This is a genomic window from Streptomyces sp. NPDC001668 (assembly GCF_042893155.1).
Lineage (GTDB): Bacteria > Actinomycetota > Actinomycetes > Streptomycetales > Streptomycetaceae > Streptomyces.
On record NZ_JBIAUQ010000006.1, the window covers coordinates 284,172 to 399,514 of the forward strand.

The window sequence follows — 115,343 nt, forward strand, 5'->3', positions numbered from 1 at the left end:
GGGGGGGGGGGGGGCGTCCGCGCGCCCGCCCCGGCCCCTCGGTATGTACCCCCCCCCCCCCCCCCCCCCCCCCCCCCCCCCCCCCCCCCCCCCCCCCCCCCCCCCCCCCCCGACCCACCCACCGAACAGAACGCGCTACACCAGCCCCCACCGAAGCCGCACAGGCCGCCGCAGGCATCTCAGGGGCGCGGGGAACTGCGCAACACGCCCGCCCCCACCCACCCGCACCCGCAGGTGTCACGACGAAGCCAACTCCACCTGCACCTCAACCTCCACCGGCGCATCCAGCGGCAGCACAGCCACACCCACCGCACTACGCGCGTGCACCCCCGCCTCGCCCAGCACCTCCCCCAACAGCTCGCTCGCGCCGTTGATCACCCCCGGCTGCCCCGTGAAGTCCGAGGCCGACGCCACGAACCCCACGACCTTCACCACACGCGCGATCCGGTCAAGGTCACCGGCCACCGACTTCACCGCCGCCAACGCGTTCAGCGCACACGTCCGGGCCAGCGCCTTCGCCTCCTCGGCCGTGACCTCCGCGCCCACCTTCCCGGTGACCGGAAGCTTGCCCTCCACCATGGGCAGCTGACCCGACGTGTACACGTACACGCCCGACTGCACGGCCGGCTGATACGCGGCCAGCGGCGGCACGACCTCCGGCAGCGTCAGCCCGAGCTCCGCGAGCCGCGCCTCGACCGCCCCGCTCACGCCGTCTTCTCCCGCTTCAGGTACGCCACCAGCTGCTCGGGGTTGTTCGGCCCGGGCACGACCTGCACGAGCTCCCACCCGTCCTCGCCCCAGGTGTCCAGAATCTGCTTCGTGGCGTGGACGAGCAGCGGCACGGTCGCGTATTCCCACTTCTTGGTCATGCGGCCGACTTTAGCCGCTGCTCACCCCCCTGCTTTCAGCCGCCGTTCCCCCCAGCCCGCACCCGCGTTATCCACAGCCTCCTGCTTAGGTTCGCCGCCGACTGGTTACGCTCGAATACGTGAGCAGGCTCCAGGTCGTCAGCGGCAAGGGCGGGACCGGAAAGACCACGGTCGCCGCAGCCCTCGCGCTGGCCCTCGCCACCGAGGGGAAGCGGACGCTTCTCGTCGAGGTGGAGGGTCGCCAGGGAATCGCGCAGCTCTTCGAAACGGAGGCGCTGCCTTATGAGGAGCGGAAGATCGCCGTCGCTCCCGGGGGCGGGGAGGTGTACGCACTGGCCATCGACCCCGAACTGGCCCTTCTGGACTACCTCCAGATGTTCTACAAACTCGGCGGAGCGGGCAGAGCCCTCAAGAAGCTCGGCGCGATCGACTTCGCGACCACCATCGCGCCCGGTCTCAGGGACGTCCTCCTGACGGGCAAGGCGTGCGAGGCGGTCCGCCGCAAGGACAGGTCCGGCCGCTTCGCCTACGACTACGTCGTGATGGACGCGCCCCCCACGGGCCGTATCACCCGCTTCCTGAACGTCAACGACGAGGTCGCGGGACTCGCGAAGATCGGCCCGATACACAATCAGGCGCAGGCCGTGATGCGGGTGCTGAAGTCCAAGGAGACGGCCGTCCACCTGGTGACGCTCCTGGAGGAGATGCCCGTCCAGGAGACGGCGGACGGCATCGCCGAGCTCAGGGCGGCCCGCCTGCCCGTGGGCCGGATCGTCGTGAACATGGTGCGCCCGGAGGTGTTGGACGGCACGGACCTGGAACTCGTACGGACCACGCAGCGTTCAGCCGTGGCGAAGTCGCTGTCCTCGGCAGGACTCGGCGGCGCCCGCCGCGGGGGCAACGCCGAGAAGCTGGTCGACCCGCTGATCCAGCAGGCCGAGGAGTACGCCGAGCGGTACGACCTGGAGCACGAACAGCGCTCGGTCCTCGGCGAGTTGGGGCTGCCGCTGCACGAACTGCCCTTGCTGACCGAGGGCATGGACCTGGCGGGTCTGTACGAACTGGCCACCGAGCTGCGGAAGCAGGAGATGTCATGAGCCCGGACGCCGACCGGCACGACCGCACGTCCCCGACTCCGCGCCCGGACCGCCAGGACCGACCGGATCACCAGGCCCGACAGGACCGACCGGACCGCCAGGACCGACCGGACCGGCCGGATCGCCAAGGCCGCCCCGACCGCCAGGACCGCCCCGACCGCCAGGACCGCCAGGACCGCCAGGACCGACCCCACCGCCTCTCCCCCACCCGCGCGCTCGACCTCGACCCCCTGATCGACGACCCGAAGACCCGCATCGTGGTCTGCTGCGGCTCGGGAGGCGTCGGGAAGACCACGACCGCGGCGGCCCTCGGCCTGCGCGCCGCCGAGCGGGGCCGCAAGGTCGTCGTTCTCACCATCGACCCGGCCCGCAGGCTCGCGCAGTCGATGGGCATCGACTCGCTGGACAACGTCCCACGCCGGGTGAAGGGCCTCGACGAGTCCGCGAGCGGCGAACTGCACGCGATGATGCTCGACATGAAGCGCACCTTCGACGAGATCGTCGAGGCGCACGCGGACGCCGAGCGGGCGGCCGCGATCCTGAACAACCCCTTCTACCAGTCGCTCTCGGCGGGCTTCGCGGGCACGCAGGAGTACATGGCGATGGAGAAGCTCGGGCAGCTGCGGGCCCGGGACGAGTGGGACCTGATCGTCGTCGACACACCCCCCTCCCGCTCCGCCCTCGACTTCCTGGACGCGCCGAAGCGGCTGGGATCCTTCCTCGACGGGAAGCTGATCCGGCTGCTCACCGCCCCGGCCAAGCTCGGCGGCCGGGCGGGGATGAAGTTCCTGAACGTCGGGATGTCGATGATGACCGGCACCCTCGGCAAACTGCTGGGCGGTCAACTCCTCAAGGACGTCCAGACGTTCGTGGCCGCGATGGACACGACCTTCGGCGGGTTCCGCACGCGCGCGGACGCCACGTACAAGCTGCTCCAGGCGCCCGGGACGGCGTTCCTGGTGGTCGCGGCCCCGGAGCGGGATGCGCTGCGCGAGGCCGCGTACTTCGTGGAGCGGCTGGCCGCGGAGCGCATGCCGCTCGCCGGCCTGGTGCTCAACCGGGTCCACGGCAGCGGCGCCGACCGGCTCTCGGCCGAACGGGCGCTGGCCGCCGCGGAAAATCTTGAAGAGCCCCGCATTGTCGATCAGGAGGGCGGGAAAGCTGGACTTCGTAACTCTCCCGACACGTACGGCAGTTCAGAATCTCCCGCTTCCGAGGCACCGACTCCCGACGAAGGCTCCCCCGCCGACTCGGAGAACCACAGCTCGGAGCGCACGGAGAAGGAGCGGTCCGCCCATCCCGCCGACCGCTCCGTCGACCAGCTCACCGCAGGCCTGCTACGACTGCACGCCGACCGTATGCAACTGCTCTCCCGTGAGCAGCGCACGCGTGACCGCTTCACCGCGCTCCACCCCGAGGTGGCGGTGGCCGAAGTGGCCGCGCTGCCCGGCGATGTGCACGACCTCGCGGGGCTGCGGGACATCGGAAACCGGCTCGCGGCCGGGCGGCCGGAGCTGCCCGACGCTGCCGTCGACTGATCAGAGCGCCGGCCCGCGCTGATTCCGAGCGCCGGCCCGCGCTGATCCGGCGTCGCCCCGGGCTGTCCGGGCGCCGCCCCGGGCTGCCCGACCCGGGGACCGACTCGGCGACCGCCCCGAGGGGTGTCCCCCTCAGCTCACGGCCGCGTAGTTCTCGTAGATCTCGTCGTCCTCGAGGGGCAGGATGCCGACCCCTCGCTCGTACTCGACGCGCGCCGTCTCCAGCAGCCTGCGCCACGACGTGACCGTCGGCCGCCGGCGCAGCAGGGCGCGGCGCTCGCGCTCTGTCATGCCTCCCCACACGCCGAACTCGACGCGGTTGTCCAGCGCGTCGGCGAGGCACTCCGTGCGCACCGGACATCCGGTGCACACTGCCTTCGCCCGGTTCTGCGCTGCTCCTTGAACGAACAGTTCATCCGGATCGGTAGTGCGGCAGGCCGCCTGCGCACTCCAGTCGACTACCCAGCCCATACCGGCGCCGTCCTCTCCCGAATCGAGGCTCCCCCACGGCGGCAGCGGCATATTCACCGCCGCCAGTTGAGGACGTTACGGAAGGCAGGCACAGCGCAACACCCCCTTCGGGCCCAATCTTGAATGGCCCGAACGGACTATGCGTAAGCGGCAGATCACCCGGGGGAGTGAGCCCGCGACATACATGACTATCCCGGCAAACCAGGACACTTGTCTTGCGTCACAACGGGCACCTGATGACACACGAGGCGGATTCGGACACGTCTCCACCAAAAAAGTTGGGGAACGACCGGAACGATTCGGGGTCGCCGGACGTATTGATACGTGGCCCTACTGCTGTGACAGTTGAGAGCAGCTTAGGCCAAGGCCTGTGCGCGTGTCCGGCGAATGAGAAGGTAGGGCGCTCCTGTCGCCATGCCCGTTCCGACGCTGTCGTGCCCGCTTCCGTCGCCATGCCGTGACATGGGCTCCCGCTGAACGCTCATGAGGACGGATTAGGCTGCCCCCTATGTCGAAGAAGCGCTCGGGCGGCGGTCTGTCGCCCACGCAGCAGGCCGCCAAGTTCCTCGGTGTCAGTGTCCTCGCGGGAGCGGTGATGGCCGGCATCGCGCTGCCCGCGGCCGGCGCGCTGGGGCTCGCGGCCAAGGGGTCGGTGGAGAGCTTCGACGAGCTCCCGACCAACCTGAAGACCCCGCCGCTGAGCCAGCGCACCACGATCCTCGACAGCGAGGGCGGCACCATCGCCACGGTGTACTCGCGCGACCGTACGGTGGTCGACCTCAAGGACATCTCGCCGTACATGCAGAAGGCGATCGTCGCGATCGAGGACTCGCGCTTCTACCAGCACGGCGCGGTCGACCTCAAGGGCGTCTTGCGCGCGCTCAACAAGAACGCCCAGAGCGGCGGGGTCGCCCAGGGCGCCTCGACGCTGACCCAGCAGCTGGTGAAGAACGTCGCGATCGAGGAGGCCGGTGACGACCCGACGAAGGTCGCCCAGGCCACCCAGCAGACCATCGGGCGCAAGATCCGCGAGCTGAAGTACGCGATCCAGCTCGAAGAGGAACTCGGCAAGAAGAAGATCCTCGAGAACTACCTGAACATCACCTTCTTCGGCCAGCAGGCGTACGGCGTCGAGGCCGCCTCCCAGCGCTACTTCTCGAAGCACGCCAAGGACCTCGACCTCGAGCAGTCGGCGCTGCTCGCGGGCATCGTCCAGTCCCCGAGCCGCTACGACCCCGTCAACGACGAGGCCGAGGCGACCAAGCGGCGCAACACCGTGCTCCAGCGCATGGCCGAGGTCGGCGACGTCTCCCAGGCGGAGGCCGACAAGGCCAAGGAGCAGCCGCTGGGCCTCAAGGTCAGCAAGCCGAAGAACGGCTGCATCACGGCGGTCAAGGGCGCCGGCTTCTTCTGCGACTACGTCCGTGAGGTCTTCCTGACCGACCCGGTCTTCGGCAAGACCCAGGAGGCCCGGGCCAAGGTCTGGAACCAGGGCGGTCTGACGATCCGGACCACCATGGACCCGCAGGCCCAGAAGTCGGCGCAGAGGTCCATCAAGGAGCACGTCTACCAGAGCGACCAGGTGGCCACCGCCGCGACCATCGTCCAGCCCGGCACCGGCAAGATCCTCGCGATGGGCCAGTCACGGCCGTACGGCATCAACAACAAGAAGAACGAGACGACGCTCAACCTCTCGGTCAACTCGGACATGGGCGGCGGCGCGGGCTACCAGCCCGGATCGACGTTCAAGCCGATCGTGGCCGCGGCCGCCATAGAGGGCGGCACGCCGGCGACCAAGATCTACCCCTCGCCGTACAAGATGGACTACCCGGCCCCGGTCCAGGAGTGCAACGGCGGCGTCTGGAACGAGAAGGGCGTCCCGGTCACCAACGAGAACACCTCCGAGGTCGGCCCGTACGACATGAAGACCGCGACCGCGAAGTCGGTCAACACCTACTACGTGTCGTTGATCAGCGACATCGGCATCTGCCCGGTGACGGAGATGGCCGCGAAGATGGGCGTCCAGCGCGCGGACGGCCGCAAGATCCAGCAGGCCCCGTCGATCGCCCTGGGCACCCAGGAGATGTCCCCGCTGACCATGGCGAACGCGTACGCCACCTTCGCCTCGCGCGGGATGTACTGCACCCCGGTCGCCATCGAGTCGATCACCCAGCGGGTCGGCGAGAAGTCGAAGTCCCTCCAGGTGCCGAAGTCGACCTGCTCGCGGGCGATGTCGGAGAACACCGCGGACACGATCAACACGCTCCTCAAGGGCGTGGTCGAGGACGGCACGGGTTCCGAGGCGGGCCTCGGCGCCGGCCGTCCCAGCGCCGGTAAGACGGGTACGACCGACGAGCGCTACGCGGCCTGGTTCGTGGGCTACACGCCGAACATGGCCGGCGCGGTCTGGGTCGGCGACCCCGCGCACAAGCGCAAGATGCAGAACATCACCATCGGCGGCGTCTGGAACGAGAAGGTGTTCGGTGGCAGGGTCCCCGGCCCGATCTGGCGCGACATGATGGAGGGCGCGCTGGAGGGCAGGGACGCCCCGAACTTCAACCTCGTCCACATCCCGGACATGCCGAAGCAGGAAGATCCCGGCAAGGGCGACGACGGTGACAACGGCGACAACCGCGGGAACGACAACGGCGGCAACGACAACGGCGGCAACGACAACGGGGGGACCGACGGCGGGGACGGCGGCAACACCACCTTCCCGACGCCGACCTTCTCCATCCCGGAGGGCTTCATCCAGGGCGGGAACAACGGGAACGGCAACGGGGGCGGCCGCGGCTGACGTACCTGACACATGAGAGCCCGGTCCCGCGCATTCGGCGGGACCGGGCTCTCGTACGACTGACGACTGACAGGTGTCGTTCTCAGCCGGCCAGGAGCTTCTTGACCGCGGCGGCGACCCGGCCGCCCTCGGCGAGACCCGCGACCTTCGGGTTCACGATCTTCATGACGGCGCCCATGGCGCGCGGCCCCTCGGCGCCGGCCGCCTTCGCCTCCTCGACGGCCTGGGCGACGATGTCGTTCAGCTCGTCGTCGCTGAGCTGCTTGGGAAGGTACTCGGCGAGGACCTCGCCCTCCGCCTTCTCCCGCTCGGCGGACTCGGCGCGGCCCCCCTGGGCGAAGGCGTCAGCGGCCTCGCGGCGCTTCTTCGCCTCCTTGGTGATCACCTTCAGGACCTCGGCGTCGGAGAGCTCGCGCTTCTCCTTGCCGGCGACCTCCTCGTTGGTGATCGCGGCGAGCGTCATCCGGAGCGTCGAGGAGCGCAGCTCGTCACGCCCCTTGATCGCGGCGTTGAGGTCTTCCTGCAGCTTCGACTTGAGCGTGGTCATGGGTCTGATTGTCGCAGGTGTGAGGGGACGGACGCCCGCGCTTTTACCCCGGGGGCGGCGGGCGGGTCAAGGACGCCGCCGCGATCTGACACGATGGACGTATGCGCGCGCGATACGGAGTCCCCTTGGGAATCGCGGCGGTTGGCGCCGCCGGTCTGGTCTACTCCGCGGGTTTCGAAGCCCGCTCCTTCCGTCTGCGGCGGGTGACGGTGCCCGTCCTCCCGGCCGGCATGCGCCCGTTGCGGGTGCTCCAGGTCTCCGACATCCACATGGTCGGCGGCCAGCGCAAGAAGCAGCGCTGGCTGCGCTCGCTGGCGGGCCTGCGCCCGGACTTCGTGATCAACACGGGCGACAACCTGTCGGACCCGGAGGCCGTCCCGGAGGTGCTGGACGCGCTGGGCCCGCTGATGGAGTTCCCGGGCGCCTATGTCTTCGGCTCCAACGACTACTACGGTCCCAAGTTCCGTAACCCCGCCCGCTACCTGTACGAGAAGGCCCAGGGCCGCCACGGCCTGAACGGCAACGCGCCCGCCGTAGGAGTCGTCCACAACCCGTGGGAGAACCTGCGGGACGGCTTCGACGCCGCGGGCTGGCAGAACCTCACGAACACCCGGGGCATGCTGAAGATCGAGGGCGTGTCGGTGGAGCTGACGGGCCTGGACGACCCGCACATCAAGCGGGACCGGTACGCCGAGGTGGCCGGCGGCCCGTCCGGCGTGGCGGACTTCTCGATGGGCGTCGTACACGCCCCGTATCTCCGCGCCCTGGACGCCTTCACGGCCGACGACTACCCGCTGATCCTCGCCGGCCACACCCACGGCGGCCAGCTCTGCCTCCCCTTCTACGGCGCCTTCGTCACCAACTGCGACCTGGACACGGACCGCGTGAAGGGCCTGTCCACGCATGAGGCGGAGGGCCGCAGGTCGTACCTCCACGTGTCGGCGGGCTGCGGCACGAACCGCTATACACCGGTGCGGTTCGCGTGCCCGCCGGAGGTGACGTTGCTGACGCTGGTGGGGCGGGAGTAGGGGCTTGCCGCACGTGTCGGCCATGTCGGCCGTATCGGCCGTATCGGCCGTATCGGGGGGAGGCTTGCTTCACGGGCCGTCCGAGCCGGGATTAACCCGCACGGACCGCCCGTATAGCCCCTTTTGCCGGGTTTGCCTAGCGTGAGGGCATGACCGCGCCCATACCGAGAGACATCCCGGACCTCCCCGCCGTCCCGGGCATGCCGACTTTCCTGCCCACGCTCGTCCCCGCCACGGCGGTGGTGGCTCCCGTACGCCACCCCGTGGCCGCCGCCTACCGCGTGCTGGTGGCGCTGGCGGCCGCGGGAGCGGTGACCGTCGAACTGCTCCTGAGCAGCCCGGTCCGCACCCTGAGCCTGTTCTCGGTCCAGAGCACGCTGCTGCTGACGCTGGTGCTCCTGCTGTCGGCCCGCAGGGCATGGACCGCCCGCCGCCCCCTGCCCTCCGCCCTGACGGGAGCGGCCCTCCTCTACGTCACGATCACGGCCCTCGTGCACCACCTGCTGCTGGCGAACGCGGCGAGCCCCTTCGTCCTGACCGGCGCGGCGGCCAACCCGACGGGCTGGCACGCGGTGACCGCCCACCTCCTGCACACGGTGATCCCGGCGGCGGCCCTGGCGGACTGGCTCCTGCTGACGCCCCCCGGCCGACTGCACCTGCGCCAGGCGGCGACCTGGCTGCTCTACCCCCTGGCCTACCTGCTGTTCTCCTTCACCCGAGGCGAACTGATCCCCCCGGGCACGGCCGGCCGCTACCTCTACCCCTTCCTGGACGTCGACCTCCACGGCTACAAGAGCGTCCTCGGCAACGCCCTCCTGCTCGGCCTCTCCTTCTACGCCCTCGCGATCCTCCTGGTAGCCCTCGACCACGCCCGCCCGAACCCCATCCCCCACCGCGCCAAAACCGGATTTCGTCTCCAGCCACCGGTGGGCTAAAGTAAACGACGTCGCCGCGACAAGCAGCGACGATCGGGGTGTAGCGCAGCTTGGCAGCGCGCTTCGTTCGGGACGAAGAGGTCGTGGGTTCAAATCCCGCCACCCCGACGCCGTAATACCAGGTCAGGGGCCTGATCCAGCGAATGGATCAGGCCCCTGACGGGTTTCTGGAGATCGTTTGGGAGAAGTCTGGGAGAAGATCTTGGTCAGCTTCTCCCAGACTGAAGCGACCGCCGCCGAGCGACATTGCGCGCGAGGGGCTCTCCCTGCTGCACGTTCGCGAATCCGGACCACTCAGAAGGGCAGGCGTCCCACGCCTGGACTGTGTTGTGCGCCGCCTTCAGCGCCCACCGTCTCCAGAGAAGTCCTTGCACTCAGAGTGATGTGACCAATACGCTGCGTCCGAGCGACTTGTTCGAGATCCCCGCATTGTGGGGGACAGCTTCTCCTCAGCCAGGCTTGCCGTTGGCGGAATCGAGCAGCAGTCTCCCTGGTCGTGCTCCCACAGCTCAGTGTTCTTCCTCGCTGCCGGGCCGGACGATGTGTGGTCCGGACTGCACCAGACGTCTCGGAGGGTTGCTCCGCAGACCGACACGGGTGGAGGTCAGCGGCACCATGTTCGCGCTCTCGCTCTGCCTGGCGCACCCGCGTCATGCAGCAAGAACGCCGACAGCCGGTGCCCGTAGGCATCGGCGTACCCGCCGGAGCGCCTCCCCGTGCCCATCGACGACACTCTCACCATTTCGATCGACCTTGACCAGGACGAAGTCACCTTGGTCGTAGGTGTTCTCCAGGGTGCAGCCGACGCGTGTCGTGCCGCCGCCCCATCTGACCTAACTACTGCCCAGCCCACCGGCATCACCCTGGGCCAGTTGACCGCGCGCTGGACGGACATCGCGGAGCGCGAGCTGCACTGCGCAGTGGTGAACTTGCACGGCGAGCGATTGTTCACAGTCCCGCTGACCGCCGAAGGCTGGTATCAGGTCCGGGCAGCGCTCAGTGCCTGCGTCGCCCAGCTTTCCGGTGAGCTGGACGACAGCGTCCCGGCCGGTGATCCGGACCGAGAGCGGATGTATCGCGCGCTGCACCTAGCACACAAGATCGCGGAGGCGACGAATGACCGATGAGGCCACCGCAGAACTCGGGGAAGGCGGGACCGGATGGCAGCCTGAACCCTACGTTTTGCCGCGCACCACCGCAGTCAACAACCTCGCTGACGTGCTGTTCGGGAGAGGTCTGAGCGAGGAAGCGGCCGAAGCGCTGGCCCGGGCGGCCGTACAGCCGGAAGACATGCGGCGAAAACTGACGGACGTCAACCACCTGCGCGTGCAGGGCGGCACACTGCACATCGTCGAAACCCGCCTATGGTCCGCCGCGGTGGTCCCACACCCGGCCAACCCCCGCGAATACGGCCGCCGGAGCTACGCCCTGGGGGGTGCATCGGCCACACTGCGGATCCTCCCGATGCCGGAGCCAGCCCCAGGAGGCGGTCCGGAGTTGCAGATCCGGGTGCCTCATCCCAACGACCTTGCGCATCGCCTGGATGACGCAAAGGAGCGGCTCGTCAAGGAGAACCCTCTCGACGACGACATCGCGGCCGAAGGGGTGCTCCAGCCCTTGATGGTTGTCCCCATGATGGTCTGTTACGACAAGGCCCCGAACAGGCCGCCCACGCTGCTGATCACGGCGGACGGTTCGAGCCGGATCAGCGCGGTCCACCAGTTGCTTGGTTACCGCCCTTCGCTGATCGCGTACGACTTGGCAAACGACGCCCGGAAATTCCGGCAGGAAATCAACCGATGGATCCGGCTGGTCCAGAAGCAGGGATGGGACTCGCTGAGCGCGGCAGATCAGGGCAAGTTGCGCGCCTTGACCGTGCCTGCCCGGGTCGTGGTGGGTTTCGAGCCCGATGCCCGGGCCGGTGTCCGCTTCCATACCGCCGTACGCAACTTCATCGGCCTTACCCACATTCGGCCGCCCAGGCCATACGCGTCTGCCGTCGAAAGCGAGGCGAAGGGGGACGCGGTCCTCGACTCGCTTGCCGAACCCACCCGCAGCCGACACGCGCGGATCACTCCACAGGAAAAGCGCTGGTTCGCTGGCGTGATCACCGAGCAGGAGGCAGCCGAGGAGGGCTTCAGCCCACACCAGGACGTACGCGCTGCGGAGATCGTCCGGACCGTACTTGGCGGCGGGACCGGCACCGCGCGGCGGGTCAATGAGGGAATCCGCTCGCTGACCGCCCAGCAACGGCCCAAACGCGAGGACCGGGTTGACATCGCCGTCGAGCTGATCCTCCGCCCTGTCCGTACGGCTAAGAACGATGTCCCTTCGTATGTCCGCCCACGGCGTGCCGTGCTGCAGCGTGCCTACCGCCTTCCGGAGATTGAGGAACTACCCGCCGACGCGCTGCTGGAGGGCGCGCCCGATGGTGGTCGATCGCTGGAAGAACTGCGAGACGCCGCACTAAAGGAGGCTGCGGTAGGGCTCGGCGCGGGCGGCAGGCTGGGATCGGCCCAGACGGAACTCGCAGTCAAGGCCGCGTACTACATGGTTACCGCCGGCACTATGGCGCTACAGACAGAAGGCTCCGGCGCGGCGCGCGCCGAGGACAGCCGCAGCGCGGTCGGGGTGCTGAGGGCGATGCTCTCTCGGCAGCGTGGTGTGATCCAGGCGTACGAAGTCGTCCGCGCGGGTCGGCTGGGCTGGCCGTTGCACGAGGTCGACGAGGATGGCGCACCGATCTACACAGACGACGGGCAATACCGTGAGCTGACGGATGCGTTGGTCCGCCACACGTACAACGGCGAGGCACTGACCGAGGCAGCCGTAGGACTTCCCGCAGCACGAGCGCGGTGGGCAACGGTGACGAAGAGCGTGGACAACCTGCGCCAGGCTGTGAGTGCCATGGAGTCCGTTCCTGCCTACGAGGGCGGCGACAGCCTGATCAAGCGGGAGGGATGGGATCCCCCGGAGATCGAAAGGGCCCGCCGCTACCTCGATAAGGTCAGCCGCACGCTGGCGGACTGGGCGGATTGGCATCGCGAACAGAGCGACGAGGAGGGCCAAGGCGCCGACGTCGATGCCATAGACGCCCTCGATCTGTAGAAGTAGAAGGGGATACGAGTCCCATCCGTCATTGTCCCTCCGGCCGCCGGTTCACACTGCCGAGCCAGAGCAAGTCACGCGCTCGCGTCATGGCCACAAAGAGTTGGCTCCGGGCCAGCTCGTTGCGCTCGCGTTCGGTTTCCGAGGCTTCCGCGTCGGGTGGTGTGCGGGAGCCGTTCGCCAAGGCCGCGTCGTGTTCCGGGAGGTAGACGCGCTTGAATTCCAATCCCTTGGCCCGGCGGTAGCTGCCGAGTTTGATGGCGTCGACGGGGCGGCCGTCGTAGTGCTCCAGCAGGCATACAGAAATGCCCGCCCGTTCGAGGATCCGCTGGTAGTGGCCTATGGCACGCATGGATGGGCACAGCACAGCGGTGTTCGGGCGGGCCCCGGGCGGCATGTCACGCAGGGCCTCCAGGAGGGCCTGGTCGTGCTCGGCCGCTGTTGGCTTCGCAACGCGGATCACCTGGCCATCGTGATACGTGAGGTCGACGTCTCGCCAGCCTGGCGTGCGCAGCCCGTCGATGTCCTCGAAGGAGTCTTCGGCAACGACCATGAGCGCCGTGTCGAGGATCTCCTTGCTGTTGCGGTAGTTGGTGCGCAGCACTTGCCCGCGGTCACCGCGGATGTCGATGCCGGCGTCGGACAGGCGGAAACCACCGGGGTAGACGGCCTGTTGGCCGTCGCCGACCAGCAGCAGTCCGTTGGGCGCATCGCCGACGAGAGCGTGCAGGAGCTGTACTCCGACCAAGGTCAGGTCTTGGACTTCGTCGACGATCACTGCCGCATAGCGGTGTTGTGTTGTGTTGCGCCGCGCTTCTGCGAGGGCGAGGGAAAGGACGTCGTTGAAGTCGTGCACGCCACGCTCGATGCGGAGCGCTTCGTACGCCTCGTACAGAGCCCAGACGGCCTGCCGATGCGGACGCCGCAGACTCGCACGACGGCGTCGGCGGGGCACTGAGGCGTACTCCTCGAAGGACGTGATGCCACGCCCCTTGATGACGTGGTCGATCTCCTCCTTCCAGTATCCCGGGGCCGGGTCGATCTCAGTCAGGGCGCTGTCCCTGCCGACGTTCTTCCAGGCGAGGCTGAAGGCGGTCTGGGCCTTGTCTCCGTGCAACCGGACGGGGACACCGTTGTCGTGCAGGAACTCCTGGGCCCAGGAGTGCAGACTTCGGAAGTCGACCCTGTCGGCCACGGCGGGAGACATGGCCTTGAGAAAGGTGGCCTGTACTCGCGGCAGGTTGTTAGCGAAGGTGACATACAGAAGCCGGCCGGTGGTGCGCTGGGCGAGGTGTGCCGCGCGGTGGAGGCCGACGACGGTCTTGCCAGTGCCTGCGGGGCCGCTGATCCGTGCGGGGCCGGCCCAGTTGCGGCGGACCAGAGCTACCTGATCGGGGTGTAGGAAGGTCATCCACTGTTCGATCGGGGCCTGCAGCGCTTCTTCCAGAGCCGCCTCGCGCAGTCCGTCAAGGTCGAACAACCCGTCGGACAGCTCTTCTTGGGGCTGTACCTGAGGCCGGGACGGTGCTGTCTCCGTTACCGACGATCCCTGGTAGTCGGGGAAGACCCGCTCCAGGTGGTCGGCGATGGCACGTACGGATTCGGCGCGAAGTCGACTGCGCTCCGACAGCAGGGCCGGCCCAACCTCACGCTCCCCCAGTAGCCGGATCCTGCCCAGCCCGGCATCTACTCGGTGTCCCGCGAAAACCATGAGGGGTTGGACCGCGACCGGAGACATTCCCAAGGAAGCCACCGCCGACTCGGCCGCCTTCGTCACGGCCAGGAGCTTGGCCGCGTGCTCATCACGGGGCTCGCCGCCGGCGCGGAGCTTTCCCTCCGAAATCTCTGGTGCGGAGCGCCAGTTCTTGACGTCGAGGACGAACACACCGCCGGGACCGACCAACAGCATGTCCACGTTGGCCGCTCTCGTTCCCGGCCACCTGCGGTCCACGAGTAACCGCCAGCCGCGTGCGGTCAGGACCAACAGTTGGGCGGCGACCCTGCGTTCGCCCTCGCTGGCGGCTTCCCAACGGCGTGCCTGCTGCCGAGCCGTCTGCCACTGCTCCCTGAGCAGCCGCTCCTGCCGCCGCGCCTCCTGCGCCCTCCGTGATGCCGATCCACCAGCCGCCATGCAACGCTCCCTCGTACGCAGAGTAGTGATCTTAAGACGATCAGCTATGGACAGGGCAGGGCGCACGACCGACCAAGTTCATCCCCACCGAACGACTTCAGCCATGCCCGCGGTCATCTGGCACATGGCGTCGAAGCCCGCGCACCGTCGATGGACCACTCGCCACCGAGAGGACTGCACCGCCGGGACCGATTAGGGATTCTGCGGCGGCTGAAGGGGCTGACCACTGGCCTCTAAGCGCACATAAGGGCGGACCGTGCGCTGGCCGACTCGCCGTCACGCAAAAGGTTTGTCATGTCCCTTACCTGGCGGCAGGGTGGGTATCCCCGTGGCGGTCAGGACGTCGCGGGGACGCCGGACCGTCACCGGGCGGGCCGGTCACAAGGAGGGGATTCCGTGCCGGTTCTTCACGGTCACCCGCGCACGCCCACGCAGGCCCCGGCGTACAGCCAGGCTCGCCGACATCTGACATCAGCCGTGCTCGCCCTGCTCCTGGGCCTGCTGGGTGCTCTCGTCGCACCCGCAACCGCAACCGCCGACCCCGGCGATCCGAACCCCCACATGATCGACTGGACCGTCGTCGACTCCTTCCGGGGCACAGCAGGCAACGACATCCCGTTGCGTGAAGGGCAGACCGACTGCAAGAGCCCTGAGTGCAACCCGCCTGTGGACGGCTTCGGTAGGCGTCACATCCTGGAACACGGTGTGGTGCCCGACCACGAGGACATCCAGGAGACTGTCGGCACCGAGGGCCTGTGCATCCCCGCCCCGGACAACCGGGTGATCTGCACCAACACGGACCTCAGCCTCGTTGTCGTGTATGTCACCCACAACGACCCACGCTCGGGCGACGGAAGGCCGTTCGGGATCATCACCGCCTACTACTTCCTGCCCTGTTTCCAGGCCGCTGACTGCACAGGTCCCGAGCAGCCCCACAAGGTGGACACGGCCCTCACCTACAGAGGCGCCCGCAGCGCGGTGAATGGTTCACCGGCCAGCCTTTCGGCGAAGCTCACCAACAACTTCGGGACGCCGATCGACGGTCGTGCCGTGCGGTTCGCCCTGGGTACGGGGGCCACACAGCAGACGTGCACCGGGACCACAACGGCATCGGGCACGGCGACCTGCACCATCAACTCCGTCGACCAGCCACAGGGATCGTCGAACGCGGTGCCTGTTGCCGTCACCTTCGGCGGTGATGACGACTACAACCCGTCCAGCACGTCCGCCGAACTGGACCTGACCTCACCGACGAAACTCGACTACACCGGCGCGACACACCTCGCCAACGGCACTCCGGTCCAACTGGCCGCCAAGCTCACGGACTTCCGCGGAGACGCAGTGGCTGGGCGCAGTGTGCGCTTCGCCCTCGGCACCGGGGACCACGAGCAGACGTGCGCGGGAACGACGAGCGACACGGGGACTGCTGCCTGCACCGTCGCCTCTGTGGACCAGCCGCTGACCGACTCTGCCACTGTCCCACTGCACGCGTCCTTCGCCGGTGACGCCGGCTATCTGGCCTCCGACACCTCCGCACAGTTGAAGCTCCAGTACGCGACGGGCCGCGCCTACGGCATGTCAGCGCACGTCGACCTCATCGGCGTACCGGTGCTGAAGATCGTTCCGCAACCCGACACCGGCACCGTCCGCACAGCGGACGCGACCGCGACCGACACCCCGTGTTCGGCCGAGTACACCTCACCCCTGCTGTCCGTGCAGAAGCTGTGCCCCAAGGTCACCACGACGCTCGCCCCCGGCAAGGTCACTGCGACCTCGACCGTGGCGCAGGCACGCATCGGACTGCCCGGTGTGCCTCTCATCGAGGTGTCCGGGCTCACCGCGACCTCCAGCAGCCAGTGCGGCAAGACCACGGGCAGCACCGCGCTCACCCTGAAGATCGCCGGAGTTCCGGTTACCGTGTCGGGTGATCCGAACACGGAGATCCCGCTCGTCGGAGGTGGCCGACTCATCGTGAACGAACAACTGCCCTCGACCGGCGCCGACGCCGGCCTCAAGGTCAACGGGCTCCACCTCGTCCTTCCCGCCGGTGGCGGTGAGGTCGTCCTGGCCTCGACGGACAGCGCAATGCACAACTGCGGTGGCTGACGGCCCCGCCGGCTGGGGCGGACCGCAGGAATACACGGACGTATTCCTGCGGTCCGCCCGCCGGGCTGTCGAGGATCTTTGCGAACGACGGGGCGGCGAACTGGAGTCACTCACCTCCGAAGTCGTCCCGGACACCAGGGACGACGTGGTCGTCGCCGCCACGACAGTGATGCTCTTCCGCGGTCGCCGTTGCGTCTTCCGTCGCGGGATCTGGCCGCCGAGCCACCCCGCAGCCACCCGAGCCGCCATCTATGCGTCCGTCCTGGAAGAGCGGCTGATGACACGCGTGGTCCCACAGCTCGGCGACAACGCGTCGCCAGTGGACCTCTGAGGCGCTCACTGATGAGCATCGGCTCAACGCGCAGCTCCTCCTCTCGGACTGGTCATCGTGGCACAGGCCGCAGCAGCCCATCGAGTACGGCGACCGGCGAGCGCGGGTGCATCCTCCGACGGACGTCGAGCGCTGCTTCCCACTGCTGGGTGAGGCCGACCTTGAGACGCTCACGCATGCCAGGGGTCACGTGGGCGTACCGCGCCGAGACCGAGCCGTCGATGTGGCCCATGCGCTCGTCCATCAGCACCTTCTCGGTGCCGAGGTCCTCCATGTGCGTGCGGTGGGAGTGCCGCAGGCCGTGCGGGGTGAGCCCCCTGGCGATGGGCAGCCAGCAGGCGTCGGCACGGCCTTGGGCGTTGCGGCCACGGACCGGGACACCGGGCCAGGGTTCGCCGAGTAGCGGGACCGGGCGGGCCTCCTGAGGTGCCTTCTTCGGGTACCAGCCGGAAGTGGCGGGCGCGAACAGCCAGGTGGCGAAGCCGTTACGGCGCCAGTGGGCAGCGTTCTCCGTCGGGATGCCGCCACGGATGAAATGCAGATCGGCGATGGCGAGTTCGACGCGGGCGCGGGTGTCCTCCCGTACGCGATCGGGGTGATTGAGGACGTTGGACACAGTGCCGGTGGAGACGTCCGCGCGTCGGGCGACGTCCACCAGCTTGGCACCGGTGTGTCCACCGGTGCGGGCGGTGCCCTGGCCGCGGAAGACGTAGCGCTTTCCGTGGCAGGGGCACGGCGTCGGTTTCGTACGGGCAACGTGGTCGGCGACCAAGGCCGACAGCCAGTCCATCGCGTCGATGGTGCGGTAGCTGTCGTCCTTGGGCGGGCAGCGGATCAGCTCACCCGAGTCCAGTTCGTACAGCTGGTGTTCCACACGTACGGCTCCAGGCCGGGCGAACTGAGTCTCCAGGCCGACGATTTCGCCCCATCGCATCCCCGTGTAGCCCTTGAGGATGACGGCGACGAACTCATCGTCGCGGCCAGACAGCAAGGCTGCGCGTTCGGCGATGAGGAGCAGTCCGAGCGGGTCGGTGATCACCTTCTCGGGACCACGGTCACGGGAGCGGCCGGCGCGTTTACCGCGCCCGCGTCGCTTCGTTGCGGGGTTGGACGCGATGAGACCCTCGTCCACGGCGTCTTCCAGGATGAGGTGAAGCGTCGAGCGCCACGTCTTGACGCTGGATGCCGCGTAGGCGGCCTTCTCCCGCTTCTCCCAGGTGTCCACATCCGTGCGGAGGATGCCGGCGAGGGCCTTGTCCTCGAATTCGGGGAGCAGGTGCTCCTCGATGTGGCGGCGGTAGTTCTGCATCGTGGACGCGGCCAGGTCCTGGGCGTCGTACCAGCGGCTGGCGTATTCGCCGAAGGTCTCCTGTCCGGCCGCCGGATCGCGCCAGATGCCGTGCCGGACCTTGGCCTCTTCCTCGTCCGCGGCCTGCTTGGCCTCCCGCTTGGTGGCGAACTTGAGCACCGCGCCCGTCGGGTCGACGACGGTGCCGTACTTGCCCTCGCTGACCTTGTATCTACCGCGCCAGTAACTGCCGCGCTTCTCGGCGAAGCCCATGCCTCGCATCCCTCCTTCTCTGATGTGCCAGGTACACCTAGGCGGCAGTGCCGTACTGGGACCTGCGGGGCGGTCGTGCCCTTAGACGTGGGGCGGGGGAAGTGGAGGGCCTCGTCTCCCCCGTCGGCCGCGACTTCGTCATGGTCGACTCGGACGGGCTGGCCGGTGATGGCGTCCTCTGGGCTCGCTGTGGCGCCGGCTCCTCGTGGATGCGGATGATCTCGGCGAGGTGGTCCGCGGTGAAGCGGTAGGCGCGGCCGACCCGTGTGTGCGGTATCAGGCGCCGGCGCGCGCGGTCCTTGACCCACCAAGCCGAGCAACCGAGGGTCTCGGCGATCTCCTCAGGCCGGTAGAGGCGGGGCAGGGCGGCTTCACCATCCGTTCGGTGCGGAAGGCGTGCAAGGGAAGGGGGCATCGAGGGGCGGGGCAAGAGGCGTGGGGTCCTTACTCGGTGGAGGACGTTCTATAAGCGGTGGTGGGTGGCCCGTCTCAGGTGGTGCTCGGTCCCTCCAGCAGCACGAGGGGTGAGACGAGGAGTGCTTCGGCTATCGCGACGAGGTCGTCGACGTCGCAACGCCGCTGGGCACGTTCGATCCGGGACAGCATCGTGTTGGTCATCGGACGGCCGAGGGCAGTGACACGGGTGGCGAGCTCGCGCTGGGCGAGGCCGCGTTCGGTGCGGAGGATTTCGATGGTGCGGGCGGTCCGTATTCCGGCCGGACCGATTTCCAGGGATCTTGCTGCCATAGCTCCATTTGTAGCTCCCAATCGCCGGTTTGGTTAACCGGCGATCGTCGGCTATGTTGCGCCCGGCGTAGCGGCCGGGACCTACCTGCGGGCCGGGTTTCGAGCATTCGGTTGACGGTGTCTTCGTCATCCCATAGACATACTCTGACGTGGGATGTTGTGTTGTAGCTTGCGCTCGCAACGGGAGTCAACGGGTTCTCGATGTGATGCTTCTGGCTGCATCTGACGGAGCATTATTTCGGCAACCGGCGATCGTGCCCTACAGTTTTTGGACCGCCCTCCACTGCCTTCTTTTCCAGCAGCCTTTCTGCCGTCAGAGATTGCGTGGGATTGGGCTGGACTTGCGCGGCACGGGTGTGGCTATGTTGACGACACCCCCGGAAAGCGCGAGCGGCCATCAGCGCGCCCCGCACCGCCGGCCGGCCAACTCCCCCACCCCTGACGTCCGTACCGCCCATCGGCGGTGAGCCGTGGGCTCTCCTGCCCGCCTGCAACCGAGTGAGGAACCGCCCCTCTTGGCCCGAATCCGCACCATCAAGCCCGAAGCCTTCCTGTCCGAGTCCCTGGCCGCTGTCTCCCTGACCGCGGAGCGCACCTTCCTCGGCCTTCTCACCCAGGCCGACGACCAGGGCCGCCACCGCGACCACGCCGCGATCATCGCCGGACAGTTGTGGGTCCTGCGCCCCGAACACGGCCCCTCGGACGTCGAGACGGACCTCGCCCAGCTCGCCGACGCCGGACTGATCTGCCGCTACACGGGGCCGGACGACAAGCGCTACCTGCACGTCGTCACCTGGCACCAGCATCAGAAGATCAACCGGCCCGGCAAGAGCCGCCTTCCCGTCTGTCCGCACCACGACGCCCGTGCCGACGCCGTGCCAGGCGTCGCCGCGCTGGCTGCGGGGGCCGGCATCACGGAGCCCTCACCGCAACCTCACGGAACCCTCCGTGAAAGCTCCGGAGAAGTGCGCGAATCTGTGGTGAATCCCGGCGCCGATGGCGAAGTTGCAGGTCAGAGCGATGTCACGGAGCCTTCCGTGAGGAAGCGCGGAGGGCTCCGTGAGGCAGCAGTGACGGCTCAGGGTACGGATCTAGGACCTAGGATCATGGATCTAGGAAGTACCCCTTCGGGGGGCGCGAGCGCCCCCGCACCCGACACCGTCTCGGCTCAGCATCTGATCGCCGAGTACACCGCTGCCTGCGCCCACCGCCCGCCCAAGGACGTCCTGGGCCATCTCGGCCGGGTCGTGCACAAGCTCCTCGGCGAGGGCATCGCCCCTGCCCACATCAGGGTCGGACTCGAACGTCACCGCGCCAAGGGCCTGCACCCCAGCACCCTGCCGAGCCTCGTCCACGAGGCCATGAACGCGACCCCCGCAATGCCGACCGCGCCGGTTGTGCACAGGGCATGGACAAACCCAACCGACGTAGAAGCCGCTTTCGGAGGTGACCTCTGACCGCCACCCTCACCCGCGAGCCCCACCGGGTCGGCCCGCTCGCCGACCGGCTCAACGGCATCCTGGCCGGACGCGGCATCGACCCCGCCACCGTCGCCGCCGAGGACCCTGTGCCGGAGCCCGTCACCGCGCTGGAGCTCGCCGACACCCGGATCCCCGCCCGCTATCGCCGCGCCCTGGCCGACCACCCGCAGGTCACCGCCTGGGCCGACGAGATCGCCCGCGCCGGACGCCCCGGCCCCGGCGGACCCGGCATTGCCGAAGGCCCGTCGCTGCTGATCGCCGGCCCCACCGGCACCGGCAAGACATACCAGGGATACGGCGCCATCCGCGGCCTGCTCAGCCGAGGCGTCCGCCTGCGCTGGGAAGCGACCACCAGCGCCGACCTCCACGCCCGCCTGCGCCCCCGCGCCGGACACGACGGCGAACGGGACCTGCAGATGCTGGCGCGCTGTCCGCTGCTGCTCCTGGACGACCTCGGCGCGGCCAAGACCAGCGAGTGGACCGAGGAGCTCACCTACCGGCTCATCAACCACCGGTACGAGCACATGCTCCCCACCCTCATCACCACCAACCTCCCCACCGCCGAGCTCCGCACCGCCCTCGGCGACCGCGTCGCCTCCCGCCTCGCCGAGATGACCGAACGCGTCATCCTCACCGGCCCCGACCGCCGCCGCCGCAGCTCGCCCGCAGCCTGACCGGGCTCTCTTAAGCACCTCCTCCCCTCCTGCCTCACTGCACCGCTCGCGCTCACACCTGTCCCGGCCCGCGCGGGCCCCTGCGCCGCGGGTCCCTCGGCACTCCGCCGTGTTCGCCTCCCCGTTGCCTCTGCACCTTGGAGATCCATCCTGCTTCCTCTCACCCTCGCGCTCCTGGCTGCCCGGAGCGGCGGCACCCCGCTTCTCCCGGACTGGGCCACCTCCGCCCCGATGACCGTGGCGCTCTCCGTCCTGCTCTTGCTCCTCACCCTGTTCGCCGGGTGGATGATCCTCCGCGAGCGCCGCCAGCCGTCCGCCACCAACCGCCGGCGCGGGATCATCGCCGTGCCCGTCGCCGCCATGGCCGCGATCGGCTGCACCGCTTACAGCGCGGACACCAGCTGGCGGTTCGCCGCCGACTACCTCAACATGGGCGGCACCACCGAGCGCGTCGCGATGTTCGCCGCCGCCGAGCTCGCCCTGTTCGCCACCGCGCTGATGGCACGCCAGAACCTCAACGGCCCGAAGCAGGCACCCGGCACGCCCGGAACCCTCACCTGGGTCATCACCGCCGTTCAGATCCTGCCCGCCTACGCCGAGTCCGGACTGCTCGGCGGCACCGTACGGGCCTTCGTCGGCCCGGTTCTGGCCGCAGTGCTTTGGCACCTGGCCATGGGCATCGAACTGCGCCACCGCACCCCCGACGCCGCGTCACACAGCCTGGCTGCCATCCTCATCCGCCAGGCACGCGAACGCCTGCTCGCTCGACTCGGCATCACCGACCAGCACGCCGATGCCGCCCGACTGATCCGCGAGCGCGCCCTGAGCCGGGCCGTCACGTTGATTCTCCGCATCGAGGCGCTGCCCGAAGCGAAGCGCAACAAGGGCCGTGGCCGGCGCGCGACTCGGCGCCTGCACAAGGCGCTGGATCGTGCTGGGGTCGACAGCGATCCCCGCCAGGACGAGCTGCTGCTGCGCAAGCTCGGTACCCGTCAGCAGGCCACGCTGCTGGCCTCGCTCCCTCTGCCCCAGCGGTGGGAGACGCCCGATGGCCGAGTCCCGCAGCCTCGTCCTGCTGTCGCGAAGCGGGCACAGACCGCGCGCCCAGCGACCGCGCCGGATCCGGGCGGTGAAGACGGACACCGGACGGACCGCCCGGAATCGACCGTCCGCCCGCAACTCCCACAGGGCGCCAGCCCAAAGCCGAATGCGGGCAAGCCCGCGGATGGCGATCCGGGCATGGAATCGGGTCCGAAGCGCCTGGGTCGCAAGCCCGACCTGCCGCGGGATGCCCTCATCGCGTACGCGCAGCGCATCTACCGCGAGACGGGCCGCCTCTCGCGGGACTCCCTCAAGGCAGCCGTCCGCGCCGACGGCCACCAGGTCGGCACCGACCTTGCCCAGAGCGTCGTCAACGCGGTCAAGGCCGAGCGCCAGGACTCCGCCCGAACAGGCCACCCCTACTGAACTCTCTCCCCCCGCACCTCTAACCACCCACCGCTGAAAGGCCCGCCTGCCATGCCCCGCTCGACCACGCCCGCCTGGGACTGCCACAACTGGTCCTGCCCCATCTGCACCGCGCCTGAGCGGGACGAGATGACCCTGCTGCGCTGCGCCATCCGCACTCTGCTGGAACACGGACGATGGATGGCCCAGGACGAGATCTCCCTTCCCGACATCCTCTCTGCCGGAGGCCACTACCTGAGCCGACTCAGGATCGGCCCCCTGGGCCAGATCGATGACGACACCCCGGTGCCCGCCACCGAGCACTGGGCCTGGCTCGAAGCCGAGCTGCGCCTGGTTGTCGCCCGCGCCGCCGGACTGGATGCCGTCAGCACCCTCGACCCGCGCATCGACGGAGTCCTGGCCTCCGCGGCTCGCCTCCCGGAGCGGCGCCTGGTGGATCTGCTCGACCTCGCGGCAGAGCAGTTCGCCGAGCTCAACACGCAACCGCGCGCCGCCTGAACCCACCACCCCCGCAACCCCGACACAAGGACATCTCGTCGTGCGCGACCACTACCCCGAACTCCCCATCCCCCAAGAGCAGATGATCAACACTCCCGTCACACGCGCAGCAAGCAATGGCGATGGACCGTCCACAGGCCGGTCCATCGCGGACTCCTCCGCCCCGGGGGTGGCGGAGGAGCTGCTCCGGCGCGAGGGCGCGCCGGAGCAGGAGCAGGCAGGTGCCGGTGAGCAGCCGGCCACTCCTGCTGTGGGGGTCAAGAAGCGCTCGCCGCACCGTCGCGCAAACCTCGACTCACAGCGAAAAAAGGGCGTCACTGTGCGCTTCTCCCCGGATGAGAAGCACCGTGTCCAGTCAGCAGCGAATGACGAGCACGTGACCATGGCACACTTCATCGCCGATGCCACCATGGCCCGCGTCCGCGGTGAAATCACCGTCGCCGCCCTGCGCACGCCCTACGACGATGCGATCGACGAGCTGGCCGCCCTGCGCACCCAGATCGCCCGGATGGGCAACAACGTCAACCAGATCGCCCACCGCCTCAACACCGACGGCGATCCCCACCGTGTGGACGCTGCGATCCTCCAGCGGGCGGAGCGCCTGCTCGCCACCGCCCACGACACGGTCCGTGCGATCGACGACGCCGCCTTCCGGGCAGCCGAGCAGAAGGCGGCGGCCTGACGTGATCGCGAACATCGTCAAGCCGGGCAGCAACACGTACGGCGTGCTGGCCTACCTCTTCGACAAGGGCCGCGCCAACGAGCACACCAACCAGCACATCGTCGCCTCCTGGGACGACTTCATCCCGGACCCCGGCCCCTACGACAGCCCCGGCCACGAGCAACGCCTCGGCCAACTCACCAAGGCCCTGGATCTGCGGATCAAGCAGGCCGGCGACAAGGCTCCGGACGGGCATGTGTGGCACTGCTCGGTGCGTGCCGCACCCCAGGACCGCGCCCTGACCGACGCCGAGTGGGCGACGATCGCCCGCCGCATGCTCCACGCGACCGGCATCGCGCCCGAGGGTGATCCGGACGGTTGCCGCTGGGTCGCCGTGCGCCATGCGGACGATCACATCCACATCGTCGCCACCAAGGTCCGCGGTGACCTGCGTCCGCCGCGAAACTGGAACGACTACCACCGCGCCATGATCGAACTCACTGCGATCGAAAAGGACTTCGGACTCACCCAGGTACCTCGTGGACCCGAAGCCGCTGTCGGCACCCCGGCCGCGAAGCGCCCCACCCGCGCCGAGCAGGAGAAGGCCAAGCGGCAAGGCAGTGGCATGACGACGCGCGAGCGGCTGCGGCACACCGTGCGTGCCGCGCTCTCCCACGCTCAGGACCTGGACGACTTCTTCAACCTGCTCGCCGACGCCGGCCTCCAGGTCGAAACCCGCGCCCTGCCCTCCGGTGACTTCCAGGGCTACAAGGTTGCCCTGCCCGGCGACACCAACAGTGAGGGCAAGCCCGTCTGGTACTCCGGCTCCAAACTCGCGACCGACCTCTCCCTCCCCCAGATCCGACAGCGCCTGGCCGCCACCGAAGCGCCCACCGCCACCGCAGACTCACCGGCCAGGAATCGCCGCCCCAACGCATGGCACCAGGCCACCGCCGCCGCGGAGCGCATCCCGCACCACCTCGACCACGCCGACGAGGACATCGCCCAGGCCCACCTGACGGTCTTCGGCGAAGTCCTCTACGCCCTGCCCGCCCACGCCCCCGCCCACCTGAAGGCCGAACTCCAACGGGCCGCACTCGCCTTCGAACACGCCGCTCACACCCGTGCCCAGGTCGACCACCAGCACGCTCGCGCCCTGCGCAGTGCTCTGAAGGGCATGCGCTACCAGCCCGCCGACCACACCGCCCTGGCCATGCTCCTGGACGCCGCCATCCTCGTCGTCCTCGCCACCCAGCGCCGCAGCACCCTGCGCCACCACGACCGGCAGGTGGCCGCCGCCCACCAGTCGCTCATCCATCTCCAGGCCGCCTACGACCAGATCGCCCCGATCAGCCTCGCCTCACTCGCCCGGCACCGCCCCACCGACGGAACCGTCCACCAGCACGTCCGCACCCTGCACGAGGTCATGCCCGCCTACGCCGAGCAGATCCTCACCGAGAACGCCTGGCCCGCCCTCACCACCGCCCTCGCCGCCGCCGAAGCCGTCGGCCACGACCCCGCCACCGTCCTCCAACAAGCCGCCCAGCAACGCCCTTTGGACGACGCCAAGTCGATCTCCGAAGTCCTCGTCTGGCGCATCCAGCGCCTCAGTGAGCGGCACACCCCCGGTCCGGGTGCACGAGCCGCGCAGGCCCGCAACGCTCGTGCTCAGGCCGCCTCACAGACCGGTGCCGGGATCCCGAAGGCGTACACGCCGCCGTCATCCCACACAGGCCGGTCCCGGTAGGAGGGCGACGGATCGTAGCCGTACACCCCCGGTTACCGAAACCGGGGATTCTCCGGACCCTTTGTATGGCCCACCCCCACCAACCGCTGACAAGGAGCACCCCGCATTCCCACCAAAGAACCCCTCCCCCAAGTCGTCATCCTGCTATGCGACCTGTACCAGGACTACGGCTCTGGTGACTGGTTCCACCTCGACGGAAGGCCCATCACCGAGGAGGAATACAACATCGCTCACGAGGCCACACTCGAAGAGATCCGTGAGGCTGACGCGCAGACATTTCGCTACTACAAGTACCGGCTCAGGTGGCTCGACGCCCCCGAGGTTCTAGACCGGTTCCTCGAACCGTTCCTGGACCGGCTCGACGAGAAGTCCTTCGGTCACGCCATCGACATCATGAACGCGGACGAGCGAGCAAAGTTCCAGCAACTGGTCGACGCCGTGCTTGAACCGCTGCGCGCATTCACCCCGTACACCTTCTGACAGACAGCGGCGTAGTCCGCACACCGATATGACGAAGGGGCGGTGGCAAGGATGCATCCCTGACACCGCCCCTTCGCACTGCCGAGGTCAGCGCCCGCGTTGCCCCTTGTCCACGGCCTTCGCCAGGTGGGCGTCGACCAAGCCAGGGCTTCCCGAGACGACCACCAGGACGTTGCCTGTGCGGACAGCCGTCTGCTTGACGACGCTGCGCTGCCCGCCAACGGAGTAGGCGAGCAGCTGGCTCCACTGCTCGTCGCCCAACTGGGCGACGAGCACCTTCTGAGCCGTGACCGTGACGGGTGTACCCCCAGCGAGGACCTGGTAGATGGGGCAGGAGGTCATCGCCTCGAAGATCCGGCCCACGCCCTTCGAGAGCTTGCCCTCGGCGTCGCTGTACAACTCCTCGGCCACCTCGGAACCGCTGCCGCCCGCATACGTGAAGGACGCCTTCGCCTCATGCGGGAAGTCGAAGCTGCCACCGACTGCGGCCTCGCTGCCGAGCTTCTCCAGCTCCGGACAGCCGATGACGGTCACGTCGTCATGCTGCGCGGGGCGCTGTGGCGTGCGGGTGTAGCCCTCTCCCAGGTCGCTCTCATCCAGGAGCCGCTTGGCCAGTGCGGCCGAGGACAGCGGCGCGGACGCCGGCGCAGTCTCGCCGTCCGGGCGTGCCGAGACGGTCGTCGAGGAGGTCGGGTCGATGGAGTCAGGGATGCCGGTCGAACAGCCCGCCAAGGCCAGGACGGTGAGGGCACTCAGGCTGAGGGCGGTCGTGGTGTGAAGGCGCATGTGAAACCCCTAAGTGGTTGCGGAGCTGACGGTCTGGCCAGGCCGGCCCTCCGGCGCCAGCGGTAGGTAGGGGTAGGGGCGAGGGGTTTCGAGATCAGTGGCCGAGGTGGCGCAGCCCGTCCTCAACGGTGGGGTGCCAGTGGTCGACCGGACCGGAATTGCGGTTGTACCAGGCAGCGTCCAAACGAGGCTCCTGCACCTGGTGACCGGCCCGGCAGCGCAACCACACCGAGTCGTCACGCAGGCAGAAGACGATCCAGTCCCGGTACACGCCGCACTCGGGGCAAGTACGGACCTCACCGTCGATGACAAGCGGCTGCTCCCAGCGCATCATCACCCCTTCCACCTCCTGGCGCGAGGGAACCCGCAGGTCCGGCGGAAGGAAATCAGGCACCGGCGCCTCTGATGCGGCCGTTGCCACCGCACCAGTGGTGTGGTCCGGCAGGGGCCACTCAGCATGCATCTGCTGCAGGAGCGCGTAACCCGCGCGCTGGGCTTCACGGAACGCACGGTCCGCGCGAGCGCGTCGAAACAACAAGATCCTCTTCCTCTCTGTCGACTGGCGGGCACAGGGCACGCCCCTCATACGTTTGACCTTCAAGTCACGGAAATCAGCGACCAGCAGCACCACGGACGGTGTCTGGAGACAGGTCGTCAGCGGCGTCGGACGGTGAGCCGGCCCTCGGCGCTCTTGGGCAGCGTGCGGCGGGCCACCGGGACCGGCGAGGCAAGCGAGGAGGCGAACGCGGCGACCAGGTCATGCGGGACGCTGGCGCTGAAGCTGGCGCACCACAGATACGGAGCGCCGACGACGGGCTGCGCCCACGCCTGCCAGCCCACCAGACCGGGGCGCGGGTCGGAGTCCTCGATGAGCGGCGGCACCATCTCCAGGGAGACGCAGGTGGAAAGCCCGGGATCCATGGCGGTGGTACCGGGACGGTCCACGTCGCGGATCCAGCCCCGACCGCTGAGCGCGTCGAGGACCGTCGCCGGCCCCGCGAAACCAACGTCGGGCGCCTCGCGAGCGTCGATCGCGATGAGGAGATCGGCAAGCGCCTCGTACGGGACGTCGGCGGTGAAGTACGCGTTCCACTCCGTCATCGCGGCAGTGGCATACGGGCGGGCGCTCAGCTGCCAGGCAACCGGTAGACCACCCAACTCGAACGGATGGGCCGCGAGAATCCACTCGGCGCCGCACAACCCGTCCGGGCTCACATACAGAAGCGTGTTGCGGGAGGTAGGCCACATACGCCAGCCGAGGCTGGCCAAGGTGCTAGCAACCCGCTCGGCAAGCACACCATCACCACCCGCCAGATGGAGCGGGGTGACCCAATACACGGGGTCTGGCGAGTCGGGTTGGAAGGGTTCGCTGGGATGGTGCGAGTGCAGGGGCGCCTCCTTGGGCTCAGGGGCAAGGTCTTCCGCCAGGGCCTTGTACGTTGACATGCCCCTGCCAGCAATGCACCAGTCATTGCGGGATCTTCGCTGTCTGCCCGCGGCGAACTGAAGTGCCTGCCTCTCGCCGCCCGCTTCATACGGGCTGCACTCTCCGGGCGTTCCTCGATGGACTCGCCCACTGCGCACGGCACGTGGAACTGGCCGGCGAGCCCCGCCGCGGCACCTCCCACCTTGTCTGGTGGTTCGCCTCCCTGCCCGTCTCACTCTGCGCGCACGGATCACGGGTGAGTTATCCTCCGCGCATGCGTGGACAGTTCACCGGCTGGCCGGAGCAGGCCATGGACGTGTTGTGGCAGCTCCAGGGCGAACCGACCCACGCGACCCGCGAGCGCTGCCGCGCGGAGCGCGAACGGCTGGTCCGGCAGCCGATGATCGCCCTGCTCAACGAGGTCGCGGACGCCGACCCCCGGTACGAGGACTTCTCCGTCTGGCACTACCGCACCAACTCCTGGTGGTGGCAGCACCAGGGCGCGGTGATCCGGCTCGGCCGCAAGATCGAGATCGGTCTTCGGTTCTCCCTGGACGGCCTGCGGATCCAGGGCGCCTGGTGGTACCCCGATCCCGGCCAGGTGGACATGTTCCGCAAAGCCGTGGCCTCGGAGGCGAGCGGCCGCGAACTGTCCGTCATCGTCAAGGACGTGCGAAAGAAGGGCTACGACATCTCCGGGGACGTGATGAATCGCCCCCCGCGCGGCTATCCGACGGACCACGCCCATGCCGACCTGCTGCGCCACCGTTCACTGATCGCCGCCCGTCCCCTCGGCTGCGAGGAGTGGCTGCACACCCCGGAGGCGGTCGACCGGGTCCTCTCAGCTGCCGCCGACCTGGACCCCCTGCTGATGTGGCTCGTCCGCCACGTGAAGCGCACCGCCTGACATCACGAGGGCGCCGCGCGGCCTGGGAGGAACCACACCCGCGCCGCCAGCCCCCGCGCTCAGAAGATGCGCACCTTCAAGGCCGACCGGTCGGCCATCGCCCGATAACCATCCGGCACCTCTGCAAAGGGGTCAGCACGGTCGAAGACCGGTGGCTGATCTGGGCAGAGATCCGGACCAGGCTCTTGAACCCGTCGGCAGCCGTGGGGTCTGCGTCCCGTGGGCACCTCAGGATCTTCGCCGGTGCGTTCGGTTCAGTGCCGTCACTGGCGGATCCCACCGGCTGACGAGCGGCCTGCACCTGACTCCCGGCGCAGGCCGCCCAAACTGGCATGTCAGGAACCGGGTTTGTCGGTTGAGGCGGGTTCCTTGCCCGGCTCGGTCGGCTGGTGGGTGAAGACCACGAGGTGCCACGTGCCCTTCTGCCGCATCACGGTGAAGGTGTCCTGCAACGGCTTACCCGCCTTGTCCTCGGCCACAAGGCGTGCCGAGCCGGTGTCCGGGCCCATGTCGTGCTCGATCTGCACGCCCTTGATTTTCCATCCGCGCCCGCCCCGGTCCGCGAGGATCTGCGCGGCCTCCTGCCTGGACCACTTCGCGTCCTTGACACCGCCGACAGCGATCAGGTCGGTGACACTGCGGGAGTTCAACGCATTCACGTAGGTTTCGACGGCCTTGCGAGCTCCGTCGGCGGACGCCGAACTCGAAGGGCTTGCGGACGCGACCTTGTCGTCAGAGGACGAGCAGCCGGATGCGACGGCCAGGACGGCCAGCACGGCCAAGAGGCGTCGACGTTTCACAGCGCACTCCTAGTTTCTCCTGTAAGGGGCAGCAGCCTGTCACGTGCGGTGCGCGTACCACCAGGTGCGCGGATGGTCAGAGAGCAGCTTGTTCAGGCTTTTGTTGTGGGTGTCGCCGGTGTGGTACGTCAGGTACGGCGTACCCCGGTACTTCTTCGTGACGATCATCGTGTGATCGACGTTGTTGTTCCGGTCCCAGTCAGCCTGCAGCACATCCGACGTGGCCAGCTTCCACACGTTGTCGAGGATCTTGGTCCTCTTCGAGTGCTTGGTCGCGAACCAGTACCAGTTCTCGGCGCCCGCCCACGTGTAGCTGGTCGTCCACGTCGTCGGCCCGTAGAACCATTAGTTGTTGCTGGTCCTCTGAATGATGGCGCCGCCCTTGGGACCCCATCCGCCCTCCAGCATCGCCTGCGAGATGAAGTTGGTGCAGTCGTTGCCGTACGTACGGAAGGCGCCGTTGTGGTGGTCCCAGTACTTGTCGGCGTAGGCCACCATCTTGTTGTAGTTGTAGCTGGCGGCGACCGTCGGCTTGACGACGTCGTCGACCGTGGCGGCGGGCAGCGGGGCCGTGTCGGAGGGGGCGTCCTTGCTCCCCTCGTCCTCGTCCGCCTTACCGCCTCCATCGGCCGTGCCGGCGTCGACGTCCGTGTCAGAAACCTGCGTCGTCGGCGTCGGGCCCCCCTCCATATCGGCCTTGTCGGACGACAACAGCCACGTACCGTCGGTGCCTTGGGTGTACGTCACCGTGTGCGGGAGCGAGAGCTCCTCGTACTCCGGCGCTCCCTGCTCGACCTCCTGCGCCGTGAACGGCAGGTAGAGGCGTGTGTGCTCGGTGAGTTGGAGCGTCGCTGTCTGACCGGAGACGGTGGTTTCGGTGACGTTCACGTCGACCTGCGCCTTCGTGTAGCCGCCGTCGACTTCCTTGTACCGCTTGCCCTTCTCCGCGAGTGCGGCGAGATCATCCTGCGTGCGAGCGGCCATGGCGCGCGTGGCCTTGACGTGGACGGAGGCGGCCCTCACCGTCGGACGGGACGTCGTCAGCATGTCGGCGCGCTGCTGCAGATAGCCCTCGGCGAGCTGAGCGAGTGCCGAGGTGTCGGCGTTCGCCGCGGTTGGAGCGGTCGGGTCGGCGGGTTGGGCGCTCGCAGGTGTGTCGATGAGCGCGAGCATCGCCGCAGTCGTGGTCACGGCTGCGGCGAAGACCCGTCTGTGCTGCGCAATGCGCATGAATCCCCCTTGATCACGGCTGACTGGTCGGGTCAGCCTGTCGATCAGGAGGGCCAATTCGAACATCGCGTTCCCGTATGGCGTGTTCCCGATCCCGGAATGTCCGATTCCCGATCATGAAACAATTGGCAGAGCAAGGTTCCGCTCAACAAGCGGAAGACTTCGAGAGCAAGCGGTAATGGCGTCCTTGGTCTACTTCAAGAAGCTGTCCGAACAACCGGACTCCATTCGCTGCTCTTTCGGTGAAGACCCGGAAGAAATGGAGCGTACGCTCACCGTCAACACGGCCAGCCGCACCTCGACTTCCGACGACGGCATCGCCGACTACACGTTCCTCAAGGCATCACGGAAGGTCCACTCCGTGTTCGAGGAGCGTAGACATTGGCCGGAACGGGGTATGAGCGTCAGCTGACAGTTCGCTGGTGCAGCCGTGAACTGTCAGCTGACGCCGACGAGCACTATGCCTCCGGTGTTCCGTCCGCCAAGATCCGGCGGAAGCCGAGGTACGGGACGAGGGATTCGGGCAGGAGGATGGAACCGTCCTGCTGCTGGCACTGCTCAAGGAGAGCGGCCAGGGTGCGGCCGATGGGCAGACCGGAGCCGTTGAGCGTGGCGAGGAGCTTGGGCTTGCCGTCCTGGCCACGGGTCCGGATGTTCGCCCGACGGGCCTGGAAGGTGCCGAAGTTGGAGACCGAGGAGATCTCGCGGTACGTGTTCTGGCTCGGGATCCAGACCTCGATGTCGTAGGTGAGCTGGGCCGAGAAGCCTGTGTCGCCAGCGGCCAGCTTGATGACGCGGTAGGCGAGGCCGAGTTCCTTCAGGCACGCCTCGGCGTGGCCGATCATCTTCTCCAGCTCGGCGTCGGCGTCCGCCGGGTCGACGAGCCGGACCATCTCCACCTTCGCGAACTGGTGCTGGCGGATCAGGCCGCGGGTGTCGCGGCCGTACGAACCGGCCTCGGAACGGAAGCAGGGGGTGTGCGCGGTGAGCGCCAGCGGCAGTTCTGCCCGGGGGATGATCTCGTCGGCGTAGAGGTTGGTCAGCGGTACCTCGGCCGTCGGGATGAGGAACAGCTCGCGGTCGGCGACGCCGGTCTTGAACAGGTCCTCCTCGAACTTCGGGAGCTGGCCGGTACCGGTCATGGTCTTGCGGCTGACCAGGTAGGGGACCGCGTACTCGACGTAGCCGTGCCGGCGGGTGTGGAGGTCGAGGAAGAGCGTCGCCAGGGCGCGCTCCAGGGCGGCACCCGCACCGCGCGAGACCGCGAAGCGCGGTCCGGACAGCTTCGTGGCCCTGCCAAAGTCGAGGATGCCGGTGGCCTCGCCGAGGTCAACGTGGTCCTTCGGCTCGAACGGGAACGCGGGGGGCGTGCCGACGCGCCGGATTTCGACGGCGAACTCCTCGGAGTCGCCGTCGGGGGCCGAGTCGTCCGGCAGGTTCGGGATGGTCAGGAGCAGGTCGCGGAGCTGGGCCTCGATCTGTTCCTGGTCGGCGTCGATCTCGCGGATCTGGTCCTTCAGCTCCCGTGCGCGCTCCTTGAGCTTGGTGATGTCGCCGCCCTGCTTGGCTGTCTGCTGGACCTCGCTCGCCACTCGCTTGGACTCTGCCCGCAGCTCGTCGGCCGAGCGGATGTTCTGGTTGCGCCGAGAGTGGAGGGACTCCAGCTCGGAGAGGTCCAGGGTGTAACCGCGACGAGCGAGCCGACGAACCGCTTCGGCACCCATGTCGATCAGGGCGCGGGCATCATGCATGCGAAAGATCCTTCTGATCCTGCGAGCGGGATGGGGATGCGGAATCGACGGTAGCAACCACCGAACCGTTCCGTTCCGGAATATCAGGCCGCCCTTCCGTGCGCCGACTGCGCGAAGGGGAACGCAGGTTTCAGGAGGTCAATGGCCGAGGTGCGCAGACCCTCGTCGAGATTGGAGTGGAACCGATCCAACGGACCGGAGTGACGGTTGAACCAGACCGCATCCAGAACTGCCAGAGCCCGGCGCGCAGATGGAGTTCGTGGAAATCTTCGAGCCAGCCGACGGGCAACTGCTTGGGACGATGGCCCTGTTCTGGCCCGCCGCCGGCGCTTCATGGCCGGGCCGGCCGCCACTCGGCCAGCGGATCGAATCCGAGCAACTCGACCTTCTGCGCTCTCGCCGACGCTGTGGGCTTGTACGCCAGGTGGGGCGGGTAATGCAAAGCCAGCTTCGCCGCTGGCGGGTTATTCATGTAGTCGGCCTTCGGACAGCCGTCGAGGTGGGGGCATTCCTCCACGGTCCGGTTGCACAACTTGCATAGGAGGCCGCGCACCATGCCGGTGGAGTAGTCGTGATCCACCATGGCCCCGGGAAGGGCACCGCACAGATGGCAGTCCGGCCCGAGGGCTTCGGTCAGGGCCGCTCGAAGGCGTCGGACGTGGGCCGTCCTTGCCGGGGGTGGCGGCCAGTAATGCATGAAGACGGTGTAGTCACCGCCGAGGCAGCGTTGCGCCAGCGGCAGGAAGGACAACAGCGCGCTCTCTGCCACAGTTTGGACAATCCAAGTGTGCTCGATGGACTCGTACGTCCCGTTGGCGCAATGGCCTTCGAAAGGCCCGCTGCTGGTATCCGTCCAACAGCAGTACTGCCGGTGCTCCCACCCCTGCTCGGTGCGTCCTCGGGCGCAGACCATTTCGCCGTCGCTCATAAGGTGGTGGCGGCCATCTCCGCCGAGCACGGCCATCCGCGGCGAGGAAGGCTTGGGCACGCCCGACAGGGGGCAGGATTCCCCGGTCGCTTCCCGAATCCGCTGGTTGATTCCGTACTCACCGAAGTGGGCAAACTCCCACAGCAATTTCGCTCGGCGGTACGGGGGAAAGTCATCGAGGGTTGGCATGGGCAGCATAGTGCCGGACAGCACTGACAATCCGGCCAGTGCAGGTGCCGGCCCGAACTCGGGGCTGCGGAGCAGGCTTTCTACAGACGGTGCAACAGCAGGCAGCGGCCTCGTCAGAGCACCCGTAGGGCCGGACCGGTTTTCCATGCGTGAGCGTCGCCCCAGGGTGGAGCGGCGGGGGCATGGCACCCGCCGCTCCGTACGATCGAAAAGATTGGCCAGGCGCACAGCGAGCTGGCCCGTCCCTGCGGCTCCGTGCTCACCGTGGGCCCCGGAGCCTTCCCAGCCGGTGAACCTCCTGAAGGGTGCCGACTGACGACCGTGCGGCGTGCGCTAACGTCCGCGTGATGCTCACGACTTAGGGGGACGGGACCGTGCCGCAACCGATCACGTGGACGCCCAGCTGGCTGGGAAAGCAGCCGCGGACTACTCGCATCGCCATAGCCGTTGGTATGTGTGTCGGGTTCCCTCTCATCGGGTTCGGAGTGTGGCTCGACAGTATCGGCTGGTGGCCCCGACACGGCTATCTCTTGAACCTGTTCTCGGGTCTGACCGGCGCATGCTTCGGTGTGCCCTTCGCGCTCGTGGGACTGGACTACCTGACCAGAAATCAGGCTGAGTTCCGAGAGACCGAACGAGCCCGCATCCGGGCAGCAGCCGAGGTTGCCAGCTTCGTGGCGAGTCTGCTTGATGTCTTCAACGGTCGTGGCCTCGACGACGTCGCCACCAGAGTTCAAGACCTCTCCAACCGGATCGCAAACCTCCGGTTCATGCGTCCCGACGACCCGGCGCGAGCAGACACCCTGCGCGACTTCTTCGTTGCCTTCGACGAACTGGTTCCAGCACGGCGTGGAACACCTCGCGAAGGATTCAGATCGCTCACTCGCAACAGTGACGAGATACAGGAGATGGGGTTGTGGCGGACCGGGGTCAAAACCCAGTGGGGGAGGCTCGACACCTGGGCGCGCGGCCAGGCGGCCAGCGATTGGATCGATAAGCCCACGGAGACCGCTGGCCACCAGGCCGCCGAGCAACTGCTGAAGGAAGGCCGGAACCCGTGGAGGTATGGCCCTGACGCCGATCGAGCCGGAATCCCGATAATGCGACACTTCCTAGCCGATTTGACGGCTCTGTGCGAGGCCGCGAAGGCCATGGAAGCCTGTACGCGGTGAACGACCGAGGATCGTGTCCTATGTGGTGGGATGGACACTGGCCCGGCTGGCGCGGGGCGGGGACCGTGAAGTCCGACAAGCGCCGCCGAGTGCACCCCCGCCTGGCACCAGCCAGTGCGGAAGGTCCGGTGGATTCGGGCTAAAACGCGGGGCGTTGAGCCGTAGACTTCGGCAGTCAACGCCGATTAGATCCGGCCGTTGCGCGCCCGCGGGGAGGAAGTCGCATGCAGGACCCTTCGGACTCGAAAGACATCGGCGACTCTGAGGAGAACGGCCGGAGCGATACCGCCGACTCACCCGTGATGGTCGATCCGACGTCCGACTCGGACATCGATTCGACGACTGCGTCAACGGTCCTGGTGGAGTTGCTCCCAGGGGTGGCTCTCGTCGCCGGTGAGGTCCCGCCGGAGCTGAAGCCCGATCTGATCGACTTCGGGATCGTGTCGGCTGCCGACCGCAAGCAGATCTCAGCGATCCTCGCCTCGATCGGGAACGCGGCGACCGTCGTCGGCAATCTCGGAAACGCGTTCGCCGGCGTGCAGGGGCTCTACAGGATCGGCGACACGGCACAGGCCCTGCTGAACAGCGGCGCGACACTCGCCGTCAAGGACGGCGGGAACCTCGGAGCGGTGATGGTTCGTGGCCGCATCCTGCATCAGGCCCGTTTCTACTCCGCGAATACGCTGAGCAAGGCGCAGACCGCGGGCTCGATCGGCCCGGCGCTGGCCATGGTCGGCCTTCAGATGATGCTGAGTGAGGTCTCGGGCCTCGTCAGAACCAACCTCGCGGTGACAAGTCAGGTCCTCACCAGCATCCGCAAGGAGCAGTGGGCCGAACTGGCGGGGCTCGTCGCCGCCATCGATCGCGCGGTCGACCAGGCGCGGGAGATCGAGTCGGTCCCCATGTCCTTGTGGGAGGACGTCACGGGCAGTGGAGCGCTCCTGCAGAAGCAGCTTGAGCTGTATCAGGGGAATGTCCGCGACCACGTCAGGCAGATCGATCGGGCCGACACACGCAGCCACCGCGAGTATCTGCAGACGAACGCCGAGGCGATCGCCTTCGACGCCTACGCCCTCCTGTCCTCCCTCAAGGCATGGACCGGGTATCACGCGCTCCGCGCCGCGAGGGCGAGAGCCGCTGGACGCGACGACGCCGCCGAAGCGCAATACGCCGAGGTCATCGCGCGCGACACCCGCGCGGAGTTCGACTCCGTTCTCGCCGAGACGACGAACCTCGTCGACGAGCTGACGCGGGAGCTGCGGATCACGGCCGAGCTCCCCGGACCCGACGCATGGCCGCTGCTGGGGAAGCGGAAGGACGTGAAGGCAGCCCGCGAAATCTCCGCCCGCCTTCTGGAGGCGGTCGTGCCTCTTGCCGATGCTCTCCATCCGCCAGCCCCTCCACTTGAGGCCCCGGGCGTCGTCTGCGCACCCGAATCGCTGGGTCTCGAGCCGTACCTTCGCATCCTGCGATGGCTCCTCGAGGACGGTGAGAACCTACGTGTCCTCGGCTTCCCTGACCAGCTCGATGCCGTCGATCCAATTTCTGCGATTCTCGGCGGAGCGAAGGAGATGTTGGCGGCAGCGATGGACAAGGCTGCGGTAAAGACACTGGTCGCCGTCACGGATCGCCGCATCATCATGGCTAAGACGAACTCATTCCTTGAGCAAGGCGAGGTCCTTCAAGACATCCCGGTCGACCAAGTGCGATACATCCGAGCAGCGACCTCACAGGACCGGAGCGCGCGCTTGGCGATCGACCTCATCACGCGCGACGAGAACATCCGGTGGCTCTTCCACGCTGACATTGACAACACTCAAGTGGACGCGCTCGCCGCCGTACTTGCCGAGTCGATGGCGATCCCGGACGCTGAACGCGAGGAGCTTCAACGGCGGCGCTATGCCTCCATCGAGGCCGGCGAGAAGAGCGAGGGTACTGGGACGACGTCTTCGAAATCGACGGGATCCGAGGCCACGTCCTGCGATGCCGAGTAGGCCCCAAGCCGATCGGCCAGTTCGTGGCTGGGACCGGCAGGGAAGCGGCGACCGCGTGATCTTCAGAGGCTGTGCGGACCTCTGAAGATTGGCGGTGGCCGTGGGCCAGCAGCGCCTTGCGGAAGCTGGTGCGCGCCGTGGCTCAGACGCGCCCTTGACCAAGGTCTACGAGGACTGTTCCGTTAGGGAAGTTGGGGTGTCGTATTCGGGGGTTGCCTTCGTGACCAGGTCGGTTGACAGTGCGTGGTGTCTCATCAGCGGCACCAGGCGGGAGCCGGCCGCTCCCCCGGCTGCTGGGGTCTCCGTATGAGATTCCGGCGCGGGATCGCGATCGCCGTCGTCGCCGGAGGCGGCGCTGTAGCCACGTTGCTGGTCGGGCTCGTCACGAACGCCGTGTCCAATCAGGCGCGGTGGCCCGGCTGGCTGGGGTGGTTACAGGAGCACGCCTGGTTCTCGTTCGTCGTGTTGGGTGTGACGATGGCGGTGATGACGGCTCTGCTCGCCGGGCTTTCCGAGTCGCGGCCTGCCGCGCCGTCGGTGAGGCCGGAGGACGGAGCGGGGCCGCCGGGGGCCGCTCAGGTGCTGCGTTCGTTGCCGCGTGACACCGCCGCGTTCACTGACCGTGCCGCGGAGCTGGAGCGGCTGGTGGGCTCGGTGCGGGCCTCACAGGACCAGGGCGAGGGACTGCCCGTTCACGTGATCGACGGGATGCCCGGTGTCGGGAAGACCACGTTCGCTGTGCACGCCGGCCACCTGCTCTCCGAGCGGTTCCCCGACGGACAGCTCTTCGTGAACCTCAACGGGTACACGCCGGGGCGCACCCCAGTGCAGGCCGGCGAGGCACTGGCCTCGCTTCTCGCGGCCGCCGGTGTGCCGACGCAGCAGATACCCGTCGGGGAAGACGTCGGAGCGGTCACGGAGGCCCGGGCCGCCATGTGGCGGAGCAGACTCGCGGACAAGAAGGCGCTGCTGATTCTCGACAACGCGGCCAGCTACCGGCAGCTGGAGCCGCTGCTGCCCGGTGGCCGCGGGTGCCTGGTGTTGGTGACCAGCCGCAAGCGACTGGTGGCGAACGAGGAGGTGGTCATGTCGGTGGACGCGCTGCCGCCGGATCACGCGGTCGACCTCTTCGTGCGACTCAGCGGGCGGCCGGCCGATGCGCTGGACCGGGATGTGGTGGACGAGTTGGTCCGGCTGTGCGGGTGCCTGCCGCTGGGGGTGTCTCTGCTCGCAGCACGGCTGCGACATCATCCGTCCTGGACCGCCGAGGACCTGCGCGGGCGACTGCTGGCGGCACGGGACCGGCTGGGAGAACTGCAGGCCGGGGAGCGGGCCGTCACCGCGACGTTCGATCTCTCCTACCGGGATCTCCCGACGGAGCGGCAGCGCTTCTTCAGGCAGCTCGGTTTCTCCCCTGGCACCGATCTCGACGTGCACGTCGGTGCGGCTCTGGGCGGGGTCCCGGTCGTAGTGGCCCGTCGGCACCTTGAGGCGCTCTACGACGACCACCTGATCGACGAGCAGCCGGGGAGTCGCTATCGGCTGCACGATCTCCTGCGCGACTACGCTCGCGGTCTCGCCGCCGAGGGGGACAGCATGGACCACGTACAGGCCGTACAGCGTGTGTGCACCTACTACCTGGCCGCTCTCGCCGTCGTGAACGGGCACATCGGGCGCAGTGGTGCCGCGGTGCCACCGGCACCGGACAGCGCCTCGCGGGTGGAGACTCCGGCCCTGGAGTCGCGGGCGGACGCCCTGAGCTGGCTGGAGACCGAGCGGGCCAACATCCTGGCCTGCGTCCGGCGGGCGAACGGCCTCGCCCTGTACGACCTGGTGGTCCGGCTCGCCTCGGCCATGGCGCCCTTCCTACGCCAGGCCGGTCCCTGGGACCAGGCCGTCGGGCTCCACCGGACCGCCACCGAGGCCGCCCGCCACACCGGCGACCAGCGCGCCCGGGGCGACGCTCTCGCCGAACTCGGTGTCGTACGCCGCTTCATGGCCGCCTATCCGCAGGCGATCGAGGCCCTCAGCGACGCCGTGACGGCGTACGAAGCGGTCGACGAACGGCGGGGTAAGGCGGACGCCCTGAACCAGCTCGGCATCGTCTGGTACCTGACCGCTGACAATGAAAACGCAGTCCGCGCCCAGGCCGAGTCCCTCGCCCTCTACCGCGAGTTGGGCCACCGACTCGGACAGGCGAACGCGCTTGCCGATCTCGGCATGACACACCGGCAGTTGAGCCGGTTCGACGCCGCGGTGGAGGCGCAGAGCGAGGCCATGACGATCTACCGAGAGCTCGGTGACCGGTACGGAGAAGCGAACTCTCTGCGGGACCTGGGCGTCGTGCACTGCCTCATGGGCGCATACGGCGAAGCCGAGCGGCATCACCAGGAAGCGTTCGACATCTACCTGGATCTGGACGACCGTACGCACCAGGCTTACGCGCTCAACGAGTTGGGCGTCGTCCGACGGCTGACCGGAGACATTGAGGGAGCGCGGACGGCACACAGCCAGGCTCTGACGCACTTCAACGAGCTCGGTGAACGGTTCGGCCGCGCGAACAGCATCCGCCACCTGGGCGTCGTGGACCGTGTCTCCGGGGATGCGACAGAGGCGGTCCGGTTGCTGGAGGAGGCCCTGGAGACCTACCGCGAACTCGGCAGCCGCGGGGGTGAGGCCGCAGCGCTGGGCGAGCTGGGCGTGGCGCGCGGCATCGTCGGCGAGCACGACGGCGCGATCGAGGCGTTCCAACGCAGTTTGGAGATCCTGCGGCGTCTGGGCGACCGGTGCGGCGAGGCAGAGGTACTGAACCACTGGGGGATGCTGCTGCTCACCTCCGATGAACCAACGGCCGCCCGTCGACACTTCGATCAGGCGCTCACGCTCGCGCGGGACATCCACTGCCCGCTGGAGGAGGCACGGGCACTGGAGGGCATCGGCCGCTGCGACTGGACGGTTGACGGGCCTGGTCATGGCGTGGGCTCACTGCGGGCCGCCCTGACGGTGTACCGGCGGTTGGGAGTGCGCGCGGCCGTGGACGACATCGAAAGGTTGCTGGTGTCGCGCTCCGGCTGACGCCGACCATGTGGCCGAATTCCCTGTGCCGGATGGGTAGTTGATGATGCTACGTTTCCGGCTGATCTGTCGCTTCAACCCCGTCGCACCGTGCCACCTCCGGCACGTACCTCACGAGGAGCGTTGGATGCCGTCACCCACGTCCGTCACCGAACCACGCACCATCACGCCCGTCGGCCCGGCGTCCGCGGAGCCGACGGTGGCCGGCACCGCCGTCCTGAACCGCGTGGCCGCCCGCGTCCGGCAGCGGCTGGAGGAAGAGGAGTGCGCGACGAGCCGGGTCGGCGACGGTGCCCACGCGGCCTCGCTCATCTGGCCCTGGCCTCTGTGAGCACGTCCGCTCGATGACAGAACCCGAAAGCTACGTTCCTTTCCGGACGTTCATCCTCAAGGTCGCCAACCGCTGCAACATCGACTGCGACTACTGCTTCGTCTTCAACTCCAGGGACCAGGCGGCGCTGCGCCTGCCCGCCCGAATGGACCTCGCTGTGGCCCGCGCTACGGCCCGACGGATAGGCGAGCACGCCTCCGCACACCGCCTTCGGACCATCCACGTCGTACTGCACGGCGGTGAGCCGCTTCTCGTCGGCGTCGGGCACATGGCCGGTCTGCTGGAGGCCGTCCGGGACGGCGCGCCGACGGGAACTCGGGTTCGCTTCGAGCTCCAGACCAACGGGACTCTTCTGTCCGCCGCATGGCTGGACCTCTTCGAGCAGTACGAGGTCGCGGTGGGCGTCAGCCTCGACGGGCCGCCACGTGCGAATGACCGCCACCGCCTGACCCACGCCGGGCGGTCGAGCGCCGCCTCCGCCGTGCAAGGCATCGAACTCCTGCGGTCGCGTCCACACCTGTTCGCGGGGCTGCTCGCCGTCGTGGACCTGGCCAACGACCCCGTGGAGGTCCACGACTACCTGGCGGCGTTCGAGCCGCCCGTGATCGACTTCGGCCTGCCGCACGCGACCCACGACGACCCGCCGCACCGCGCCGACCCCAGCGTGCCCGAGTACGGGCTGTGGATGAGCAGGGTCTACGACGCCTGGCTCTCCCGGCCCGAGTACGGGCACAGCGTCCGGATGCTGGAGGACATCGTGGCCCTCAGCTCTGGCGTCCGCGGCTCGGTGGAGACGCTCGGCCTGGCCCCGCCGACGAGCGTCGTGATCGAATCCGACGGCTCCATCGAAGCGGTGGACACCCTGCGGTCGGTCGAGGAGGGCGCCTCCTGGCTCGGGCTCGACGTCTTCCGCCACTCTTTCGACGACGCTGTCTCGCATCCGAAGCTGCGGCACCGGCAGCACGGCAAGGATGCGCTCGCCGAACAGTGCCGCGCCTGCCCACTCGTGGAGGTGTGCGGCGGTGGCTACCTCCCACACCGCTTCAGCGAAGCCCAGGGCTACCGGAACCCGTCCGTCTACTGCGCGGATCTGGAGTACCTCATCCGACACGTCCAAGGCTCGCTGCGGCAGCACGGCTGGGACCCGTATACACAGGCCGCCTCGTCACCGTAGACGCGTGTGCCGTACCGCCAGAAGGGGATCACGCGTTGGAACGAACGAGTACAGCAGCGACCGAAGCAATCAAGGAAGTACAGGAGGCTCCGATGACCGTGACGATCCGTCCCGCGGAGAAGCGGGACGTCCCGGCCATGGCCGAGCTGATCGAAGAGATCGAGCGGTTCTACGGGGCGACCGACACAGACATTCAGCCGATTGAGGAGCGCCGCCTCCAGGTGGAAGAAGCCCTCTTCGGCGCGCCACCACTGGCTTCCGCCCTGCTCGTCGAGGACGAGACCGGAGACATCGTGGGCCTCGCCGCCTACTCCTTCCTCTGGCCGGCCGCCGGCTCCTCGCACTCCCTGTTCCTGAAGGAGCTCTACGTCCGCGACACCCTGCGCCGGCAAGGCATCGGGGCCCGCCTCATGGACGAACTCCGCGCCCTGGCCGCCGCGCGCCCAGGGTGCAGCCGGGTGGAATGGATGGCTGACCGCGACAACCCGGGCGCACGGGCCTTCTACAAGTCGCGCGGGTTCACCGAGTCCAACGGGAAGATCGTCTACCGGATCGACGCCGGCACCGCGTGAAGGTCATGCGAGACCGTGAGCGTTTTCAACGTGGCCACTGAGATCAGTAGGCGATGACGAGCCGCACGGAGGGCCGGTCGATCAAGGCTCCGTCGGCGAGATCGGTGTCCGGTGTGTCCGCCGGGTAGGCCGTGACCACGGGGGCGGCAGTCCGGGCCGGGCTCCAGGCGCGGATCTGCGCGCAGATCCGCTGAGCGAGATCGGCGCCAGCCGGGCCGTAGCCGACGGCTCCCAGCCGGAACCGGGGCTCCTCCCCCGCGTCTTCGGCGGTCCGCTCCAGGGTGAGGTACGCGATGGAGCCTCCCTCAACAAGGGCGGGGCTCAGGGCGGGTGAAGCGGGACGGTGGAGACCAGCCTCCATCGCTTCGGGCTTGACGGTGATGCGGCAAGTCGCTCGCTCCGTGGCGCTCAACCGCAGCCAGACGCCGTCGAACGACTCGACGGGTCCGACCGTCGCATCGGTCCAAGCGACCGACTTCGGTTGGGTGAGCGCGTCGCGCAGGAGGTCCAGGGCGATGGTCTGGTCCTCGTCCCAGTAGAGCCTGACGAGCCGGTCGTCGTCGATGTAGCCGTTCCGCTCTCCGTCCTGGCCGATCACCGGGAGGAAGCCACACATCTGGACGGAGTCGGATCGCATCCGCCCCGCCTCGCGTTGGAAGGCCACGGCCCGGGAAAGTCCGCGCCATCGCAGCGGGACCACGAGGCGTCCGCCGACGGCGAGCTGGCCCCACCAGGCACCGGGGAGATCCCACATACCGACCGTGGCGATCATTCGGTCGTAGGGGCTGAACTCCGGAGCGCCGAGCGCGCCGTCCCTCGTGACCACGCGAACGTCTTCGTATCCGTTCGCGACGAGCATCCTGCGGGTGTAGGCGGTCACGTCGGGGGCGATGTCGCACGTGGTGACCTGTCCGGACTCCCCGGTGAGGTGCTTGAGCAGGGCGGCGTTGTAGCCGGTGCCGGCCCCGATCTCGAAGACGTTGTCGCCTTCGCGGACCGCGAGCTGGACCAGCATGAAGTGCACGACGTCGGGCTGGGAAGCGCAGCTCAGCGGGAGTGCGTCCTCGTCAGGGTTCTCCTTGATCGTCACGCTCTTGTTGGCGTACGCCTCCTCAAGAGGCGCGTCGGGGAGAAAGGCATGGCGGGGTACGGTCCGCATGGCGGCTTCGACGCGCGCATCACGGAGGCCGGAGATGTCCTCCTTCACGATGGCGTCGACCAGGCGGTTGCGCAGGTCCTCAGGGGAGGCGCCAGGGGTGGTGTTCATCGCGTCCTTCCAGAAGGTGCCCGGCCGTGCGTACGGCAGGGGCAGATCGTAGTTATTTGTTTGGCGCGGCGGTGCGGGTCGAGGCTTCATCCCGCCAGGAGCAGACACCGGTCCCAAGGGGCGGTGACCGCCGTGTTGACCCGGTCAGTGAGACAGACCAGGTGGATGCCTGCCGTGCCGTCCATCAGGCCGACGCCGTCCGGCAGTCCGTGGTGGTCCAAGTGCTTGTTGAGCCGGGCGTCCAAGCGGGGTAGGTGCGACGTGAGTTCGTCGTCGATGGCGTCGGCGGCGGCACGGGAGACGGTCTGTATGAGCCCCGCCCACCCGTGGCAGAGGGATGCGTCGGTGAGCTGGGCGAGTTGCTGGTCGTCGGCCAGGCATCCGGCCAGGGCCTGCTCGGCCTGGTGTTGCCGGTCCATGTCGCCGAGGGCGAGGCCGGCGAGTTGCTGGGCGCGGGCGATGCCGGGGGTGCCGTAGCACCAGGACGGGCGTCTCGGTACGGAGCGCTGGAGCTCGCCGCCTCGGTGTTCGGCTCGGGTGATCAGGTCCGGCCACCAGGCGTGCGAGCCGGTGCCGGTGCGCCACCGGTCGAGCCAGTCACAGACCCGGCTGATGGCTTGCATCTGTCCGGGCACCGTGTAGCCGTTGCGCAGGGCCGTGGCCAGCAGCGTCAGCGGTCCGGTGATGCCGTGGGCGAGGCCGAAGTTGCCGTGTCCGCCGGGCCATCGCGGCGACGGCCGCAGATCGGGGCTGTCGCTGGTCCACCAGCCGGGCAGATGTTGCTTTTCGATGATGACCGGTTCCGTCAGCCGCACCAGGTAGGCGAGGACGTCCTTAAGGTCCCTCTTGTGGCCGCGGTGCAGGTGGTACACGCCCAGCCCGGTCAGTCCGCTGATCAGGTCGTATTCGCCCAAGGTGGGCAATGCGCCGCGATCGATGCGGGCGTGTGCCCGCTTGAGTCGTTGGCGCGTGACGTCGGCGAGGTGTGTGTCCAAGGTCGCCAGGGCGCGTGTGGCAGTGTTCGTGCGCGTGAAGCTGAGCACGTACGCGACGGCCGGGGCGCCCTCGTACAGACCGCACGCTTCGGGAGCGGCCTGGATCGGGCCCTTGACCATGGCGGCGGCCCACGGCCGGAGCGCATCACCGTCGTCCTCGCCGATATGGGCCATGACGGCGTGCAGCAAGGCGACCCCCGCCGCGCCGGAGTACAGCGATTGCCCCCAGCCGGGCCAAGTGGGTGTGGGCGGCGCGTCGTGGCTCATCAGCGGCTCGTCCCCGGCCAGGCGGCCCGTGCGACGGCGGACTGACGGGCAAGGCGGCGGCAGATCCTCTCGTCCTCCCGGTCCAGGCCCCGCAGGCGGTTGTGGTGCATGTGCAGCAAGGATTCCAGGACGGAGTCGAGGTCCATGCTCTCGGTGAGGTGATCGCGATACAGCGCCAGGGCCACGGCGCGACGGTGCCACGCTTGGGCGAGGGCTTCACCCCAGCCGCGGGCCTGGGGTGTGGGCCGGCGAACGAGTTCGATGGCCTGGTCGCTGACGCCTCGCTCGACGTGACCCGGAGGCGCGGGGCGGTTCGCCAGCCACTGCATGCCCTCGTCGGGGCCGAGCAAGCCGCAGACGGTGTCCACCATGCTGGCCGCGGCTAGCGCGCGTCCATCGACGCCGTCAGCTCCCAGGCTCTGCAGAGCGGCGAGGACGTAGGCCGAGTCGGCCGTGAACACCGCCTCGGCACTGCGCAGGGCGGCGCCTGGGCCGTAGCGGCCGATCTCCGGGGTGTACGTGTCGAACACGAGCCTGCTGCTGAGCCCTTCGCGGCGCAGCCCGGCGGCCCATCCGGCGACGAGCTCGGTGCAGGCGGCATACTGTCCCGGGCTGCGCGTGCGGATGCGCAGGCGCAGGTGGTCGCGGTCGTGTGGGGTGCGGTATCGGACGAACCACCACTCGGGTGTGCCCGGGAGTTGGGCGAGGAGCCGCGTGAAGTGGGTGCCGATCAGCTCCTCGAACTGATCGGGATGGCTGTAGATCTTGGCGTTCAGCCAGGGCGCCTGCACCGCCCCCGGTACGTGTCCGAGGGTGCCGTTGGTGAGCACGGGGAGGAAGCCGGAGAGCGGGTCCGGTACGGGCGGGCAGGTGCTGGTCATCGGCAGGGCGATCTCATGGACATGGCCGCCGATCCAGCCGTAGCTCTCCTGGGCTGGCGCTTCCGTGAGAACGGCATGGGCTTCCCGGTCCAGGTGGACACGCAGGACGGTGGCGTGGGCGGGCACGTCGAGTTCGAGCCGCTGTGTCCGGTCGTCCTCTCGAAGCTCGACGGCACCGTGGCAGTGCCAGCGCTTCCGCCACCGGCCGAGGGCGTCGGTCCACTCCCGCATGTCCGCGCCGCGACTTGGAAGGTCATCAGCAGTCAGGTTCCAGCGGCTGGGAGAGAGGATCGCGCGCCCGTAGCGGACGCGCGGCAGGAACGGCAGCCGTGCGCCGTGCGGCCCCCAGTCGAATCCGGTCCAGGCAGGGCCGAAGGAGCGGGTCAGGTGCGCCAGGAACCGGGCCAGGGGCGGGGGTTGCTTGTCCAGCGCCATGGCGTGAAAGACCTGAGGGTCCACTAGCCGACGGCGGGAGATGCTGACCAGGTACAGACGGGTGTGCGTGGCCGTGACCGCGAGGTCGTCCACGTCGATGAGCGCCACTGAGGTGTCCTCGGGGCTGCGATGCTCGCCCAACGGGATCACGTGTGGGAGATAAGCGGGGACGCGGGCGACGTTCTCTGTGTGCGGGTATAGGGGCGGGAAGGAGAGCTGCGCGGTCAGCGCGTTCTCGACGCCCGTGGGGACTTGGCGGTAGATCTCGTCGAGTCCGGTGCCCGTGGCGACCGGAGTGAACCGGGAGGTGAGTGTTCCCGCAGCTCGGGCCGGTGTCACCGTGAGCGTGAAGTCCCCGTGCTCAAGGGCGGACAGGCTGGTGGCGTGTAGGCGAGCACCCATCTCCACGTGGGGTGGTGCCTCCTGCCCGGTCGGCGCGTCGCCGGCCAGGCGGTCGATCAGGTCGTCGGTGAGGACGATCTCTCTACTGCCGTCGGCCAGGGCCTGCCAGGTCAGGGCCAGCAGCCGCTCGTCACGCTCGGAGACTGTTGGGGGCGGAGCGGTCATACGGCTGCCGGGGTACTCGGCTGGGTAGCCGAGCCCGGCCGCCGGGTCAATGACCTCCTTCACCGGTACGAGCGTGCCGGTGCCGTACCGTTCCCAGAACGCGACCTGGTACTCGTTCCACACGCCCTGGCCCGCCGGTCGGCGCGTGAGCCGCAGTAGGGCATCGGCAGCGCTCTCCATCTCCTGCGCGACACTCTCGGGGATCCGTACCTCGGCATCCAGCTGCAGGTTGACGGCCACGGGACTTCGACCCGCGTCGGAGAGCCGACGCAGCCGACCCGTGAGTTCCTCCCGAGCCGGCGCTTGTGTGCCCGCAGGGCGCCGGTTGTGCTCGTGTACAGCGCGTTGAACCGCTTCCAGTTCGTGCAGGATCTGCGCGACCTCCGGCACCGTGCCCGCGTCCGCGCCGTGCAGCCGCTCGATCAGGTGGGACAGCGGATCGATGGTGGTCATCGGCGCACGCAAACTGGTAATCAAGAACTTCTCACGCACCAGCGCGCCGAGCAGTGTGCGGATGTTCTGCGGCTCGGTTGAGGGGAACAAGGTGGCCAACTGCTCGGCAAGGGCAGTGAAATGAACCGGTCGGCGTGCCAGATCCTCGATCCTGCGTACCGCGCTGGTGCGCCGGACGGTGGCGCCCATCGGGCCGCCGTGGGGGACGTGCAAGCGTCCGCCGCGGCCCGTCGTCAGGTTGTTCAGGACGACATCCAGGCGCTCCAGCAGGGCAGGGCACGCCTCCAGGCGGACGATGACGTCGTCCAGCCACTCAGTGTCCACCCGAGCCACGGCTCGGTGAGCGTCCCCCCACCTCACCTGCGGCGTCGAGCCCACGCTAGCCGCGGTGACTCCCGCGAAGAGGCCGAACGGAGTCGGCCGCCCGGCGGCGCGCAACAAGTAGCGGACGGTGGCCATGGCGGCACGCCGGACCTGCTTGGAGCGTGCCGGCTGCTCGCCGCAGATCGCGTCGACTCGCGTGGCGAGATCACAGCTCGCCTGTCGGACGGCGCCGGCGAACCGCGCATCAGCCCACACCTGCCTCAGCCACCTGCCGCACGCATCCGTGTCGGATGGATCAGGCCACCATCCCGGCAGACCCGTCAGCGGCATCGCGGCGGCCCGGAGCAGCGCCGCGCCCGTGTGCTGGTAGAGCATTCCGTCGCTTCCCATCCCCATGCCTCCGCGATCAGTGCTGTGAACGAGCGGGGTCGGGAGCGGCAGCGCTCCCGACCCCGTGCACGAGCCGTCGTCAGACGGCGCTCGCGCAGGACGAGGCGCAGGTCGGCGCGCACCCGTCTCCGGTGCCGCACGCCTTGGGGAGCAGGTCGGCGCCGATCTCCGTGACGATGGTCAGGTCGATGTCGAACGGGTCGGCGGGCACCTCGGGGACGGCCGTCGCGACGGACGCCTCAGTGGTGGTCGTAGCGATCGGGCTGAGCGTGGCTGCGGTCATCGCACTTCCTCTGCTGTCAGAAGGATCCGAAAGATTCGTCGTGCTGCCCGGCCGAAGTGCAGCTTCGTCCCGCGGCCGGGGTCCTGCGTTCGCACCCTGCGGTGCGCCCCTCTCCGGACTGACCCGATTCCGCAGGGGAGATGGATTCGAAGCGCCCGGAGAGGGGAGACAAGGACACGGGCGGAGCTACCGGATCTGGCCCGTGTAGAGCATGGCCAACGTGGTGCCGGTCACCAGGACGGGCAGGAGCAGCACCTGGAAGGCGCCGAAGCCGAACCGACCGGCATACTTCGCCGGGTGCCGCAGCACCCATCCGATCTGGCCCAGCAATTGCCGCAGAGGCCATTGCCGCATGATGGTGATCACGCCGCCGTCCTCTGTAAGGCTGTTGGGTCGGCGGCGTCGACAACTGCCCACGGCGTCGTGATCAACGCCCCAGTCCGGGCCTGCCAGGCCGCGAGGTTCGCCCTGTCCTCCTCCAGATGACCCAGCATCACGAGCAGGGGGGTGACGATCCCGGCCGCCCTCCCCTGCTCGACCGCGGCCAGAGCGTTGTGCCAGCCCTCGCACAGGGCGCGGCTCTCGAACGGTGCCGCCCGGTCGACGTACGTCTCCACCGCCTCCCAGCCGGCATCGGCGACGTACCGCCGTGTGCTGGCCACACTGTGGTCGGCGACCTCACCGAGCGACGTGGGCAAGCAGGCGTACAGCACCAGGCGCGTGCCCGCGGGCACCTCGTGTGGTGCGGTCTGCTTCGCACTGCCGCTCATTCCGCGTTACCTCCAGCCGGGTGGGTCGCGACGCCAAGGGCCGGCGCCTCGAAGAAGAGCCTCGCTGGGGGCGACCGGCGGCGGTACGCCGTCAGCACGCCGTTCGTCCGCCGTCCGGCGGCGCGCGAAGAGGCGGAGCTGCGACGTACCGCCGCGGCTCACGGATGGCGAGGCTGATCGGTCCAGTGCCCAACCGGAAACGAGAAGCGGCGATGGACGCGGTAGACGAAGAGCGCCTCTGCAGGCGGACACCAGTAAGGCGTCATTGGGTGAAGCTGGCCGATTGTGCCGAACCTTCGGGCCTCGCACGCCGGCACGTACACGAATCCCTCCGGCGATGTGCATCGCCGGAGCGCGTCGATGACGCCGTTCTGATCGCTTCGGAACTGGTGGGCAACGCGGTCAGGCACACGGCCGGCGGGCCGGACTGCATATGCGTGGAGGTCTACCGGGACGTGGCGATACTGCGGGTCCACGACGCGGGACGGGATGTTTCCAGGGTCCGAGCACGAACGGCGGAGGCATCGCTGGGTGAGCTGACGTGCGGTGGTCTCGGACTGCTGCTCGTCGGGGAGTTGGCCTCCGAATGGTCGGTCCGGCCGACCGCCATCGGCAAGGAAGTGGTCGTGGTCTTCCCCCTGGATGTCCGTGGGCTACCCGAGCGGGACGCTCTTCCGTAGATCCCAGCGGTACGTCCGCCCCTCGCGGCGGAGTTCCACCAACTGAACGGCGGACACGCAGAGTTCGACTGCGGAGAGAGTACGGAGACTTGAGACCGCCTGCACGACGGGGGCCGCGGGGCGCCGACGGTTGTTGTAGGCGAGGCTCAGGTGCGGTCGGAAGGCGGACGTCGGCTTGTTCGGGGCGAGACCGGCGCTGCTTCCGGCCTTGGCCAGCGCGTGGTGCAGCCGAAGCAGGGGTTCCCACGGACCGAGGGACAGGCGGACGGCACCGCGGGAGCCAGCGAGCGGCATGGCGCGTACGGAGAACGCGGAGGGCAACAGCGCCTCCGCGTCCTGCGCCAGGCTGTCCAGCTGATCGGGAGCAACAGCGCCCGGCCGACCCACGCGGACGAGGGTGATGTGCAGTCCGTCCGACGGCACCGGGTCGAGGCCGAGGGGGGCCAGCTGCTCCTGGCAGTGTCCGGCGAGGGCCGCAAGCTGCTGGTCGTTCGGGAAGGTCAGCAACCAGTAGTACGCCCGGCTGCCGTCCGACCAGCCGGGGCGTGCCCAGTGGTCGGTCATCTCGTCGAGTGCGCTGAACGCCGCCCAGTCGTGGGCCGCAGTAACCGCCGGATCATGCGTGTCGGCGGGAGGCTCGGCTGGGAACGCGGCGGGATCGGCGCTGAGCAAGGGCACCCGACGTACTCCTTCGGCTTCACACTGTCCCGGAGTAGGACGACACCGACGACGTCTACGACGCGGATGATGCCATGGCCAGGACGGCTGGCTGCGAGCTCCAGGCCCGGAACTCCTCGCCATAATCGCGTACCGCCGGGTGATCACGCCACGGCCCAGCCTGCTCGCGCAGGTCACGGGAGCGTTGGTAGACGGAGCTGATCGGGGTGTCTCCGCACAACCGGAGAGCCTCACCCCCGAGCGCCATCGCGTGGTCGATGTCGGGCGTGCGCTGCTGGAGCAACGCGGTGGCGACGTCGAGGCGTACGAGCGAACGGCTCCAGGAGGATGTGGAGTGCTCCACCAGATCGTCGATGTGTTCGGCGTCGCGCAGTACTTGGGCCGTATTGCGCAGGGCCACGTGTGACGTGACGGCGTTGGCCAGCGTCCGGGCCCGTCCGTACGGCTCGAAGGAGATGCAGGAGGTCAGCCCGACGGGTACCTCGTGAAGGTCGGAGAGGCGGAGTGCCTGTCCAATGGCCTGCTCGACGGCACGCCGGTCACCGACCTTGCCGAGCGCTCGGGCTCGGCCGTTGGCGAGCAGGCGGATGGACTGGGCATGGCGTGGCGCGCGCTCGACGGCCGCGGCGGCGCAATCGTCGGCCTCGTCGTAGCGGCCCGCGTAGTAGAGGCCGAAGGAGAGAGTCCCGCAGGCCCAGAGTTCTGTATCCAGGTCGCCGATCTCACGGCTGAGATCCCGGGCTTCGGTGCAGTACGCCTCCGAGAGCAGGAAGTCACCCGTGTTCACCGCCATGTAGCCGAGCAAGCCGGAGGCACGGGCGGCGAGGCGGAAGAGCTCCCGGCGTGTGCCTGGGGGCTGGTGGCCGTCGAGGAGGGTGTGGGCGAGCTGCCGCACCTGACGAGCCTGAGGGCGAAGGGCGTACGGCCCGTCCTCTTCGTACCGGCTGGTGATGCCCTCCAGGGAGGAATTCAGGAACGCGAGCGTCCCGCCGTCGGCGTTGCTGGCCGTGAGCTGCCGGGTCCGGGCGACGATGTCCAGTGGGTTCTCGTCGTCCTCCCGTGGCGGAAGGGGACCCGGCGCCTGCTGGCGTGTGCGCGTCTCCTCGAAGCGGCCGGGCTCGGAGTCGCCGTCGTGCACCGTGGAGAACAGCTCGGACACCGCTCTGCCCAGCATGTGCTCCAGCACCCGGCAGGCGTCAGGGCGGGGCAGAGTCAATAGCTCCCCGCCGTACCAGCGGTCGAACTGGCGTGGAGAGACTTGCAGGGACGCCAGGCGAGGGTCTCGGTCGAGCTCCGCCAGCCGGACGGCCGCCCGCTCGAACTGGGCGGCGAAAGCCTCGTGCGTCGTCAGGTGCCGTTGCTGGAGCAGCTGCCGGAGCAGCGTTGTCCGTGGCATGGCCCACCCTCCTGGTACGGCGTGTGGGACCGACGTGGAGGCGCATGCCGGTGACGAGGTCGTGGCGAGGCATCGCCGATCGGTCTGCTGCAGCGCGCACCCGTACGCACGCGCGTCGTGACTCCTGACAGCATGCCGACGCAACCACCAACTAGGCAATATGTCTTGAGAAGTTGACCCGTATGGCTTGTAGAGGCAACGGCAGTACGGAGAAACTTCCGGCATGGCCTTGAAGAGAAGCCTGGTCCCGCAGTCGGTCTACCGGCGACAGCTCGCGGCACGGCTGAAGGAACTCCGTGACGCGACCGGGCTCACGCTCACCGAGGTCGCCGACCAACTGGAGGTCAACCAGGGGTCATTGAGCCGGATCGAGAACGGCGAGCGCGGTACAACACCGGTCCTCGTACGGGCCCTGCTGGACCTGTACGGCATCGAGGACGAAGGCCGGCGCGCTGACGTGCTCGACCTCGTACGGGCGGACAAGGAGCAGCAGAAGCCCTGGTGGCGGAAGTACTCCACAGTGCTCACCCCGACTCGCTACGACGGCTACCTCGCGTTGGAGGCCGGCGCGACGCACCTCGCCAGCTACCAGCCGATGCTCGTGCCGGGGCTGCTCCAGACCGAGGACTACGCCCGTGCCGTGATCTCCCAGATGAGGAAGGACCTGTCCCCGCCTCAGGTCGAGTCCCTGGTCAAGGTCCGCATGGAGCGGCAGAACAGCCGCTTGGGCGGCGAGGCCCCCACCAGGCTCTGGGCGATCCTCGACGAAGCCGTGCTGCGCAGGACGGTCGGCTCTGTAGAAGTGATGCGCGACCAGCTGCGGAAACTGGTGGGGGCGAGCGATCAGTCGAACGTCACCGTGCAGCTGCTGCCGTTCTCCCTTGGCGCACATCCCGGGCTGTACGGCCCGTTCGTCATCCTGACCTTCCCGGAACCCACGCCGGACCTGGTCTGGCTGGAGAACCCCAAGAACTCCGTGTATCTCGAGTCCCCGGAGGACGTGGACAACTACACGGACATCTTCGATCAGTTGAGAGACAGCGCCCTCGACCCGTCGGAGACTCGCGCCCGCATCGCACGCATCAGCAAGGAGCTCGAAGAGTGAGCACGCCCAACATGGCCGCCCCGCACGACGTCACGGCAGCTCGGTACGACGTCGATCTCGCGCACGCGCGGTGGTGGAAGAGCTCGTACAGCGGGGGTGCGAACGACTGCTTGGAAGTTGCCGAACTGGGCGAGCACGCCGCAGTGCGCGACTCCAAGGACACCAGCCGTGGACCGTTGCTCTTCCCGAAGGCAGCGATGCGCGCTCTGGTTGCCGGAATCGCCAGCGGGGCGATCGGTGAGTGAGCCTGCTCAGTCGGAGGGGGCCGTCGCAATGCGGGGATGGATGGCACTCCAGGCCCTGCGTCCGGAAGCTCCCGACTGGTCCGACGCGCCGGCACCTGCGTGGCACCGGGCGCTGGCACCGTAGAGGTCGACCGTGCGGACGGACGAGTCGCCGGGCGGAACCCCTTCGGTCGGCACGGCGCTCGCGTACGGCCTCCGTTGTCGGCGTCGACCTCGCCTGCTGCCGACGCGCTCCGCGCCGCCACTGAAACAGGGAAAGACCCATCCGTGGCACATGAACTGATCGCTATCTGCGACTGCGTGGAGTCGAAGAACGACCAGTGAGGGAACTCACGACCATCGAACGGATCTTTGCCCCGGCTTTGCGTAACTCACAGTCGTGAACCACGAACCGGCAGCTAGGGTCGAATGCCCGTGCGGTCGACTGAGGGGGAATCGCGAAGTCATGGGCGGCAAGGACGAGATACTCGACATCAAGGTCGACGACATCAAGACGGCGGCGCCCGCCTTCCACCGCGAAAGCGTTGCCCTCGCACACGCGCTGACCAAGCTGAAGCACAGCCTGGCCGCGGCAGGCGCGCCATGGGGTGGCGACGAGCAGGGGCAACAGTTCCACACTGCGTACGGCCCGCACGTCAAGCAGATCGAGCACGCCGCGCAGATCCTCGTCGAGGGCCTGGCCAGCATCCACGCGGGCCTGGCCGACATGGCCGACAAGCACATCGACAACGAAGAGCTCGTCCGGGGCATGTTCGGGCACCACGGCACGGGTGACGGCAAATGAGCGTCGCGGACAAGGCCCGCAAGGTCGTCCAGGACATGACGGGCATGTGGTGGCCGGACGCTGACGAGGACGGGCTGCGGGAGGCGGCCAGGGCGTGGCGGGCCTTCGCCGAGGATGTCGAGGACATCCAGGCTGTCGCGAACAAGGCCGCCCGCCAGCTGATCGAGGACAACAAGGGCGAGTCGATCGATGCCTTCGACAAGTTCTGGCGCCGCTACTACGACCATGGCCGTGGCTGGCTGAAGGACGTCCCGGATGCGGCCCGGGACATGGCCAAGTCGCTGGACGCATACGCGGATGCGGTGCACGGCGCCAAGAAGCACCTCGAACACGAGCTGGAGATCGTCGGTGCGACGCTCGTCGCGGGTACCGCCCTGGCCGTCTTCACCGCCGGCCTCTCTGAAGGCGCCGCAGCCGCGGCCGCGGTCACTGTCACCGAGCTCGCGGCCTCCCTGGGGGTGACGGTGACGGAGGAGATCGCCGCCATCGCCGGCACCACCCTGGTCACCGCCGCGTTCGGTGGCGTGGAGTCCGTCACGGTGGACCTGGCTGTCGCGCAGCCCACGGCCATGGCCCTTGGCGAGCAGAAGGGCGGGATCAACCTCGACGAGGCCCACCAGGCAGGGCTGTATGGCGCGCTCCTGGGCGGCGCCTTCGGCGGGGCGGGATCAGCGTTTCGCGCCGCAGGCAACGCAGGCGGCTGGACTGAGCTGCTGGGGGGTGTGCGGGTGCCGGGGCTCGGGCCGGAGCTGGCCATGCCGGGCGGCGCAGCCACCAGCCTTGACGACCTCGGACTGCTCATCAAGGGCGACGGCGAGGCCAACGCCTGGCCGCGCAGCAAGCGCAAGGGCCGTGTGAACCCCCAGTACCGCGCGGACGTCCCCGGTGACGAGGACATAAACGGCTCCCACACCCTGCGCAAGCACGTAGACGTCACCACCCGGGACCTGCGCGCCCGACTGCGGGCGGAACCCGAGCGGGAAACTGTCTCACGCTACGTCGACGAGGCATCGGCCCAGAAGGCGACTGACGGCGTGGTGCTGCAGCACCAGAAGGAGATCGATGCCTGGCTCGCAAAGAAGAGCAGGAAGCTCGAGCTGGAAGCTCACTTCGACCAACCCACCGGTCTGAGCTTGTCGCGTGCGAATTTCGTCCACGGCCATCCCCCGGAGTGGGTCAAGGGTGCAAGAGTGATCCTCAAGCGCGATCCATCGGCCGAAATGGGCTACCGCGTCCTGACGTCCTATCCCGTCTCCTAGAGCCAGACAGGTCAGACAGCAACGATGACACCGGTGGACGACCGCTTCCACGAACTGCGCCGACTCCTTCACGCGTACGAGCAGCCCGGCTACGCCTTCGATGACACGGCGGAGGCACCCGGCGTCGCCCTGAGCGCTTACCTGCGGACGGCCGCCTTCACCCCGGAGCGCGCGGCGGCCGCCGCGCGGGAGATCCAGGACCTCCTCTCGGTGGGCCTGTTCAGCGACGAGGTCGCCGACGACGTCGAGCTGCTTCCCCACATCCATCCGTCCCAGAGCGCCAGCGTGGAGGAGTGCCTGCGCGTCGTCCTGCAGCACCTTGAGCGTTTCCTGGCCGACCCGCCACCGCCCCAGCCGTCGGCCCGGCCCGAGATCTCCTGGGAGTGGCGCGAGCGGTTCCCCGCACTGACCCATTTCCTCGGCGCGTACTTCTACCAGGACAGCCTCCAGCTCGAGTACGAGTCACACACCGATGCAGTGGACGACTATCTCTCCGGCGAATCGACCGACGACATCGAGAAAACCGCATCCGAGATCGGTGAGGTCCTGGCCCTGAACCCGTCTGCAGACGAGCTCGCCGAAGCAGCAGCGGTCCTTGGCCTCAGCGAGCCTCCGCCCGCGGACCTGTCCCTGCATCGGTGGCTCACCGACATCCAGGGCGTAATCACAGAACATCTGCGCACCGGCGCATAGTGACGAAGGGCTCGGGCTCGGTACGCCAGCACACCTTGACTGCTGCGAGGGGTTTCTCATCGAGGCTGAGACCCTATGTGCGTTGGCGCGAGTTGACCACCCGGAGCTATTGCCTCCCGTTCGTCGCCGCGCCAGGGGGCAGGGGGGAGGCACGTAAGACGCGCGCACGTAGTCGACCGAGCCCGGCTTCCCACACATGGTGTGCACAGTGACAGACCGGGGCGGCTCGTCACCGTCCGAGTGCTAGGTCGATGTCGGGGACCTCGCCATCCAACATGAGCAGGAGAAGGCGTCGGCTCTCTGCGTGAACAGCGCCCCAGAGTTGCAAGGCTGGTCAACCACGACTCGGTTGGGCGTAGACCGGCGGCGGCTCCGTGGTCTCAGTTTTGGTCTCATTCACCCCCGTCCGGCGCCGTTCATCAACCGTCCGACGCCCAGCTCCGCACCAGGTCAGGACGCCTCCGTGCGCCCCCGGACCCCCAGACGAACATTTGGAAAGCGTGTTGGGGGCAACCCCCTCACGAGTTCGAATCTCGTATCCCCGCCGCCCCAGAGGCCCGGACCATGATCATGGTCCGGGCCTCTGGCGTTCGTCGGTCTCAGTTGGGCTCTCGGGCCCTGACGGGCGGCTCCCAGAGCGCGTTCCCGACTTGCTGCGCCATCTTCCGCAGCAGCGCCCCGGTGACGCGCATGTAGCGGGCGCGCATCCGGGCCGTCTCCCGGGCTCCCAACCCATGATCGCATCGCCCACGACGTCCGGGACCCCGAGGATCAGGAGGACGGTCGCGGCGGTGTGGCGGACGTCATGGAGACAGCCGTCTCGCCTCCCGCATCCTTCAGGACTTTCTTCCAGATGTGGAAACGAGCGGCTGTGCCACGAGGTCTTCACCGGTCGACTACTGCCAGCCGATGTGGCCACCCGTCCTGGTGCGTGAGCCAGGACGGGCGGTAACCCCTGCGCCGCTCACTGTCCTAGCTGTTCTGTCCAGGGAGGTTGTGGACGGGTGAGCCAGGTCTCGGCTGAGGGATCTTGAACAGGTGAGGGCCTTCCGGTTCGGTGTGGATTGCGACGTCTACACCAACAGAAAGGCCCTCGTGCCCCACCGTAATGCACCCCTGACCGAGACCGGACGCCTGCGCCTGGCCCGCTGCGTCGTCGAGGACGGCTGGACCCTTCGCCGGGCCGCCGAACGCTTCCAGGTCTCGCCGACCACCGCCCAGCGCTGGGCCGGGCGCTACCGTCAGTTCGGCGAGACCGGCATGGCCGACCGCTCCAGCCGCCCCCACGCGAGCCCGCGCCGGACCCCGACCCGCACCGAACGCCGGATCATCAAGGTCCGCGTGCTGCGCCGGTGGGGACCGGCCCGCATCGCGCATCTGCTGCACCTGGCGCCCTCGACCGTGCACCGCGTGCTGACCCGCTACCGCCTGGCCCGCCTCGCTCACCTCGACCTGGCCACCGGCCGGGTCATACGCCGCTACGAACGCGACAAGCCCGGTGAACTGGTGCACGTCGACATCAAGAAGCTTGGCAACATCCCCGACGGTGGCGGCCACAAAGTCCTGGGCCGGCAAGCGGGCCGCAAATCCCGCGCCAACGCCGGCTACAGCTACCTGCACACCGCCATCGACGACCACTCCCGCCTGGCCTACAGCGAGATCCACACCGACGAGAAGAAAGAGACCGCCACCGACTTCTGGAAACGGGCACACGCCTTCTTCGTCCAGGCCGGGATCAGCGTCGAGCGTGTCCTGACCGACAACGGCGCCTGCTACCGCTCACGCGACTGGCGCGAGGCTCTCACGGCGGCCGGGATCGCTCACAAGCGAACCCGGCCCTACCGGCCCCAGACGAACGGCAAGGTCGAACGCCTCAACCGCACCCTGCTCGACGAGTGGGCCTACGCCCGCCCCTACCGCTCAGAGCAGGAACGACGCGACGCCTTCCCCGGCTGGCTGCACACCTACAATCACCACCGCGGACACACCGCGCTGAAAGGCCAACCACCCGCCAGCCGCGTCCCCAACCTCACAGGGCAATACACCGCCCTCATTCGTTGCGCTGACGGACACCAACGTTCGCGGCATACGCCCTATGTGACCAGCCACGCAGACCTTCGCGGACGTGCATGCAGTCATGGGGAAAGTGGATGCAGGTACCGCAAGAGTGCGACCACCCGAGTGCCCCCCGTTGTTCGCTTTGTCCGCTCGACATTCCGCGCGATGGTGCTAACGTCGCAGTCAGAGGCGTGTGCAAGTCTTGTGCAACTTCGGCCAGGTAGTGGAGGAGCAGAAGGTGCAGGCAGGCCAGACTCCCGATTCAGATCTCCCACTGGGTGGTCTCCCCCAGGGGGAGAGCGTGACCTTTGCGGCAGCGCCGGTTGAGGTAGCGATCGCGGAGGTTCGCTTTAGCAGCACCGTGAACGAGGTTTCGACAGAGCATGCGACCAAGCTGCAGGCGCTGGCCCTGGCACAGGGCCTCAAGCTCAACACGATGCAGCCTGCGCGACAGCAAGAGCTCATGGTGCAGATGGTTGGAGCTGGCGCGCCGGCCCCCCAAGTCACAGTGCGCGCATCGGGCTGGCAGTACATCTCCGATGATCAATCCATGATCGTGACGGTCATGCCAGACTCGGTCGTGGTGCAGGTGACCCGCTATGAGCGTTGGAGCAGCAGCCTCCGACCGTCACTCAATGTCATGCTCCGAGGAGTCGGAGAGCTTTTCGCTCCACAGTTGCGATTCCGCCTAGGGCTGAGGTACATCAACCGGTTGGTTGACTCGTCAGCTGTGACGCCTCAGGCATGGAAGGGACGCGTGAATGACGCCCTCCTGGGCCCTCTCTTGGACCCCGTGTTTGGAAAACTCGTCGCTTCCGCAAATCAGCAGCTCGAATTGTCCTTCGGGGGAGGACAGGGAGCAATTATTAGGCATGGCGCTTACAACGATGGGGCCTCTCGCTCAGTTAGCTATCTCATTGACCTAGACGTTTTCGACGGGTCGACGTGCACGTTCGATGTCGATGACTGCCTTTTGCAATTGCAGCGAATGAACAGGACGGCCCTGTCCATGTTTCAGCAAGCTATCTCTAGCGATTTCCGCGAAGGACTTAAGCCAACTTTCGACACAGCGAAGGAAGATTCCCTCGCTCACGCCACTTCGAAAGAAGATCAGGGAGAGAAGTGATGTCTGGATCGCTAGGCGTCCTCCCCTCGACAGAGCGCGGAACTGGGGATGAAGTAGTTCGCTTCGATTGGGACCGCACAGAATCAAACGCTACGCAGGTATATCTTCCGGGAATCCCTAGCGGACCGCTCCGAGACCTTTTGGGACGCCCCTTGCCCGGACTCCCAGAAAGCCTGCTTGGACGGGGCGTGGCGAATACTCCACTGCCCCACACGCTACTCTTGAGCGTCGGAGTTGACCTTCCAACGTGGCGGAGCCTTGCATGGATCAGTTCAAGTCAACCAATCACGCTAAATCAAGGTTCGCAGCCTAGCACGGACTCGGCCGATACATCACATGAAATGAGCGTCGAAGAGGCGCTAAGCCACGTCGAGCAGACCCTCGATATCCCGCAGCGGGATGTACTGGCAGCGGCCAAAATTGCACCTAGGACCTTTTACCACTGGCGACGGAAAAAGGACGTTGTCCCCCGTCTCTCCAGCTTGGGCCGCGCCATGGCCCTGATCCAGACTTGCGAAGACCTAGGGGAAATCCTCGGCGCAGAACTGCAGCGATGGTTCAAGACAGACCCTCAACGCCGGAAGCAACTGCGGGCCGGAGAATTTGATCAACTCATCGCTGACGCGCTGGCTGAAAGGTCGCGGCGTGAATCTCTCAGACGCCCTCCAATGTCGTTCTTTGAGAGTGAGCATGCCGTGGGGGTTGACAACCCTGGCCCGCGCGTAGCACAACCGAAGACATTGAAGGGGCGCGTTGTTGTGCGTCGGGCTGGCGGTCTCAGTGGGCGCATTGGCCCGGATCAACGATCGGAGGACTGAGCAGAGTGGTGGCGGAAGACGCTCCTCGGTCACGCCCTACCGTGGCGTCGGCGTCCCTGGACTGGGTACTCCCGAAATCCTGGAGTGAAGAGCAGGAGAAAGCGCTCGACTCGTGGAAGCAAGGGGATCTCCTGGCAGGTGGGCCAATGGTCTGGGTTGCCCCCGCTGGCGCTGATCCGATCACCAATTTTGTTGTCGCCGAATCAGAGAGCGATGGCGGGTGGGAGTTCGCAGCGCCAGAGGAGTTGTCATTTCCTTGGGTGATCATCACTAGTCAGACGTGCGACATTGCGGCTGTGGGACCGGGGGCCCGACACTCTTTTGTCCAAGTCAGCCCTGTCGTGTCACTAAATAGTCTACCTCCCGACACGTTGACGGAGATCAAGACGCACCAGGTTCAGCACTACGTCTATCTGACTGCTCCCCCGGAACCGGGCGACTGGAGCGTTGACTTGCGCATCAGCTTGCCAGTGAGTAAGCAGCTACTCATGGGCAGGACACCCAAGCCTGGATTTTTGCTTGAGGCTGACGCTCTCGACTTTGCCGAGCATGTAGCGCACCGGATTCGACGACCGGCTCTGCACGATGCCATTACTACCGGTATGACCAAGGCCATCGGCGCTCACATTAAAAGCACTCGGAAGAACGAACCGGAGTGGTGGCATAAGGTCGAGCAAATTAGGGTCTTGATGGAACCTGAGCGTCTGCGACCAAGATCAGTCCGATTGGTGATCATTCAATTGGAGACGCTCACACGCGAGGAGAGGAACGTCTGGAACGATTGGCGGAAGAGTTTCGCCAAGGTCTTGCGTAAAGAGCATGGGATTCAACTGCAACAAATCACCTTCACGAATCTTGACTCCATGAAGGCCCGTCTGTACGCATCAACGATTCCATTGCGGATTCGCGAATTGCAGAGGGCGCCCATCTGGTAGGAGCGGCACTGCAGAGATTTGCCGCAATCACGCCTTTCGGAGTGATCCCATCGCCTGCGTCCTCCCTGAGCCAGGTGGTCATCCATCCCTCATCGTGCGGTCTCTGAGCCAACGATGGGCTCGACCATTGTGCTGGTCTTTGTCCAGTGCGCTGACGGCCGTGATCGTTCACCGCCGTACGCGCACCCCCTCTGACCTGCCCCGTGAACCCTCCGAACGCCCCCCGGACGCCCGAGCGGACAATTGGAAAGTGTGTTGGGGCAACCCCTCGCGAGTTCGAATCTCGTATATCCTCCGCCCCAGCCCACGTGGGCAAACGAAGGCCCCGACCCGATTTCGGTCGGAGCCTTCGTCGTGCCGTGGTCTCCCGTGGCTAGATCTGGGCGGACCACGATGGATAACGTGCACGAGCCCCAGTGGCTGGTGCACGGCCGTCAGTCGAGCACCACTTCAAGTCGGTCTGTTGGCCGCCAACACCCGCACCACGACAGTTCGATCGCCAGGATTGACCAGCCCCTACACCTGCAGGATGAGGGCCTCCACCTGGCTCAGCATCGTCGCACTCTCCTGAGCCGTCTTACGGGCGGACGCCAGGCGTTCCATCCACTGGATCCTTTGGTCGGCAGGCAGCGGCTCCTCGCTCAACTGGGAGCGCAGGCGGCTCGCTTCATCGAATTCGACCAGGAGGGCGTTGGCCGCCTCGACGGCACGCTGGTAGATGCCTTCTGCCAGCTCGATCCGGGCCGGCAACTCCCGTCGGAGTTCGGCCAGCCGGTCTCGTGGGTCGGATGGTGGTGCCTGCCCATGGATCGTCGTGGCGCCGTCCGACTGGTTGGTGCTCTCAGAGTCGCTCCCCCCGTCGCTAGCGTCGCCACCGGAGGCACCGGTCCGTGAGGCACGGCCCAGTTCCGCCGGGAAAAGGTGATCGAACCACGCCTTGTCGGCGACGAAAGAGGTGGCTTCGCCATTGGTGTCAGGAGCGAGCACCATCCCGGGCACGATCGGGGTCTGGTCCTCCTCACTCCAGAGGCTCTCGCCATAGCAGACAAGCCGTCCGCCGCCGGGCGCCTCGGGCGCCTGGGTCGCGTCCGGGTGCTGCAGCACGGACCGGGCGAACGCGAGCAGAAGCTCCCTACTAACGCCCGGCGCGTTCTCGGTGTAAGCGAGCGTCAGGGCCGCAAGCGCATTCGTCGGGGTACGACGGACGCCCTTGCGCCCCGCTCCCGCCTCACTGCCCTGACCGGGGGTGATCAGCGGTTCGGGAGCGTGGATCAGCGCGGGTGCCATCCGCCGCACCAGTGCCGCCCACGCGGTGGGGTCTCCAGCCTCGGCACCGAGAAGCAGTTCCTTGAGCGGCCTTGGATCCTGCCCGGAGCCGTCCTTGACTTCGGGCACGCCGAACAGGCCGAGCGCGGAGAGAATGTTGGCGCGATGCAGAAACATCTGTGCGATAGCAGCGGACCAGAGCCTGGTACGGGCCTCTGCGGTCTTGGCCCGGATCTGGCTCCACGGGGCTTCTTGCAGGGCGGCCTTCACGATGGGCCAGTAGGGTCCGGTGTCCCGAACCTGACGTTTGCCAGTCTCCGGACCGGCGGGGGGTACGTCCGGGAAGACGAGGGTGGTGATGGCCCGGATGGCGATGTCCCGCAGGGTGACCGGCGAGACCTTCTCGTCGGCAGGCAGCAGGGGAGCCAGCGGGTCGAGGGAACCGTTTGCGGTGAGGGCGTCGCGCACGCCGCCCAGGTCCAGCAGATCAGCCCCCTGGGCGGTGGGGAAGGCGTCCGCAAGGATCGGTCCCAGCTTGCCCTCCTTGGCATAGGTGTCCACGAGCGTGGCAAACAAAGCGATCAGGCGCGCGTCCTCGTCGTAGGGCTGGATACCGCGCAAGTGGTCGTTGACGTTCAACGCCCGCAGCACGTGCTCCAGCGCAGCAGGCTTGCTGCAGCCGATGACAATCTCGGCCGGCACGGTGGCAATCTTCATTGCGCGCAGCGCCTTGTGGTCCGGCTCCGTCGCATCTGCGGCACTGTCCTCGTTGAAGCCATGCGAGACGCGGTTGAGAATCTCCCGCTGGTTGAGCAGCAGCACGGTGGGGTCGTTCGGCCCCTTGGAAAGCGGCACAGCGGACTGGGGCATCCCGGTCACCAGGTGCTCTGAGCGCAGACCGAATACATCGAGTCGGGCCAGGGCGCGGTTATTGGCAGTCACTGCGACCATCCGCCACAGCCGGGAGGTACTGCCGTCCGCGTTGGTAACTTGCCACTGCTGGAGAACACTCATGCCACGCGTCAGCTGGCCAGCAGTGACCAGGGACTCGGCGAGGTCGTAACCGCGCGTCTTGCCGGAGCGCCGCAGGTTCTCCACAGCGTAGCGGTGAACATGAACTGCCACCTCGTACGGCTGCTCGGCCAGCACGAGGGCGGTCTTGGGCTCACCGTCTTCCTCCGCCGCGTGAACCACGGGACGCGGCCGGCGCTGGCCAAGTGCGGCAAGCAAGGCGGCCTTCGTGCGCTCAGCCTCCCGCACACGCTTGCTGGCATGCACGTACTTCTCCTGCGCCGCGGCGAGGGCCGCAGCGGCGTGCGGATCATCACCGGGTGCGCGTCGCCGGGCGTCGCACTCCTTCTCGGCGAGCTTCTTGGCCTTCTCCGCGTTCTCCAAGTCGGCTTCAGCCGTGACGAGTTCAACGACGCGCTGGGTGGCTTCCGGGCTGGGCGGAGCCCAGGAACTGACAGTGCGGTCATTGAGGTCCCAGGGGACCACGGCAGCACCGTGGACGTCGCAGATGAGCAACAGGACCTTGTCGTCACCCGAGTTGACCTCGCGCCAAGCGGAGGGGGTGAGGACCTTCTTGCCACGAGAGGTGACGACGATCTTCTTGATCTCGGTGTCGCCGAGGGCGGTGGCGATGCCCTGGGTAATCGCGGAACGCGGGGGCGGGATCACGCCCGCCTGCTCACAGGTGTTCTCGACGGCGTCCGCGAGTCGTTCTCCCCATGTATCGGTGCCGATGTATGGGTAGATGCCGTCAGGCCGCTTGGTTGCCATGGAGTTGTCCTTCTCCCAGCCGCAGCTGGGTGACAGCACGCACTCGTCCGCCGGGCGCGTGACACGCACCCGAGGGGAAGCCTCGCGGCAGCGGAACGCCAGCCGACCGACCTGGTTGCTCGGCATGTTCCGCTTCGTACAGTCCAGCTGCCGACGCCCGCAGAAGGATCAACCCAAACGGCACCGTGGGCCTGGGGATCTCTCGACTGGTTTCCTGCTCCGCCGACGGCGGCATGAGGCGGACGCCGGTGATGGACCACCGACGTGCATCGTGGACTCTGCCATTTGGGCGCCCCCCTGGTGCCTCTCCCTGCGACAGTGTTCACGCGATCGTGTGGAATGCCTTGCTATTTGCTTGTCGGCCATGGCGATTGAGGTAATGCACAGCCGCTCGTGACGATAGGCGCGTGACGTCACTGGTCGACGCGGTGCGAAAGTCGCTGGCGCAACAGCTGGCATTGCTGTGGCCCTTGCCCGCTGTCACAGCCACCCCGAGATCCGGAACGGCTGGCCAGCAACGTCGCCGTACGTCGTTACGGTACGCGGCGGCTACGCCGCCAACCGCCGAGTCCCAGTCGTGGTGACAGCCGACGGAGTGGAGGCGATGCCGACGACCTCAACCTGGACACCCCATGCTTCGAGCGTCCTGGCCGTCTGCACCAAGGTGACCTGCGAGAACGGAAACAGGGTGTCGGCGGTGAGGTCCGTGCCGTCCTTCAGCAGGATCGCGAAGACGACCTTCGAAGGCCGGAAGTCTTCCGGTAGACCGCGCCCTTGCCGGGCCGCGGCCACCTTCTCGGCGAACCGTTCCCTGCCCTCCGGGGAGTTCCGCAGCGTCTGTACGGCGACGAGCGCCTGACTGAAGAGGTGGCTCAGCGCGTCGGAGCCCTTGGTGCGCTTCACCATGACGAGGACATCGTCCGGGCTCAGCAGGTCGCAGATCTCCACGCCGTTCCCGCGGTGCAGCGCGGTCTGCACGTTGTCGCGGTCGAAGCAGACGTACCCGGGCCGCTGGTCCGGCACGGACGCGTTGTAGGTGCGCTCCTTCTCCCCGAGGACCCACGGGGGCAGGTCGACGGACGGGGTGTCGGTGATCAGCCGCTCGGCGTGCGAGCGGATCGCCTTCAGATACTCCTGGTCGATCTCGTACCAGTGCTCGTCCATCAGGAAGAACCGGCGAGAGCCGAGAAACACCTCCGCCTCGATCCACCGGAGAGCGCTGGACGTCCAGATTTCGTCGGCCCGGTCGGCGCGGTCGTGCCGATAGAGAGTGATGCTTCCTTCCCGGAGTGCGGCCACGCGGTTGCCCGCACGCTGGATGCGCGTACGGCAGAGGACGTACTCCAGGTCGAAGTCGTCGGTCGACCGGCCGGCTGCGTCGCTGTTGATCCTGGCCCTGAACGCCCGGGCGGCTATGTAGTCGTCCCAATGGTCGGCGGGGACAGCGACGCTGATTCTCCCGTCAGGCTCCTGCCCCAGAAGGTCGTCGAGGATGACCTCCAAGCGGGTGACAAGGCTGGGATCGTCGACGGGCAGGACGTGTTCGACGAACTCCAGCTCCGGACTCGGCTTCTCCTCGCGCAGGACGCGGGCGATCGCACGGATGTCGGCAATCAGGTCGGCGCCCTCCACACCGAGCCGCATGCGCAGGCCGGCGCCGCCCTCGGCACTGGAGATCTTCCCCGGGTTGTCCCGGGAGATGGTGAGCGGGATGTCGTCCAGGTGGCCGCCGAGGCGGCGCACGATCTGCGCGTGCTCGACGATGCCCAGGCTCCACACCGAGGCCCCGCTCGGGATCAGCGTGATGTCGGTGCGCCCTCCGCCGGGGGTGTGCGACACCAGGTCCCGGATCTTCGCGGGGTCCACCCGGCGGGACGCGAAGCTCAGCCCGAAGCGGTGGTCCTTCAGCCGATCGGGCACCAGGCGGAAGCCCTGGTCGTAACCGATCGCGTACACCTCACCGTCGACGGCCAGCATCAGCAGGCCAGCCGAGCGGTTGACGGGCCGTGACACCTCGATACCCGTCGTTCGGAAGATCTCGTCGCACCAGCTCGCCACGGGCTGCTCGAAGCTCCCAGTGACCAGGATCGCCGGTACACCGAGGTTCTCGGGGACGTCGAAATCCGCGTGGACCCTTTCCAACTGGTCCGCGTCCAGGGCGTCGAACATCGCGTCGGCGGTGGCAGGCACGCCCCTGAGCGGGTACAGGGTTCGCTTGGACGTACGGGCCGTCATGGTGCTGCTCCTCATTCTGGTCTTTGTGAACGGTCGCGATAACCGTCCTCGTGGTGCCGTTCTCACGTGATGTCTCCTCCCGGCAGCGCTCTCCTGGCGCCGATGCGGATCAGCGGGCCAACAGGGCGACGGTCGCCGCGACTTCGGTGTGCCACGCGCGGACCTGGTCCTCCGTGGGACCGATCTCGTACTGGTGGTAGTGGCATCCCAGGCAGAGCTGACTCCATACGGCCTTCGCGCGGCGGGCCGTTTCTGCTTCGGCGCAACCGCGGAGCCAGAGGAACGCGGCTCGCTGGGTGCCCTCCCGGATCGCGCGCGGCGCCCGGTGGGCGGTGAGGCGGTCGGCGACCGCGCTCTCCAGCGCGACGCGGAGGGCGAAGGCGGCACCTCGACATCGGCTCGCCGTGGTGGCAGCGGGCGTGGCGGGCTCGCCGCTGTCCGCGAGGAGCAGGCCGGCGGTGTCGAGCAGCTGGCGAATCGTCTGGTTCACGGCCCCTCCTCGGGCTTGCGTACCGTCAGGGCGACGGCCTTGATGTCGTCCACGAACTGGTGGGGGTCCGGCATCGAGGTGCCCGACGGGTGGGCACCCTCCTGGCACTGCCGGACGAGGTCCACCGCCCCGGGTCCGCACCGCCTGCGCAGCTCGCCGTAGACGTCACTGGCCCTCTTCGACGGGTCTCCGAAGAGCCCCAAGGCGGCGATGTCCATCAGCGTGACTGCGCCCGCGACGGTCTTCTCCGCCTCGTGTTCGGCCAGCCCCGCCCGGTGCAGCCGCAGCCACGCGGCCTCGAAGAAGGCACGTTCCAGGACGGCGCGGCAGAGGCTGGGCAGCACATGGGTCATCGCGACCGGCGGGAGGTTTCGCGTGCGGATGAGGGCGCGTGCGTCGGCGAGTGCCTGACCGACCGGATCGGTCACCCGGTTCACGGTCACCACGGACCGGCCCGCCCGCTCCACCTCCAGTACGGTCACCGGGAGTTCCTGGTTGGTGAAGGCCCGCTGGAGCCGCGTGTCGTGGGTGAAGACCACAACCTGCCGGGTCTCCCCGAGGTCGTGCAGGACCTTCGCGAGGCCGTGGACCTTGGCGGGATCCATGGACTGCACAGGGTCATCGATGACGACGAACCCGAAGGGGCTGTCCGGCGCGGCGGCGCGCGGCAGGAAGAGCGAGAGCGCGAGGGAGTGCAGTTCGCCCTGGCTCATGACCCCGAGGGCCGCCGCCTCCGTGCCGTCGACGGACACGTCCATCACCAGCTTGCGCACGTTGGCCTTCTCGCTGCCGGTAAGGCGTACGGAACGCAGGTCCACGTTGCTCTGCTGACGCAGTTCCTCCCAGATCCGCTGCGAGTGGTCTTCGAACGGCCGCAGCCGCTCCTCACGCAGCTCGGCACACGCCTCCTTGAGCCACTTACGGGCCGCCCTGACCTGGCGCAGCCGGAGCCTGCCGGCGTACGCAGGCCGGGCCCGGTCGAGCCAGCCCGCGAGGCGGGTGACACAGGAGCGCCACTCCTCGTCGAGCTTCTCCAGCTCCCGCAGCGCCTCCTCGCGCAGCGCGGCGCAGGCGTCGGCGAGGACAAGAGCGGCGGTCTCGGCGCGGGCGGCGAGCCGCTGGGCGTCGTCGATCGCCCGGCACGCCTGCCACTCCTCCCACGGGTCCACGAGCGGGGCGGGCAGCCACGCGGGGACCGGCGTGACGAGGTAGCGGACGGCGTCCACCGCGTCCCGCAGCCCGGTGCGTGCCTCCCGCGCGGTCGCTGCCTCCCGCCGCAGGCTCGCTACCTGCTCGGCGGCCCGCTCGGCCCACGCCTCGTCAAGCGGCCGATCGGACCCGCACACCGGGCAGGTGTCCTCGTCGTCATGCCTACGACTGTGTTCCAGGGCCTTGGCCAGCAGTTCCGCGCGCTGGTGGGCGTCCTCGACGCCCGAGGACCGTACGTCGTCGAGTACAGCGACGGCCTCGCGCAGCCGGTCCACGGCCGCGCCGACCGCGGCGAGGTCGGGTCCGGTCAGCGCGGCGGTCGCGCGCAGTTCCTGGAGACGGCCCTCGTCCGCGTCGGGCAGTGCGGTCACCAGGGCATGGAGTTCGGCGAAGTCGGGGTCGCCCGCCCCGCCGACCACCGCGAGCGCGCGTTCCGCCCGGGGGTCGTCCAGCGCGGACAACGTCTCGACGAGTCCGGGCCGTTCCGCCTCGGCCTGCTTCAGCGCGGAGTCGAGCGCCTTCTCGATGCGCTGGAGCCGTTCGTTCGCGTCAGTCAGCTCGCCGAGTCCGAGGATGGCGGCGACTGAGTCGTACTGCTCGCTCGGCCTGCCGTTGAGGACCTTGTCGAGATCCGCATACGACAGGAAGGGGCTGTAGTCGTTCAAGGCCCGCTCCCACCCCATGTCGGCGAAGGGCAGCCGACCGTGGCCCGGCCGCCTGAACTCGACCTCGGGAGCGGTGACATCGTCACCGGGCCAGGTGCACGTCAGGGTGGACAGCCGGGGGTCGCCCGCGAGTGCGAGGCGGACCTCGACCTTCGGGTCGGCCCCGTCGTGCAGGTTGCGCCAGTGCCGGCGCCACACCTCGCCCCGCTGCTTGTCCAGGCGGGCGGTCCGGCCCGTGAGCGCCGTCTCGGCGCCCTCGGCGAGGCTGGACTTCCCCGAGCCATTGCGCCCCACGACGAGAGTGACTCCAGGCTTCGCGGTCAACGGCAGACGCGCCTTGCGGCCGATGCCGCGAAAGCCGCTGACGCTGATGGAGTCGAGGAACACCCGCTGGTCCGGGTGCGGAACGACGGGGGCGCCGGACTCCGTCGCCGTGGCTCCCAGTGCCTCGCGCAGGAGTTCCCGGGGTGCCTCGGCGAGCGCCGAGCTTTCGAGGCGGGCGACCAGCCGGGAGAGCGTCGAGGAGCCGCCTCGGCCCTGATCGCTCGTTGCGTTCGCCTCGTTCGGCTCGCTCTGTGCGAGGTGTTCCGTCATGGTCCTCTCCGCTCTCCGTGGTCCGTTCCGATGTCCGATGGGCACCGACCGGGCTCATGCGGTGAGCGGGAGGGGTGAGCCTCCGGCATTGCGCGTGCCCGGTGTGACGGAACAGACGTTAGAGACAGAGAGATTCGTCAAGCCATGTTCTGATCGATAACCGGGGTTATCACAGATCGAGAATCACCAGCCGAGTTATGGGGCACTGGGCTTTTCCGCCCACACCGCCTTGCCCAGCGGGTGACGCGGCATCAAACCCAGCGCACGACCAAGGCGTTCACCAGGAGTAGTCCTCCACCCGACTCGCCCTCAGGAGTCGATGAAGGCGGGGGCGCGGGGCCGTTTCACGGAGGCCGTGTCCGCGACCCGCCGTATCGAGAGCGCGTCGGAGGCCGATATCACTCCGGGCACACGCCGTATCGCACGGCGCTCACGGCGAGTTCGATGACGACCAGGGGCGATCGCGCACGACGCGGACCGATCGCGCACCCCGCAAAGAGGAGGCGAACTGCCCGACAGGAGAAGGCGGTTCGCTCCGTACGTCGGTGAGGCGCACCCGTCTCCGTCGCGGATCCACTTTCGGCGATCACCAACGTCGTGATGTTCGGGACACCGGGCCGCGCCTCCATCCACGTCCCGATCTGTCCGGACTGCGGGGCGCCCAAGTACGACGACGCGAGTCTCAGCCTGGTGACTCCAAGTGAGATGCAGCATGTGGAAGAGTGCGTCCGCGTGATCCTGGGGCTGGCGTAGCCGTCACCCGCCCCAAGAACCACCCCTCTCAGGGAAACCCCGCCTCTGTCGCAGTACCGCTCGTGCTACCCCTCCCCCTCCTTCGCGGCCGGCGCCCAGAGAGCGGCCACGATCTCCATCTGCTTGAGGACCAGGTCGACCGCCTCGCGCTCCTCCTCCGGCGGGTAGTCGAACATCGCCAGCACGCGGCGGATGCGGGTACGGAGCTTCGCCCGTACGGGTTCGCGCGAGAGCCAGTCGACGGAGAGGTTCTTCTGGATGTCCTTGACGAGGGCACGGGCGATCTTGGCGAGGGTGTCATCGCCGCCCTCCATCGCCTCGGCCATGTCGCGGTGCGCGACGGCGTCGTAGAAGGCCAGCTCGGCGTGGGTCAGCGGCGGGTCGAACCGCTCGCCGCGGCGGGCCTCCGCCGACACCTCCCTTGCCAGCGCGGCGAGTTCGGCGATCACCTGGGCGCTGGTGAGTTGCTGCAGCATGTACCGCTTCATCAGGTCGTTCAGGCGCTCGGTGAAGCTCTCGTTGCGGACGACGTTGTGCTTGGTCACCTCGCGCATCTTCTGCTGGATCATGCGGCGCAGGGCCTCGGTGACCAGGTGGGGGGTCTCGGAGTTCTCCAGCTTCCGCAGTTGCGCCTCGTTGAGGCGGGTGATGTCCAGCCGGCCGATCCCGGCCTCCGCGTACAGGTCGGTGATCTCGTCGGCGTCGACGACCGAGGCCGCGAGGGCTTGCAGGTAACGCTGGACCTCGGCGCTGAGCGGCTCCCCGCTCGCCTCGCGCTGGGCGGCGTCGAGCTTGATCATCCAGGCCCGGACCTCGCTGAAGAAGGAGATGTCACGACGCCAGTCGTCCAGGTCCTCGCAGCGCTCGGCGATCTCCTTGCTCATCGCGCAGACACGGTAGAAACGGTCCAGCCGGGCCGCGCTGTCCTTGAAGCGGACGGAGAGCGGCTTGGCGGGGGCCTCGACCTTGTTACCCGGGTTCTTCGGATCGCGCAGGAAGTCGGCGGTCAGGCGTAGCGCGCGCTTGCGGGAGTCGGAGCGGCCGGTGTCGGCGAGCCACTCCTTCCAACGGCTTCCGGCCAGTAGCCCCTTGATGGTGGCGATCTCGTTCTTGACCTCGGTGACGGCCCGTTCGATGTCCGCGCCGAGGGTCTGGTCCTTGCGGTCTTGGTCCGAGTACTCGCGCAGGGCCTTGGTGAGGTTGTCGGTGAGGGGTGCGTAGCCGACGAGCAAGCCGTCCTGCTTGCCGCGGAAACGGCGGTTGACGCGGGCGAGCGCCTGCATCAGGTTGGCGCCCTGCATCGGGCGGTCCATGTACAGGGTGTGGATGGGCGGGGCGTCGTAGCCGGTGAGCAGCATCGAGTGGACGATGAGCAGTTCCAGCTCGTCGTCGGCGTTCCTGGCTCGCTTCTGAACGACCTTCTGCTGGGACTTCCGCAGCGAGTGCTTGCGCATGTGCTCGGGGTCGGAGCGGTCCCCGTGGAAGACGATCTTCATGACGCCCTTGCCGACCTCGTCACTGGCCCAGCCGGGCCGCCGCTCGGCCAGCGCGTCGAAGACCCGTACGCAGATCTCGCGGGTCGCGCACACGATCATCGCCTTGCCGGGGGCGCCGATATCGGGCTTGACCAGCTCGCGGCGCTGCTCCCAGTGGGCGATCAGGTCGTCGGCGAGCTTCGCTATGCGGTCCTGGGCGCCGTAGACCGTGTTCATCGTCGTGGCGTACTGGATGGCGCGGCGGCGCTCGGCGTCGTCCATGCCCTCGGTGACGGTGTTGGCCTGCTCGTCGAGCTTGTTCGGGTCGACGCCCTTGGGCAGGTCGACCTTGATGACACGCGGCTCGTGGAAGACACGGACCGTGGCCCCGTCGTCTACGGCGCGCTTCAGGTCATAGATGTCGATGTACTCGCCGAAGACGGCACGGGTGTCAGCCTCGGCCTTCGAGATCGGCGTACCGGTGAAGGCGAGCAAGGTGGCGTACGGCAGGGCGTCGCGCAGGTGGCGGGCGTAGCCGTCGAGGCTGTCGTAGTGCGAGCGGTGCGCCTCGTCGACGATCACCAGGATGTTGCGGCGCTCGGAGAGGAGGGGGTGGGACTTGCCGGCGTCCTTCTCCTCCTTGCTCAGGCCGAACTTCTGAAGGGTGGTGAAGACGATCCCGCCGACGTTGCGCCGCTTCAGCTCGGTGCGTAGCTCCTCGCGCGTGTCGATCTGGTGGGCCTTCTGCCCGAGCAGGGTCTCGCTGTCGAGGAAGGTGTCGTAGAGCTGGTCGTCGAGGTCGTTGCGGTCGGTGATGACGACGATGGTGGGGTTGTTCAGGGCCGGGTGGCGGGCGACGAGCGCCGCCGTCTCCACCATCTCCTCCGACTTGCCCGCGCCCTGCGTGTGCCAGACGACACCGGCCTGGCCGTTCGTCCGTGACGCCTCGACGACGGCGTCCACGGCCTTGTTCACGGCGAAGTACTGGTGCGGCTTCGCAATGCGCTTGCCGGAGAGCTGCTCGCCCGGCTTTGGCGGGGGGAAGTTGACGAAGTTGCGGGTGAGGGACAGGAACCGGTCCTGCGTGAACAGGCCGTGCAGGGCCAGGTTCAGCGCGTCGAGGCCGTCGTAGCCGGGCTCGTTGGTGTCGACGCGCTCGCCCTCGTGGTCGACGTTCCAGGGAGCGAAGTGCTCGTACGGCGTGAACGCTGTGCCGTACTTGGCGGTTATGCCGTCCGAGACCAGACAGAGGACGTTGTAGCGGAACGCGATCGGGAACTCCGAGACGTACGTCTGGAGTTGGGCGTGCGCCGACTTGAGGGTCGCGTTCTCGTCAGAGGCGCTCTTCAACTCGACGACGGCCAGGGGCAATCCGTTGACGTACAGGACGATGTCAAAGCGGCGGTGGCTGCCGTCGGTGTCCCTGACCGTGACCTGGTTGACGGCGAGATAACTGTTCGCGTCGGCGTCCGTGAAGTCCACGAGACGGACGGTGGGGGTCTGCTCTGCGCCGAACTCGTCGGTGTAGGTGAGGCGAATGCCGGTGGTCAGGTACTCGTGGGCCCGTTTGTTCTCCGGGTACGCCTCGCGGGATGCTGGGTCGGTGGCGATACGCATCGCCTCGTGGACGGCGGTGGAGGTCAGCTCCGGGTTCAGCTTCTCAATGGCGGCCTGGAGTTCGTCGTGGAGGATGAGGTCGTCCCAGTCCCGGCGGTGGCCAGTGCCGGGGGCGAGGTCTTTGCCGGGCTTGGTGTCCCAGGCGAGTTGGGCGAGTTCGTCCAGGGCGAGGTGCTCCCAGGTGGACTCGGTCATTTTGGCGTCGAGGTGGGCCGAGGCGTGAGTGGGCTCGTTGCCGCTTTCGTTGGTCATACGGCTCCCTCCACGATCTTCTCGGCGTCTCGGACGCGGAGGCTGCCGGACATCAGTTGGGGGAGGAGGGTGTCGCGGAGGCCAGCCAAGGCCAGAGACTCCCTGAGCGCCTGGTCCGCTCGCTCCTCCAGCGCATCCAGCTTGGGGCGCAGTTCCTTCTGGCCAGCAGGACTGGGCAAGGTCAGTTCCAGTTCACCTACTTGGGATCGCCGGAGTTCGGTCTGACCAGTGCTGCCTTCGCCCATCGCCTCGATCTCAGGCTGAGCACGCAGCATGGCGAATCCGGCGCAAACGGGGTCGACCTTGTCCTCATTGAAGCGCACGATCGTAATGTGCGAGTCGACAGTCGCGTCCAGGTCCAAGGTCCAACGGGCAACCCGCCCGAGAGTACCAACACCCGTTGAATTCACCAGCACGTCGTTAGGCTGCAGCAGCTTGGGGTCCTTGACCTTCTCCCGGAGAGTCAGGCGGGAGGGTTCGAGATTCACACGCCCGCCGCGAATGCACTTCTGATTGAGTACTGTGAGTTCATCCGAAGAATCCGTGTACTTAGGAGTGACGCCGCGAGTCAGCGCAGTCGCGATTGACTCCACAACTACTTCAACGGAGTCTTCATCACGAAGACTCTGGGAATAGAAGGTGAGACCGAGTTCGCGAGCCGTGACCGCGATGCGCTCGCTGACCGCGATCTTGTCGTCCAGCACCCCTAGCACCTCGGAAATAGTCCGCTGCCACTCCACGTCTGGGAGAACGATTTCGATTCGCTTCTGATCCGAAAGGCTGAGGTATGGGGCCATATCGGTTCCATGAGCCATAGCCTTCAACTGCGAGCGGAATTCCGAACTCAAAGCCCAATATCGCAGGTACCGCGCATCGAGCTCATCAGGGTTCTTTGACCTCCAGTAGCTCAGATGGGGAGAATAGACGAATTCAGGGGCATCATTCGGAACATAACCAGTCCTACCGGTACTGTTCCCCTTGGTCGTAATTACCGTGTCTCTTGGCTTAGCCATCTTGGGCTTAACTTTCATGGCCAGCTCTGCATGGAATCGCTCAGCCCCATCCCAATCCCAACCGCTCTGGGTGAGCCTTCCTGCCCGCATGAAGATCGGCCCATTTCCTCCAAGTTCGCTGTTCTTCGCCCTGTACCCATCGCCGATCTCGAGAGTTCCGCGGCGCATCAATTCAGCAAACGTGACCTGCTCGCTCTGGTCAGCCACCGATCCTCCCCAACTGCTCCCGCACCACCGCATCCAACCGAGCCGACTCATCCAACTGCTCGAACAATTCCTTAGTCAGCCGAGCGATCCGCTCCCCCACCGGCTCCGCGTCCGGGTCTTCCGCGACCTCCGCCGCCCCTACATACCGCCCCGGCGTCAACACGTAGTCCTGCTTCTCGATCTCCTCCAGCGTTGCGCTGTAGCAGTAGCCCGGCACGTCCTCGTACGAAAGGCCCTTGTCCTTCGCCGACTTCGTGCCCCGCCACGCGTGATACGTGTCGGAGATCTTCTCCAGGTCTTCCTCCGTGAGGATCCGCTCCGTGCGGTCGACCATCGTGCCCATCGCGCGCGCGTCGATGAACAGCGCCCGGCTCCGCCGGTCCTCCAACGCCCTCGTGCCCTGCGGGGACTTGTCCTTCGTCAGGAACCACAGGCAGGCCGGGATCGCTGTCGTACGGAAAAGGTTGGCCGGCAACGCGATCATGCAGGACACCAGGTCGGCCTCGACCATCGCCGCGCGAATCTCGCCCTCGCCCGACTGCTTTGAGGACATCGAGCCGTTGGACAGGACCACGCCCGCGCTGCCCCGGTCACCCAGCTTGGACACGATGTGCTGGAGCCACGCGTAGTTCGCGTTCGACTGGGGCGGAGTGCCGTAGCGCCACCGCCTGTCGTCCGACTTCCTCGCCCAGTCCGACATATTGAACGGCGGGTTGGCCATCACGAAATCGGCCTTCAGATCCGGCAGTTTGTCGTCCGCGAACGTGTCCGCCCAGCGGTCGCCGACGCCTTTCGGGTCCATGCCGTGGATCGCGAGGTTCATCTTGGCCAGGCGCCAGGTGCGCTCGTTGGCCTCCTGGCCGTAAACCGCAATGTCGTGCGTGTGGTCCTTGCCGCGCCGCTTCGCGACGAACTTGCCGCTCTGTACGAACATGCCGCCCGAGCCGCACGCTGGGTCGTACACCCGCCCCTCGTACGGCTCCAGCACCTCGACGATCAGGCGGACCACGCTCGCCGGCGTGTAGAACTCGCCGGCCCGCTTGCCCTCGGCGCGTGCGAACTTCTCCAGAAAATACTCGTACGTCTCGCCCAGGACGTCCTGCGCCGGGCGGTCGCCATGCCCCGTGAAGCGCGCGTCGCTGATCAGGTCGACGAGTTCCTTCAGACGCTTCTGGTCGACATTGTCGCGGTTGAAGATCTTCGGGAGGACGCCGGTGAGGGTCTTGTTGGCCTTCATCACCTCGTCCATGGCCTCGTCGAGGAGCTTGCCGACGCCGCCCTCCGCGCTGGCCGCGTTGTCGGAAATGTGGTCCCAGCGGGCGGTCTGGGGCACCCAGAAGACGTTCTTCTCCGTGTACTCGTCCTTCTCCTCCAAGAAGGCCGCCCGGCGGTGCTCGGGGATCTGAGCCAGCTCGGGGTCGGCGGCCAGTTCCTCGCGGCGTTCGGTGAAGGCGTCGGAGACGTACTTCAGGAAGACCAGGCCGAGCACGAACTCCTTGTACTGGGCGGCATCCATGGAGCCGCGGAGCTTGTCCGCGGCCTTCCACAGGATGTCCTGGATCTCCTTGGTGCTGGAGACACTGAGCAGTTCGCCCTGTCCGGCGGCTGCCGCGGCGCGCTTGCGGGGAGGCATCGTTCCTTCTTCCGACTCGTCAGTGGGTGGGTCTGGGGGTTACGTACGGTTAATGGTTCGGGTTTCGCCGAGGGTGAGGGTGCCGTCGGCCAGGCCCGCGACCGTCAGGCGGCGGGCCTCGGTGAGGGCGTCGGACTGGGCGCGCAGCAGGTGTTCCCGGCGTTCGGTCTCGGCTAGGAGGGCGTCGAAGCGCAGGACCTCGTCCGGGTTGAGGTCAGGGAGCTGGTAGTCCTCGATACGGCGGGCGGGGCGTACCGCGCTGGGGCTGCGGGCGGTGCCACGAGCCGCGCCGAGCAGGGCCGCCAGGACCCGGGGGGTGAGCGGACGAGTGGCGCCGGCGTTGACGCGGAGGATGCGGGCAGGGAACGCGACGACCGAGAAGCCGTCGTGGTCGACGTACACGCCGAGGCGGGGCGCGAGGGTGTAGACGACGTCGCCGGGCTCGGTGAGCGCCGCCCGTTCGTACACCGTTGCCAGCAGCAGGCGGTCGATGCGGCGGTCGCCCACGGGTCGTTCGCCGGTGATCTCCTCGGGACCCAGGACGGTGTGGTGGCCGTCCCCAGTGAGGTGCCTCTCGTCGATACGGTGGCCGGGGAGGCGGGTCACCCTGCGTGCGGTGATCAGCTTGCCGAGAGTGGTGCGCTTGGGCAGGCGACCGACCCTGCGCATTACGGCCCCTCGGTAAGGGCCTCGCTCGTCCTCGTACGTGTGAGTGTCCGCTGTCGCGCGCTCCAGGCGGGCCTCGGCCTCGGCGATCAGGGCGGGGCGTTCGGTAACCTTGTCGGACCAGATCGCGGAGGCGGGCGGCGCAGGTGGGGTCAGGGGACCGCCGAAGGCCCGGTCCAGGTCGGCGACGGGGACCACACGGCCATAACGCGGGTCGTGACCATCGAGTCCTCGGAAGCCTTCTGCTCTCCAGAGGAGGACGTCCTCGGCGAGCCGCATGCGCACATCCGGCGTGAGCTGTCCCGAGCTAATGTCGGCCAGTAAGACCATGCCCTCCGCCTCCCGGACGGGACCGCGTGTGAGCGTCCACAGCGCGGGACGGTAGCCGGGGCGGAAGGGCAGGACCCCGCCGGGAAGCGCGATGACCGACTCGACGATGCTCTCGCGCAGGAGGGCCGAGCGGAGCTGGGCGGCCTCGGTGCTCTTCAGTTCGTCGACGAGCGCGTCGGCCGGTCCGAGGACGAGGGCCGTGCAGCCGGGGCGGAGGAGGTAGGCGACGCGTTCGAGCTGCGTGAGGGCGGCGAGTATCGAGCGTTCCTCGCCGGGGCGGTACGGGAGCTGGGTGACGACGAGGTCCGGGTCCGCGAAGCGTTCCTCCAGGTCGGGGCCGGTCTGCACGTCCAGGTCGAGTTCGCCGACGCCCGCCAGCAGGAGGCGGCGGCGGGTGATTCGGGTGAGCCGGTCGTCGGGGTCGGCGGCGAGTACGGTGACGCGGTCGCGGTCCTCCGTGTCGTCGAGAAGCGCGGCGAGTAGGTCGCCGGCGCGGGCGTGCGGGTCAGCGAGGGTGAGGGACTCGCCTTGCTCGAGGCGGACGCGGAGGTCGGTGAGCTGGGTGAGCAGGCTCCGCAGCTCCGGGGTGACCGCGTCAGCGGCGAGGGAATCCAGTCCGAGCCGGGAGCGGGCAGCGAGCAGCCACTCGTACGCGCCGCGCTCGTCGTAGGCGGACTCGATCAGGTCCTCGGCGAGGCGGGCGAGCGGGGCCGCCGTGGCGTCGATCGAGCGAAGCTCGCGGAGTACGAAATCGTCCTCGGCGTCGATCCGTTCGGCTCGGCGCAGCAGCGCGGACCAGAGGGCCTCGTCCGCTTCGGCGTCGGGCGGGGAGGTTGGGGAGGCGTTCGCGCCGTCGTCGGCCAGTGGCCGGCCGCCGAGCCGGCGCAGGCACAGCAGGCTGCCCAGCGTCTCGACCAGCTGCCACGGCGTGAAGCGGTCCCGCAGCGCGATGATGCCGAATAGGGCCAGCTCGGATCGGAGCTCCTGCGGGGCGGCGTTGCCCAGGCCGGAGGCGATCAGCCAGTCCGTCACCTGTGCGCCGTCGAACAGCGGCCGTCCCGAGTGCTCGGACACGGTGGCCGGGAAGTCCGTGTGGCGTCGGCGCCAAGTGGACACGACAGGGCGCTTCACCCGGGCGAACGTCGCGATGTCGGACATCGACAGCAGGAGGGGCAGCGGTGCTGGGGAGCGGAGTGCCGGGTTCGGCAGACCAGTGACCACGGTGCGCATCCCTCCCCCTCGCTCATCTATCGTCACATCAGCCGCTTCGGCCATCAGGCCGGGCCTTGTCCTTGGGTCACGGCTTCGCTCGCAGCGGATTCTCGCCGACGCCACAAGACGATACGCCGACCCCGGGCGGGGTGAAGGCACCGTCATTTGATAATGGCGGTTATCAGGCTCCCAGCAGATTCACCCCGTCGAGCTGTCCCGTCCGATTGGGGATTCCCATCCGAAGTGCCGCTGCCCCAAGAGATGCGCCAGAATGACGGATCGGTTTCCCGACTGAACAGCGCTGAGGGGGTGACAGCGGGAAATGGTCGAGGGCATGGTCGCCGTCGGTGCGAAGGGGCAAACACCGGAGCTCGTGGACGGACCGGGCTGGAGCCGCCCCGGACTGGACGTCGCCGCGGGCCGTTATCCGCTCTCGGTGGAGCGGCATGTGGCGCGCATGGTCGATCACCTGGTACCCGGGGTGACCACGCAGACGCCGCACGGGCGTTACTACGCACTGCACGGGCTGATCGCGGCGCAAGCCGACGGGGAGGACCTGACGGTCCCGGCCGCCCAGACTCTGCTGCGCCGCGCGGAAGTGGCCTTGGCCGCCGTGTCGTTCGCGCATCATCCACAGGCTCTGGACTGGCTGCCGCGTGCTCATGGGGTCGATGCCCTTGCCCGGCGGCTGCACTTCGGGACGGTCACCATGTCCGAAGCCGAGGTCCCGGGCAAGGACGGGTACGTGGGCAACTCATGGGGGTTCTGGGCACCGTACGCCGGATCCGAGGTCGCGCTCGGCATCCTCGGTGCGGGCCCCATGCCGGTTCCCGGTCCGCGGTTGGAGACCGCGGCACTACGAGCGGGGCTGGGCGGGCTGCTCGAACTGGCCGCCGAGGACACGCTGAACATGGATGATCTGGCCTCTTTGGGGGACCGGCTGTGCGTGTGTGTCGGCGGTGAGCATCCTGACGGGGCGTGGCTGGCTAACCTGATGTGCGAGCCCGGTGCATCGGCCGACGCAGGCTCCCGCTCGGCAACGCGACGACAGACGATTCAGCTTCTGGCTCGTGTGGTCGCCACACATCCCGTCCGATACTTCACCCGCGACATCGGCCATGTGCTCGCTTTCGGCGACTTCCTGACCAGTGATCCCGTCACCAGCGGCATCGACGCGGCCGGCGCCTGGCGCGGAGTGGTGCTGCGCAATTACTCCGTCGGGGCCTGGCGCCGCCTGTGGTCCTGGCTCGTGGAGCAGGTCGACGGGCTGGTGCCGATCGAGGAAGTGGCCGACCGCTTCGCCGCGGAGTTGCCCGACATGACGGTGGACGCGTTCCTGTCCTCCCTGCCCGCGACGCAGAGCACGGCCGGAACGCCGTTGCCCGCCGAGCACGACCTGCGGTGGGCGGGTGATCCCTTGCCTGTCGCCGAGTTGGGAGTGCTCGCCGCCAGTGCCCGTCGGGTGGACGAACTCACCGGTCGGGTCCGGGACGCGTTCCTCGGCCAACGCGGTGTCGAACTCGGCCCGGAATGGGTCCAGCGGCGGCTTGACGAAGCCCGGCCCATGAAACTGCCCGATGTCGCCCGCCGACTCACCTATGACCTGGTAGCGCGGTCGCAGCGGATCGCGTTGGCCAAGGCCCGCCGACGTGCTGACGGCACGTTGTGGTTACCGACCCGGCTGCACGAACGGGGCGGGCTGCTGTACCGGACGAGCCAGGAGGGGCGCGGTGACGTCGGGCTACGGCTAGATCAACTCGGAAGCGTCCTGGCCACCTGCGGCGTACTGCACTACCACGACCAGCACTGGTCAGTGACCAGTAGCGGGAGGGCTCTCGTTGGCTGAGACCGAACCGGCACCGGGAGTGGTGGAGCCACCAACCGCGGTCACCTCTCCGCTGACCCTCATCCTCGAAGAAGAGCGCACGGGCCGGCGGAGCCTGGAAGAAGCGCTCTTCCTCAGCTTCACCGCCGATCTCGGCTTCTTCGAGGAGGTCGCCCTCGGCGTCACCCAGGCCACCGGCGCACGCGTCACCGTGGCGGGAGATGTCTCCATGACCCGGAACGATCCCCGTTCCGTTCGACGGGCCGGCCGCAGCTACCTCGCCGGCCTGGCATACGCACACGGTGCCGCGTTCCATCCCAAGCTGATGGTCCTCGCCGGACCGGGGCACGCCACCATCGCCCTCGGCTCAGGCAACACCACGCTGGCTGGCTGGCAGGCCAATGCCGAACTGTGGACAGTTCTGCGGGTGGACGGCGAGCAGAGTCCCACCGCGGTTCCGGAGCTGTCGGCATGGCTGCGCGACCTCCCGGAAAAGGTGAGGTTCTCCGCCGGTGTGTCACAGGCGCTGGGCCGCGTCGCAGCACTGCTGGACCGGCTCCACCGCGACAGGACACCCACGGCGCCACAGGTCCGCGTCGTCAGCAGTCTGCGTTCGCCGATCATCGATCAGCTGCCGCAGGGGCCCGTCGACGAACTGGCCGTGTTCGCGCCCTTCTACGACTGGCGCTCGATGGCACTGCGGCGGCTGCTCGAACGCTTCCGTCCGGGCCGGTTCGCCCTCGCCTACCAGCCCGGGCTCAGCGATCTCGACGGTCCGTCGGTCGCCGCTCTGGTGAAGGAGTACGACGGACGCGTCATCAGCGACAACGACCAGCGGTACCGCCACGGGAAACTCGTCGAGTGGGTCTCCGAGGGGCAGCGGTGGGCCCTGACCGGCAGCCCGAACCTCTCGGCCGCGGCCCTGCTGCTTTCCCAGGGCGAGGGCGGCAACTGCGAACTCGGCGTCATCACCCCTATCCCTGCCACCCTCCTTCCGGACGGCACCGACGAGCCCGCCGCCCGGCTGAACACGGCCCTGCCTCTTCCCCGCCCAATCGCCAGCAGTGGGCCGCTGCTGCTCGGTGCCCTACGCGTATCGGACGGCCTGGAGATCAGTGTGGCCCGGCCCCTCTCCGACACCGCTCACCTGGAGTTGTCTCAGGCGGCAGCACCGCCGGAGGCATGGGAGCGCATCGCCGACATCCCACCCGGCCAAACCACACTGACGGTGACGGCTCCGGCGGATGCGGGCAGCCGTGTGCGCCTGGTCGTAGTCGACAGCGACGGCGTACCAAGCTTCGGCAACATCGTGTTCGTCGTCGACCCTGACCGCGCCCTGCGCCGAATGACCCCGGCCCAGTCTCAGGCCCCCACGACACGGCCACCCGACCTGTTCGCCGATCCCCGGCTCGCCGAACGATTCCTGGGCGACCTGGAAACCCTCCGTACGGGACTGACCCCCACCCCAGCGGGCACATCCGCGAGCAGCAGCACTGGCGGTGCGGTCGCGACGGCTCCGCTGGACGGTGACGAGGACGGCTGGGAGCGCTACCTGGACGAATGCGCCGGGCGTGTCGGACACTCGCTCACGCGCTTCGCGCTGGGGCTTCCCCTGCCCACCGACACCAGCACGCCGTTTCAGGACCTGCTGCCCGTCTCCTGGGACGAGCGGTTCACCGACGACATCGAAGCCGCCCTCGACGATGACGACGCCGAGGCCGTGGCAGCAGAGCACGACCCCGAGGCGGCCGGTGCCGAAGCGAGCAGCACCGCCCCCGTGCCCGACCTCCGGCAGGCCGACCAGGAAGTCCGCCGTAGATACCGGCGCTGGGTGGAGCGCCTCGTCGCGCTCGCTCCCCACCTGGGCCCTCCGGAGCGCATGCTCGTCGTCCGGCTGACCCTGTGGACCGTCGCGGCAGGCGCCTGGCCTCCGGCACAGACCGACTGGCTGCCGCTGCTCTCCCGGGCCGTCCGCGCACTGGACCGAAAGGATCTCCCCGAGCGGATCGAGCCCCAAGTCGGCAGCCTGGCCGCGGTCGCCCTCGCCGTGCTCCGAAGCCACGCCCCCCGGTACGAGATCACCCCTGAGACGCTCGCCTTCAACGAAGCTTCCCAGGCAGTCAGCCACCTGCTTCCCGCAGTGGACTCCGCGTACGTCACTGAATACACAACGCTGCTGGACACAGCCTTCGGCCCTGCCGTCGACCAGGCCGCCGTGCTCGATGTCGCGTCGGACGTCGTTCAGGACGATCCCCTCGCCGACGCCGTATGGTCCCTCACCGAGAAAGGGCGCGACGTACACCGCCACGGACAGCTCCTGCTCCACATCACCGGCCGCTTCAGCAATCCCGCGCTGGTGGCACTCGAAGCAGTCGGCGCCGCCGAAGACGCGCCCCTGGTCGGAGCCTGGGCCGACTCGGGCTCGGACTCCGGCGGGGGAGCCTGGGCGCTGGTCGTCTGGCGGCGGCCCGACCTCATCGTGGTCGATGCCCGCGGGGCCGTTCCCCTCTGGCGCCATTACCGGCTCACCGGGCTGGTGGGCCCAAGAGCCCTCGCCGCACAACGCGGCTTCGAATCAGCCGCCTCCGTACCCCACGGCCCCCGCAACCAGCCCTTCGACCTGGCCCACCAAGTCCTGTCGGACCTCGGCTTGGTCGGACCTCGGCCACCACAATGTGAGCCGTAGCCGGGAAGTCTCTACATGGCCATCGCGGAAGGTACGCGTTACGGACACCCGATCACGACGTCACGATCAGTCGAGGCCAAGGTGCGAGCGGCATCGGGAGCGGTGTGCATGTCGATGCCGCCGTTCAACAGCGACACCACCCGCGTTCAAATTCCGGCGTGCAGGTGGGCCGCCCAGAGGTAGGGGGACTTGGGATAGCGATCACGGGCCTTCCGCACAGTGTGGTGCAGAGCATGGGCCGCTGCATCCGTGTCGAGGCCACCATGCTGGACGGCAACCCCGCCGAGCTCAGCATAGAAGTCAGCTGCCATATGCGAGGCCACCTCGTCGTTGATCTCCCAGAGAGTGCCGATGACGTGGGGAAAACCCGCGAGCTGAAAGGCCGATGTGAGATGGATGGCCTCGTCGATCAGCTCCACGGATTCCATGAACGCTGTTCGGCACGCTGACAGGTAGGCCAGTTGGGCCGAGTCCATCTTCATTCCTGCAAGGCTCGCCACCGTCAGCGGATCACGTTCATGGTCGTGCAGAAGCAACATGCTCTGGGACGGGTCGTCGGGATCGTGGGCACCGTGGCAGGCGAAATGAACGATCCCGCAATCGGAGAGGGTCTTCAGGACCCGAGCCTTGGTCGGTCGTTTCTCCGGCCCGGGGGCGGTCACGCCGTCAGCTTCTGCGCCCGGCGCCATGAGGAGCGTCGGCTCGGGCAGCAGGCCGCACAGCAGTGCGGCTTCTTCCGAGACGTGGTCCAGGCGCCCTTGAACGCCCGGAGTTGTGGGCATGGCCACGATCAGTGACCGGCTCACGGACGGCGCGGAGGTGTGATGACGGCGTGCGTGGTGCAGTGCGCGGATAGTGGTGGTGTACGAGGAGACGACACGGTCCATGACTGTCAGCGGTTCCCCGTCTCTCAAGCCCGCCCGGAGCAGCTCGGAGTGATGGCCGGCAGCGTGCAGAGGTAGCAGTGAGAGGAGCCCGCCAGGCGCCCACCAGACGCGTGGCCACGACTGTCCTGGAGAGGGCTCACCAGTGAAACCGAGGGAACGCAAGACCGGTTCAGCCGCCGCGTCCCACAGCCACTCCAAGACAGCGTGAAGCGTCGCTTGCGCCTCCTTTCGCGTGAGGGGCGACATGCGCGGATCCGCAACGGTTTTCAGGGCTCTGTGGAAGGTCTGTATCTGGTCGATGACGACGTCGTAGGTGAGGTCGGGCAGGTACAGGGACTCGATTCCATCGGACGTCAGCAGCAGTGCGTCGGTGCGGTAGTGGCTGACGTTGAAGCTCACCACTGGGCCGGAGGTGGCTTGTGCCAGGAGCTCGCTTACGGCGGGGGGACGAGCGAAACTGGCGAATCCGTGCTGCGCTCGGATGCTGACCAGCGTGGCCCGAAGTTGGTCGGCGCGGCTGCGTCGTTGTTCCTCGGCATCGACCGCACGTACGGCGGCGCTGGTTTGTCCCTCAGGCTCCGGGAGGGAGGCCAATTCCATCGGCCGGTCCAGCTCGTCCCGAAGGACCTCGAAGTGATGGGCCAGGTCGGGATGGCGCTCGCGAAGCTCTGCGAGGTCGCTCCGCATGTCCAGCGCCTGACTGTGGAGGACACCGCGGCCCACCTCGATCAACTGCAGTGCTCGCACTGCCCGACCGGTGGGTGTGCCTGCGTGAGAAGCAAGAGCCAGTGCCGCCGCGTCTCCGGCCAGCCCGGACCACTTGCCCATGGCGTGCTGCTGGTCACCGCGGCTCAGTCGGCGGTCTGCCACTTCGGGCAGCAGGTGTACGGCACTGGCCAGAAGATCGGCTGCGAGATCAGGATCCCGCCGTCCGGTCATTGAGGCCGCCGCCCGAGCGGCCCGAATCCGAATCGAGGGCCTGGCCCCGTCGGCTCGAGCGCCTTCCATGTGGGCGGCCAGTGCGCGATCAAAGTCGCGTCGCGAGTGAGTTCGCTGATACCGGCGATACAGGGCCGTCCCGAGCTGGAACAGGTAGTCGGCGCGCTCCGGATGTTCCGCAGGCGAGGTGTCGAGGGCGGCCTGGCACGCAACCACTGCGTCATCCAGATCCGCTATAGACCCGGTCATCTCGAACCTGACGGTCAGCACACCGCCCAGCAAGGACAAGTACCTCGGCCGCTCAGGGTGGTGGGGCGGGACGGTGGCGGTCGCATTTTGTCCAGCCGCCACCGCGCCGTCCAGGTCCTCAATGCTTCCAGCGCGCTGGAAGCGGGCGTGCAAGGCGGCGCACAGATTCGAGAGGAAACGAGGGCGGTCAGGGCTGCTTGCATCCACAATGCCGAGGACCTCTCGGTTCCTTCGGATCACCTCGTCGAGGTCGTGAGGGTCCCCGTTCCGTTCGTAACGCTGCAACAACACTGCGCCGAGATTGGACAACATCGCTGCCAAGGCAGAGTGTTCACGAGGTGCCGTCTTCACAGCTCCGTGCGCGAACTCGATTGCGGCGTCCAGGTCCGACAACGCCCCGGTGTGCTTGAACCGAGTCCACAGCAGCAGACCGACGTTGGACAGGCGGGTCGGCAGGTCGACGTGACCGTCCGCTGTGGCCTGAGCGGAAGCACGACTGACACTGATCGCCTCGTCCAGGTCAGCCATTTGACCAGTGCATTCGAAACGCTGCCCGAGAGAGATGGCCAGATTGTTGAGGATCGCATTGAACTCGGTCTGGTGCGGGGTGATTTCCCGGGAGGCAGCGCGGTTCAACTCGATCGCCGTATCGAGGTCAGATCTGTCGCCGCCGAGGCGGTATCGCGCCAGGAGAGCTCGACCCAGGCCGGAGAGACGAAGCCCACGAGCCCGGTGCCCCGGCGGGAGCATCTCCAGAGCTTCCCGGAACGCAATGACAGATCGGTCCAAATACGCTGTTCCACCAGTGCGCTGGAATCGAGTCAGCGTGACGGTGCCGAGCCCAGACAGGAACATGGAGCGCGCAGGATGTTCCTCGGGAGCCGCCTCGACTGCAGCCTGGCAGCACTCGATCGCGTTGTCCAGATCCGCCAGCACGCCGGTGCTTTCATATCGGCCGTGCCAGGCGGTCCCCAGATTGTGAAGAACTCCTGCCCTCTCGTGGTCCTCGGTACAGAGGTCTGACGCTTCCTGAAAGGCTTCGATCGCCGCGTCCAGGTCCGACAGGATGCCTCTCTCAGTGAACCTGGTCTTCAGCGCGTTACCCAGGTTGCTGAGTCCAGCAGCCCGGCCAGCAGGAGAGCCCACGGCAGCCCGGACTGCCAGTCGTCCGATCTCGATCGCATCGTCCAGGTCCGCCGCCGTACCTGTATAAGTGAAGCGCGCCATCAGCACACCTGACAGGTTGGATAGCATGACCGGCTGATTCGGATGCCCTGCTTCCATGCTTTCCACTGCGCCCAGGGCAGCATCAATCGCCGCATCCAGCTCCGCTGGTTCGCCACCCACGTCAAAGTGGGATTTCAGGATGACGGAAAGATGGGACAGCGTTTCCGCGTGCTCGCTTTCGCCACGGGGGACAGCAGCCGCGATGCGCCGCAGGAGATCGGTCGTTCTTGCGCGCAGCGCCGGGCTCGGCGAAGCGCCCGCTCCTTGCTGGATCTTCCAGACGAAGCCGAGCGCGTGCTGGGCCACCTCTGGGACTAGTTCGTCTGGCAAGTCCTCCGCACCGTTGCCGAACACAAAGCACGGCGTGAACTTCGCGACAGCCTCCTGCCTGTCCCACTGCCCCGCTCCCTCAGGAAGTGCCCGGTACCTGAAGGTGTGAAGCAAGCCGAGGAGGAAATGACCTTCAAGGTCAGACACGTCGCTCCGAAGGATCTCGGCGAGTCGGCGTGCCTCGATTAGTGCTTCCGGCTCGAGCACTACACCGGGGTTCTGTTCGCGGACCATCCGATCCAGCCGTGACTCAACTACGGCAATCCGCTTTCCCATTTCGTCTTCCCTGGCAAAGCTCTGCTCGTCCCCCTGCATGAACCGTCCCGTCACTTATCGTTCTCCGAGGAATCTGCTTGCCACACCGTCCCAGGTCCACCGAGGCGGGCCTCTGAAGTCGACGGACTTCAGGAGACCGGTTCCGACAGGGGCACTGGACTGCTCAGTCGTCGCATGACCGCGCTACCGAGCAGTGGGCCCATCGGCTGTTCCTCGATGCGCAGCTTGTCGGCAAGATCCGTCAAGTGGAGGCGCACGGATGCCTCCAGCAGCGTGGCGTAGGTGTCCGAGGCGATACGGAGGCGACGTGCCGAAATGACCACCAGCGTCGCGGCGAGCGGCGCCGCAGGCCACCACCACCAGGTCAGGGACAGATACAGCAGGGCCCATCCACCGAGCACGGCGGCTCGCGTCAACGCAGCGCGCGCCCTGCCGATCTCGCCACGTATCTCTTCCGGCATCACAAGCCAGAGGTGTGGCCAGAGGATGAGGAGATTGACATGTGCGTCACGGTCCAGCCGGATCGCGGTGGCATGGATCCGGTCACCACTCCAAGTCGGCCGTTCAGGCCGCTCCACGGAGATACGTTCGCACCTGTGGGCCACACGGTGACGCTCCCGGGGCCTGGGGCGGTCAGCCGGTCGCGGAGCACGTTCCCGAAGCCGTAGGTCTTCGTACTTTGCTCGTGCCGCGTCCCAGCGACGCCGTCGACGTGCCACGTGACGCTCGGCCAACTCACCGAACAACCACGGCCATGCACCCCAGTTGGCAGCCAAGACCACACGCTCGACAACGGATCCGAGGGACTGGGCGGCCAGACCGGCGGCGGCCGCACCAGCCAGGACGGCAGCGAGAAGCACGACCTGGCCGCCTACCGTGGTCACCCCGGGAGCCCGGGCCGCGTCCGAGATCGCGTGAGTAAGCCGTCCCATGTCGAGCGCGGCGCTCTGCCCGAGAGTGTGCCCGGCTGCGGCGACCGCCAAGTAGAGCGCGCCTGGCAGTACGAGGAGAGTCAGCCACCGTTCCGCCAGCTTCTTGCTGAGTTCACTCAGCAGTCCTCCCACTACGGGAGCCTCTCCCGGATCAGCGCCGTCTCACCGGGGGCGAACTGGCAGCGCGGCACGTCGTCGTCCACTTCATGACCGGATCGACCGATACACAACTGCAAGGGGCACCGGTACACCACGTCCAAATCAGCAACACCGGCCGGCATCGCGCTGCGGCCCGTTCCCCCATAGACCCCCGACGGGTCGCCTGCGCGTCGAACCGCTGCATGCAAGGCGTCCAGAAGGGCGTTGAGCGAGACGTCGTCCGCGGGCGACCCGCCGGCCGCGGCTTCGAGAGCCTGCAAGGCGGCGGCGTCCTCATCGAGCAGCGCAGCGAGTTCGTCCCGATGCCCGCACACGTACGACAGCGCCTTGGCAATCCTCAGGCCGACTACTTCTACTTGGCTCGTCATGCAGAACCCCGCCCCCGTGCCTTGTTGATCCAACAGGCAGCCATTCTTGCTCCAAATGTGGAGGCGCACGCTCGAGTTCAGCCAACTTCCTCTGGCAAAGCAGGGAGGCGTGGAGGCCCTTGACAGGACGGTTCAGCCGATCCCCCGTGCCAGCGATGCGTAGGGGGACGGTGCGCCATGCTCCGCCCGTCAGCTGACACCACAGCCCGTCGTGCAAATTCGCCTGCGTAACGCGGCGTGCTGAAACTACCGTCACGGTGTCCCCTCGCCGCGTGGGAGAAATCTGGGAGAAGATCTTCCTCCGGAGCCCCTTCGATGCCACCGGAGACCATCTGAGGCCAACGCTCTGACCTGTACAAACACCACCAGCGACAGGCAGGGCACCCGCGTGGACCTCATTCGGGACGAAGAGGTCGTGGGTTCAAATCCCGCCACCCCGACAGTGAAGCACCAGGTCAGGGGCCTGATCCAGCTAGTGGATCAGGCCCCTGACGGTTTTCCGGAGATCGTTTGAGAGGGATCTGGGAGAAGATCTTGATCGGGTTCTCCCGGGGGGTGACCGCTGGGGGCGCGTGAGATGTGGCGGAGGGCGCTCGGACCTGCGCGTTCGCGAATCCCGCGACGTGGCGACCGGGAACCCCTGCTCGACCACCTCAGCGACCATCAGGATCACGGCACATGGCAGGCCATCACTCAGTGCGTACCCACGACCACGCCCGAGAACTCGCCGGGCGGGTGCGGGCGCTTCGGGAAGCTCGCGATTGGACGCGTGAACGGCTCGCCAAGGAAGCCGGCATCGCCGTAGCAACGCTGGCCCGCCTTGAGAGTGAGAAAGCGATCCAGCCAGGTTTCTTCACCGTTGGAGCAGTTGCTGAGGCTCTTGAGATCTCCCTCGACGAGCTCTTCCGGGAGACCAAGGTCACTCACGGGCTGTGGTCAGCCGGTTATGAGGGCAGGGACATCAACTCCTTCGTCGCCTCGCTCCTCAACAGCCGTATCGATGTCGTGGCTTCAGCAAGACCCGCCTCGGGGAGGCCCTCGCTGAGGCGGGCATCGCCGAGCACGCTCGGCGGTCCCGGGTCGCGGTGCTGTGCTTCGAGAAGGACGAGAGTCGCTGCCATCGGCAGGTCGTCCTGTAGACGGTCCGCGAGCGAACTGCTGTCCCCGTAATTCCCCTGGCCTGACTTCGCCCTCCGCCCCTGCACGCGCCCTTGCCGGAGGCGCATACGTCTCCTCCCATCGGATCGGGAGATCACTGGAGGGGGCAACCATGGGATCGGGGAATCGGCAGCGCGCGACGATCATGATCACGGCCAAGACCTGTCCGGAGCTGTCCAACAAGTACCGCGAGACCAGCTGTGTGGCAGGCATCCGGCTGGACGAGGGCGCACCTCGACATGTGCGTCTGTTTCCCGTTCCCTTCCGGCGTGCTCGGCACGCTGGTTGAGTTGCTGCTCACGCGCTTCTGGCGGCAATTCGTTCAACGCGCACTTGTGGATGCGTACGGCCTGCCCCACCTCGCCCCGAGGATCGGCGACCACCTGCACGTTCACTCCGTGCCGGTCGTACTCGGCCAGGGCGCTGTCCACCACGACGGACTCCGGGTCCGGGCACAGGCGGCTGGCACACCGATGACCGCGCTGGTGCAGGCGTGCGCGGTGCCGACCGGGATGGTGATCCGCCAACGGTCTGTGCGAGGGACCCGTGCCTGCGCAAGTGCACCGGAACGACCAGGGCATGGGGCAGGTCGAGTGCGGCAGGACGGGAAACCGACAAGGCTCCTGGGCCGGCTGAGTCGAGACGTCGAACATCTCCCTCCACGGCACAGGAGCCTCGTCTGTCACGGGCGGCTATGTCGTCACCCGATCAGTGGCCACCTTCAAGGACCTCAGTCGTCGGCTCCGCTGAGTTGTTGGACGAGTCCGATGAACTGTGCTGCGGTGGAGTGGCTGTAGAACTGCCTGGGTGAGATCTTGGGGAGGTTCTGGTCCCGCATCTCGGCGAGAACTCGGGTGACAAGCAGTGAGTTGCCGCCGAGGGTGAAGAAGTTGTCCTGGAGGTTCACCGGGGTGTTGAGCTGCTTGCTCCAGATGCCCAGGACGGTGTCGGCGACGGTACTGGTGACGGGCTCTGGGGCGTCGAGCGGCTCATTTGGCACGGTACGCGGGTCGGGCAGTTGAGTGGTGTCGGGTTTCCCGTTGATGGTCAGCGGGATTTCGGTGACCTGGGTGATCGTCGCAGGCGTCATGTAGTCGGGAAGTGTGGTTTTGGCGTGCGCCAAGACGTGTGCGCGATCGGCGGCACCCTCCAGGACGACGTAGGCGTCAATCCTGCTGCTGGCAGGGTCGTCGGGATGGTCGCGGTTGACGACGACGGCTGCTGCGGTCACGTGGGGTGCGCCCAGCAGCACGGTGCGGATCTCGTCGAGTTCGATGCGGTGTCCGCGGATCTTGACCTGGTTGTCGAGCCGGCCCAGGTGGTCCAGGCGTCCGTCGGGGTGCAGCCTGCCCTTGTCACCGCTGCGGTAGATCCGTTCGCCAGTGGATTCGTCGAGGATGAACCGTTGCTGGGTCAGTTCGTGCCGACCGAGGTATTCGCCGGCTACTCCGGCGCCGCCGACGTATATCTCGCCGGAGGGGCCGGGCGGCAGGACCCGTCCTTGTCCGTCGCGTATGGACACCGTCCACCCCGGTATCGGACGGCCGACCGATCGCGAGCCGGTGACGACATCGTGCGGGGTGATCGTCTGGGCGGTGACGTGCACGGTCGTTTCGGTGATGCCGAACATGTTGACCACTCGGCAGTCGGATGCCGGATGCCGGGTGAACCAAGGTGCGAGCATGCGCACGTCCAGCGGTTCGCCGCCGAAGATGACCAGTCGCAGGGCCAGGTCCCCGCGGACGCGTCGGTCGGTGCGGATGAGCTGCGCGAACGCGGACGGCGTCTGGTTGAGCACGGTGACGCGCTGCCCGGCCAGCAGGGCGTAGAACTCCTCGGTGTCGCGGGTGGTCCAGTAGGGCACCACGACCAGGCGTCCGCCGGTGAGCAGGCACCCCCAGATCTCCCAGACGGAGAAGTCGAAGGCGCTGGAATGGAACAGCGTCCAGGTGTCGTCGGGGCCCAGGGCGAAATCCCCGGTGGTGGCGTGCAGCAGCGCCAGCACGTTGCGGTGCGGCACCACCACGCCCTTGGGCGTGCCGGTCGAACCGGAGGTGTAGATCACATAGGCGGGGTTCTCGCCGCCGTCGTCGGCTCGCGCACCGGCATCCGTCCGGCCTGCTGCCAGTTGGGTCAGTTCGCCCGGGGACAGCAGCCGGGTCCCGGGGACCGCGGGGAAGTCCGGTGCGGAGGTGATGATGACGGGCATGCCCGCGTCACGGACGGTGAAGCTCAGGCGCTGCTCCGGATAGCGGGGATCCATCGGCACATACGCACAGTCCGCCTTGAGCACGCCGAGCAGAGTGACCACCAGGTCGGCGTCTCGCTCCAGGCAGACACCGATCCGGCTGCCCGGTGCGATGTCCAGCGCACGCAGGCCCGCAGCTACCGCTTCCGCCCGCTCGTCCAACTGCCGGTAGGTCAGCTGCTCCTCGCCGGCCAGCAGGGCCACGGCCTGCGGCTGCTTGGCGGCCATCTCCTCGAAGGCGCGGTCGATCCGCCCCCGCGCGGGGGCGCCGTCGCCTGCTTCGCCCGCCCGCAGGACTGCCGCCCGTTCGGCTTGCGACAGCAGTTCCACCTCGGACAGCGGCCGCTGCGCCGCGCTGTTCGCCAGTTGCCCGGCCAGGTGGGCCACGTGTGCGCTGAACTGCCGCGCGATGGAGGCGTCCACCATGCCCTGGTCGAAGTGGCAGGTCGCGCGTGCCGAACCGGGGTCGAGCTGGACGGTGAGCGGGAAGACCGGCGCCAGGCAGGCCGTATAGCTCCCTTCCTCGAACGCCGGGCTCAGGACGACCCCGGCCGGCGGCGGCTCGTGGGGGGTGGCCGGTGCCTGGTCGAAGCGGTGCAGGAAGTCCGCGACCGAAGCCTGCGCAGGCTCGTCCAGCGGGTAGGCGCTGATGCGTTCGGCTGTGCCGTCACACAGGTCCAGCACGCCCAGTTCCGTCCGCTCCTCCCCGCTGTACCGGCTCACGGCCAGGGCGATCGCCGGCAGCAGGAACGATTCACCTTGCCCGGTGAGGTCGATTTGCACCCGGCCGGCGACCCCGCGCAGGTCCGGATCGCCCAGACCCCAATCGAGGCGTCCGCGGTGCGCGAGGCCGGGCCGGGGGGCGGCGGGCCACGCCGGTACGGCGTCGCCCGACCCGTCCAGCAGCAGCCGGGCGATCCGCCGCAGCACGGTCGGCGGGATCACCGCGCGGACCGCCACCAGAACCAGGTCCGTCGTTCCGTCAAGGTAGTTCAGGGCCACGGCCCGCAGAGGAGGGCCGTCCTGGTGGATCGGTCGCAGGGACTCGGCACGCCTGCGGTCCCGGCCGGCCGGCTCGTCGGCGCCGGCCGGCACCGGAGTCTGCCAGACCTGGACCGGATCGGGCAGCGCCTCGGACAGCAGGCGCTGCGGATCGGCTGTGCCGGGCAGCCGCAGGACAAGGCTGTGACATCCAGCGGCCAGTTCATCGATCATCGGTGTCGTCACGGTTGGGACCTCCTGGTCATCGGGACGTGAAGCCGCCGTCCACGGTCAGCACGCTGCCAGTGACCTGGCGGGAGTCGTCCTCCGCGAGCCACAGCGCCGCGTTCGCGATGTCGGACGGTTCGATCAGCGCGTTCATCGGCTGGTCCCGTACGAAGATCTGTTCGTGCTCGGCGACCGGGACCTCCAGCGACCGGGCGATCTCGGCAAGCATCCGCCCCTCCATCACCGGCTCGTCACGGACTGAGCCGGGGCACAGGGCATTCACCCGGACCCGCATCGGGGCGTAGTCCAGGGCCGCGGCCTTGGTCAGTCCGATCAGCCCGTGCTTGGCCGCGACATAGCTCGCGAAATGCCGGTATCCGACCGTGCCCGCGGTCGAGGACACGTTGATGATGCTGCCTGACCTGCGCTGGACCATCACCGGTGCGACCGCCTTCATCATCCGCCAGGCGCCGGAGAGGTCGATGTCGAGCATGAGCGTCCACTCCTCCTCGGTGATGTCGTGGGCGATCTTCCCGGAGGGCGAGGCGATTCCGGCGTTGTTGACCAGCACGTCCACCGTGCCGAACCGGTCCAGCGCCTGCTCGACCGCCAGCGCGCACTGCTGGGCGTCGCGTACGTCGACCGCGGCCGTCACGGTCGCGGCGCCCGCGCGCCGGCACTGATCCGCGGTGTGTTCCAGCTGGCCGGCGGATCCGAGCGGGTAGGGCACGCCGGCCAGGTCCTGCGTGATGTCCAGCAGCAGCAGGTCGGCTCCCTCGCCGGCGAACCTGAGCGCGCAGGCCCGGCCCAGGCCGCGGGCCGCGCCCGTGATGATCACGGTCTTGCCGGTCAGTCGCATGCCGGGCTCCCGGCTACCGTCCGCAGCACCCGCTCGGCCTCGTCGACCAGGTACATGTGGCCACCGGGCAGTTCCTGGTAGGTGAACGGACCCCGCGTCACCTCGGCCCACTGCTCGGCCTGCTCCCGGGAGACGAGTTCGTCCTGCTCGCCGCGCAGCGCGGTGACCGGCACCGAGAGCGGCTCCATGCCGGTCGCCCGGTAGTTCTCGTGCATCTCCACGTCGGCGCGCAGGATCGGGAGCAGGACCTCGACCATGTCGGGATCGTCGAACGCCTCGTGCCGGTAGCCGGCGAACCGCTGCACCCCGGCCAGGAACTCCTCGTCGGGCAGGCCGGTCGCCCGTTCGGTCCGTCCGTCGTGCGGCGCCGGTGATCCACTGACGAACAGGTGGCGCAGCCCGGGGTGGCCCGTCCGCTCCAGTTCCCTGGCGATCTCGTAGGCGAGCACTGCGCCGAGGCTGTGCCCGAACAGCGCGATGGCCCCCTCTCCGGCGGCGGAGACGATCCTAGGCGTCAGTTCGACAACTGCCTCGGAGACTTTGGTGAAAGGATCGTCAAGAAATCGTTCCTCGCGGCCCGGTAGCTGGACCGGAAGTACCGTGACTTTGGGTATGTCTGTCTTTTCCCATTCCCGGAAGAAAGCGGCGCCACCGCCAGCGAAAGGCAGACAGGCGAGAAAGAGCTGCTGTGTAACCACGGTCCCCCAACTTTCTTATCGTTGACGACGGGGAGTGTAACCCAGGAGTCGCGGTAGTTGATCTTGCCTTGGGGTGGGCGGTGTTGTCACGGGTGCACGGTGCCCGAGAGGGGAGCCGGGCATGAGCGTTGATTGATTCGATCGTGAACTTCCTTGCCTCGTAGCCTAGTTGGCGACAGCACGGACCCGGCAACGGTCAGCCTGCGCGGGCATCCCTGTGCCCTCGGTGAGCCGGAGCCGGCGGTGCTGGTCCGGGCGGTTTGTCCGACACCGGCGACGAGAAAACACTTATGCCCTTATGGATCGAACTCCGCACCAAAAACAGACAAAGACCGACTGCCGGTCCTGCCCGTCCCTCCGTGGCCCCAGCGCCGCCCCGACCGACCGTGGAGGCATGCCTGAGCTAGGGTTTGACCGGGCATCAGACGTCTGACGGGTGGCGCCCGCACCAGCGAAGGTGATCTTGTAACCGTGGAGTCGGCGTCGTTATAGTCGCTGGCGTTGTGGATCACCACGCTTGCTGATCGAGAAAGTTGACGGGGAACATGAGACTGAGCGGTTTGATAGCTGCTTCATGCCGGGCGATATTCGCTGACCATGAAAACGGACGACGCCAGGATGTGATCCGGTGAGCGCCCGTCAGCCCGCAGCGACCGAAACTGAGCGAATTCTCGCCGAGATCTGGCGCGACGTCCTCGAGATAGACGACGTCGGAGTGACCGACAACTTCTTCGAAGTTGGCGGATATTCGATGCTCATGCAGATGGTGCGCGCGCAGATCGAGGAGCGTCTCGGTATCCGGCCGACTCTGCCGCAGCTTTTCATCTACTCCACGATCCGGTCGTGCGCTGCCTTCCTCGACGGATCGACACCGGCGCAGGAACCGGTCGCGAACGCCCCGGAGAAGCCCGAGAAGGCCGAGGCGGCGACCTCTGCCGGCCCAGCGGCCGACTGGCGTGACACGGACATCGCCGTTATCGGACTGGCCTGTCGTTTTGCGGACGCGGAGGGGCCCGACCAGTTCTGGGACAACCTCGTGTCCGGCGTGGACAGCATCAGCCGTTTCCCCAAGAAGAGCTTCGTCACTCCCGGCGGCAGCACGAAGGAATACGTCCCAGCGGGCGGACTGCTGAAGACACCGGAGTGGTTCGACGCGAGTTACTTCGGGTACACCCCGCGTGAGGCCCTCCTCATCGACCCCCAGCATCGGATCCTGCTGGAGTGCTCGCTGGAGGCGATCGAGGGCGCGGGTTACGACCCGGACCGATTCCCCGGACTGATCGGCATCTACGCCGGGTCCAGCCTGTCCACCTACACGGAGACGATGCGGGCCAGGCAGCAGGAAGACGCCACGATCACCAACTGGGACATCCTGACCGGCACCACCAGCGACTACCTGGCCAGTCGCGTCGCCTACAAGCTGGGTCTGCGGGGACCGACGACCAATGTGCAGGCGGCCTGCGCCACCTCGCTGTACGCCGTGCACTTCGCCGCCCGGGCACTGCTGTCCGGGGAGTGCGATCTGGCACTGGCCGGCGGTACCTCGGTACGGTTGCCCGCTGCGCTGGACAACTACCGGGTGGGCGGAATCACCTCACCCAGCGGTACGTGCAGCCCGTTCGACGCGGCTGCCGACGGGGTGATCGGTGGCCAGGGGTGCGGCATGGTCGTGCTCAAGCGGCTGTCCGAGGCCATCGCCGACGGCGACCACATCCATGCTGTCCTGCGTGGTTCCGCAGTCAACAACGACGGCAGGGACCGTGCCGGGTTCACCGCTCCTGGAGTGCGCGGGCAGGTTGAGGTGATCCAGGCTGCCCAGCGCGCCGCGGGTGTGACGCCTTCCTCCATCACCTACGTCGAGGCCCACGGCACCGGCACCCGAGTAGGGGACCCGATCGAGATCGCCGGGCTGAACCACGCCTTCGCCGACGGGGAGCCGCGTGAGCAGCCGTGCCTGCTCGGCTCGGTCAAGGCCAACATCGGACACACCGATGCCGCCGCCGGCATCGCCGGGTTCATCAAGACGGTGCTCGCCGTGGAACACGGGATCATTCCCCCGAGCCTGAACTACAGCGAACCGAACCCGGACATCGACTTCGCGGCGGGCCCGTTCACCGTCGTGACCGAACCCACGCCGTGGGAGCCCGTCGGGCTGCCGCGCCGGGCGGGAGTCACCGCGCGCGGCCTGGGCGGCGGCAACGCGCACGTCGTGCTGGAGCAGCCGCCGGCGCCGCGGGCCCGGGAACACAGCACGCAGGACCAGGTGCTGGTGCTGTCCGCTCACACTCCGGCCGCCCTTGACGAACTGACGGCACGTGTCGCCGGCCATCTGAAGGATCACCCCGAGTCCGACCTGCGGGACGTGGCGTGGACGCTGCAGGTCGGCCGACGGCTGCACGGCCACCGCCGCTACGCGGTGGTGCGAGACACGCAGGACGCGCTGCGGGTGCTCGGCGGGAACGAGCCCGGTCGGCTGATCTCCGGTGACCACGCCCGGGACGGACGGGCTGTGGCCCTGCTGGTGTCCGAGACGGCCTCCTGGCAAGCGGTACAGCGTTGGACGGCGCTCGGCCTGAAGCCGGATCTCACCCTGACCCCGGACAGCAGCGACGCCCAGCTCCAGGGCGCGCTGGACACTCCGGGCCGGGTGTTCCTGGAGATCGGCGACTCGCGGCTTCTCGCACGGCTGCGGGAGCAGCCGCAGTGGACGCCGGACCACCTCGCCATCACGGTCACCGACCCGCTGGCAGCACTGGGTGAGCTCTTCCTCGCCGGGCTGCCGATCGACTGGGCGCAAGCCCACGCGGAGCAGCCGCGAAGGGTGGCCCTGCCCAGCTACCCGTTCCAGCGGCAGTTCTACCTGCTGGAGGCCGGGCCCACCGCACAGCCGTCGGCGCCCACCACACCCTCCGCGGACACCGCACCCACCGCCGACGCCGACGTGGACACCGAACAGACGGTGTCCAGGCTGTTCGGTCAGATGCTCGGCCTGCCCCACGTCGACCCGGACGAGAGCTTCTTCGACCTCGGCGGGGACTCGCTGGTCGCGCACGAGCTGCTGGGCCAGCTCGAGCAACTGCTGCCGGTAGAAATGGAAATCCGCGCGATGTACCTCGCGCCGTCGGTGCGTGAACTCACCGCACTGATCGAAGAGCAGATGCGCAACGTCCCGGCGGCGCCTCGTGGCTGACATACGTGTGATCACGCGCCCGGCACCGCACGCCTCCGTCGCCACCCTGTACTGCTTCCCGCACGCAGGCGGGGCGGGCGGGGAGTACGCGCGGTGGGTGGCACACACCCTCGGCTTGCGCCTGGCGGCCATCCAGCCACCTGGCAGGGCCCACGACCTCAAGCAACCGGCGCTGACCTCGATGCCGGAACTGGTCGGCGAGATCCTCGCGCAGGTGGAGTTCACCCCGCCGTTCGCCCTGTTCGGGCACAGCCTGGGCGCGCTGGTCGCGTTCGAGGTGGCCCGGGCCCTGCAACCGAAGCCACTGCGGCTCTTCGTCTCCTCGTGTCCGGCCCCGCCACAGCTCACCAAGTCCCAGTCGCTGCACCTGCTCGACGACGCCGAGCTGCATGCCCAGATTGAACGGAACTGGGGCCCGCTGCCTGCGGCGACCACGTCCGACAAGGAACTGCTCACCGCCGCGCTGGCCTGCTACCGCGCCGATCTCCAGGTACTGGAAACCTACGAGTACGTGCCGGGCCCCCGGCTGCGCAGTCCCATCACCGCTATCGTCGGTGACGCGGAGCCGAACGGCGAGGCGTGGACGGCGGGATGGCGCGACCAGACCGACGGAGGCTTCGCGTCGTCCGTGCGGCCAGGAGGTCACTTCCACACGCGGCAGGACACCGAGGGCCTGGTCGGACTGCTCACCGACACGGTCCGGTCCGATCTGATCCGAGCCGTCCGGTCCGAGCCGTCCGATCCGGCGCGAGCCGAGCGAGTCATGAACCGATGAGAGGCCCAGCAGAGGCCGTGAGCCGCTGCAACCGCCCTTGAAACGGCGGTCGTTCCCGCAACGACCGCCCCGGCCACCGGCATTCACCGCGATCCAGCTCGGGCAGGCACGTCGACCTGCCCGAGCTGGATCGCTTTCGGCAGGACGCCGGCGGCACCTCTTCGGGGCGGACAACAAGCCAGCGTGGAAACAGAACACAGTGGAGGCATGCTGTGCACCGCAGCATCACCAGGACCTACCTCAAGCACTACGCGAACGTCCACAACGGAGTCGACGAGCTGATGCCGCTGACCGGCGCGCAGCGGAGGTTCCACCACTCCAGGTCCACCGACCCACACGGCCGGGCGCAGATCCTGCCGGTCTTCCTGGAATTCCCGCCCGGCTTGCTGTCGGCCCACCGCCTGGAGCAGGCAGCGCGATCGGTCCTGCTGAGGCATCCGGCCCTGCGTGGGGCCGCGGACACCGCCGGAGGGGTGCCGGTACTGCGGATAGACCCCCTTCCCGACTCCCCGATCGTGCGGGAGATCACAGCCCCGGACACCGAGCGCGCTCTGTGGGCCGCCCTGGACCACTGGCCCACCGGGCTGGGCTCGTTCCGGGTGCTCCTGGCCAGGGACGAGCGGCGGGATCTGTTGGCCATCGGCTTCGACCACCTGATCTGCGACGGTGAGTCCACCGGGCTGGTGCTGGACGAGCTGATGTCCGCCTACCGCAGCCCGGCACACGAGCCGGACTCCGGGTCCGCCACCGCACTGCGCCGCTATCGCGAAGCAGTGGAGCAACAGCTGGGCAGGGAGCACGAGGCCAGCGGGCCGGAGGCGCTGGAGCACTGGACAGCGCGGGTACGCGACGCGGGGCCCGGCCTGTGGGGCACGGGCATGTACGAACCCGGCCCCAGCGCCTCGGTCTGGCAGCACGTCACGTTGTCGGGACCGGCCGCGCTCCGGCCGTTCCCGGCGGTGCTGGCCGGCTGCCACGAGGCGCTCGCCCGGACGGCGGGAGCCGCACCGGTCGCCTATACCTGGGGCGGCCAGGACGGGGCGGGCGTGGTCGGGTGCTTCATCAACACGGTGCTGGCCCACCCGCAGCACGACGGCATCCGCGAGAGTTGGCTGGAGGACCTCGAATTCATCGACACCCCGTTCGACGAAGTCGTCCGGGCGGCCAGGGCGTGCCAGGCGCTGTGGACCGGCCACCTCGATCTCGTGCTGACCCTCATCGACCGCACACGCCGCCCGGCGCCGGTCCTGGAGGGCGAGCCCGGCCGGTTCCTCTATGTGTCGGGCCACAGGGCCCACGAGCCAGTGGTCGTTTCGGCACTCCACGACGGTGAGGAGTTGTCGCTGCGCATCGACCGCGATCCCGCGATCGTGCCCGGTGCCGCCGCGACCGCGCTCGCCGACGCACTGCGCGAATCCCTTGCGGACAGCGGCCAGAACGCGCGCTGAAGAGTTCGGCCAGGGGCCTTCGGAGAGGCGGGGGCACCGGCCTGACGACGATCTCCACCGGCGAGGGCTCCGGCCCCCTCTGGAACACGCCCTCGCGTCCCGCGAGGTGGGCAACGAACCGAGCAGCGCAGCGCCTCTCACACAGCCCGGGAACCTCAGTCCGCGACTACGCGCACCGCCGGGTCTCCTCGGCCTCCCGCGCGATGACCCCCGTCATGGTCCGTCGTCTCACCGACGTCGGCCCGTTCCGGGGGACATGACCGGCTCGTTCAGGGCCTGCGGGAAGCGGGTCAGCACGTCGGCGAACTCGGCAGCCAGTTCCTGGGCGTGAGAGGCGCTGAGCTGGTCTCCGCGATAGGCCATCAGCGCGATCAGCCGGCCGTCTCGTTGCGCCATCGTCACCGTCAGGCCGAACTTGGCGTAGTTGCTGCGCAGCGAGTCGTCCAGAACCGGCGTCAGCCGCGTGCCGTCCAGATCGGCGGCGTGGTCGTCCAGCAGGTTCATGTTCAACGTGACGTTGGTGTAGGGGGTGCGTCCGAAGCGCCGGGGCGGCTTCAGCCGGGCGACCACGTCGTCGAACTCGACGCTCTGGTGCTCCAGCGCGTCCAGCGCCTGGTCGCGCATCTGCATCAACGCGTCCAGCAGCGTGCTGTCCGAGGTCACCCGGGAGCGCAGCACCACGGTGTTCAGGCACGGACCGAGCAGTTCGGCGAAAGGGGGCTCGTCCCGGTTCGCCGTCGGGGAACCGAAGGTGACGTCATCCAGGCCGGCCCACCGGTGCAGGGTCACCGCCAGGGCGGTGGCGGCCACCATGAACCAGCTGACGCGGCGCTCGGACTGCACTTTCTGAAGCGAGCCCAGCAGCCCTGCGGGCAGCGAGACCTGGAACGCCCCGTTCGGCTCCGGTCGCTCCGGTACGGGCAGTGGTGTGTCCGGAGACGCTCCCCGCAGCGTGGACTCCCAGTACAGCAGGTCGGTGTTCCAGGCGTCGGTATCACGCTGACGCTGCTGGAAGGCGGCGAACTCCCGGTACTGGACGACCGGTCGCGGCCTGTCCGGCGTGGTGTAGTGGCGGTCGAGTTCCGCGAGCAGGAGGGGAACCGACTCGCCGTCGATGACCAGGTGATGCAGGCACAGCAGCAGCACCTGCCGATCATCGCCCAGCTCGCCGAGGGCGGCGCGCAGCAGTTGTCCGGATTCGAGGTCGAACGGCCGGCGGACGCAGGCGTCCAGCCAGTCCAACATGCCGTCGGGAGCCTCGCGCAGGTCGAGTACCTCCAGCTCCGGCAGCCACGGTTCGCGCAGCCGCACCGACAGCCCGTCGTCGTCTTCGATGAAGCGGGTGCGGAGTATCTCGTGCGCGGCCACCAGCCGGCCCAGCGCGGCGCGCAGCCGACCGGGGTCCAGGCCGCCCGCCACCTCCCAGGCGAGCGGCACGTGGTTGCGCACGTCAGGATCGATCAACTCGGCCAGCCAGATGCGGCGTTGGAAAGCGGACATCGCCAGGGGCGCATCTGCGGCGGCGGCATCGGGCGGCGACATCCTCGACACGGAGTCCATGAGCGCGCCTTCTCCTCATTTCGCGGCGTGAGATGCCTGCGCAGACACCCTGTCCGCAGGCCGGTCCGCAAGGGCACGCGGCCCCGGACAGACGTTCTCGACGGCGGTGCAACCCTGCGCGATCAGGGGATCCCCCCGAACCTGTGATCATGTTACAACCCGGCTGCGAGCAGGGCGTTGTCGTGTGCGACACGAAGGCCGCCAACGACCGGCCGGCCAGGAGCTTTTGATGATCGTTTATTGACTAGGTCTCTTCCGCTGTGATCCGATCGAGCGTCTTTGACTGATCGACTTTGAGTGATCCACCCGCGGGGGATGAGCATGTCGGACGAGGGTTTGTTGCACGCCCAGGTTCTCGGTGGAGCGCAGGCGGCTACGGCCTGGCTCGACAGTGACGGCACGTCGCTGACCTACCAGGAGCTGGAGGAGCGGTCGGGGCGGCTGGCGAGACGGCTGGCCGCAGCGGGCGCGGGTCCTGGTGAGCGGGTCGCGCTGTTCCTGGAGCGCGGGGCCGACATGGCTGTCGCGATGCTGGGTGCGCTGCGGGCCGGCGCGGCGTTCGTGCCGCTGAGTCTTGCGGAACCCGCTCCTCGGCTGGCACGGATACTGACGGACTGCGCGCCGGCCGCGGTGCTGGTGCACGACGCGACCGCGGCCCGGTTCCGGCACGACGGTGTCCGCGCACTCGGCGTGGACGCGAACGGGGACGTGGACGGGGAGCACGGACCGGCCGTGGCCGGTTCGCCGGAGGATCCCGCTTATGTCATCTACACCTCGGGCTCGTCCGGCGCGCCCAAGGGCGTGGTCGTCGAACACCGCAACCTGACGCCGCATCTGGACTGGCTCGCCGAGCGGCTGCCGCTCGGGCCGGGTGACCGGCTGTTGCAGGTGGCGCCCTACACGTTCGACGCCTCGCTGACCGACTTCTTCTGGCCGCTCCGGGCGGGTGCCACGGTGGTCTCGGTCGCCGAGGGCGACCATCTGGACCCGCTCGCCATCGCCACCGCGCTGGTCGAGCAGGAGATCACCGCGGTCCGGCTCCCCCCGGCGATTCTGCCGTTGCTGCTCGACGAGCCGCGCTTGAGGGAAGCCCGCAGCTTGCGGTACCTGATCAGCGGCGGGGACCGGCTGCCGACGTCAACGGCCCGCCGGGTCGCCGAACTGCTGCCGGCGGTACGGGTGTTCAACCGGTACGGGCCGACCGAGGCTGCCGTGGCGGTCACGTACCACGAGTTCGACGCCGGCACGGACACCGGGCCGGATGTGCCGATCGGCCTGGGTGTCACCGGGGCCGAGCTGCATGTTTCGCCGGACGGGGAGCTGCTGATCGGTGGCGCGTGCGTGGCGCGCGGCTACCTGGGCGATGCCGCGCTGACGGCGGAACGCTTCGCCTGGCTGCCGGACCTGGGCAGGGTGTTCCGCTCCGGAGACCGCGTCCTGAAGAATGCCGCGGGCGTGTTCGAGTTCCTGGGCCGGGATGACGAGCAGGTTCAGATCAACGGGCACCGGGTGGAGATCGGCGAGGTGCAGTCGGCTCTGCGCACGCATCCGCACGTCGTGGACTGCGTGGTCCTGCCGCAGGAGCAGGCCCTGGCCGGGTATGTGGTGGCCGAGGCCGGCCTGCGGTCGGGCGATGAGATCCACGAGCATCTGCGCGCCAGGCTGCCTGGCCACATGGTGCCCAACGTCATCACGTTCGTGGACCGGTTGCCGATGACCGAGCGCGGCAAGGTGGATCTCGCGGCCCTGCGTGCCCTGCACGCATCGCCCGCCGCGGACCCGGTGCCTGCCGCTGACCCGGTGCCTGCCTCGGACCCGGTGCGGGAGGTGGTCGTACGGGTGTGGTCCGAGCTTCTGGGCGGTATCGAACTGCGGGAAGACGACGACTTCTTCGAGCGCGGTGGGCATTCGCTGCTCGCAGTGCAGGCGGCAGGCCGGATCCGCAAGGCGCTGGGCCACCGCATACCCCCGCGGATCATGTTCGAGAAGACGACCCTGGGCGAGTTCACCGAGGCGGTCACGGAGATCGTCTCCCCGGCCGCCGGGTGATGGTATCCCCGGGGGCTCGGTGGGCTGCCGGTTGTACGTCTGGGATCGGGGTCGAGGCACGGGCGGTGAGCGGGTGCTCCGTTCCCGGTCCGTGCCTGGGCCGGAGGGAGAGTTTCTGTGCCGACTGAGCTGAGTTCCGAGGCCGCCGAGACCACTGACAAGAGGTCCCTGCGGTACGCACTGCTGATCTCGTTGGCCACGGGGATCGGTTATCTGCCGTTCGCCCTGACGATTCCGATCCTGCCCGGTCACGTGACGGACCGGCTGCACGGCGGTCCGGCGGACGTCGGTGCGGTCGTCAGCAGTTACGCGGTGACGTCGCTGCTGTCGCGGCCGGTGTCGGGCGCTTTGATGAACCGTCTCGGCACCCGGGCTCTTTCCATCGGCGGCGCGGTGCTGACGGCGCTGGCCACGGTGTGCTACCCGCTGGCCGGGTCGATCGGCCAACTGGTGGTCCTGCGCCTGGTGGTGGGTGTCGGCATGGGAGTGATGCAGGCCGCGACCGGGGTCTGGCCGGTGCAGCTGGTCGCCAAGGACCGGCAGAACTGGGCGTTGGGGCTGGGCGGTACGGTCAACTACCTGGCCCTGGGGCTGGGCGCTCCGCTGGGCACTCTGCTCGCCGGCTGGACCGGCACGGCAGAGACGTTCGTGATCGCCGGGCTGGTCACCCTGATCGTCATCCCGATCGCCGTGTACGTGCCCGAAGTACGTATCCCCCCGAAGACGGAGAAGGCTGACGTCGATCGGCGCCAGGCGCTCCTGGGCACCGTGCTGCCGAGCGTCGCACTGGTCTTCACCGCGTTCGGCTTCGCGGCGGTCGCCAGCTTCGCGGTCGCGAAGTTCGACGCCCTGGGTGTCGCCGGCGGAGCGGCCGTGGTCACCGCGTACTCCCTGACCGTGGTGGTGTTGCGCATAGCGGGTACGTGGATCCGCTGGGAGGTCACGCGGCCGGTGGAACTGGTGGCCCTGTTCGTGGTCGAGGCGGTGGGAATCGCGCTCGTCGGGCTGTCGCACGGGCTGGCCATGGGTGTGGTCGGCGGTGTACTCACCGGCGTGGGCATGTGGCAGATCTACCCGGCGCTGGGGGTGTTCGTGGTGCGCTCGGTCAGCGAGCGCGGGCGCGCCATGGCGCTGTCGGTCTTCGGCGCCTGCTTCACGGTGGGGGTCGCCATCGGCAGCGGTTCCCTCGGCCTGATCGCCCAGGCCGCCGGGTACCGGGCGATGTTCCTCGTCTGCGCGGCCTGCATCCTTCTGGGTCTGCTGGTGGCGGTGACCGCGTCCCGCGTGCGAGGACCGGTGGCAGCCCAGGGCTAGGCATCGCCGCCGGCACCGGGTTGTTTTTGTGCGTGATTTCATGGCATCGGTCGATCACCTGCCTTCCTCCCGTTCAATCATGCGGGTGCGTAAAACTATGCCAAGAGGGCATCAAAGCCCACTCGGCTGCGTTTAGGCAGTGTTCTGCGGATCAATTTGCCACTGCATTCTGACGCTCGGATCACGTAAGCTGATCATGCTTGCAAAGGCGGAATATCCTGTGCAGGTAGAGCATTTTTGTTTTGATTCTGAACCGATCAAGGGGAAGCATCTTGAAGTACGTCAAGCTGGGCTCGACCGGCATAGACGTGTCGCGGATCTGCCTGGGGGCCCTGAGCTTCGGCACACCGGGCAAGGGGGTCCACAATTGGACTTTGGACCTGGACCAGGCGCGGCCTTTGATGCTGCACGCCCTGGAGTCCGGCGTGAACTTCGTGGACACCGCCAATGTGTACTCCGCGGGGTCCAGCGAGCAGATTGTCGGGCAGATCCTGCGCGAATACGGTCACCGCGATGAGGTCGTGCTGGCGACGAAGGTTCACGGGCGGACGCGGCCGGGACCCAACGGTGTGGGGCTCTCCCGCAAGGCGATCATGACGGAGATCGACAACAGCCTTCGCCGGCTCGGCACCGACTACGTCGACGTCTACCAGATCCACCGGTGGGACCCGGCGACGCCGATCGAGGTCACCATGGAGGCCCTGCACGATGTGGTGAAGGCCGGCAAGGCACTGCACATCGGCGCGTCGTCGATGTGGGCCTGGGAGTTCTCCAAGGCCCAGTACGTCGCCGACGCGAACGGCTGGACCCGCTTCAGCACCATGCAGAACCACTACAACCTGATCTACCGCGAGGAAGAGCGGGAGATGCTGCCCCTCTGCGCCGACCAGGGCATCGGCGTCATCCCGTGGAGCCCGCTGGCGCGGGGGCGGCTCGCCCGCCCGTGGGACGTCGTCAGCGCCCGCAGCGAGACCGACGAGTTCGGCAAGATGCTCTACTGCGACAGCGATCGCGAGATCGTAGAGCGACTGGAGCAGCTGTCCGACAAGCGTGGCGTGCCGATGGCGCAGATGGCGCTGGCGTGGATGCTGTCGAAGCCGACGGTGACCTCACCCATTGTCGGTGCCAGCAAGATGAGTCATCTCCAGGACGCCATCGACGCGTTGGACGTGGTGCTGGAGGACGAAGAGATCAGCTACCTCGAAGAGCTGTACCAGCCGCACAACGTCGCCGGGCACCCGATCACCTCGCTGCCGGGCCAGCACTGAGGCCGACGTCCGGCCTCGTGTCATGACAGATTCCCCGACCTGGTGAGTGCCGTTCCTTCCGGAACAGGGGATGCGGTCGTTCTCCGTGCTTCGCGATATCGCGTGACGAAGCATGAGAGAACGACCGCTGAGCCCTTCTGGCGATTTACGGCTGGGCCGCGGCCAGGTCTGTCACCAGCCCGACGAAATCATCGAGCTCCGCGTGATCGAAAACGTCGCGCAGCCGTACCTTCACACCCAGAGTCTGTTCGACGCGTGCGATCATCCGCGTCGCCAGCAGAGAGTGCCCTCCGAGGAGGAAGAAATCCGCGTCCGGGGTCACCTCGGTACCCAGGATCTCGGTCCAGATCGCGACGACTGCTTCGCGGACGCCCGTGGCGGGGATGGTCATAGGTGATTCAGTCCTTGTTCGATGGAGTGGCGGCGAGGCGAGCACGGTCGACCTTGCCGTTGTGGGTCAGCGGCAACTCGTCGAGCACCGTGTAACGAGTCGGCACCATGTAGTGCGGCAATTGCGCGCGCAGGGCCTTTCGCAGCTCCAGCCCCAACCGCCCGTCCGTGTCCTCGGCAACCACATAGGAAGCCAGCCGCTTTCCGCCGACGGCGTCCTGTTCCACGATCACACACGCCTGGCGGACCCCGTCGCAGGCGAGCAGAGCCGACTCGATCTCCGGCAACTCGATGCGGAACCCGTTGACCTTGACCTGCAAGTCGGTGCGTCCCAGGAATTCCAGGGCACCGTCGGCGAGGAACCTGACGCGATCTCCCGTCCGGTACATCCGTACTCCGCGCAGGGGCCCCTCCTGCGGAGTCACGAAGCGCTCCGCTGTCAGGTCCGGACGCAGCGCGTAACCGCGGGCCAGGCCCTCGCCCGAGACCCACAGTTCGCCGGGGACTCCTGGGGGCACCGGCTGCCCGTACCGGTCCAGCACATGGACGCAGGTCCGGGCGACGGGGCGGCCGATCGGGACACTGGTGCGCAGATCCGTCGGTCCGTCGTGGTTGATGGGGTGAAAGCAGGTGAACGTGGTGTTCTCCGTCGGGCCGTATCCGTTGACCAGTTCCAGGTGCGGCCACATGCGCGCGATCCGATCGACGTGATGAGGCGATACGACGTCACCACCGACGAAGAGCCGGCGCACCTCACGCAGGCAGTCCGCCTCGTACTCGGCGATCTGATGGAAAAGGCCGGAGGTGAGCCAGAGGACGGTGACTCCTCGCTCTTCGATCACCTCAGCGAGTTCAGCAAGCCCCAGCGGTCCCGGCGGGGCCAGCTCCAACCGGGCTCCACGTGCCAGTGCTCCCCAGATCTCCAGGAAACAGGCGTCGAAGGTCAGCGGCGCGTATTGCAGCACGACGTCATCAGCCGCGAAGCCGGTGCACTGTTCGTCCGTGACCAGCCGGGCGACACCGCGATGCGTGATCTCCACCCCCTTGGGAACGCCCGTGGAGCCTGAGGTGAACACGAGTGTGAAGAGCGCGTCTTCGGGAGCTTCGACGTGCCCGGGTTCGGCGTCCCGAGGGGCGGATCCGGGATCGGCCTGGTCGGTGAGCTCTGCCAGCGGCAGCATGGCAGTGCCTGCTGGAGCGGAAACAACCGGTTCGCCGCTGTAGACCACGGCAGCGATCCGGGGATCGTCCAGCATGATGTGCAAACGTGCTGCCGGGTAGGAAGGATCGAGCGGCACAGAGGCCGCCCCCGCCATCGCCACGGCGAGCAACGCGACGATCGCATCGAGGCTTCGCTCGGTCATCAGACCGACCAGCGATCCGGACCTGATTCCTGCGGCGCGAAGGCGCTGTGAGGCGCGGACGGCAGCGGAATGAAGCTCCGCATAGGTGAGTTCTCGCGTGCCGTCGCTCACGGCGCTGGAATCGGGCCTCAACAGGGCCTGATACTCCACCAGTTGATGCACGAGAGGAAGCGATGCGGTGTCGTCCCACTGATCACCCGACAGCGCCAGCAACCGTTTCTCCTCATGGGGAGCGACTGTGCTGATTTCGCTCAGAGGAAGGTGGGGCAGCCGTGCGATCTCCTCGGCAAAGTGTTGGACCGCCCTCGCGACCGAGTTGCCCAGACCATCGACCGCCAGGTATTCAGCCAGTTCGACGACTGCCACGGATCCGTTGCCCGGCACCGCGTCGACCGTGACGGTGACGTCGGGTGCCCTGTCTTCGAGGGGGCGGAGCTCGGCTCGCGTGAGGCTCTCCGCCAGTGAGCAGGCCATGAGGTCGGCGTCGACAAGCAACGGCGCGGGGAAGAGCAGATCCTCCGACCGGTGGCCCTGCACGCTGAGATCGTGTCCCGAGAAGCGGTGGACCAGGGCTGCCAGAGCCACGACCGTTTCCGCTGGCCCGAGGGCACGGCCCCCCGAGGCGCCGGTCGTCGGGCGAAGTTCGATGCGCAGCTGCATCCGCGCGACCTCAATCATCGGAAGGGCGAGAATTGACGATGCGTCGATTCACTTACAAGATCGACGCGAGGTTAGCAAGATCAACATCTTGCCCGCAAGGCCGCTGATCTCGCTCTTGCATGAGGGTTGGTCAGCTTGCTGACGAACCATTTCTGCTCGTTCAGAGCGGGGATTACTGCTTGAAACCCAGGAGCAGGGCGAGTCCCGGATCCTGGCCGCGACGGACAGACTCAGGAAGGCTTCGGCGCCGCCCCGCGCCCTGCCGTAGCGTGGCCTCACGATCACCGTGGGACGGGGGGCCATGGAACCGAGAAGCGCTGCCGCCGCCGGGAGGGACTTCCCGTACACGTTGGACACCACGTGTTACATCGAAGGCCACGAGGACGGCCGGGTCACCCAGGGCGCGGGGCCCGATGCCCATCGACGGGCGGTCGCCGGAGCGTCCCGGCTCTTCGCCGTCTGGCCCGGACAATGGCGAAGCGACCTCTTCGCCATCGACGACCTGGACGAGTTCGCACGGGCCCACGGCATCGTCCACGACGAGGAGCGAACCGGTCTCGCCGACCACGTCCACGACGTCCGTTGGAGCCTGGCGGACCGTGAGGAGAATCCCCGCAGCCAGTACGTGACCATTGATCTACGCCTCGCCTGCGGATGTTCCGTCAAGGACCGCCGCACCTTCGCTGAGCAGATGCGAGAGCAGCACGGTTGGGAGCTGGCGGTCACCGGCGGCTGGGGCTACCACACGAACGCGGACGGCACCACGTACACATTCCGCGCCCGCCGCAAGAGCCTCCGTTCCTGAACTACAGAGCTGTGACAGGCCCTTCGGCTGGTTCCGTGGTGGCGGCCGCCTCGCGCAGTGCCGTCAGCAGGGTTTGGAGGGCCGGCTGGTCCAGGGCTGTTTCGCGGGCTGCCGCTGAGATGGTTCGGATCGGTTCGGGGTTGCGGACCGGTCGTACGGCGACGCCGGGGTGGCGGGTGCGCAGGCCCAGGCTCGGCATGAGGCCGACGCCCAGGCCGGCCGCGACGAAGCCCTGGGCGGTGGCGTAGTCCTCGCTGTGGAGGACGAAGTCGGGGGTGAAGCCCGCCGCCGCGCAGGAGTCGAGGACCGGTTCCAGACAGGGGCCCGGCGGTTCGCTGCCCACCCACTGCTCGGTGGACAGTTCGTGCAGGTCGATGACCTCCCTGTCCGCGAGGGGGTGGCCCAGCGGCAGAACGGCCGCGTAGGGGTCGTCGAGGAGGGGGACGAGGCGGAAGCCGTCCCCGGCCCGGTCCCGCGCTCCGACGAAGACGGCCAGGTCGGCCCGGCCGCGGACCACGTCCTGGAACGGGTCCTCCGGGTCGCCGAGCTGGAGGTCGACCCGTACGCCGGGGTGTTCCGCGCGCAGGCGGGCCAGGGCCGGGGCCACCAGGGTGGAGCCCGCCGTGGCGAAGTAACGGACCGACAGTGTGCCGATGCGTCCGGCGCGGAGGTCGGCGAGGGCGGTCTCCGCCTGGGCGAGGGCCGAGCTGATCAGGGCCGCGTGCTCGGTGAGCAGCAGACCTGCGGGGGTGGGCCGTACCCCGCGTCCGACGCGTTCGAGCAGGGCGGTGCCCGCCTGTTTCTCCAGCGCCGCCACCTGCTGGCTGACGGCGGACGGCGTATAGCCGAGGTGGGCCGCGGCCGCGGTGACCGTGCCGCTGGTGACCACCGCTCGCAACACCTGGAGGCGCCTCACATCAAGCATGTAGCGCAGCTTAATGGATCCGGTTCGATTGTTTGCTTGTTCTCACAGTTCCGGTGGGGCATCGTCGAACCACCAGGACAGGTGGAGGGATGCAGGGTGAACAGCCGGATGCGGAATCTGCGGGGCGGAGTGCGGGTGGGCGTGCTCGCTCTGCTGTGGGGCTCGACCTTCCTCTGGATCGAACTGGCGCTGCGCGGGCTCTCGCCGCTCCAGGTGACGTTCGTCCGCTGTCTCCTCGGCGCGCTCGTCCTCACCGTCGCCTGCTACGCGTCGGGGCGGCGCCTGCCCCGTGGCCGCACCGTCTGGCGTCACATCGTCGTCGCCGCCTTCTTCTGCAACGCGCTGCCCTTCGCCCTGTTCAGCCTGGGCCAGCAGACGGTCGACTCCGGTCTCGCCGGGGCCCTGAACGCCACGACCCCGCTGTGGTCGATCGCCCTCGGTCTGGCCCTCGGCTCGGAACGCGGACTGCGCCCGGTCCGGCTGGCGGGGCTGCTGCTCGGCTTCGCCGGCACGATTCTCGTCCTCGCCCCGTGGCGGTCGGCAGGGGCCACCGGCTGGGGAGCCCTCGCCATCCTCGGCGGGGCCGCCAGCTACGCCGTCGCGTTCACCTACATGGGCCGCACCCTGGTGCGCAGGGGCACCCCCACCGTCTCGCTCTCCGCCGCGCAGCTCGTCGCCGCGAGCGGGCTGACCGCCGTCGCGATGCCCGTCGGCGGCCTGGAGTCGATCGATCCCGGCCCGGCGGTCGTGGTCGCGGCCCTGGTCCTCAGCGTCTTCTGCACCGCGATCACCTTCCACCTCACCTACCGGATCATCAACGACGAGGGCGCCACCAACGCCGCCGTCGTCGGCTATCTGCTGCCCGTGGTCTCCGTCCTCCTCGGCGCGGTCGTCCTGGGCGAGCACCTCAGCGTCCGGGTCGTCCTGGGCATGGCCGTGGTCCTGGTGGGGGTCGGGATGACCCGGCGCGGGGGCGGGGTGGCCGCGACCGAGGACGTGACCGTGAGGCACGTGCCCGCCGACACTCCGCCCACCCGGCGCCCGGAACTGGAGAACGCTGGGTGACGACCTCCGGTGAGCACCGGCCGGGACCAGAAGACCCCGGAAGAGGAGCTCCCGGAAGACGAGACCCCGGGACGATTGCGCAAGCTCTAAACTGTCGCCGTGGACGCAGCGGAGACAGTGGAGACGGCCGACGTGACCGGGTGGGAAGTCGCCGTCCTCGACGGCGGGCCGGCCGACGGGATGCGGGTCAAGGTCGCGGACCGGCCCCGGGTCGTACAGGTGTCGTATCCCTGCCGGGCGGAGGGTGCGCCGTCCGGGGTGCGGGTGGAGGGCGTCTACGTCTACCGCCTGGATCACGGGGTGACGGACGAACCCCTGCGGTACGGCTTCGACATCGCCTGCCCCTGACCCGGTCAGTTGCGGGGTCGCGTACCTGAGCGGTTCCGCTCGTGGCGCTCGTGCCGTGCCCTGGCCGCGAGCAGTCCTACGGCGTACAGGGCCAGGACGGCCGCGAGCAGTCCGTAGTACACGCCGGGCAGGGCGCTCAGACCGAGGGCCGCGCCCGGCGGGGAGGCGGGCAGGAGCAGACCGGTCGCGGCCAGTGCGGCGGCCGACCAGATCACCGGGCCCGGCCGCCGACCACCCCTGCCGAGCGAACCCGGAGAGCCTGGAGGTCCCAGCGACCCCAGCGACAGCAGCACCATCACCACGGCCTGCGTCAGCAGGTTCTCCGTGAACCAGCCCGAGTGGAACAGCGCCTCGTCGTCGCCGGGGCCCCGCAGGGCGAAGGCCAGGACACCGAAGGTCGCCAGGTCCGCCACGGCGTTCAGGGCGCCGAACCCGACGATGAACCGGAGCAGCGCCCGGGGGTCCAGGACGGTCGGCCGGCGCAGTGCGGACGGGGCGGGACGGTCGTAGGCGAAGGCGAGCTGGGCCGCGTCGAAGCACAGGTTCTGGACGAGGACCTGGGCCGGGAGCATCGGCAGGAAGGGCAGGAGGAGGCCCGCGGAGAGCATCGCGATCACGTTGCCGAGGTTGGAGGAGAGCGTGATGCGCAGGTACGTGGCGATGTTGCCGCCCGCGTGACGGCCGGCGGCGACCGCGTGGTCGATCGCGGTGAGGTCCTTGCCGACGAGAACGAGGTCCGCGTTCTCCCTGGTCACTCCGGCCGCGTCGCGTGGGGCGATGCCCACGTCGGCGGTGCGGAGGGCGGCCAGGTCGTTGACGCCGTCGCCGAGGAAGCCCACCGTGTGGCCGCCGGCCTGCAGGGCCCGGGTGATACGGGTCTTGTGCTCGGGGGTGCAGCGGGCGAAGACGGTCGTACGGCGGGCCAGTTCGGTGAGTTCGGGGTCGGTGAGGGTGTCGAGGCGGTCGGCGGTGAGGACGCCGGCCACCGGGATCCCCAGGTCACGGCAGGCCCGGGCCGCGGTGCCCGGGTGGTCGCCGGTGAGGACCTTGACGGTGACGCCCCGTCCGGCGAGCCGGTCGAGGGCCTCGGCGGCGGTGGGGGCGAGCTCGTCCCTCAGGGTGACCAGGCCGCGGAAGGTGAGGCCGCGTTCGTCGGGGCGAGGGCCGGTGGTGCGGGTTCCGGCGGGGCGTTCGGCGGTGGCGACCGCTAGGACCCGCAGTCCGTCCGCGGCCTGCGCCTCGGCCAGCTCGAGCAGCCGGGAGCGCTCGTCGTCGGAGAGCGAGCAGCGTTCGAGTACGGCCTCGGCGGCGCCCTTGGTGATCAGGGTCTGGGTGCCCAGCCGGCCGGGGGTGCGGACGACCACGGTGGCCAGGCGGCGGGCCGGGTCGAAGGGGAGGGCCGTGAGCCCTTCGTACGCCGTGAGGGCGTCCTCGTCGGCGGCGGTGAGCAGGGCCTCGTCCAGGGCGTCCGGGGCCGGGAGGTCGGCGAGCTGGAGCGACCACCAGGCGGCGGCGGCCGCCCAGCGCAGTACGTCGGGGTCGTCGCGGCCCTCGGCGTCAAGTGCGCGGTGGACGACCGGGCGGTCCTGGGTGAGGGTGCCGGTCTTGTCCACGCACAGGACGTCCATGGCGCCGATGTCGTGCAGGGCGGGCAGCCGTCGCACGATGACGCCGTGGGTACGGGCGAGGAGGGCCGCGCCGCGGGCCAGGCAGGTGGTGATGAGGACCGGCAGCATCTCGGGGGTCAGCCCGACCGCCACCGCGACGGCGAAGGGGAGGGTCTCCAGACCGCGGCCGCGCAGGGCGGCGTTGGCCATGAGCACCAGGGGCGGGGTCAGCAGGGCGAAGCGGATCAGGATCCAGGAGACGCCCCGCACGGAACGTTCGAAGGTGGTCGCCGGGGGTTTTCCGGTGCCGCGGTGGGCGGCGGCGAAACGGGTGTCGCCGCCGGTCGCGGTGACCACGGCGGTGGCGCTGCCCGAGGCGACGTTGCTTCCCTGGAAGCAGAGCCGGGGGTCCTGGAGTCCGCCGCCCTCGCCCGGGGCCCCGGCCGTCGACTTCTCCACCGGCGCGGATTCTCCGGTGAGCGCGGCCTGGTGGACGGTGAGTCCGGTCGCCCGCAGCAGGCGTACGTCCGCGGGGATCAGGTCGCCGGGGCCGAGCCGTACGACGTCGCCGGGGACGAGTTCCTCGACCGGGATCTCACGGGTGACCGGGGGCGTGTCCTCGCCGGACCGGCGCTGGACGGTGACGGTGGTCGCGACCAGGCGGCGCAGGGCCGCCGTGGAACGGCCGGCGCGGTGTTCGCCGGATGCCCGCAGGAGGCAGCTCACGACGACCAGCAGGAGGATCACCGAGGCGGTGCCCCAGGCGAGGACGGCGGCCGACACCAGTCCCAGACAGAGCAGCACCGCGGTGAACGGATCACGCAGACTCCGGGCGAACAGGCGCGGCCAGGAGGGGTACCGGGCATCCGGAACCGTGTTCTCCCCACACCGCGCCAACCGCTCCCCCGCCTGCGCCTCGCTCAGCCCGCGCGGGCTGCTGTCCAGCCGACGGAGGACTTCGAGGAGGCTCGCGGCGGGTTCGGGGAGGCTCGCGGCGGGCGTGTCCGGGCGGGGGCCGGAAGGAGTGCGGGGGCCGGAAGGAGTGCGGGGGCCGAAAGGGGCACCGGGGTCGACCTCGGCTCGGCCCACGTCCGCGTCCGCGTTCGCGTTCGCACCAGCCGCGGAAGGCAGAGCGCGCAGGAGCCCACCCCCGGCACCCGGCACCGAACCCACCCCACCCGAAACCGCACCCCCACCCCCCGCCCCGTCCGACACCCCGGGCGGCGCCCCCCGCGCCCCCGCCTCCTCAGACACCGGCCTCGCGCAGTCGGCCCGCGGGGACGGACGAGGTGTCCCGGGCGGTGAGCTGGCCGACCATGACGCGGACGACGGTGACGATGTCGGCGTCGTCGACGTAGTAGATCTGCCGGCGGCCCTCGCGGCGGGAACGGACCAGCCCGGCGAGTTTCAGTTTCGCCAGGTGCTGGCTGACCGCGGGCAGCGCCCCGCCGACCCGGTCGGCGAGGTGGGTGACGTCGCTCTCCCCCTGGGACAGGGCCCACATGATGTGGAGCCGGGCGGAGGAGGCGAGGAGTCCGAACACGGCGGCCGCCTCGGCGAGCACCTCCGCCGACGGGTCCTGGAAACCGCCGACGACCTTCGCCACCGCCATCTCCCGTCCTCCCGCCCGTCCTCCCGGGGCAACCGAACCGATCACGTCGAATCGCTTGAAGATCACTCGAAGATCACTTCGAACCCCCGGACCAAGTGTAGAGGCGGCATCAGCGATGTCCCGCTTCGTCCGGTACCGGTCCCTCCCCTCGTGGGGACCGGTACCGGAGGAAGTGGGTGACCGTGGGCAGTGTGGCCGAGAACGTACGGCGCGCTGGTTGGCATACGGGGCGCCGGGCTGGTGGCCTGTCCTGGCGCCGCCGTTGGCTGCGCCGTGGGTCATGATCCTGCCAGCCAGGTGGCCCGTACGAGGAGATTCCGGTACTGAGGGCAGTGCGTCACCGCAGGTCAGCCGTATAAAGTGACTTTTCCGGTCCGGATTCAGCCGCGAGGGAAGTAAGGGGTGGAAGACCTTGAGCTCCGACTCAGGAGCACGCACGGCCTTCGCGGAGCGTCTCGCACTGTTGTACAGAGAGGCAGGGAACCCGCCCCTCAAG

Annotated in this window: 86 protein-coding genes, 1 tRNA gene and 4 pseudogenes (1 of these 91 only partly in view); 47 read left to right on the forward strand and 44 right to left on the reverse strand. The window is 68.2% G+C overall.

Translation table 11 applies throughout. The features are described from left to right. Positions 1 to 237: 237 nt before the first annotated feature. Complete coding sequence (locus tag ACFYZ8_RS20975) at positions 238 to 708, reverse strand: RidA family protein (RefSeq protein WP_359030618.1); 471 nt, start codon at positions 706 to 708, stop codon at positions 238 to 240. Further along, positions 705 to 869 (reverse strand): DUF4177 domain-containing protein, encoded by a 165-nt coding sequence (locus ACFYZ8_RS20980; RefSeq protein WP_086724107.1) that lies wholly within the window; start codon positions 867 to 869, stop codon positions 705 to 707. The genes ACFYZ8_RS20975 and ACFYZ8_RS20980 overlap by 4 nt, the downstream gene beginning before the upstream one ends. Before the next feature lie 119 nt (positions 870 to 988). Between ACFYZ8_RS20980 and ACFYZ8_RS20985 the strand changes: the two genes are divergently transcribed. Both ACFYZ8_RS20985 and ACFYZ8_RS20990 read left to right on the forward strand, forming a co-directional pair. Continuing rightward, the gene (locus ACFYZ8_RS20985) at positions 989 to 1,966 is read left to right on the forward strand and encodes an ArsA-related P-loop ATPase (protein WP_359030617.1); all 978 of its coding nucleotides are present in this window, start codon (positions 989 to 991) and stop codon (positions 1,964 to 1,966) included. Next, a complete protein-coding gene (locus ACFYZ8_RS20990; RefSeq protein WP_388537525.1) occupies positions 1,963 to 3,504 on the forward strand; it encodes an ArsA family ATPase in 1,542 nt (513 codons plus the stop codon). Before ACFYZ8_RS20985 ends, ACFYZ8_RS20990 begins: the two co-directional genes overlap by 4 nt. Before the next feature lie 132 nt (positions 3,505 to 3,636). Here the strand turns inward: ACFYZ8_RS20990 and wblA are convergent, their stop codons facing one another. Then, positions 3,637 to 3,975 (reverse strand): transcriptional regulator WblA, encoded by a 339-nt coding sequence (gene wblA, locus ACFYZ8_RS20995; protein WP_030324083.1) that lies wholly within the window; start codon positions 3,973 to 3,975, stop codon positions 3,637 to 3,639. Positions 3,976 to 4,483: 508 nt separating this feature from the next. Between wblA and ACFYZ8_RS21000 the strand changes: the two genes are divergently transcribed. Next, complete coding sequence (locus ACFYZ8_RS21000) at positions 4,484 to 6,772, forward strand: transglycosylase domain-containing protein (protein ID WP_359034308.1); 2,289 nt, start codon at positions 4,484 to 4,486, stop codon at positions 6,770 to 6,772. Between the two features lie 82 nt (positions 6,773 to 6,854). Here ACFYZ8_RS21000 and ACFYZ8_RS21005 read toward each other — a convergent pair whose 3' ends face one another. Next, positions 6,855 to 7,319 carry a GatB/YqeY domain-containing protein gene (locus ACFYZ8_RS21005; RefSeq protein WP_359034306.1) on the reverse strand — a complete coding sequence of 155 codons (465 nt, stop codon included), beginning with the start codon at positions 7,317 to 7,319 and terminating at the stop codon, positions 6,855 to 6,857. 101 nt (positions 7,320 to 7,420) lie between these two features. On the opposite strand from ACFYZ8_RS21005, the gene ACFYZ8_RS21010 reads away from it, so the two are divergent. The 5 genes from ACFYZ8_RS21010 (at position 7,421) to ACFYZ8_RS21030 (ending at position 12,390) form a co-directional block, all read left to right on the forward strand. Then, positions 7,421 to 8,347 carry a metallophosphoesterase gene (locus ACFYZ8_RS21010; RefSeq protein ID WP_388537528.1) on the forward strand — a complete coding sequence of 309 codons (927 nt, stop codon included), beginning with the start codon at positions 7,421 to 7,423 and terminating at the stop codon, positions 8,345 to 8,347. 149 nt (positions 8,348 to 8,496) lie between these two features. Further along, entirely contained in the window at positions 8,497 to 9,282 is a 786-nt protein-coding gene (locus ACFYZ8_RS21015) for a Pr6Pr family membrane protein (RefSeq protein ID WP_359034302.1), read from the forward strand. A 34-nt stretch (positions 9,283 to 9,316) separates the two neighbouring features. After that, positions 9,317 to 9,390, forward strand: a tRNA-Pro gene (locus ACFYZ8_RS21020). 608 nt (positions 9,391 to 9,998) lie between these two features. Beyond that, on the forward strand, positions 9,999 to 10,409 hold the full coding sequence (locus tag ACFYZ8_RS21025; protein WP_388537530.1) for a hypothetical protein: 411 nt from the start codon (positions 9,999 to 10,001) through the stop codon (positions 10,407 to 10,409). After that, entirely contained in the window at positions 10,399 to 12,390 is a 1,992-nt protein-coding gene (locus tag ACFYZ8_RS21030) for a hypothetical protein (protein WP_388537532.1), read from the forward strand. The genes ACFYZ8_RS21025 and ACFYZ8_RS21030 overlap by 11 nt, the downstream gene beginning before the upstream one ends. Positions 12,391 to 12,418: 28 nt before the next feature. Here the strand turns inward: ACFYZ8_RS21030 and ACFYZ8_RS21035 are convergent, their stop codons facing one another. After that, positions 12,419 to 14,521 (reverse strand): UvrD-helicase domain-containing protein, encoded by a 2,103-nt coding sequence (locus ACFYZ8_RS21035; RefSeq protein ID WP_388537534.1) that lies wholly within the window; start codon positions 14,519 to 14,521, stop codon positions 12,419 to 12,421. Positions 14,522 to 14,917: 396 nt separating this feature from the next. Between ACFYZ8_RS21035 and ACFYZ8_RS21040 the strand changes: the two genes are divergently transcribed. Continuing rightward, on the forward strand, positions 14,918 to 16,627 hold the full coding sequence (locus ACFYZ8_RS21040) for a choice-of-anchor P family protein (RefSeq protein ID WP_388537536.1): 1,710 nt from the start codon (positions 14,918 to 14,920) through the stop codon (positions 16,625 to 16,627). After that, complete coding sequence (locus ACFYZ8_RS21045) at positions 16,620 to 16,958, forward strand: hypothetical protein (protein ID WP_388537537.1); 339 nt, start codon at positions 16,620 to 16,622, stop codon at positions 16,956 to 16,958. Before ACFYZ8_RS21040 ends, ACFYZ8_RS21045 begins: the two co-directional genes overlap by 8 nt. A gap of 52 nt (positions 16,959 to 17,010) precedes the next feature. Here the strand turns inward: ACFYZ8_RS21045 and ACFYZ8_RS21050 are convergent, their stop codons facing one another. From ACFYZ8_RS21050 to ACFYZ8_RS21060, 3 genes are all read right to left on the reverse strand, one after another. After that, positions 17,011 to 18,519, reverse strand: coding sequence for a LacI family DNA-binding transcriptional regulator (locus tag ACFYZ8_RS21050; protein WP_388537539.1), 1,509 nt, complete (start codon positions 18,517 to 18,519; stop codon positions 17,011 to 17,013). Between the two features lie 37 nt (positions 18,520 to 18,556). Then, on the reverse strand, positions 18,557 to 18,934 hold the full coding sequence (locus ACFYZ8_RS21055) for a helix-turn-helix domain-containing protein (protein ID WP_388537756.1): 378 nt from the start codon (positions 18,932 to 18,934) through the stop codon (positions 18,557 to 18,559). A gap of 74 nt (positions 18,935 to 19,008) precedes the next feature. Continuing rightward, on the reverse strand, positions 19,009 to 19,266 hold the full coding sequence (locus ACFYZ8_RS21060) for a helix-turn-helix domain-containing protein (protein ID WP_388537541.1): 258 nt from the start codon (positions 19,264 to 19,266) through the stop codon (positions 19,009 to 19,011). A 515-nt stretch (positions 19,267 to 19,781) separates the two neighbouring features. Here ACFYZ8_RS21060 and ACFYZ8_RS21065 point away from each other — a divergent pair. The 6 genes from ACFYZ8_RS21065 (at position 19,782) to ACFYZ8_RS21090 (ending at position 25,794) form a co-directional block, all read left to right on the forward strand. Next, positions 19,782 to 20,723, forward strand: a complete 942-nt coding sequence (locus ACFYZ8_RS21065) for a hypothetical protein (RefSeq protein WP_388537543.1) — start codon at positions 19,782 to 19,784, stop codon at positions 20,721 to 20,723. Beyond that, entirely contained in the window at positions 20,720 to 21,421 is a 702-nt protein-coding gene (locus ACFYZ8_RS21070; RefSeq protein WP_388537758.1) for an ATP-binding protein, read from the forward strand. Before ACFYZ8_RS21065 ends, ACFYZ8_RS21070 begins: the two co-directional genes overlap by 4 nt. Before the next feature lie 231 nt (positions 21,422 to 21,652). Continuing rightward, the gene (locus tag ACFYZ8_RS21075) at positions 21,653 to 22,888 is read left to right on the forward strand and encodes a hypothetical protein (RefSeq protein WP_389050062.1); all 1,236 of its coding nucleotides are present in this window, start codon (positions 21,653 to 21,655) and stop codon (positions 22,886 to 22,888) included. 51 nt (positions 22,889 to 22,939) lie between these two features. Beyond that, entirely contained in the window at positions 22,940 to 23,386 is a 447-nt protein-coding gene (locus ACFYZ8_RS21080) for a hypothetical protein (protein ID WP_388537546.1), read from the forward strand. Between the two features lie 40 nt (positions 23,387 to 23,426). After that, complete coding sequence (locus ACFYZ8_RS21085; RefSeq protein ID WP_388537548.1) at positions 23,427 to 24,068, forward strand: MobC family plasmid mobilization relaxosome protein; 642 nt, start codon at positions 23,427 to 23,429, stop codon at positions 24,066 to 24,068. A gap of 1 nt (position 24,069) precedes the next feature. After that, the gene (locus ACFYZ8_RS21090) at positions 24,070 to 25,794 is read left to right on the forward strand and encodes a relaxase/mobilization nuclease domain-containing protein (RefSeq protein ID WP_388537549.1); all 1,725 of its coding nucleotides are present in this window, start codon (positions 24,070 to 24,072) and stop codon (positions 25,792 to 25,794) included. 567 nt (positions 25,795 to 26,361) lie between these two features. Here ACFYZ8_RS21090 and ACFYZ8_RS21095 read toward each other — a convergent pair. The 3 genes from ACFYZ8_RS21095 to ACFYZ8_RS21105 form a co-directional block, all read right to left on the reverse strand. Next, positions 26,362 to 27,060 carry a hypothetical protein gene (locus tag ACFYZ8_RS21095; RefSeq protein WP_388537550.1) on the reverse strand — a complete coding sequence of 233 codons (699 nt, stop codon included), beginning with the start codon at positions 27,058 to 27,060 and terminating at the stop codon, positions 26,362 to 26,364. Positions 27,061 to 27,154: 94 nt separating this feature from the next. Continuing rightward, positions 27,155 to 27,691, reverse strand: a complete 537-nt coding sequence (locus ACFYZ8_RS21100; RefSeq protein ID WP_388537551.1) for a hypothetical protein — start codon at positions 27,689 to 27,691, stop codon at positions 27,155 to 27,157. 23 nt (positions 27,692 to 27,714) lie between these two features. Further along, positions 27,715 to 28,398 (reverse strand): DUF317 domain-containing protein, encoded by a 684-nt coding sequence (locus ACFYZ8_RS21105; RefSeq protein WP_388537759.1) that lies wholly within the window; start codon positions 28,396 to 28,398, stop codon positions 27,715 to 27,717. 362 nt (positions 28,399 to 28,760) lie between these two features. Between ACFYZ8_RS21105 and ACFYZ8_RS21110 the strand changes: the two genes are divergently transcribed. After that, complete coding sequence (locus ACFYZ8_RS21110) at positions 28,761 to 29,393, forward strand: DUF2461 family protein (protein WP_388537552.1); 633 nt, start codon at positions 28,761 to 28,763, stop codon at positions 29,391 to 29,393. Between the two features lie 335 nt (positions 29,394 to 29,728). On the opposite strand, the gene ACFYZ8_RS21115 is transcribed toward ACFYZ8_RS21110, so the two are convergent. Together ACFYZ8_RS21115 and ACFYZ8_RS21120 are read right to left on the reverse strand one after the other, a co-directional pair. Further along, positions 29,729 to 30,169 carry a hypothetical protein gene (locus tag ACFYZ8_RS21115; RefSeq protein ID WP_389050065.1) on the reverse strand — a complete coding sequence of 147 codons (441 nt, stop codon included), beginning with the start codon at positions 30,167 to 30,169 and terminating at the stop codon, positions 29,729 to 29,731. A gap of 63 nt (positions 30,170 to 30,232) precedes the next feature. Further along, positions 30,233 to 31,489: pseudogene (locus ACFYZ8_RS21120) on the reverse strand (amidase domain-containing protein). A gap of 121 nt (positions 31,490 to 31,610) precedes the next feature. Here ACFYZ8_RS21120 and ACFYZ8_RS21125 point away from each other — a divergent pair. Next, positions 31,611 to 31,835, forward strand: coding sequence for a hypothetical protein (locus ACFYZ8_RS21125; RefSeq protein ID WP_388537556.1), 225 nt, complete (start codon positions 31,611 to 31,613; stop codon positions 31,833 to 31,835). 46 nt (positions 31,836 to 31,881) lie between these two features. On the opposite strand, the gene serS is transcribed toward ACFYZ8_RS21125, so the two are convergent. Together serS and ACFYZ8_RS21135 are read right to left on the reverse strand one after the other, a co-directional pair. Further along, on the reverse strand, positions 31,882 to 33,174 hold the full coding sequence (gene serS / locus ACFYZ8_RS21130; RefSeq protein ID WP_388537557.1) for a serine--tRNA ligase: 1,293 nt from the start codon (positions 33,172 to 33,174) through the stop codon (positions 31,882 to 31,884). Positions 33,175 to 33,505: 331 nt separating this feature from the next. Continuing rightward, positions 33,506 to 34,291, reverse strand: coding sequence for an endonuclease domain-containing protein (locus tag ACFYZ8_RS21135; RefSeq protein ID WP_388537559.1), 786 nt, complete (start codon positions 34,289 to 34,291; stop codon positions 33,506 to 33,508). A gap of 374 nt (positions 34,292 to 34,665) precedes the next feature. Here ACFYZ8_RS21135 and ACFYZ8_RS21140 point away from each other — a divergent pair, with 374 nt between their 5' ends. From ACFYZ8_RS21140 to haaN, 6 genes are all read left to right on the forward strand, one after another. After that, a complete protein-coding gene (locus ACFYZ8_RS21140; RefSeq protein ID WP_388537561.1) occupies positions 34,666 to 35,463 on the forward strand; it encodes a hypothetical protein in 798 nt (265 codons plus the stop codon). 224 nt (positions 35,464 to 35,687) lie between these two features. After that, positions 35,688 to 37,457: a hypothetical protein gene (locus tag ACFYZ8_RS21145; RefSeq protein ID WP_388537563.1), complete on the forward strand. Its 1,770-nt coding sequence runs from the start codon at positions 35,688 to 35,690 to the stop codon at positions 37,455 to 37,457. Positions 37,458 to 37,763: 306 nt separating this feature from the next. Beyond that, a complete protein-coding gene (gene haaT, locus ACFYZ8_RS21150) occupies positions 37,764 to 40,532 on the forward strand; it encodes a cyclophane-containing RiPP biosynthesis TPR protein HaaT (protein WP_388537565.1) in 2,769 nt (922 codons plus the stop codon). 127 nt (positions 40,533 to 40,659) lie between these two features. Next, a complete protein-coding gene (gene haaA, locus ACFYZ8_RS21155) occupies positions 40,660 to 40,863 on the forward strand; it encodes a HaaA family cyclophane-containing RiPP peptide (RefSeq protein ID WP_388537567.1) in 204 nt (67 codons plus the stop codon). Positions 40,864 to 40,876: 13 nt separating this feature from the next. Beyond that, the gene (locus ACFYZ8_RS21160; protein WP_388537569.1) at positions 40,877 to 42,037 is read left to right on the forward strand and encodes an FxsB family cyclophane-forming radical SAM/SPASM peptide maturase; all 1,161 of its coding nucleotides are present in this window, start codon (positions 40,877 to 40,879) and stop codon (positions 42,035 to 42,037) included. A gap of 92 nt (positions 42,038 to 42,129) precedes the next feature. Then, on the forward strand, positions 42,130 to 42,609 hold the full coding sequence (gene haaN / locus ACFYZ8_RS21165) for a cyclophane-containing RiPP N-acetyltransferase HaaN (protein WP_388537570.1): 480 nt from the start codon (positions 42,130 to 42,132) through the stop codon (positions 42,607 to 42,609). Positions 42,610 to 42,652: 43 nt separating this feature from the next. Here the strand turns inward: haaN and fxlM are convergent, their stop codons facing one another. From fxlM to ACFYZ8_RS21195, 6 genes are all read right to left on the reverse strand, one after another. Then, positions 42,653 to 43,876 carry a methyltransferase, FxLD system gene (gene fxlM, locus ACFYZ8_RS21170; protein ID WP_388537572.1) on the reverse strand — a complete coding sequence of 408 codons (1,224 nt, stop codon included), beginning with the start codon at positions 43,874 to 43,876 and terminating at the stop codon, positions 42,653 to 42,655. Between the two features lie 86 nt (positions 43,877 to 43,962). Beyond that, the gene (locus tag ACFYZ8_RS21175) at positions 43,963 to 45,138 is read right to left on the reverse strand and encodes a lanthionine synthetase C family protein (protein ID WP_388537573.1); all 1,176 of its coding nucleotides are present in this window, start codon (positions 45,136 to 45,138) and stop codon (positions 43,963 to 43,965) included. Then, entirely contained in the window at positions 45,138 to 48,194 is a 3,057-nt protein-coding gene (locus ACFYZ8_RS21180; RefSeq protein WP_389050068.1) for a lantibiotic dehydratase, read from the reverse strand. The genes ACFYZ8_RS21175 and ACFYZ8_RS21180 overlap by 1 nt, the downstream gene beginning before the upstream one ends. Before the next feature lie 73 nt (positions 48,195 to 48,267). Further along, the gene (locus ACFYZ8_RS21185) at positions 48,268 to 48,471 is read right to left on the reverse strand and encodes an FxLD family lanthipeptide (RefSeq protein ID WP_388537577.1); all 204 of its coding nucleotides are present in this window, start codon (positions 48,469 to 48,471) and stop codon (positions 48,268 to 48,270) included. A gap of 186 nt (positions 48,472 to 48,657) precedes the next feature. After that, positions 48,658 to 48,837, reverse strand: a complete 180-nt coding sequence (locus tag ACFYZ8_RS21190; protein ID WP_388537579.1) for a hypothetical protein — start codon at positions 48,835 to 48,837, stop codon at positions 48,658 to 48,660. After that, positions 48,834 to 49,241, reverse strand: coding sequence for a hypothetical protein (locus tag ACFYZ8_RS21195; protein ID WP_388537581.1), 408 nt, complete (start codon positions 49,239 to 49,241; stop codon positions 48,834 to 48,836). The genes ACFYZ8_RS21190 and ACFYZ8_RS21195 overlap by 4 nt, the downstream gene beginning before the upstream one ends. Before the next feature lie 212 nt (positions 49,242 to 49,453). On the opposite strand from ACFYZ8_RS21195, the gene ACFYZ8_RS21200 reads away from it, so the two are divergent. Further along, entirely contained in the window at positions 49,454 to 49,921 is a 468-nt protein-coding gene (locus ACFYZ8_RS21200; protein ID WP_388537582.1) for an ATP-binding protein, read from the forward strand. Here ACFYZ8_RS21200 and ACFYZ8_RS21205 read toward each other — a convergent pair. Both ACFYZ8_RS21205 and ACFYZ8_RS21210 read right to left on the reverse strand, forming a co-directional pair. Beyond that, the gene (locus ACFYZ8_RS21205) at positions 49,895 to 50,599 is read right to left on the reverse strand and encodes a 2'-5' RNA ligase family protein (protein WP_388537583.1); all 705 of its coding nucleotides are present in this window, start codon (positions 50,597 to 50,599) and stop codon (positions 49,895 to 49,897) included. The two genes, ACFYZ8_RS21200 and ACFYZ8_RS21205, sit on opposite strands and share 27 nt — an antisense overlap. Before the next feature lie 55 nt (positions 50,600 to 50,654). Next, complete coding sequence (locus ACFYZ8_RS21210; RefSeq protein ID WP_388537585.1) at positions 50,655 to 51,995, reverse strand: hypothetical protein; 1,341 nt, start codon at positions 51,993 to 51,995, stop codon at positions 50,655 to 50,657. 223 nt (positions 51,996 to 52,218) lie between these two features. Between ACFYZ8_RS21210 and ACFYZ8_RS21215 the strand changes: the two genes are divergently transcribed. From ACFYZ8_RS21215 to ACFYZ8_RS21235, 5 genes are all read left to right on the forward strand, one after another. Further along, positions 52,219 to 53,100, forward strand: coding sequence for a helix-turn-helix domain-containing protein (locus ACFYZ8_RS21215; RefSeq protein ID WP_388537587.1), 882 nt, complete (start codon positions 52,219 to 52,221; stop codon positions 53,098 to 53,100). Then, entirely contained in the window at positions 53,097 to 53,345 is a 249-nt protein-coding gene (locus tag ACFYZ8_RS21220; RefSeq protein WP_388537589.1) for a DUF397 domain-containing protein, read from the forward strand. Before ACFYZ8_RS21215 ends, ACFYZ8_RS21220 begins: the two co-directional genes overlap by 4 nt. 445 nt (positions 53,346 to 53,790) lie before the next feature. Further along, entirely contained in the window at positions 53,791 to 54,129 is a 339-nt protein-coding gene (locus ACFYZ8_RS21225; protein WP_388537591.1) for a WXG100 family type VII secretion target, read from the forward strand. Continuing rightward, on the forward strand, positions 54,126 to 55,388 hold the full coding sequence (locus ACFYZ8_RS21230) for an RNase A-like domain-containing protein (protein WP_388537592.1): 1,263 nt from the start codon (positions 54,126 to 54,128) through the stop codon (positions 55,386 to 55,388). Before ACFYZ8_RS21225 ends, ACFYZ8_RS21230 begins: the two co-directional genes overlap by 4 nt. Before the next feature lie 24 nt (positions 55,389 to 55,412). Then, positions 55,413 to 56,081, forward strand: a complete 669-nt coding sequence (locus tag ACFYZ8_RS21235) for a contact-dependent growth inhibition system immunity protein (RefSeq protein ID WP_388537594.1) — start codon at positions 55,413 to 55,415, stop codon at positions 56,079 to 56,081. A gap of 599 nt (positions 56,082 to 56,680) precedes the next feature. Here ACFYZ8_RS21235 and ACFYZ8_RS21240 read toward each other — a convergent pair. Continuing rightward, positions 56,681 to 56,942: pseudogene (locus tag ACFYZ8_RS21240) on the reverse strand (site-specific integrase); the annotation flags it as partial. 234 nt (positions 56,943 to 57,176) lie between these two features. Between ACFYZ8_RS21240 and ACFYZ8_RS21245 the strand changes: the two are divergent. From ACFYZ8_RS21245 to ACFYZ8_RS21255, 3 genes and pseudogenes are all read left to right on the forward strand, one after another. Then, positions 57,177 to 58,124 (forward strand): annotated as a pseudogene (locus ACFYZ8_RS21245) (IS481 family transposase); the annotation flags it as partial. Positions 58,125 to 58,440: 316 nt separating this feature from the next. Next, complete coding sequence (locus ACFYZ8_RS21250; protein ID WP_388537596.1) at positions 58,441 to 59,265, forward strand: TIGR04255 family protein; 825 nt, start codon at positions 58,441 to 58,443, stop codon at positions 59,263 to 59,265. Positions 59,266 to 60,454: 1,189 nt separating this feature from the next. Continuing rightward, positions 60,455 to 61,018, forward strand: a complete 564-nt coding sequence (locus ACFYZ8_RS21255) for a hypothetical protein (RefSeq protein WP_388537598.1) — start codon at positions 60,455 to 60,457, stop codon at positions 61,016 to 61,018. Between the two features lie 516 nt (positions 61,019 to 61,534). Here ACFYZ8_RS21255 and ACFYZ8_RS21260 read toward each other — a convergent pair. The 4 genes from ACFYZ8_RS21260 to ACFYZ8_RS21275 all read right to left on the reverse strand — a co-directional run bounded on the left by ACFYZ8_RS21260 (position 61,535) and on the right by ACFYZ8_RS21275 (position 69,259). After that, entirely contained in the window at positions 61,535 to 64,192 is a 2,658-nt protein-coding gene (locus ACFYZ8_RS21260; protein WP_388537600.1) for a hypothetical protein, read from the reverse strand. A gap of 423 nt (positions 64,193 to 64,615) precedes the next feature. After that, positions 64,616 to 66,301 carry a TIGR04141 family sporadically distributed protein gene (locus ACFYZ8_RS21265; protein ID WP_388537601.1) on the reverse strand — a complete coding sequence of 562 codons (1,686 nt, stop codon included), beginning with the start codon at positions 66,299 to 66,301 and terminating at the stop codon, positions 64,616 to 64,618. Positions 66,302 to 66,410: 109 nt separating this feature from the next. Continuing rightward, a complete protein-coding gene (locus ACFYZ8_RS21270) occupies positions 66,411 to 66,791 on the reverse strand; it encodes a hypothetical protein (protein ID WP_388537603.1) in 381 nt (126 codons plus the stop codon). Beyond that, positions 66,788 to 69,259, reverse strand: coding sequence for an AAA family ATPase (locus ACFYZ8_RS21275; protein WP_388537605.1), 2,472 nt, complete (start codon positions 69,257 to 69,259; stop codon positions 66,788 to 66,790). The genes ACFYZ8_RS21270 and ACFYZ8_RS21275 overlap by 4 nt, the downstream gene beginning before the upstream one ends. A 600-nt stretch (positions 69,260 to 69,859) precedes the next feature. Between ACFYZ8_RS21275 and ACFYZ8_RS21280 the strand changes: the two genes are divergently transcribed. Beyond that, positions 69,860 to 70,012, forward strand: a complete 153-nt coding sequence (locus ACFYZ8_RS21280) for a hypothetical protein (RefSeq protein WP_388537606.1) — start codon at positions 69,860 to 69,862, stop codon at positions 70,010 to 70,012. Between the two features lie 65 nt (positions 70,013 to 70,077). Here ACFYZ8_RS21280 and ACFYZ8_RS21285 read toward each other — a convergent pair whose 3' ends face one another. From ACFYZ8_RS21285 to ACFYZ8_RS21300, 4 genes are read right to left on the reverse strand one after another with little or no spacing between them, the layout of a single operon-like run. Then, on the reverse strand, positions 70,078 to 73,356 hold the full coding sequence (locus ACFYZ8_RS21285) for a type I restriction endonuclease subunit R (protein ID WP_388537608.1): 3,279 nt from the start codon (positions 73,354 to 73,356) through the stop codon (positions 70,078 to 70,080). Further along, on the reverse strand, positions 73,353 to 74,576 hold the full coding sequence (locus ACFYZ8_RS21290) for a restriction endonuclease subunit S (protein ID WP_388537610.1): 1,224 nt from the start codon (positions 74,574 to 74,576) through the stop codon (positions 73,353 to 73,355). Before ACFYZ8_RS21290 ends, ACFYZ8_RS21285 begins: the two co-directional genes overlap by 4 nt. Next, complete coding sequence (locus tag ACFYZ8_RS21295; protein ID WP_388537611.1) at positions 74,569 to 76,209, reverse strand: type I restriction-modification system subunit M; 1,641 nt, start codon at positions 76,207 to 76,209, stop codon at positions 74,569 to 74,571. Before ACFYZ8_RS21295 ends, ACFYZ8_RS21290 begins: the two co-directional genes overlap by 8 nt. Positions 76,210 to 76,248: 39 nt before the next feature. Further along, entirely contained in the window at positions 76,249 to 78,435 is a 2,187-nt protein-coding gene (locus ACFYZ8_RS21300) for a hypothetical protein (RefSeq protein ID WP_388537613.1), read from the reverse strand. A 316-nt stretch (positions 78,436 to 78,751) separates the two neighbouring features. Between ACFYZ8_RS21300 and ACFYZ8_RS21305 the strand changes: the two genes are divergently transcribed. Together ACFYZ8_RS21305 and ACFYZ8_RS21310 are read left to right on the forward strand one after the other, a co-directional pair. Continuing rightward, positions 78,752 to 80,263, forward strand: coding sequence for a hypothetical protein (locus ACFYZ8_RS21305; protein WP_389050070.1), 1,512 nt, complete (start codon positions 78,752 to 78,754; stop codon positions 80,261 to 80,263). After that, a complete protein-coding gene (locus tag ACFYZ8_RS21310) occupies positions 80,256 to 82,928 on the forward strand; it encodes a hypothetical protein (protein ID WP_388537616.1) in 2,673 nt (890 codons plus the stop codon). The genes ACFYZ8_RS21305 and ACFYZ8_RS21310 overlap by 8 nt, the downstream gene beginning before the upstream one ends. 146 nt (positions 82,929 to 83,074) lie before the next feature. On the opposite strand, the gene ACFYZ8_RS21315 is transcribed toward ACFYZ8_RS21310, so the two are convergent. The 3 genes from ACFYZ8_RS21315 to ACFYZ8_RS21325 all read right to left on the reverse strand — a co-directional run bounded on the left by ACFYZ8_RS21315 (position 83,075) and on the right by ACFYZ8_RS21325 (position 88,295). After that, positions 83,075 to 86,875, reverse strand: coding sequence for a CHAT domain-containing protein (locus ACFYZ8_RS21315; RefSeq protein WP_388537618.1), 3,801 nt, complete (start codon positions 86,873 to 86,875; stop codon positions 83,075 to 83,077). 89 nt (positions 86,876 to 86,964) lie between these two features. Further along, positions 86,965 to 87,414 carry a hypothetical protein gene (locus tag ACFYZ8_RS21320; RefSeq protein WP_388537619.1) on the reverse strand — a complete coding sequence of 150 codons (450 nt, stop codon included), beginning with the start codon at positions 87,412 to 87,414 and terminating at the stop codon, positions 86,965 to 86,967. A 485-nt stretch (positions 87,415 to 87,899) separates the two neighbouring features. Then, positions 87,900 to 88,295 carry a hypothetical protein gene (locus ACFYZ8_RS21325; protein ID WP_388537621.1) on the reverse strand — a complete coding sequence of 132 codons (396 nt, stop codon included), beginning with the start codon at positions 88,293 to 88,295 and terminating at the stop codon, positions 87,900 to 87,902. Between the two features lie 678 nt (positions 88,296 to 88,973). On the opposite strand from ACFYZ8_RS21325, the pseudogene ACFYZ8_RS21330 reads away from it, so the two are divergent. After that, positions 88,974 to 89,434, forward strand: a pseudogene (locus ACFYZ8_RS21330) (helix-turn-helix domain-containing protein). 749 nt (positions 89,435 to 90,183) lie between these two features. On the opposite strand, the gene ACFYZ8_RS21335 reads toward ACFYZ8_RS21330, so the two are convergent. The 3 genes from ACFYZ8_RS21335 to ACFYZ8_RS21345 are packed head-to-tail and all read right to left on the reverse strand — an operon-like array spanning position 90,184 to position 94,467. Continuing rightward, a complete protein-coding gene (locus tag ACFYZ8_RS21335) occupies positions 90,184 to 92,928 on the reverse strand; it encodes an amino acid adenylation domain-containing protein (protein WP_388537623.1) in 2,745 nt (914 codons plus the stop codon). Positions 92,929 to 92,944: 16 nt separating this feature from the next. Next, entirely contained in the window at positions 92,945 to 93,769 is an 825-nt protein-coding gene (locus tag ACFYZ8_RS21340) for an SDR family oxidoreductase (RefSeq protein WP_359034149.1), read from the reverse strand. Then, positions 93,760 to 94,467 (reverse strand): thioesterase II family protein, encoded by a 708-nt coding sequence (locus tag ACFYZ8_RS21345; protein WP_388537625.1) that lies wholly within the window; start codon positions 94,465 to 94,467, stop codon positions 93,760 to 93,762. Before ACFYZ8_RS21345 ends, ACFYZ8_RS21340 begins: the two co-directional genes overlap by 10 nt. A 628-nt stretch (positions 94,468 to 95,095) precedes the next feature. Here ACFYZ8_RS21345 and ACFYZ8_RS21350 point away from each other — a divergent pair. The 3 genes from ACFYZ8_RS21350 to ACFYZ8_RS21360 all read left to right on the forward strand — a co-directional run bounded on the left by ACFYZ8_RS21350 (position 95,096) and on the right by ACFYZ8_RS21360 (position 99,880). After that, complete coding sequence (locus ACFYZ8_RS21350; protein WP_359034145.1) at positions 95,096 to 97,657, forward strand: beta-ketoacyl synthase N-terminal-like domain-containing protein; 2,562 nt, start codon at positions 95,096 to 95,098, stop codon at positions 97,655 to 97,657. Then, complete coding sequence (locus ACFYZ8_RS21355) at positions 97,650 to 98,432, forward strand: thioesterase domain-containing protein (protein WP_359034143.1); 783 nt, start codon at positions 97,650 to 97,652, stop codon at positions 98,430 to 98,432. The genes ACFYZ8_RS21350 and ACFYZ8_RS21355 overlap by 8 nt, the downstream gene beginning before the upstream one ends. Before the next feature lie 212 nt (positions 98,433 to 98,644). Continuing rightward, positions 98,645 to 99,880, forward strand: coding sequence for a condensation domain-containing protein (locus ACFYZ8_RS21360; RefSeq protein WP_359034141.1), 1,236 nt, complete (start codon positions 98,645 to 98,647; stop codon positions 99,878 to 99,880). Positions 99,881 to 100,108: 228 nt separating this feature from the next. Here ACFYZ8_RS21360 and ACFYZ8_RS21365 read toward each other — a convergent pair whose 3' ends face one another. Then, positions 100,109 to 101,440, reverse strand: coding sequence for a condensation domain-containing protein (locus tag ACFYZ8_RS21365; RefSeq protein WP_389050072.1), 1,332 nt, complete (start codon positions 101,438 to 101,440; stop codon positions 100,109 to 100,111). Positions 101,441 to 101,761: 321 nt separating this feature from the next. Between ACFYZ8_RS21365 and ACFYZ8_RS21370 the strand changes: the two genes are divergently transcribed. The 3 genes from ACFYZ8_RS21370 to ACFYZ8_RS21380 all read left to right on the forward strand — a co-directional run bounded on the left by ACFYZ8_RS21370 (position 101,762) and on the right by ACFYZ8_RS21380 (position 106,071). Continuing rightward, positions 101,762 to 103,489 (forward strand): non-ribosomal peptide synthetase, encoded by a 1,728-nt coding sequence (locus ACFYZ8_RS21370; RefSeq protein WP_388537628.1) that lies wholly within the window; start codon positions 101,762 to 101,764, stop codon positions 103,487 to 103,489. A gap of 117 nt (positions 103,490 to 103,606) precedes the next feature. Then, positions 103,607 to 104,803 carry an MFS transporter gene (locus ACFYZ8_RS21375; protein ID WP_359034135.1) on the forward strand — a complete coding sequence of 399 codons (1,197 nt, stop codon included), beginning with the start codon at positions 103,607 to 103,609 and terminating at the stop codon, positions 104,801 to 104,803. Positions 104,804 to 105,075: 272 nt separating this feature from the next. Further along, entirely contained in the window at positions 105,076 to 106,071 is a 996-nt protein-coding gene (locus ACFYZ8_RS21380; protein WP_359034133.1) for an aldo/keto reductase, read from the forward strand. A gap of 145 nt (positions 106,072 to 106,216) precedes the next feature. On the opposite strand, the gene ACFYZ8_RS21385 is transcribed toward ACFYZ8_RS21380, so the two are convergent. Beyond that, positions 106,217 to 106,462, reverse strand: coding sequence for a phosphopantetheine-binding protein (locus ACFYZ8_RS21385; protein ID WP_359034131.1), 246 nt, complete (start codon positions 106,460 to 106,462; stop codon positions 106,217 to 106,219). A gap of 7 nt (positions 106,463 to 106,469) precedes the next feature. Beyond that, positions 106,470 to 108,485: an amino acid adenylation domain-containing protein gene (locus ACFYZ8_RS21390; protein ID WP_388537631.1), complete on the reverse strand. Its 2,016-nt coding sequence runs from the start codon at positions 108,483 to 108,485 to the stop codon at positions 106,470 to 106,472. Positions 108,486 to 108,786: 301 nt separating this feature from the next. On the opposite strand from ACFYZ8_RS21390, the gene ACFYZ8_RS21395 reads away from it, so the two are divergent. Next, entirely contained in the window at positions 108,787 to 109,290 is a 504-nt protein-coding gene (locus ACFYZ8_RS21395) for a hypothetical protein (protein WP_388537633.1), read from the forward strand. 1 nt (position 109,291) lies between these two features. On the opposite strand, the gene ACFYZ8_RS21400 is transcribed toward ACFYZ8_RS21395, so the two are convergent. Next, a complete protein-coding gene (locus ACFYZ8_RS21400; RefSeq protein ID WP_388537635.1) occupies positions 109,292 to 110,215 on the reverse strand; it encodes a LysR family transcriptional regulator in 924 nt (307 codons plus the stop codon). A gap of 108 nt (positions 110,216 to 110,323) precedes the next feature. Here ACFYZ8_RS21400 and ACFYZ8_RS21405 point away from each other — a divergent pair, with 108 nt between their 5' ends. Both ACFYZ8_RS21405 and ACFYZ8_RS21410 read left to right on the forward strand, forming a co-directional pair. After that, entirely contained in the window at positions 110,324 to 111,280 is a 957-nt protein-coding gene (locus tag ACFYZ8_RS21405; RefSeq protein WP_359034123.1) for a DMT family transporter, read from the forward strand. Between the two features lie 117 nt (positions 111,281 to 111,397). Beyond that, positions 111,398 to 111,628: a hypothetical protein gene (locus ACFYZ8_RS21410; protein ID WP_359034320.1), complete on the forward strand. Its 231-nt coding sequence runs from the start codon at positions 111,398 to 111,400 to the stop codon at positions 111,626 to 111,628. Positions 111,629 to 111,633: 5 nt separating this feature from the next. Here ACFYZ8_RS21410 and mgtA read toward each other — a convergent pair whose 3' ends face one another. Further along, complete coding sequence (gene mgtA, locus ACFYZ8_RS21415) at positions 111,634 to 114,324, reverse strand: magnesium-translocating P-type ATPase (RefSeq protein ID WP_388537637.1); 2,691 nt, start codon at positions 114,322 to 114,324, stop codon at positions 111,634 to 111,636. Positions 114,325 to 114,481: 157 nt separating this feature from the next. Then, positions 114,482 to 114,847: an ArsR/SmtB family transcription factor gene (locus tag ACFYZ8_RS21420; protein ID WP_388537638.1), complete on the reverse strand. Its 366-nt coding sequence runs from the start codon at positions 114,845 to 114,847 to the stop codon at positions 114,482 to 114,484. 412 nt (positions 114,848 to 115,259) lie between these two features. Between ACFYZ8_RS21420 and ACFYZ8_RS21425 the strand changes: the two genes are divergently transcribed. Further along, positions 115,260 to 115,343: the 5' end (the start) of an AAA family ATPase gene (locus ACFYZ8_RS21425; RefSeq protein WP_388537640.1), read on the forward strand. It continues 3,906 nt past the right edge of the window; only the first 84 of its 3,990 coding nucleotides appear in the window; the start codon lies at positions 115,260 to 115,262; its stop codon lies beyond the right edge, outside the window.

Bases quoted from the DNA above. Each gene is read 5' to 3' on its own strand.
- ACFYZ8_RS20980 (WP_086724107.1), bottom strand. From the start codon at position 869: ATGACCAAGAAGTGGGAATACGCGACCGTGCCGCTGCTCGTCCACGCC.
- ACFYZ8_RS20990 (WP_388537525.1), top strand. From the start codon at position 1,963: ATGAGCCCGGACGCCGACCGGCACGACCGCACGTCCCCGACTCCGCGC.
- wblA (WP_030324083.1), bottom strand. From the start codon at position 3,975: ATGGGCTGGGTAGTCGACTGGAGTGCGCAGGCGGCCTGCCGCACTACC.
- ACFYZ8_RS21000 (WP_359034308.1), top strand. From the start codon at position 4,484: ATGTCGAAGAAGCGCTCGGGCGGCGGTCTGTCGCCCACGCAGCAGGCC.
- ACFYZ8_RS21005 (WP_359034306.1), bottom strand. From the start codon at position 7,319: ATGACCACGCTCAAGTCGAAGCTGCAGGAAGACCTCAACGCCGCGATC.
- ACFYZ8_RS21010 (WP_388537528.1), top strand. From the start codon at position 7,421: ATGCGCGCGCGATACGGAGTCCCCTTGGGAATCGCGGCGGTTGGCGCC.
- ACFYZ8_RS21015 (WP_359034302.1), top strand. From the start codon at position 8,497: ATGACCGCGCCCATACCGAGAGACATCCCGGACCTCCCCGCCGTCCCG.
- ACFYZ8_RS21030 (WP_388537532.1), top strand. From the start codon at position 10,399: ATGACCGATGAGGCCACCGCAGAACTCGGGGAAGGCGGGACCGGATGG.
- ACFYZ8_RS21035 (WP_388537534.1), bottom strand. From the start codon at position 14,521: ATGGCGGCTGGTGGATCGGCATCACGGAGGGCGCAGGAGGCGCGGCGG.
- ACFYZ8_RS21050 (WP_388537539.1), bottom strand. From the start codon at position 18,519: ATGGGCTTCGCCGAGAAGCGCGGCAGTTACTGGCGCGGTAGATACAAG.
- ACFYZ8_RS21055 (WP_388537756.1), bottom strand. From the start codon at position 18,934: ATGCCCCCTTCCCTTGCACGCCTTCCGCACCGAACGGATGGTGAAGCC.
- ACFYZ8_RS21060 (WP_388537541.1), bottom strand. From the start codon at position 19,266: ATGGCAGCAAGATCCCTGGAAATCGGTCCGGCCGGAATACGGACCGCC.
- ACFYZ8_RS21075 (WP_389050062.1), top strand. From the start codon at position 21,653: ATGACCGTGGCGCTCTCCGTCCTGCTCTTGCTCCTCACCCTGTTCGCC.
- ACFYZ8_RS21080 (WP_388537546.1), top strand. From the start codon at position 22,940: ATGCCCCGCTCGACCACGCCCGCCTGGGACTGCCACAACTGGTCCTGC.
- ACFYZ8_RS21095 (WP_388537550.1), bottom strand. From the start codon at position 27,060: ATGCGCCTTCACACCACGACCGCCCTCAGCCTGAGTGCCCTCACCGTC.
- ACFYZ8_RS21110 (WP_388537552.1), top strand. From the start codon at position 28,761: ATGCGTGGACAGTTCACCGGCTGGCCGGAGCAGGCCATGGACGTGTTG.
- serS (WP_388537557.1), bottom strand. From the start codon at position 33,174: ATGCATGATGCCCGCGCCCTGATCGACATGGGTGCCGAAGCGGTTCGT.
- ACFYZ8_RS21135 (WP_388537559.1), bottom strand. From the start codon at position 34,291: ATGCCAACCCTCGATGACTTTCCCCCGTACCGCCGAGCGAAATTGCTG.
- ACFYZ8_RS21145 (WP_388537563.1), top strand. From the start codon at position 35,688: ATGCAGGACCCTTCGGACTCGAAAGACATCGGCGACTCTGAGGAGAAC.
- haaT (WP_388537565.1), top strand. From the start codon at position 37,764: ATGAGATTCCGGCGCGGGATCGCGATCGCCGTCGTCGCCGGAGGCGGC.
- haaA (WP_388537567.1), top strand. From the start codon at position 40,660: ATGCCGTCACCCACGTCCGTCACCGAACCACGCACCATCACGCCCGTC.
- ACFYZ8_RS21160 (WP_388537569.1), top strand. From the start codon at position 40,877: ATGACAGAACCCGAAAGCTACGTTCCTTTCCGGACGTTCATCCTCAAG.
- haaN (WP_388537570.1), top strand. From the start codon at position 42,130: ATGACCGTGACGATCCGTCCCGCGGAGAAGCGGGACGTCCCGGCCATG.
- fxlM (WP_388537572.1), bottom strand. From the start codon at position 43,876: ATGAACACCACCCCTGGCGCCTCCCCTGAGGACCTGCGCAACCGCCTG.
- ACFYZ8_RS21175 (WP_388537573.1), bottom strand. From the start codon at position 45,138: ATGAGCCACGACGCGCCGCCCACACCCACTTGGCCCGGCTGGGGGCAA.
- ACFYZ8_RS21180 (WP_389050068.1), bottom strand. From the start codon at position 48,194: ATGGGGATGGGAAGCGACGGAATGCTCTACCAGCACACGGGCGCGGCG.
- ACFYZ8_RS21185 (WP_388537577.1), bottom strand. From the start codon at position 48,471: ATGACCGCAGCCACGCTCAGCCCGATCGCTACGACCACCACTGAGGCG.
- ACFYZ8_RS21195 (WP_388537581.1), bottom strand. From the start codon at position 49,241: ATGAGCGGCAGTGCGAAGCAGACCGCACCACACGAGGTGCCCGCGGGC.
- ACFYZ8_RS21200 (WP_388537582.1), top strand. From the start codon at position 49,454: ATGGACGCGGTAGACGAAGAGCGCCTCTGCAGGCGGACACCAGTAAGG.
- ACFYZ8_RS21210 (WP_388537585.1), bottom strand. From the start codon at position 51,995: ATGCCACGGACAACGCTGCTCCGGCAGCTGCTCCAGCAACGGCACCTG.
- ACFYZ8_RS21215 (WP_388537587.1), top strand. From the start codon at position 52,219: ATGGCCTTGAAGAGAAGCCTGGTCCCGCAGTCGGTCTACCGGCGACAG.
- ACFYZ8_RS21225 (WP_388537591.1), top strand. From the start codon at position 53,791: ATGGGCGGCAAGGACGAGATACTCGACATCAAGGTCGACGACATCAAG.
- ACFYZ8_RS21230 (WP_388537592.1), top strand. From the start codon at position 54,126: ATGAGCGTCGCGGACAAGGCCCGCAAGGTCGTCCAGGACATGACGGGC.
- ACFYZ8_RS21235 (WP_388537594.1), top strand. From the start codon at position 55,413: ATGACACCGGTGGACGACCGCTTCCACGAACTGCGCCGACTCCTTCAC.
- ACFYZ8_RS21260 (WP_388537600.1), bottom strand. From the start codon at position 64,192: ATGCCGAGCAACCAGGTCGGTCGGCTGGCGTTCCGCTGCCGCGAGGCT.
- ACFYZ8_RS21265 (WP_388537601.1), bottom strand. From the start codon at position 66,301: ATGACGGCCCGTACGTCCAAGCGAACCCTGTACCCGCTCAGGGGCGTG.
- ACFYZ8_RS21275 (WP_388537605.1), bottom strand. From the start codon at position 69,259: ATGACGGAACACCTCGCACAGAGCGAGCCGAACGAGGCGAACGCAACG.
- ACFYZ8_RS21280 (WP_388537606.1), top strand. From the start codon at position 69,860: ATGTTCGGGACACCGGGCCGCGCCTCCATCCACGTCCCGATCTGTCCG.
- ACFYZ8_RS21285 (WP_388537608.1), bottom strand. From the start codon at position 73,356: ATGACCAACGAAAGCGGCAACGAGCCCACTCACGCCTCGGCCCACCTC.
- ACFYZ8_RS21295 (WP_388537611.1), bottom strand. From the start codon at position 76,209: ATGCCTCCCCGCAAGCGCGCCGCGGCAGCCGCCGGACAGGGCGAACTG.
- ACFYZ8_RS21300 (WP_388537613.1), bottom strand. From the start codon at position 78,435: ATGCGCACCGTGGTCACTGGTCTGCCGAACCCGGCACTCCGCTCCCCA.
- ACFYZ8_RS21305 (WP_389050070.1), top strand. From the start codon at position 78,752: ATGGTCGCCGTCGGTGCGAAGGGGCAAACACCGGAGCTCGTGGACGGA.
- ACFYZ8_RS21315 (WP_388537618.1), bottom strand. From the start codon at position 86,875: ATGCAGGGGGACGAGCAGAGCTTTGCCAGGGAAGACGAAATGGGAAAG.
- ACFYZ8_RS21325 (WP_388537621.1), bottom strand. From the start codon at position 88,295: ATGACGAGCCAAGTAGAAGTAGTCGGCCTGAGGATTGCCAAGGCGCTG.
- ACFYZ8_RS21340 (WP_359034149.1), bottom strand. From the start codon at position 93,769: ATGCGACTGACCGGCAAGACCGTGATCATCACGGGCGCGGCCCGCGGC.
- ACFYZ8_RS21365 (WP_389050072.1), bottom strand. From the start codon at position 101,440: ATGGACTCCGTGTCGAGGATGTCGCCGCCCGATGCCGCCGCCGCAGAT.
- ACFYZ8_RS21370 (WP_388537628.1), top strand. From the start codon at position 101,762: ATGTCGGACGAGGGTTTGTTGCACGCCCAGGTTCTCGGTGGAGCGCAG.
- ACFYZ8_RS21385 (WP_359034131.1), bottom strand. From the start codon at position 106,462: ATGACCATCCCCGCCACGGGCGTCCGCGAAGCAGTCGTCGCGATCTGG.
- ACFYZ8_RS21390 (WP_388537631.1), bottom strand. From the start codon at position 108,485: ATGCAGCTGCGCATCGAACTTCGCCCGACGACCGGCGCCTCGGGGGGC.
- ACFYZ8_RS21395 (WP_388537633.1), top strand. From the start codon at position 108,787: ATGGAACCGAGAAGCGCTGCCGCCGCCGGGAGGGACTTCCCGTACACG.
- ACFYZ8_RS21400 (WP_388537635.1), bottom strand. From the start codon at position 110,215: ATGCTTGATGTGAGGCGCCTCCAGGTGTTGCGAGCGGTGGTCACCAGC.
- ACFYZ8_RS21405 (WP_359034123.1), top strand. From the start codon at position 110,324: ATGCGGAATCTGCGGGGCGGAGTGCGGGTGGGCGTGCTCGCTCTGCTG.
- ACFYZ8_RS21420 (WP_388537638.1), bottom strand. From the start codon at position 114,847: ATGGCGGTGGCGAAGGTCGTCGGCGGTTTCCAGGACCCGTCGGCGGAG.